Origin of the sequence: Nonlabens sp. (genome assembly GCF_051251825.1) — a bacterium.
Taxonomy (GTDB): domain Bacteria; phylum Bacteroidota; class Bacteroidia; order Flavobacteriales; family Flavobacteriaceae; genus Nonlabens.
Genome location: NZ_JBPOGG010000004.1, coordinates 1 through 115343, shown reverse-complemented (window position 1 = coordinate 115343; position 115343 = coordinate 1). Strand labels below are relative to the sequence as shown.

Sequence of the window (115343 nt, the reverse complement as noted above, 5' to 3'; positions counted from 1 at the left end):
ATCATCATCAGAATCTTCGGTTTTCAAATCAACAGCCATTTTAATTTTTTTACCATCGTTTTTCATGTAGGTAAACATGGCGTCTCTATCAATATCAAATACGGTGTAAAAATCATCTTTGATTCTATCATCTTTTACTTGAGCACATAGATAATTTTCAGATTGTGGTAAGAAGTAGTTGACGTCCATAACTTCCTTCTTTGTTGTGAACTGCATTTCTACTTTGTATTCAAACTCATAACTATCTGCTGGAATAGTGCTGGACATTCCTAGCGTTCCAGATCTTGTTTTCTTTTTACGTTTTTTATTAAATGTAGAGTCAAAGGCCTTCTCGGTTTCCTTAGTCGTTTTTTGCTCCGTTTTGCGTTCCACAGCTTTCTCTGCAGCTTGTGAAACTTTCTTACCTAGTTTTTTAAAAAACTGAGCTTGTGTAGTTCCACAACCACATATTATGAATGCGATTAAAAAGATTGTTTTTTTCATTTCACCTTGAGTTTAAGAACTTATGATTTAAGTGTACCCAAAGCTATGTAAAAGTCTTGCCTGGCCACCAGGTTTTGAAAAGTGATTGATGGACTTGTTGCGTCATTTCACGAATTGACCTCTTGTAATTATTTGTTTATCAATTAATTAATCGTGAAATAAGTTTGTAAGGTGTTTCATTGTATTTTGCTTGAAAAGCCCTTTCAAAACTTTTTTTAGAACCAAAACCAGATGCTTTTGCAATTTCCTCAATCCTATAATTCCTGAACTGGCTATCACTTTGAATGCGATTGTAAGCATATTCTATTCTCAAGTCGTTGATAAAAAGAGAGAATGATTTGTCATATTTTTCATTTATGTAATGACTTAAATACCTTTCAGATTTAATATCATGAGCGGCACAAAATGATTTTCTGGTAATATTTGGTTTTAAAAATAATTGATCAGATTTCAATAAGCTTATTGCTGTTTCAATTTTTTCAATCTCGACATCACTAACTACAAACTTTTTTCCAGGAGTACTATCGGGTTCATTTAGTAACTGTGAGTTTGTTTTATCACGCTTTCGCGAAAGCGTAAACCATACCATCGCAATAATTATAAGCAGTATTATTCCTATAATTATATAGGTCCTGTAATTTTTATCATGAGCCTTACTGAGTTCTCTATCTTTTTCTACATTATAGAGTTCTCTATATTTCTCTACTGAAAAGCTCAAGGAGTCGCTCACAGCCTCATTATAGATCTTGTGATACGCATTTGCTTTTTCTTGATTTCCTAACTTTTCATAAACAGTAATAAGCTTATTTGCAGCAACTTTGATTTGTTCTGGATCTTTAGTTTCAACAGTGAGCTTTAAAAATTCATCATAGTATGTTGTAGAAGTTTGCAAAGAATCTTGCTCCATTAAACAATCACCTATCATGGAATAAGCATAGCTTTTTGCATTTAAAAAGCTAGTGGTGTCATTGATAATCTCTAGGTTTTGCTGCTTGCATAACTCATAATTCTTGTTAAAGAAGTTATACTGCATCGCGACGTGATTCTTTACCTTAGGATCGATAGATGCCTTTTTAGTTATTTCATAAGCATTATTGATAGACTTTGATGCACTTGCAGTATCACCGAGCTCTGTATGCAATTGTGAAAGTAATAGATGAGTTTGAACCAGTAATGAAGCATCTTCACTATGTGTAACTACAAGATCAAAATATTCAATCGATTTTTGATAATCTGTAATGGCCGAATATATGCAGCCTATCATAAAATTAAAATTCACTCTATCAGACTCTTTATCAATACTATCCAGTGATTGAAAAGCTTGTTTTAAAGCAGCATTATATTCCGATTGGATAAACAGGACCTTTACTAGTTCATAGTTAAGAACCTTTATTTCCTCTTTTACGGTGGTAAGTTCTAGTCGATCTTGAATGAAATTACGTGCAGAATCTAGCTGAACGTGAGCGATGTAATTGTCTATTTTTTGTTTGTCATTAGACTGTCCATTTACGATTGTAATTATGGATAAAAAAAATATTAGAACAATTAAACGCATTAAATCAGTTTTTGGAAATTATTCCTTTCTTGCAATATAACCATCATCAATCATCATTTGATAAGCTTTATCAATATCTTGTTGAAATTTAGGTTGATCCAGATAGTATGGTAATTCCATTTTTGAAGATTCTAATCTTAGTAATTCTCCATCTTCAATTAAACCTTCTATAGTTGCGATGATGTCTTTATCAAGCGTTGGTGGTACCTCACCTGGCGGATATAAGCCTGCCATTTCCATGATATATTCTTTAATCGTTATTTGGCCTTTTGCTTTCAAGAAAACATGTTGAGGCCACTCGTCCATGGTAATGAGTCTGGTAGATTTATTATCAAAAACATGAATCATTTTATCATCTAACCAGTCCCATTGCATGGTGCGGATGAAGTACTTGTCTTTATTATTATAATTTTTTAAAAACTCAAAATCAGGATTTTGAATTGTTTTTTTCTTTATTTTGAATAAGTTGAATAATCCCATTTGAAACGGTTTATTGATTTAACTACCTCTTAAAAACAACCTCTGCTTTATGAAGTTGTAGTGTTGGGTTTTGAGAAGCAACTAGAATACCTTTAAAAGTGTAAGTGGCATCTTCATCAATGGTCAATTTAGTATTCTTACCCATAAAACTCCAGTCGGTCTTACCAAAAATGGTTTTTTGAACTTCACCTATGGTCACATATTTATCTGTTGGATCGATGTCCATGGTAGCTATTCTATTTTCATTCTTGAACATAGTCATTTTAAAGGTTAAGGTAACATCACCTTCGTACTGCATATCCATATCTGACCATATACCGATTTCATCACCTTTTTTAAGATCTACGGTGAACTCTTTGAGGATTTTATGATCCTTTCCAGTGCTTACTTCATTAATAGGTAATCTTCCAAGTTCTACTCCTGTGATAGCGTCACAGCTTATTAATGTTATTGAAAGGATGATTATGGTGATTAGTTTTTTCATGTAAAGTTTATTTTAAATATTCAACCCCAATTTCCCATTCTTAAAATCGAGTAGTGGAGAAGGGAACATTTTCTCTAGTATACTGGATGCAATAAAATCCTCTTTAGATTGAAAAGTTAGTTTCAAATCATGAATAGCAATAACTTCATCGGCCAGTGATAGGGCGATGGAAAGCTCGTGGCTAGAGAAGATGATACACTTGTTATGTTGATGGCAGTAATCTCTTAGTTTGAGTAATATTTCTGCTTTGTGGTGAACGTCTAGGTGGCTCGTCGGTTCGTCCATGAGAATGTATGGTGTGTCTTGAACGAGAGCTCGTGCAATTAAAACGCGTTGCAACTGTCCATCGCTGAGTGTGGAAAGTCGTCTTTTACGCATTTCAATAATTCCAAAATCTTCCATAATTCCGTCCACAAAATCAAGGTCGGCTGGAGTTAGTTTTCCTATAAAGTTAGTATAAGGAGCACGACTTAGATAGAGTATTTCTTCTATGGTTAAAAACTGACTAAATTCTCTTGTCGTTAGTACAACTGATAATAGTTTAGATTTTTCTAAGCTATTTATATTATGTGAGTTAACGTTATTTATGTGAACTTTACCTTTAATTATATGTTGATTGCTTGAAATAGCACGTAGTAGTGTGGATTTCCCTGATCCGTTAGCTCCTATTAGGGTGATGAATTTTCCTTTCGCGCAAGCGAGAACTCCATCATATTGTGCAATGACACAGTGACCATAACCTATTTCTATGTTGTGTAATTCTATCATTAAAAATGGAGGTTACGTTTTCTTAAAATAAGCCATATCACTATAGGTGCGCCGAGTAATGAAGTGACCGCATTTATGGGTAGTGATAAGTTTGAAAATGGTAATTGCGATACGATATCACAAAATAATAGGAGTGAAGCGCCCAGTAAAATCGTCGTTGGAATTAATATTTTATGATTGACCGTAGGTAATAATAATCGCGCAAGATGTGGTACGGCAAGACCTATAAAAGCTATAGGTCCGGCAAATGCTGTAATACTACCAGCTAGTAAACTGGTGATAATAATGATGATCCAGCGTGTGGATTTGATATTAATCCCTAAACTACGTGCATAAGTCTCGCCCAGCAATAGTGCATTGAGCGGTTTTAAAATGTAAATAACAAGTAATAACGACATCAAAAAGATAACGAGTAAAATCACAATATCACTCCAGTTGAGATTCCCTAAACTACCGAGTGACCAAAACACATAGCGTTTCAATTCTTCACTCGAACTAAAATAAGATAGAATCCCAACGATCGCACTGCTCAAACTACCTACCATTAGACCTACGATAAGCAATCCCATAGTATCTTTAATGCGTAAAGACATAAGAATAATAAGCATCATCACGAGTATACTTCCTATAACGCTTGCCGTAACAAGACCTATTCCAGACACCGCACTGATTCCCAAAACAGCACTTCCCATCACTACCAGCGCTACGCCTAATCCTGCACCAGAGGAAATTCCCAGCACAAATGGTCCCGCCAGCGGATTCCTAAACAAAGTTTGCATCAGTAAACCAGCAATAGCAAGTCCTGCACCGGTTAAAATGGCCATAATCGCTCGTGGTAATCGCAATTGGGTAATGATATAATTCTCTGAGGCACTGGAGTTTGTACCTATTAAAACGTCCCAAATCTTATGTGGTTTTATAAAAACCGTACCTAAACAGACATCGGCAATGAAGAGTGCGATGACTGTGAGGAGTAATAAGATGAGTGTTTTGTTTTTCAATCTTTTAGTGGTTTAAAAAAGTATAATTCATAATCGGGCAATACTTGTGGATGCAATATTTTAACTAGATCTTTAAGCACTAAATCTGGTCGCTGTGAGGCTTCTTCATAATAAGTAATTCCACCTTCTGCACCAGTATTTAAGGCAAACGTAAATACCTTTTTATTTTTAAAAGCGGTAAACTGGCTGTAGGCATTATTATTTTTATTCATTGTTGCATAGCTAGTATATTGACCTGGCGCAATCCACACATCAGCATGTTGAGCGTCTGTGAGGACACGTTCTATGTTAAAGGAAAGTGATCCAGTTCCTTTAGAATCGGCATAAATGTAATCACCATTAGCATCGGCTATGATTTTTCCTTGCCATGAATTTCCATAAGGTAAGTACCATGTATCTTTCCATGTCGCACCAGCAATGACTGTAGGTGCTTCCAGTGATTGGGCAAGTTTTTTAGTGGCATTATAGGATTGTTCTATTTGATTAAAAATGCTATCAGCTTCCTTTTCTTTTCCATATAAAACGCCAAAAAGCTTGATCCATTCTGCTTTACCCAGCGCATGTTGCTCAGTCCAGTCGCCATTATAAATAACTGGAATTCCTGCTTTCTGGATTTGTTCATAAACTGGATTATCTCCATCGATACCGAATCCCATGACCACGTCGGGTTGTAGGGTGACTATTTTTTCAACGCTTATGGTTTGGTTTTGACCTAATTCTTCAATCGCTCCGTTATCCACAAGTGCTCTTACACTAGAATCACTTATGTAATCTGTTCCAGGGAAAGCAATTATAGATTCCTGTTGTTCTAGTAATACCACTGGCGGAATGTGCGTGGTGGAACTCAAAATGATACTTTCTAGCGGAATATTAATGATTTGTGGAGCATCTGATTCTGGAATAATATTGCGACCTGTGGCTTTTTGAAGTTTAAAAGAGTATTCATGATCTGCATCGGGCCACGGATTATTGATGGTGATGTAGTAACCTGTTTCTGTAGTGTTTATGGAGAATCCTTTGGCATATTTTACAGTAATATCATGATATTCTTGGTTTAAGGAAATGCGCTGTTTTGATGCGTTTTCAGCTTCATTTTGTTTACAAGACGTGATAAAAAGCGGTAAAAAAAGTAGTAAATATATATGCTTCATAGGTTGTCAAAAATACTATTATTAGCATACATTTGCCGTGTAAAATTGGTTTCTGTGTGTTTTGTACGCTTTCGAACCGCAACAAGTGCGGTTTAAACTTATTTTTAAAAACGCTTTCGCGAAAGCATCTTTAAAAATAAAGCGAGAACTCACAACATGTAGAATTAAAAGGGAATCTAGTGCAATTCTAGAGCTGTTCCCGCAACTGTAAAGTTTACATCTGTAAAGATGTCTCGTAGAGATTTTTATCATGCGCCACTGAGTCGAGCACTCGGGAAGGCGATAGAAATGAACAAGTCAGGAGACCTGCCAGCTTACACAACATAAATAGTTAACCTTCGGGATAAAGGTGGCGAGTTTTTTAAAACATTTGAGATGATGATTTCTTCATTGAAGTCAGTTCTTTTTCTATGTGTTTATTATTTCTCTTCTCTTTTCCCGTATTTAAAAAATTACCATGAATAAAAAAGTCATCGCTATAAGCGCAATGATGGTAGCAGCCGTGTCGGGAATTGCACAAGTGGACTCTACCGCAACTAAACTGGATCAAGTACTTATAAGTGCCGATTCTAAGTTTGAATTACAAAGAAAAGATAGCGGAAAGCCCGTTATTAAAATTACTAGAGCCGATATTGAAGCACAAGCCGCAGCAAGTCTAGCCGATTTACTCAACCAGTATGCTGGAATAGAGATGAATGGTGCGCGTAGTAATGCCGGTCAGAATTTGGGCTACTTTATACGTGGTGGAAGCACAAGACAGGTCGCCTTTTTAATAGATGGTGCTCAAGTAAGTGATGCGAGTAACATCAGCAACGAGTTTGACATTAGGTTAGTAGATCTCAATCAAATTGAAGAAATTGAGATTTTAAAAGGAGCAGCAAGTACCTTATACGGTGCAAATGCAAGTACCGCTGTAATTAACATTAAGTTGCGCAAAGCTCCAGTAAGTGGAGTGCGTGTAAGTGTGGCTTCTTTTATAGGAACAGATAAAAGTGTAGAACAAGCTAACAATGGTCCTGATGAATTTAACAACAGCGTACAACTACAAGGAACTGCAAAAAGTGGATTAACCTATGGTGTAGGGTTCAATCATCAAGCAACTAATGGTGGTTTAAGTGCCGCAGAAGAAGCAGATGACGCCACATTTAACGAACCAGATGACTTTAATAGAGTCAATCTATTAGGTCGCATAGGTTATGATAATCGTAAAGATTTTAAATTAACGAGTTATGTTTCCTTTGATGAATATACAGCAGAGTTTGATAGTTTTGCTCTTGTTGATGCTGACAATGAAACCTACAGCCGTCAAGTGCGCTGGGGAACAAATATGAACTGGAAATACTCTGAAAAAGGAGAACTTGTTTATACTGATGTGAGCACGCACACACGACGTGATACGAGAAGCTCCTTTCCATCACTTTATAATGCTGATGGATATTCACTTGATTTATATAATAAGTACACATTTGATCTCAACGGTGAATCTTCATTGAAAACTATTCTAGGATTCAATTTTAGAAGTGATCGTTTTGAGGATTTTAGTATTCCGTTTGGTGGAAGCAGTTTTGAGCAAAATGCCAATAAAGATGATGTAAATGCTCAAATTTATGATCCATACTTTAATGTGGTTTACTTGAGCGATTATGGATTGAATGTAAATGCTGGCGCAAGATATAATGGACATAGTAATTATGATGGAAAACTGGTTTACAATCTAAACCCATCTTATAGATTTAAATTGGGTGAAAACACACTGAAGGCTTATGCTAGTTATAGTACTGCTTATATCACACCATCATTATTTCAATTATATGCTGCCGGTTTTGGAAATGAGGAGTTAGAACCAGAAGATAATGCTACACTTGAAGCTGGTTTATCTTGGACCAAAGATAAGAGCACGTTAACGGTTAGTGTTTTTCAAAGAGAAGAAAACAATTTAGTTCAATTTGTGAATGTAGATCCAGCAAACTTTATTTCTCAATACCAGAATGTAGATGAAAAATTTACTGCCAAAGGAGTAGAAGTTCAAGGGCAAACGACATTGTTTGATAAACTGATGCTTACGGCAAACTACAGTTTTACAGAGCGTAATGATGTGGCGTTATTACGTCGTATTCCTAAACACAAAGTAAACGCAAGCGCAAGATTTCAAGCAATCGATAGAGGTTTTATAACCTTAAGATATCAATATAATGATGATCGAGGAGACTTAGTTTTTAACAACATGACTTTTGTAAATGATGCTGTGGTACTAAGCAGTTTTCAAACTATTGATCTAGATATGACTTATGGTTTAAAAAATAAACCGGTAACCTTCTTTGCAGGTGTAAATAATCTTACTGATGTTGAATTCCAAGAATTATTTGGTTATCAAACTCGAGGAAGAACTTATAAAGTAGGAGTGAGATTGCAGTTCTAGAAATTGCTTATTTAAAAATGTAAAATCCACTATGAAAGCTAAGCTTTTATAGTGGATTTTAGTTTTCATTAATTTAGTAAAAACACCAACGCCGGAGCAACGCGCTGTCTCCAATATTTTTCACTGTGTTCATGACCTTCAAATTTTAGTGAGCGGTAATTCTCTGAGGTGTAGCCTTTTTTAAGAAACATGCTATCAACTCGTTTTTGGTAGGGCTCATAATTTTTGTCAAGTGTTTCAGTACCGTAATCGAAGTAAATGCGATGGAATTTTGAATCTGGAATAGATTCTGGAAGACTTTCTATAAACGCATCACCTAGTAAAGGAACCGGCCAGTGTGTGCTTAAACATCCAGCGTTACCAAAAACTCTAGGATATTCCATCATCCCATATAATGATATGAGTCCGCCCATACTGCTTCCCATGATGACGTTGTCTTTAGGCTCTTGAGAAACATTGAAATTTTTGCGCACAAATGGTAACACTTCGCTTGTAACAAACTTTAGATACTCGTCTGAGTAGAGCTGGTCATAACCGGTTTGTTTTTTTAATTCTGCTTTTGCTATAGCAGATTCTGTAAGCTCAGCAGGTTGTTGAGGCATGTATTCATTAAAACGTTTTTTAGGATGACACCAAGTAGTAACTACTATGGTAGGTTTTATTGCACCAACAGTGGTTAAGGAATCCATTTTTTCATCGATTTCCCAAGCTTCACCATAACTGGCACTGCTTTTATTGAAAACATTTTGTCCATCATGCATATAAAGCACTTGATAATCTACATCTGTCATAGGGTAACCTTGTGGTAACCATATTTCAAGATTGCGAGAGTCTACATAGCTGGATTTGAAATTATTAAAGTAAAGAATCGTATCCTGAGAAATAGGATTTTGAATTACAAAGCTGTTATCATTTACCGCAGCAGCTGGCGTGAAAACGTTTGTAGGTGATTGATCTTTACAAGAAATAAGAGCAAAGAGTAAAATAGGATAGAGGAGAAGCTTCATAATTTACTATTGATTATAATGTCCATAACGTTGCAAAGCATACTTATAGAGTTCATTTTTCCCTTCTAAGTTCAGTTTATGAATCATGTTTTTTCTATGTTTCACAACAGTACTCACAGCACTTTGTCGCTCTGCAGCTATCTCTGCCGATGTTTTTCCTAAGGCGATCAATTTTAAAATCTCTGTTTCACTACGTGATAAACTGTGATTTGATTCTATTTCTTGATCTTTTAAAATCGACTTAATATCTATGGCGGTGTCGTAGTAAATACCACCAGCTGCAACTTCTTCTATGGCTTTTTTAATTTCTGTTAATGAACTTATTTTAAGTACGTAACCATCTGCTCCGGCATCTATCATTTCTTTGATAGCACCTGGATTATCATACATGCTTAATGCGATTACTTTAATGCCTTGATGTTTCTTTTTAATGGCCTTACATAATTCTACTCCATTTAAGTCAGGCATATTAATATCTGTGAGAACAATACGTGGAGCCACGTATTCAAGCATTTCTAACATTTCTATACCGTTTTGAGCACTACCTATCACTTCGATATTTGAATCTTGTTCTAGAAATAGCTTGAGACCATCACTGAGCGAGACGTGATCTTCTGCTATCGTTATAAAAATCATATGAGCGGTATTTCAATGTTAATAGTGGTGCCACGTTCTAAAACAGTGTCTATTTCTATGGTTCCATCTAGATTAGTGACTCTTGCTTTTACGTTTTCTAATCCCATTCCAGAAGAAGTAATCGAACTGGTCTTGAATCCCATACCATCATCTTCTACAATAATATCTATATGATCATCATATCCTGTTAAAATAATACTGGCGTTACTGGCTTGAGCATGTTTGATAGTGTTATTTAATAATTCTTGGATCATTCTGAAGATTCCTAATTCCATACTATTACTCAATCTTCCTTCCAGACCATGATGAACTACTTCAATTTGTGTTGAGTGTGCCGCATTAATACGTTGTGCTAATTGCTCTAGAGTTCCTACTAAACCATAACTACTCAAGACACTACTCTTTTGAGCATGTGAAATGTTACGAACCTTCGTATAGGTTTCATTAAGTAATCCATATGCGTTCTCTAGAACCTTTTTAGACTCATTTTCATCACTTTTACTTATTACGTTTTCAATACATAGTCTAGCTGTGGTTAATGAGCTGCCTATATCATCATGTAAATCTTGTGCAATCTTTTTACGTTCTTTTTCCTGTCCAGTAATCATAGCATCAACCGCAGCGAGTTGTTGATTGCGCAATAAGGTTTCTTCTTTCTCTTTTTGAATCTCAGCTTGAGCTGCCATGAGAACTTGTTTTTGTCTCATTCTATTAAATAAATAAGCTCCTATCCCTGTGAGTGTAGCTAGGATGAATAAAAGAAGGTAGATTTTGTTTTGACTGTCTAAGTTCTCAGCAGTGAGTTCTGCATTTTCTAAATCTTTCTCTGCTGTTTCATATTTTGTTTGAAGTTCCTTAATGTTTTGAGCTATTTGTGTGCTGTTTAAGGAGTCTTTTTCATTTATAAATAGATTGTAGTATTCAATTGCTTTATCCTTATTTCCCGCAGCAACTTGAGCGTCGGCTATATTGCGTAGTAGACTAACACTTAATTCTTTATCGTTTTTATTTTTAACGAGTTGCTCTGCCTTAATAAGGTTGTCCACAGCTTCTTGTTCACGACCTATCTCGATTTGTAGCATAGCAAGATTGTTTAGCCTTGTAGCAATTTGTAACGTATCTTTCTTTACAATAATGTCTGCTAGATTCTTATTATAATAAAATAATGCAGAATCATTGCGCTGTTCATAATAGTGTAAGGTTCCTAGATTGAATTCTGTATCGAGTAATTCTTTTTCAAGTTTAGCGTTTAGACATATTTGCTTCATTTCATAACAAATATTCTTAGCCACTTCAAAATTCCCTAATTGAATTTCTTTAAACATAAAGTAGAACTTACTTTTTATAAGTAATTCAGGATCATTGAGTTCTTGTGCAATTTTTAAATTTTCATCCATTAAGGATTCTGGTGCTATTTGTAATTCGTTTGCAGAATTATTGAGCGCCATCATATAATCGTTTGCTCTGAAAATGAGACGTTTATTTTGATGTCCTTGTGTAGATTTTTGAAAATCAAGGTATGCATTTTCAAAATCATCAAGTGCAAACTTAATTCCACCACTGGCAATAAGATATCTAGCTTTATCATCTTTTTCAAGTGTCTCAAAATCATAATGTTTCATCATTATTTTAAGCTCATCGATGGCATTGCGATTTAATAAAGTTACCACACTGTCTAGCGGTTTCACTTGATCTTGAGCATTCATCACGCTCGTAATTTGTAGGAAGAGAAATAATACCAAAAATGATAAGTGTCGATAGGTAACTGGCTGGTATGTAGTCATTTTTTGGCTGTAAACGTTGTATAAACAAATATAGCAAACTCTTTAAATTATCAATATTCTTACAAGAATATCTATGAAAACTTATCATGGATTGCTTTTATAATTCGTTAAATTTGAAATTATTAGAGAAGAAGTTATATTACGCTTTCGCGAAAGCGCAATCCTCAAAGAACCATTACAAATTTTTAATCCTAATTTATGAAGTATTTAAAAATGGCTGGTCTAGCACTGGCAGCAACGGCATTCATCGCTTGTAATAAAGATGTGCCTAAATCTATGGAAGCTCCAGCAGATGAATTTAGTTATAACGTTACCGAATTTGCCGATATAGGTGTGTTGAGATATCAAATTCCAGGATGGGAAGAGTTGAATTTACAACAGCAAAAACTAGTGTATTACTTAACACAAGCTGGATTAAGTGGACGTGATATTATTTGGGATCAAAATTATAGACACAATCTCGCGTTGCGTAAAGGTCTAGAATCTATTTATACTACGTATGATGGAGATAAAAATGATGCCAACTGGAAAAAGTTTGAAACTTACTTGCACAGAGTATGGTTTGCAAATGGAATCCACCATCATTATAGTATGGATAAAATGAAGCCTAGTTTCAGTGATTCATACTTCAAGAGTTTGATGGAATCTACTGGAGTATCTATTAAAGATGAAGTATGGATGTCCATGTTTAATGATGCAGATGCTAAGAAGGTAGACAAAGCTCAAGGTAAAGATATCGTGCTAGCAAGCGCTGTAAATTTTTATGGTCCTGATGTGACTGAAGATGAAGCAAGAGCTTATTACAAGAGTATTGCGGTAAATAAAGAAGAGCCAATAGAAGTAGGTTTGAACTCACGTTTAGTTAAAGAAAATGGGAAACTAGTTGAGCACACTTATAAAAGTGGCGGACTGTATGGTCCAGCGATGGATGAAATGATTTCCTGGCTTGAAAAAGCTCAAGGTGTCGCTGAGACTGATGAGCAAGCTAAAGCGCTAGGTTTATTAATAGAATATTATAAAACGGGTGATCTTAATAAATGGGATGAATACTCAATAGTATGGGCAAAATCTACTGCAGGTGCAGTGGACTGGATTACAGGTTTTGTAGAAGTATATAATGACCCTATCGCTTATAAAGGAAGTTATGAAACGATTGTACAAATCAAGGATTTTGACATGTCACGTAAAATGGAAGTTTTAAGTGATAATGTACAATGGTTTGAGGATAACTCACCATTAATGCCAGAGCATAAAAAGAAAGAAGTTAAAGGAGTAAGTTATAAAACAGTGAACGTTGCTGGAGAAGCTGGAGATGCCAGTCCTGCAACTCCTATAGGTGTAAACTTACCTAACAATGTATGGATCAGAGAAGTTCATGGAAGTAAGTCCGTTTCTTTAGGAAACATAATCGCCGCTTATGGTAGCGCAGGTAGCTCTGGAAGACTAGAAGAATTTGCATTTGATGAAGAAGAAGTGGCGCTGGAAAAAGAATATGGCGCACTGGCAGACAAGTTACATACAGCATTACACGAGGTAGTAGGTCACGCGAGTGGTCAGATTAATAAAGGAGTAGGAACGCCCAAAGAAACTTTGAAAAGCTATAAATCCACTATAGAAGAAGGAAGAGCAGATCTTTTTGGACTCTATTACTTAATGGATCCTAAGCTTGAAGAACTAGGACTTGTAAAAGACTGGAAGAAAACAGGAACTGCTGCTTATGATGGTTATATAAGAAATGGATTAGTTTCTCAACTGGTACGTCTAGAACTAGGTCAAGATGTGGAAGAAGATCACATGCGTAATAGACAATGGGTGAGTGCATGGGTTTATGAAAAAGGACTTGAGGATAATGTTATTAAAAAAGTAACTAAAGATGGAAAGACTTATTATGATATTCAAGATTACATGAAGTTGAGAGAACTCTTCGGTGAATTATTGAGAGAAACTCAACGCATCACAAGTGAAGGAGATTTTGAAGCTGGACAAGCTCTTGTTGAAAAATATGGAGTTAAAGTAGATCAAGAATTACATAAAGAAGTGATTGAGCGCAACAGCCAGTTCAAGGCACCACCATATCGCGGTTTTGTGAATCCGCAGATTACACCGGTGATGGAAGGCGATGAGATTAAATCTTTTGAAATCGTACAACCTGAGACTTTTGCAGAGCAAATGTTAATGTACTCTGAGAAGTATGGTCATTTAGATTAAGAATTCAGGTTCTTAAAAAGTAAAGGCTCGATAAAAGAATTAATCTTTTATCGAGCCTTTTTTGCTTTGGCTTAAACAAATAATTAAAAAGTTTCTTTAATAGATTTTATACGGTGATGAAATGGAATTTTTAGTCCTACGTAAAAGTCTGCCGCTCGAGAATCATCTGTGAGTAGATTACTTAATATAGATCCAGACCCTACACTCAACGGACCGAAACGCAATCCTGCGCCCCAAGTCATGTCTGCATATTCAACAAAACTTATGTTTGAATACAAGGTGAATAATCTCGACTCATAACGAGGAACGATAGTGGTGTAATTCACATGGTTGTTGCTATATGCAGCATTTGAATCGTTTAAACCTATCGCACCTACCGCAGCGACATAAAGATTACGATCCACACGCACATCTAGAGAATAACGCAATGCTGTAGGAAGTTCAACAGTGATATTTTGAACAGTCGTGGTCTCTGTATAATTATCTTCAAGTGCTTGTTCAAAATCTTCTTCAAAATCGTTTGCATCTACAGTTCCTTGAACGGTATAATTATTTACTTCTACGTCGTTATAAGTGATGCTACCTAGATCAGTTAGACTCAAGCCTAGTTTAATGCGATACTGGTTATGACCTCTTAAAGCGAGAGAATCCATTTTTTTATCATTTTTCAGGGCTGGTCTATACTCATAAACAAATCCCACATCACCACCAAAACCGCTGCTACCACTACCAAAATCAAAATCATCATTTGAATCTGTAGCTGTTGTACTAGCAAATGATAAATCACCGTCTGCGGTAATTGTTTCGGCTACAGAGTCATATGAACCGTTAATGCTGTTTGAATTCATAAAAAATCCTCCGGCACCTATTAAATATTTACCAGTAATTCCACCTTTTATAAAATGACGTTCACCATTTGCAATCACAAATCCATAGGTAAGTCCTAATTCTCCCCAACCATGTGCTGTGGTATTAAGGTTTTCCATGTCTATATTAAAATCCTTATTTAAAACATCACCAGATTGAAAAGTCTCAAAAAGATTCCCGTTAACTTCTCGCAAATTCATATATCCACGAGCACGCGTCGTTATGGCAAGGCTATGCTTGTCTGATAAATTGAACATAAAAGACGGTAACAGCACGTCTACATTTTGGTACACATTATTGCTCTGACTAGGAAATCGTGTTCCAGAATCATTAAAGCTTATATTTCCAATGTCCTCAAATAATTCTGAAAAGTTGAAACCGTAATAATCGTTTGAAGTCGTAGAAGAGACTTGTAATAGGTTGATGTCGGTTTTAAATCTGGAGTCGGCTAGATTTGCGGGATTACTCGCAAGACTGGTGATACCAGCATAGTTATCAGTTTCTTTTCCTGAGTAGGATTGAGCGACGGCGATACTACTTATAGTCGCAATAGTAATGAATAGTAGAATGTTCCTCATGGTTGGTTTATTTGAGGAGCAAGTTACAATTTGTGAAAAAAAGGTTCAATACCCCTTAAAGGGTATATTGTAATTACGCTTTCGCGAAAGCGTACTATCAAGAAATCCTAGCTCTTCAACGTCATTTTAATGATAAATAACAGTAGTATAAAGCCTATAAAACCTAGAAGAATCCATTTCACACCTTTATAGTTTTTTTTGTGCAAGCCTTTATCCTTTATATACATAAATGATATAATCACACAGAAAACAATGAAAAATATAATTCCAAAAGTGATCTGACCATCAGTGAACATAGGGTCTTTTATAAGAAGAGATAAGTAAGACATAGAATTACTATTTTTGGTAAAATTACAACTCAATTTATCAATACTAGCACATGAAGAAACAAATTAAAGCCGTAGAAGAATTTCACACAGCATTTCAACTAGGTATGAATCATAATCCAGTAGGTGACATTACAGAACGTCGCAATAAACTACGATTTGAGTTGATGAAAGAAGAAAACGAAGAATATTTTGAGGCTGCTCAAAACAACGATCTCGTTGAGGTGGCAGATGCGCTAGGAGATATGCTATACATTTTATGTGGAACAATCATCGAGCACGGTATGCAAGACGTGATAGAAGACGTTTTTGATGAGATCCAACGTTCTAATATGTCTAAACTAGGAGCAGACGGAAAACCTATTTACCGCGAAGATGGAAAAGTACTTAAAGGACCTAGTTATTTCAAACCTAACTTTGAGAAGGTTTTAAAAGGAAAATAGAATTCATAAAAAATCCCGTCCTGAAATATTCAGGACGGGATTTTGATTATAAAATCGTGTATTAAATCTTTACGCGCCATCCATGATTATCAGGAGAACGGTTGTATTGAATATCTTTTAACGCTGCTTTAAAACGCTCAGCATAACTATCTTCCATAACTGGAAGTTCATGAGCAAATTCTTTATGCTTATAACCTTTAATAGGAACTATAACAGCAGCTGTACCAGAACCAAATATTTCTTTAAGACTACCATTTTGAGCAGCCTCATTTAATTCTTTAACACTTACTCTGCGTTCTTCAAAGTTGATTCCTGCATCTTTTGCAAGTTGGATCACACTACGACGTGTAACTCCATTAAGGATACGATCATTATTAGGAGCAGTAAGTAGCTTGTCACCTATACGTACAAAAATGTTCATGGTTCCAGCTTCTTCCAGGTATTCATGAGAAGCAGCGTCTGTCCAGATGATTTGTTGATAACCTTCAGCTAGTGCAAGATTGTTAGGGTAGAAGCTTGCTGCATAATTCCCTGCTGCTTTTGCGTATCCTACACCACCATCTGCAGCACGAGAAAAGTCTGATGCTATGATGACTCTAACATCACCTTTATAATATGCAAATGCCGGAGACATTACTACCATAAATTTATACTCAGTAGATGGTGCAGCTGCAACACCATTTTCACTAGCAATCATAAATGGTCTTAAATACAATGATAATCCATCACCATAACGAACCCATTCTTTATCAAGACCTACTAAGGTTTTCAATCCTTCAACAAATATTTCTTTAGGAACCGGTGGCATTGCTAATCGCTTTGCACTTTCATTAAAACGTTCCCAATTGTCCTCAGGACGGAATAAGAACACCTCACCAGTAGCATCTTTAAAAGCTTTCATACCTTCAAAAATGGCCTGACCGTAATGAAACACCTTACAGCTAGGCTCTACCATTATAGGTCCATAAGGTTTTATATGAGCTGTTTCCCACTTTCCATCACGCCATGTACATTCCAGCATATGGTCTGTAAATGTCTTACCGAAGGTCAAATTATCAAAATCAATACTTTTGATTTTGGAAGTTTCAACTTTATCGATAACGATTTCGTGTAGGTCAGTCATGGCTTTGTTTAGTTTTTGCAAAGATACTCGATAACTATGTATTAAAAACCTAAACGAATTCTTAAATTTGCTTCAAACTATTAACAACATGAAAAAGATAATGATGATCATACTTGCTGCAACAGCTTTTGTAGCATGTAAAGAAGAAGTAAATGAAGACGCAACTCCTGCCGTTAATGATGAGCAAGTAGAAGAAGTAGCTTATATGAGCTACGGCGATAAAATCGATGCTACTGACGCTATTGAAGCTGCTAAACTAGGTTCCTTTTATGAAGGAATGAAAGCTGGTGATACTATGGACATTAAAGTGCGTGGTACTATTCAAGAAGTTTGTGTTAATAAAGGATGCTGGATTAAAATGCCAGTGAATGATACAGAGTCTGCATTTGTGAAGTTTAAAGACTACGGTTTCTTTTTACCTAAAAATGGAACAGATAAAGAAGTAATCCTACGTGGTAGAGCTTATAAGAGCGTCACTCCTAAAGATGAATTGATTCACTATGCACAAGATGCAGGAGAAAGTGCTGAGGAAATCGCAAAAATTACAGAAGATAAAGTAACATATGCTTTCATGGCAGATGGTGCACTTGTTGAAAAGTTTGATAATCCAGATGTAGAAGTAAGTGAACCAGCTACAGAGGAATAAATGAAACGAGAAATAATAGATACTGGTGATGGATCTAAATCCATCAATATTCCCGAGTGGAAAGAACAATATCATTCTAAACATGGCGCCTTGCAAGAGGCGCTTCATGTTTTTATAGAAATGGGTTTGAAGGACACGCTTTCGCGAAAGCAAGACCCAAAAGAAACCATATCCATCATTGAATATGGACTAGGAACTGGTCTCAATGCTATGCTCACAGCACAGTTTCTAACGGATACACCTATTCACTATACAGGTGTAGATGCCTATCCTGTCACTTATGAAGAGGCAATGGCAGTTAATTATGGGGAATTATTAAAAGATGAAACACTATATAAAAAGCTACACTCTTGTGAATGGGAACAACCTGTGAAACTCACGAGTAATTTCACGATTGAGAAATTAGAGAAAAAGTTTAAGAACTTAGATGATATTGCAACTTATGATGTCATTTACTATGACTGTTTTGGTCCTAGAGTTCAGCCCGATTTATGGAAACTAGACATGTTTCAAGCGGCATATGCTTCTTTAAAACCCGAAGGAGTTCTAGTTACCTATTGTGCTCAAGGACAAGCACGTAGAAATATGATTGAAGCTGGTTTTACAGTTGAAAAGTTAGTAGGTCCACCAGGAAAACGCGAAATGTTGAGAGCTAGAAAGCTATAAACTATTCGTGATGATACGGTTCATTCTTTAGAATCGTAAACGCTCTATAAACTTGTTCTACCGCAAATAAACGCACCATTTGATGTGAAAAAGTCATATCGCTCAGTGATAATTTTGAGTTTGCTCTAGAATAAACATCTGGTGAGAAGCCGTAGGGTCCACCTATGATAAAAACCAATCGTTTCAAACCTGAAACGCTACGTTTGTTAATCAACTCTGCAAATTGTAAACTGGTTAGTTTCTTGCCTTTTTCATCTAGTAAAGTCACAAAATCACTTTTTTCTAGCTGATTGAGAATCAATTTTCCTTCCTCGTTTTTTTGTTGATCTGCGCTTAGATTTTTAGTCTTTTTTATATCGGGTAGGAGTTGTAACTCAAAATTCACGTAGTGTTGTAAACGATCTACATAGACTTGAGTTAAGTCTGCTATGCGTGAATCATCTGTTTTTCCTACGGCTAGTAATGTAATTTTCATGCTGCAAAGTTAATGTCATTATAGAATATGTAAAAAGTAATGATTAGCTTATTTTTGAGTATTAAATAGAATCCATGGAATACGGTAGTACAGAGTTTCAAGAAGAAATATCAAGAATTATAAAAAATGCGTTGAGAGAAGATGTAGGAGATGGCGATCACAGCAGCCTTTCTTGCATACCTGCCACAGCTACTGGAAAAGCACGTTTACTCGTTAAAGATGATGGAATACTTGCTGGAGTAGAGTTTGCCATAGCCGTTTTTCATGCCGTAGATCCTGATTTAAAGATTGATGTAAGAATAAAAGATGGAACTCCTGTAAAATATGGTGATGAAGCTTTTTATGTAACTGGTTCTTCTCAATCCATTCTAAAAGCAGAACGTCTTGCACTTAATGCTATGCAACGCATGAGTGCAATAGCTACTAAGACTAAGACCTTTGTAGATGCTCTTGAAGGAACTAAAACCAAAATTCTAGATACAAGAAAAACAACTCCAGGAATAAGACTTCTTGAAAAATGGGCTGTAAAAATAGGTGGTGGCGTGAATCATCGTTTTGGACTTTATGATGTGATTATGCTTAAGGATAATCATATAGACTTTGCCGGTGGCGTGAGTAAAGCCATTCAGCAAACACAGCAATATCTAAAAGAAACTAATCGTGATTTAAAAATCATCGTCGAAGCTAGAGATCTCGAAGAGATTAAAGAGATACTAACTAATGATGGCGTTTATAGAATCTTAATAGATAACTTTAATTATGAAGACACTCGCAGAGCTGTGGATCTTATAGGCGATCAGTGTCTTACAGAGAGTAGTGGAGGAATTACTCTAGAAACAGCACCTCAATATGCAGCATGCGGTGTAGATTTTATCTCTAGTGGAGCTTTAACGCACAGTGTTTATAATCTTGATTTAAGTCTCAAGGCAGTACATGAGTAAAAAGAAAACACTTCTTGAGCGCATACCTGTTCTTAACTTGCCCATCATACTGGCAAAGAAAATACGTATTCCTGGTCTAGAAGGAATGACGCTTTATGATGTAGCAGAGACATATATTCTAGGTATTGCTGAAGGTGCATTTTCTGCTCGAGCGAGCGCGATTAGCTATAGCTTTTTCATGGCTATTTTCCCTTTTTTACTATTTGTCCTCAACTTGATTCCATTTATACCTATTAAGAATTTCCAAAACGAATTCTTAGAATTCATCAATGAATTACTACCAGCACAAGCGGTAAGTATGTTTGATACGATTTTTAAAGAAATCGCTTTACAAGGTAATTCGGGACTATTAACCATTGCATTTGTCTCTTCATTAATTTTTATGTCAAATGGTGTAAATGCTGTTTTTAACGGTTTTGAAAGATCCTATCACACAGATTTTAATAGAGGTTTTTTTAGACAATATGCCGTTTCACTTGCCGTATCAATTATGATGACTATTTTCTTATTAATCATGGTCATTGTCGCTGGATATTTTGAATTTCTCATTGAAGAATTACGTAAATCAGATATAATGAGTGAATCTGGACATGGAGGAACACTTATTTTAATGCGATATATTATTGTCATTATTTTGACCTATATTTTTGTTGCGGTATTGTATTATTTTGGCACAAAAGATGGAAGGCAATCTAAATTTTTCTCAATAGGTGCAACGGTAACAACTATTTTAATTATTTTATTATCAGTTCTTTATGGAGTTTATATTGAAAACTTCACTTCTTATAATGAAATCTACGGTTCCATAGGTGCTCTACTAATTCTAATGATCTATATATGGTTGAATTCAAACATTTTATTACTCGGTTTTGAGTTAAATGCATCATTAAGAAAATTAAAGGCACAGAATTTGAATACTTAATATTATCTTTAAAAACCCAAAATAAGAAACACAATGAAAAAAGTAATTTTATTAGCTGTAGCTCTAGTAGCAACATTCACTGCAAGCGCACAGGTAACGATTAATAATGTAAAGGTTGAAAAGACCTTAACATTTGAAGGACAAGATTTAATGCTTAACGGTGCTGGATTAAGAGAAAAACTTTGGTATGACCTATATGTAGGTGCATTATACACCACAGTAAAATCTGGAGATGGTAACACTTTAGTGGACGCAGATTTGCCTATGGCTATTACTCTTGATATCACAGATGAGAAAGTAACTCAAGAAAAAATGAAAGACGCTGTAACTAGCGGATTTGAAGACAGTTGCTCAAGTAAAGAACGCAAAGCGATTGAAAAAGAAATCAATACTTTTATAGGATTCTTTAAGGATGCTATTGTAAAAGGTGATGAATTTCAAATAGCTTATATGCCAGGAAAAGGAACTTCTGTTTCTAAAAACGGTAAATTGATTGGAACTATCGCAGGATTAGAATTTAAAAGAGGTCTTTTCGGTATCTGGTTAGGTGATGACCCAGCAGACGAGGATCTTAAAGAAGGTATGTTAGGTAAATCTTAATATAATTTTCTAAATATTTAAAGCCACGTAAAGTAAATTTACGTGGTTTTTTAATTGATACCTATGAGAAATTTAATAGTAGTTTGTTTCGTTTTTTTCGCTTTCGCGAAAGCGTATTCACAAGACATTACAGGTACCTGGAAAACAGTAGATGATGAATCTGGAATCGTGAAGTCTCATATTCAGATATTTGAAAAGGATGGGAAGTACTATGGTAAAATACTCAAAGTTCTCGATCCTGATGCTCCAGAAGTACCGCTGTGCGTGAATTGCGATGGTGATTTAAAAGACACACCTATTGTGGGATTAGTCATAATGAACGATTTAGTTAAGAAAGGTGCCTACTATAAAAATGGAACTGTACTAGATCCAGAAAACGGTAAAACCTATGATTGTAAAATATGGCTCAATGAAGATAATCCAGACCTATTAATGGTGCGCGGCTATATTTTATTTTTCTATCGTACTCAAACTTGGGTACGTTTAAAATAAGAACTTGATAAATTAGTTCGTTTTTTAACGATACACTTTAAATCATCTACTATTTTTACATAGTAGATTTTTTATGGCTCATTATATAGACGTTATCATACCATTGCCACTCGAGCGCTTATTTGCTTATCGAGTCACTACTGCCGAGGCTGATTTTCTCCAGCCTGGTATGCGTGTTGCGGTGCCATTTGGAAAGTCTAAAATCTACACAGGAATAGTTCATAATATTCATCAAACGGCTCCTTTAAATTATGAGGTTAAGGACATCGAGCTTATAATTGATGAACGACCTACTGTAACAGCAGACCAATTGAAGTTTTGGGAATGGATTGCTTCTTACTATGTATGTAGTATAGGACAAGTCATGCGTGCGGCGTTGCCTAAGTCGCTATTGCTAGAAAGTGAAACGGTCGTTATAAGAAATAATGAAACAGATATAGACGAGTCCTTACTAGATGACAAGCAATTTCTTATCATAGAAGCTCTGGAACATAGACAGGTGTTAAAGGTTCAAGAAGTGATGGAGATTCTGGATCGTAAAACCGTGTTACCTATTCTGCAAAAAATGCTAGAGCAGGAATGGATCATTCTACAAGAAGAAGTCTATTCTACGTATAAGGCCAAAACCGTTAAATACATCTTTCTTAACAATCAGTATAAAGATGAAGAACGTCTAAAAGAATTACTTGATGAAATGACTCGTGCGCCTAAACAGCGCGAAACAGTCATGTCATTATTCATGCTACAAACTGGCAATAAATTAGTAAGCAGTAAACAGTTGCAGGAACGCTCAGGAGTTTCTCGAGCAGTTATAAAAGCACTTATTGATAAAGAAGTTTTTATAGAAGAAGAACAAGCTGTAGATCGTGTACTCGATGAAAAAGCAAAAGGTCACAAATTAACTGTTTTACAACCTGCACAACAAACTGCTCTTGATGAAATAAGAAGCGGTTTTGCTCAAAATAAACCAACGCTGTTACATGGTGTAACTTCTAGTGGTAAGACAGAAATCTATGTGAGACTGATTCTAGAACAGCTAGAATTAGGGAACCAAGTATTATACTTATTACCTGAAATAGCACTGACCACTCAGTTAATTACCAGACTTAAACATTACTTTAAACATCAAGTGCTGGTTTATCATTCTAAGTATAATCTCAATGAACGGTTAGAAGTATGGAATCATGTGATTGAAGCAAAAGAACCTTATGTGATTATAGGAGCTAGAAGTGCTTGTTTACTACCATTTCAAAATTTGAATTTGATAATTGTTGATGAGGAACATGAGACCAGTTTCAAGCAATTTGATCCAGATCCTCGTTATCACGCACGCGATGCAGCAGTAGTTCTAGGTCACATGAAAAAGGCTCAAATATTATTAGGATCTGCTACACCATCACTGGAGAGCTATTACAATACGACCATAGGTAAATATCATCTCGTAGAATTAAAAAAACGTTATGGTGAAGTGCTCATGCCCGAAATTCAAATCGTTGATATCAAGGATAAGCACAAACGCAAGAAGATGAAAGGTCATTTCTCAGATACTTTAATCGAGGAAATGCAACGAGCTTTTAAAGAAGGAAATCAAGTGATTCTTTTTCAAAACAGACGTGGTTATGCACCTATACTGGAATGTAATACTTGTGGTAGTGCACCTCAATGTCCTAATTGTGATGTAAGTTTAACCTATCACCAGTATAAAAAGCAGTTGCGCTGTCATTACTGCGGTTACAGTACATTTATACCACCAGAATGTCCTTCTTGTACGAGTACAGCACTGGATACTAAAGGTTTTGGAACCCAACAAATAGAAGAAGAATTTAAAGAATTGTTCCCTGATCATAAGATTGCCCGCATGGATTTAGACTCCACTCGTGGAAAAAACAGCGTGCAAAAGATTATCGAGGAAATGGACACTGGAGCAATCCATTGTTTAGTAGGAACTCAAATGCTTACTAAAGGATTGGATTTTAGAAATGTAAGTCTAGTAGGAGTTTTAAGTGCAGACAGTATGTTGAACTTTCCAGATTTCAGAGCCCATGAGCGCTGTTTCCATTTATTAACTCAAGTTTCTGGTAGAGCAGGACGTACAGAGCAACGTGGTAAAGTGCTCATTCAAAGTTATAATCCAGAGCATCAAATACTTCAGCAGGTAAGTACTTATAATTATACAGGAATGTTTAAGGAACAATTACAGGAACGTTATCATTTTAAATATCCACCATATCAGCGATTGATACGGTTGACTTTTAAACAACGTGATTATAATACAACCTTACAAGCCGGACAGTGGTTTGTAAACGCATTGAACCAAATTGAGCATGGAGTAGAAGTACTAGGTCCAGAATTCCCTCCCGTGGCTCGTGTGCGCAATTTATACCAAGTTCATGTGATCGTAAAAATGGGAAAACATCATCATCCTAATATGATTAAAGATTATATACGTAAGGTGAAACGTAGTTTTGAATCGATTAAGACTTTTAGATCGGTGCGTTGTAATGTGGATGTGGATTGTTATTAGACTCTTTTTGAGGCTAAAAGCTTTTTATTATACTTACAATTGAAATAATACTAAGAATCAATCCTAAAAATACCGTTAGAATGGCGATATTAAAAAGCTTCTGTGGTTCATTGTTAATTGTGTCTTTGTTATTATCAAAATAGGGGAAAGCTCTAAACCCTATTACAACGATGATAATTCCAATTATTAAAATTAAATAGTTATTCATCTATCAATCACTTTTTTCAATTGAATCGAGAATAATTAAACGGCTTTCTCCTTCAAAAACACTTTTTGAAACAGTTTCACTAAAGCAACAGCAATAATCCCAACCACAAGTCCGACTAGGAATTCAGCAACAATCGATGGTAAGCTGTGCAATAGGTCATGTAAATATTCCATGTTATGAATGAAAATTCCGCCAGCGACTAAGAGTAGAGCTATAGTTCCTATAACCGCTAAACTTTTAATAATCCATGGTAATGCGTTTACGAGAAATGTTCCTATTGTTTTGGCTACGCTTTTTTCGCTTTTACTAGATTTGATAAGTCTGTAACCTAAATCATCCATTCTCACGATAAGCGCAACGATTCCATAAACACCTGCAGTAGCAAGAATAGCCACTACAGTAACTACTAGGATTTGTGTAGTAATAGATTCTTCCAGAACAGTTCCTAGCGCAATAATCACAATCTCTACAGATAGTATAAAATCAGTAAGAATAGCAGATTTTATTTTATCCTTTTCTAAGCTTAAGATTTCTTCTTCGGTTAGTTCCTTAGCAATTATTTTGTTTTCAGGATGAGCGTGTGGGAATGCATATTCATAAATCTTCTCAGCTCCTTCATAAGCCAGATAGATTGCTCCTAAGATTAATATAATGGTAACAACAATAGGCACAAATGCACTTAATAGAAAAGCAAGAGGCAAGATAATAAGCTTATTGATAAAAGAACCTTTAGTAATCGCCCATAACACAGGAATCTCACGAGAAGAAACAAATCCCGAAGCTTTCTCTGCATTAACAGCAAGATCATCTCCTAGAATCCCAGCAGTTTTTTTAGTTGCGACTTTACTCATCACCACTACATCATCCATAAGAACCGCGATATCATCTAGTAATGCAAAAAATCCTGAAGCCATGTTTGTTATTTAGTTTGTTCAATAAAGAATGTAAAAATATAATTACTTTTTGGCTTCTTAATGTATTTATTAATGATCTTGTTTAAAGTTAATTAAATAATCATCCTCTTAACTCATCACCACCAGGCCATATTTCTCGATCAGGATTGGTATGTTTAGCAACGATGCGACGTGATTCTGCTTTGTTCTTGATATTTTTTTGTATGCCGTAGAGTATGTCTTGAGCACGCTTTCGCGAAAGCGTATTCTCCACCAACCGGACAGGATAATCCACACCTAATTTAAAGTCTAAGAACTGTTCATCCATCGCGGTCATTTTCCAAGGTTCATGCACAAAGCGTAGAGGTAAGTCAGCTAGTTCTGGAACCCATTTTTTAATAAAAACACCATCTGGATCGTGGTCTAGACTATTCTTTACTGGATTGTAAACACGCACGATGTTGATTCCAGTTTCTCCAGCTTGCATTTGCAATTGTGGATAGTGTATTCCAGGTTCAAAATCCAAAAATTGAGAAGCGAGATGATTGCTAGCGTCTTGCCATGGTTGCCATAAGTGATGTGTAAAGAATCCCGTCAACATAGCACGCAGTCTAAAGTTGATAAATCCTGTTGCGTTTAAACAGCGCATAGCCGCGTCCACTAGCGGATAACCTGTGTTTCCTTCTCGCCATGCTTTCTGGTATGTTGGGTTAACTTCTTTATTGAGATTGCGGTAAGCTCTGTGAACACTGCGCTGCTGCATTTGATATTCCATTTCAAATTTCTCAATGAAATGGGCTTGCCAGCGCAGCCTAGAAAGAAACGAATTAAGCGTTCTTTTATCCTTTACATAGTGTTTTGCGGCACTAGCTTTTTGTGCCACCATACGTATACTCACATTTCCCCAAGCAATGTAAGGAGATAACCTACTACTGTGCTGCCGACTCGTGAGAGGTTTGGAATAATAACGATTGTATCCTGTGATACGATCTTTGAGAAAGCTATCAAAGTATTTTAGTCCAGTAGTAGTGCCGCCAGGTTGAAAAACTGTAGATTTTGTCGTGTTTAAGTTCACAACTTTAAAGTTGTTTTCAAGTTCCTCAAGTGCTCTGATGCTCAATAAAGTAGCATTATCAAAATCTGGATGTTGCAAGTCTGCATTTATGAAGTGAATCCAGTGTTCTTTCCAGTTGGTTCTATTTTTAAGGCCACGTACTACACCATTTGAAATACTCTCTTGCCAACTAATACCGCAACCTTTAAAATACTTACCAATTTCAATATCTCTTTTATAAGTCTTGAGCAATCCAGTTTCCTGATAAGAAAATACATTTTTAATGTTGCAGAGATCATGGATCTTTTGAAAAGCACTAAGTGTATTTGATTCAATGGTTAATACTCGGGTAGGAATCACAACAAGCTTTTCATTCATGTTCTCTAGCGATTGTTTGATAAAGTTAAAATGTCGCTCACTGTAATGAGGATCGTTTAACAACATGGGCTCAAAAATGTAGAGTAGGAGTACTGGTTCTTTAAACTGGCACGCTTTCCACAACGGTTCATGGTCGAGAATTCTCAAATCTCTTTTAAACCAGACGATGTTAATGGATTGTTTCAAGTTTTGAATTTCTGGTTTTTAATTTAAAATAGCTTTTGAGCTTCTTGAACTGTTCTCGACCTGCCTTTGCCGGCAGGCAGGCTGCGCTCGAACTGACATTTGTTTTCTTTAAAGAAACTTACCCTTTAGGGCTAGGGAAAGGTTTCGGTGTGATATTTGTCTAGTTTTCGTTCCCCAACTCTAAAGGTGCGGAAACAAAGAGGTTCTATTTTTAAAAAAACTATTGACATTTGATTAGCAAATAAATCTGAGCATTGAAGCTCTCGAAATGCGTTTTTCCTATTTACATTTTCAAAGTTTAAAGCTATTACGCTACCGCTTCTTTGTATGTCTTCAAACATCTTTCTCGTGCTTCTTTATGATCTACCATCATATCTACATAATTACTGGTTTCAAACTCTGGAACCCATTGTTTGATGTACTTGTAACCTTTATCAAACTTATCTTTTTGGGTGATAGGGTTAAATATTCTAAAATATGGTGCTGCATCAACACCACTTCCTGCTGCCCATTGCCAATTACCGACGTTGCTAGAAAGTTCAAAATCTAATAATTTTTCGGCAAAGTAGCGCTCGCCCCAGCGCCAGTCTATCAATAGATGCTTGCATAAAAAACTCGCTACCAGCATGCGCACACGATTATGCATGTGTCCTGTCTCATTGAGTTCACGCATTCCAGCATCGACTATAGCATAACCCGTTTGTCCTGTTTTCCATTTTTCAAATTCTTCCTCATTATTACGCCATTCGATGCGGTCGTATTTAGAACGGAATGCATTATCTGTAGTTTCAGGGAAATGATATAAAATTTGCATGAAAAACTCACGCCAAATCAATTCACTCATAAAGGTCTTTTCCTCGGCTAGATCTGCTTTTTTCATCATCTTACGTATGCTCACAACGCCAAATCTTAAATAAACACCTAATCGAGAAGTTCCATCTTCTATGGCAGGATAGTTTCTCGTTTTTTCGTAATCTTCTATGAGAGTAGGTTTTACATTATAGTCTGGAATTTCTATTTGGGACTTTTTGAATCCCATATCAGATAAAGCTAGATTAGGTAAACGACTGTTTTTAATGCAATTATCGAGATAATCTGCCGTGTAGTGAATGGTAAGGTTTTCTGCTTTTCCTACTTCGTTACGGAAGTATTCCAACCATTTATTTTTATAAGGTGTATAAACTACATATGGATCGCCATCTCCTTTTACCACATCATCTTTTTCATAGATAACTTGGTCTTTAAAAGTATGGAAGTCAACATTATGGTCTTTAAAAAACGTCTTAAGTTTCTTATCTCTTTCTAGTGCGTATGGTTCATAATCTCGATTAGTATACACATCGTTTACCTCAAAATCTTTAAGAATTTCTTTCCAGATTTTCTCTGGTTTTCCATAAAACATAGCTAGTGAACTATCATGCTGCTCTTGAAGCGTATCACGCATGCGCTGTAATTCTTCAAAGATGAAAGTTACACGAGCATCATCTTCTGGTAAGTGATCGAGAATATCTTTATCAAAAATAAAAATAGGTAACACAGGTAAATCGCTTTTTAAAGCTTCTAGAAAACCTACATTATCATCTAATCTCAAATCCCTACGGAACCAGAATATGTTTACTTTTTTATTCATTTTAATTATTTTATTATCAGCTAATAATGCTTCTAAGCTGTTCTCGACTGCGCTCGAACTGACATTGGAAATTGAATTGTTAAATTATTCTCTTGCTAATAATCTACCCTAAACTCAAAGAACCTTTTCCTCCATTAACTCCTATCACTTGCCCAGTAATCCAGCCTTCATTTTGATTCAACAAGAATACTGCAAGACCAGCAATATCTTCTGGAGTTCCTACACGTTTTAATGGATGCATTTCTCCCATTTTTTCTTTCTTAGCATCGTTGTTTAACAAACGACCTGCAAGTGGTGTATCAACTAGTGATGGAGCGATGACGTTAACTCTTACAGTCGGCGCATACTCAGCAGCAAGTGCTCGAGCATAACCTTCAATGGCGCCTTTTGCAGCAGCAACGCTAGTGTGGAACGGCATTCCAGTGGCAACAGCTACGGTTGAAAAATAAACGATACTACTCGTTCCGTTTTTAGTTAATAATGGCAGTACCGTTCTGGTCGCTTTAATTAATGAAAAGAAATTGATTTCCATATCTTCTTCAAAGTGCTCTTGCTTGAGCATTTTGAAAGGCTTTAAATTGATGCTTCCTGGACAGTAAACAAATCCGTCAAGCGATTCTGGTAGCTGTGCAGTGTCTAGCTCTTCAGTTAGTGCGTCAAATGGTATGTGAATCACACCGCTAGGTAAGTTCTCGTTTTCTCGTGATGCTACATACACGTTATTTCCTTCATGTACGTGTTGTACAATTGCGTTTCCTATTCCGTGGCTTCCGCCTATGAGTAATATATTTTTAGACATGTTTTAAGTTCTATTGATTTTTAAATTCTCCGAAGTGTTTAGTGAGTGCGCTTTCGCGAAAGCGGAATATTTCCTCTAACTGCTTTTTAACAAATGGTGCTCCTAATTTACCTAAGAGACCTAGTGGCAAGCGGTAATGAATTAAGTCTTCCATTAACGTACCGCCTGGAATTTCTTTAATAAAATGTTTGTGGTGCCATGTAGCATACGGTCCATACATTTGCTCGTCCACAAAAAACTCCTTTTCTTGAACTTGTGTAATGTGCGTTACCCAATTGGTACGGTAGAGCGGTAGTGGTTTTACAGAGTACTCGATGAGTTGTCCTGGATACATACCGCGCTCAGTACCATAAAGGACTTTCATCTCCAACTCTGGTGGAGTAAGTAGCTTAAGATTATTAGCATCGGTTAAGAATTTCCATGCTTCATCTAAAGATATTGGTAACTTTTGCTGGGCAGAATGTTGGTATAATTTCACTTGTTTTGTTTAGACTGTAAAGTTAAACATTAAACAAAGTAAGAATAGTAAGAGTTTGTTAAATTATACAGAAATTGAATATAAAGAGCTTTTATAATAGCTCCATTCTATTCAAAAATTAAATTAGTCCTCACTGTCATCGCGATATTCACCGCTAGAATATTCAGGAGAAAGGGCAATTTTAATTCCAAAGTTAAACATCAAATTTGAAGTATTAATTGTCTTTACTTCTTGTGGTGTCATGGTTGTACTATCAGCACCTTGAAAGTTATAACCTATAGGATTACCTAAGCTCGTACTGTATTGTGGTGAGAAAAACACTTGAACAGACCTGCGGAAATAGTAATTAAACCTCAATCCACCTTCAATGTAAGCACTTGAAGATTTAGAGTTTGCCGCGTCAGATGTATATAAAACTTCTACGATTGAGTCTTGAGGATCACCGTTCACCACTCGATTATCGGGATTGTTATAAAAAGCAACGCCACCTTTAAAAAAGGTATCAAGTTGAAAACGACCTTTAGTATAACTATATGTAGGTCCTATCGCTACACTATTTGTGGTGTAGTTATTACTTGTTATAAAATTGTTCTCATCCACATCGCTATCTAGATAACCGAACTGGTTGTACTGATGTCTTATTCCTGCCGAAAGCCCTAAGAATTTATTCACTTGATAGGTGTAATCTATTCCTATATTTAATCCAGCTCTAGCGATATCTCCATAATCACCAGTAGGTTGTGTGACACCTAACTCTAGCAACATATTGTGACGAGGAATTTCTCTCAGGTGAACAGCTTCTCTAGGTGAAACTTGTGTGAGTTCATCTTGTGAGAATGCAATGGAACTGATTAATAAAAGGAGTAGTGCTATATTTTTCATGAATCAAAGATAGGAGTTACGTTTCTCATTGGGAAAATTTTAGATAATGATTAAGCTTTTATTGGCTACGCTTTCGCGGAAGCGTGATTAAATTTGAGTAAATCTTAAAACATATTATCATGAGCGACAAAGAATTAGAAGGAAAATGGGATCAAACTAAAGGAAAAGCTAAGGAAGAATTTGGTAAACTCACAGACGACAAATCTACTGAGGCTGAAGGTAAAGCTGATCAAGTGAAAGGTAAAATTAAAGAAGGTCTAGGTGAGGCTAAAAGGAAAATTAAAAATACCTTTGACGATAAATAAAATCACAATGGAAAAATTAACTGAAGACCAAGTATACAAGCATTTAGAGAATGTAGAAGGATGGGATTATTATGATGATGCGATCCACACGACATTTGAATTTGACAATTTTATGGATTGTTTCTCTGTTATGACACGTATAGCACTAGAGGCAGAAAAGATGGAGCACCATCCAGACTGGCACAATGTTTATAATACGCTAGAAATAACCTTGAGTACACATGATGTAAACGGTCTTACTGAAAATGACTTTAAACTCGCAGCGGCCATAGAGCATATCGTGGGCGACGAGTAAAACTGGCATTCATTTTGTAATATTGCAGCTGTTCAATTAAATGAACAGCTGTTTTTTTATGCGATATATTTTTCTTTTCCTTTTAGTAAGTATAAATGCCACTGCACAGCGTTATGACACTGCGACTAGTTATCTCAAGTTCATAGACAGTCACCATGCCGACGTGGTAGAGCAAACCTGGAATTACATGTACACATATACGCAAGAAGATGATTATCAGAAACGTAATGGCCAGCGTAAAAAACTAGAAAATGTCCTCAATAAGTCACTACGTTATGTGGTAAAGCAAGAGCCTTATGATGAAGATTTTCAGCGTGCAACAATTAATTACTTAAAGGGAAATATTGCAATCGTAAATAAAGATTTTATGCAACTTTTAAAATCTGATAAGCAAGAACCACCAGCTGTAGACAAAGCCTATATTTTAAGTAAAATCAGAAAGGCGATGTTTCAATTACGTACAGATTATGATAATGCGGTTCTAGCATATGGTAACAAGTATGATTTAAAGATTGAGAGTAATAAAAGTGCCCAAGCACAACAAATGAAACATACTATAAATGTCTATGATTACTATAATAATGTAAACGCACTTGCCAGACTATTAAAGGAAACCGAAGCCTACTTGTGGCAAGATGTTATTCAATTATCTCCAGAACAATTTAATGCAAGACTAGAAGATTTGAAAATGGTGATTGATGATAATAGATTTATAGTTTTAAAATTAAATACACCTAGTGATAGCAAGCAATTGCAAAAGTCTTTTCTAGATTTTCAAAAGGCATTTACTGACGATTTTATAAATCATACTCCAGCGATTATAGCTATACTAAAAGCTTATGAAACTAATGATCGATCTGATATAGTAAGAAAAACTGAGGAATTTAATAAAGCCAAAACTTGGTATAATGTAAATAGGAGAGAAGCTTATGATAATTGGTCCACAGCGGTTCAAACCTATTTAAGGTCTGAGGTAAAACCGATATAATAATTAAGGACATTATTTTCTCTTGCAAGGATAAGTTGAGAATCTTAAATTTGAACTTTAACACAAAACAACCACATTAAATGGGAAGAGCATTTGAATTCCGCAAGGCGCGTAAGATGAAAAGATGGAGCGCTATGTCTAAGGCATTTACCAGAATAGGTAAAGATATAGTGATTGCAGTAAAAGAAGGTGGACCAGATCCTGAATCTAATTCTAAGCTGCGTGCGGTAATCCAGAATGCAAAGGCTGTTAATATGCCCAAGGCAAACGTAGAACGTGCGATTAAAAAAGCAACAGATAAGGATACGGCAAATTATGAGACCGTACTATTTGAAGGATATGCACCACATGGAATTGCTATTCTAGTAGAAACTTCAACAGATAATAATAATAGAACCGTTGCAAACGTGCGCAGTTATTTTACAAAGTGTGATGGTAACTTGAGTACATCAGGCTCTGTAGAATTTATGTTTGACCATAAATGTCATTTTAGAATTCCTGCCGGTGACTTGGACTTAGAGGAATTAGAACTGGAATTAATTGATTTTGGTGCAGAGGAGTTGTTCCTAGATGAAAGAGATGAGGATGATGATAATTCTGTAGACGGAATTATGATTTATGCAGAGTTTCAAAATTATGGAGCTTTACAAAAAGGTCTCGAGGAATTAGGTCACGAAATCCTAAGTTCAGATTTTGAATATATTCCTACTATGCAGAAAGAGGTAACAGCAGAGCAGCGTGAAGATGTTGAGAAACTTCTAGAAAAACTAGATGAAGATGATGATGTGAACAATGTTTACACGACCATGAAAGATGAAGAGTAAGTAAATGTAAGAATTATGCTTTCGCGAAAGCGTATATTAAAGAACATTGTGCACATTTCATCGATTGTAATATATTTTAAGATAAATTATTGAAATATTAACAAATGATTCTTAACTTTAAAACATTAATAATTTAAAAAATAAAAATGGTAAAAGCAAAATATCAAAGCGTCCTAGATTTAGGTATGAAATTGAACATGAAAGATGGTGATGTTCAAGTAAACGGAGATAAATTAGAAATTAAAGGAACAGCAGCGACTCCATACGAGAAGGATTTGTTATGGGATGAAATTAAAAAGGTAGGTGGAGAAAATCCTAGCGACTTAATGGCAGACATTAAAGTAGCAGACGGATCTGTTTATGCACGTCACACTGTACAAAGTGGTGAGTCACTAAGCCTTATTGCAAAGAAATATTTTAAAGATCCTATGAAGTACAAGCAAATTTTTGCTGCAAACACTGGAGTACTTAAAAATCCAGATGTAATTCATCCAGGACAAGAGTTAGTAATTCCTAACTTATAGTATTAAAAACTAATTATTTAGAAGGGCTTTTAGGAAACTAAAAGCCCTTTTTTCTTACATAATATTTTTAACGATGGTTATAATTCTGATAAAATTAAAATTATATCGTTGAACTACATGAACATTTTGGTCTGATTATATCATTTCAACGTCATTAAGTGTCCTTTTATCGAATTCATTTATCAATTCCTACACGTATTCCTACTTAATTGAAAGGTGAAATATCTTTGTACAGTTATTTAAACCAATAATATGAATAGTCAATTACGTAGGGTAGGCTTTATTTTTCTTCTTGTTCTTTTGCAATCAGTAATTGCAAAGGCTCAAACTTATTGTGAGCCATTAGTAACTAATAACATTGATAGAATTTATATAGACGATTTTTCAATCGGTTCTCAATTATCAAATAACTCAACTTCTTTTAGTGCAAACGGTTACAACGACTTTACTTCAATAGCTGCGACTTTAACATCTGGTGACACTTACACTTTTTCTTTTAAAACTGATTCTGATGAATGGAGTGGATTCCCACCACAATCCTGGTTTTCTATTTTTATAGATTTTAACGATGACGGCGACTTTTTTGATCAAAATGAGTTAGTATATAGAACTACTGGTGGTCCAGATGGGCAGAATTTCAATTATAACTACACAATTCCATTAGGAGTTACTCCTGGGTCTTATCGATTGAGAATAAGAACAAATGATTACTGGATGGATCAAAGCCCTTGTTATGTTTACAATAACGGTGCAGAGACTGAAGATTACACCTTGAATATTCTTCAACCTATCAATCCTGTAGCTACAGATGATTCACTTTCTGTTTTGCTTAATTCTAATCCAGGAGCAGATAATAGAATAGACGTAAGTTTTAATGACAATATAGGATCTAGTAATGGAAGTGATGGAGAAGACTATACTCTTATTTCTGCATCTCCTACAGCATCAGGTGGAGTAATTACTGAAATTACTGATGGAGTATTTCAATATATTCCTGGAGCTAATTACGTAGGTACAGACTCATTTAATTATACCATGTGTGATGCAGCTAATCAATGTGTTACAGCAACAGTACATGTAAATATTAATTATGGTGCATGTATCCCAACTAGTGTTTCAAACGGACTTAATTATTTGGACAATGTAACTATTGCAGGAGAGTCGGGAAGTCAAATTAATAATACATCTGGTGATGATGGTGGATATGGAAGTTATATAGGGCTTCCTACCTTAAAGGTATTTGCTGGCAATACCTACAGTATTAATCTAACAGCAATTTCAAATGGTTCAGATTCTGGTTGGGCTGCTTACATAGACTACAACAGAGATGGAGTTTTTAATGTAACTACAGATGAAAAAATAGTAGATACTAATGGTACTGTAGCATTACCTTATCCAGCAGCTAGTTTTACAGTTCCTTCTAATATAGGTTTGGGTAAATATATTCTTAGAGTTGGGACAAGACAGTACTTTTCTGCTAATAATCCTTGTGGTAATACAGCAAATAGTAATGAAGAATTTGAAGATTACGTAGTCGAAGTTATCATTAATCCTAGTTCTGTTCGTACTGCTTCTTTAAGTGGTAATAATGTAGGTATTACTGATGGTGACACAACCACTTCACCATCCAATCATACAAATTTTGGAGTTGTAGATATTAATGGTGGTTCACGCATTAGTACTTTTAAAATAACAAATGCAGGTGGAGCTGATCTCAAATTGGGAGTGAATCCTATTAGTTTTGTAGGGATGGCTGTTCCAGAATTTACTATCGTGTCACAACCGGCTGGTTCAACTATTATTCCTAGTGGTTCATCTGAAATTTTTACTATAAAATTTGAACCTACGTCTGTAGCAAATTTTAGTGCTTTAGTTCGAGTTAAATCTAATTCGACTCCTTCAGGCACTAATAATTACGACTTTATGATTAGCGGCGATGGAGAACAAATATATCCAGATACTGATGGAGATGGAGTTTCTGATAACATCGATATTGATGATGATAATGATGGAATTAGAGATTCTGATGAACAGAATGTATGTTTAATAAATCCATTAAGTTCTTCAGCAGACGTAATTTTCTTGAATGAGACATTTGGAGCTGGATTAAATCGCGTACGTATAGATGATTTAACTCCTGGTGTTACAACCTCTTACTGTTATGAAGACGGGACAACAGCTCAAGGTGCTGATGAATGTGATAACAATCCCGATTTACAAGATGGTAAATACACAGTACATTATTCTATTTCAGATGGTAATTCAACAACTGATATATCGGCAACTGGACCAGATTTAGCATCATGGTCAGATATTTATTGGACTGAAACTCTTGATCACACTCCAGGAGACACAAATGGAAGAATGGCTGTATTTAATGCATCCTACACTCCAGGTGTGTTTTATGAAACTGAAATTGTTGGGATTATCCCTAACGCAATATTTACGTATTCATTTTGGGCGTTAAATGTGGATAGTCCAAGATCGGTTTTTGGTGGCGATAGAATCAAGCCTAACATCACAGTTAACTTTTACTCCTTAGATAAATCAACATTGTATCAAACGTATAATACTGGCGACGTTGAAAGATGTGACGTAGCGCCATTTGATGATTCATGCGCACAATCTTTGTGGCAAGAATACGGAACTTCGTTATCATTACCTGTAAGTGACTTTATAATTCAATTTGTAAATAATTCACCTGGTGGTGGTGGGAATGATATCGCACTAGATGATATTAAAATCACACAGAAGTTATGTGATTTAGATGGAGATGGTGTTGCTGATGTGGTAGATTTGGATAATGACAACGATGGAATTCCTAACGTTTATGAACTAGGACTGCCATCTGGTTATACTGATGTGGATACAGATCGTGATGGAACTATGATAGGTGACACACAATGGGTTGATACAAACGGGAATGGTATGAATGACGCCTATGAAGCGCATACTCCTAGAGATACTGATAATGACGGAATTCCTGATTATCTAGATTTAGACAGTGATAACGACGGTATTTTTGATGTCCTAGAATATGATGGATTAGGAGATCTTGACGTTAATGGTGATGGAATAGGTGACGGAATAGATACAGACTCTGGACTTGCTGATGATGAAAACGATGGAGATGGATTATTACCACTTATTGATAATAATGATGACGATAACGATAAGTTAGATCATGGAACTATAGGTTATGTGCCACCTATCGACACTGATAACGATGGCATTCCAGATTATATAGATTTAGACAGCAACGACGCTGCAAATGATTTATCAAATGGTAGCGATATTGATAATTCCTTATATGCAGATCAAGATGGTGATGGCGATGGAATGGTTGATGGAACTAATGATACTGACCGTGATGGTGTTTATGATGGAAGTAATGATTATGACACCACTATTTATGGTGCACCTATAGATGTTAATAGAGATTTATTCATCGATTTTGATGGCCGTAATGATTATATACAAACTACCAATTCTGTAACTTCAGGATTAACTCACATGACTATGATGGGTTGGATTATGAAAGAAGGTGGAAATAATCCTTTTATTATGGGTGAACTTCAATCATTTATGAGGTTGAGAAATGACAATACATTTTTTGCAAGAATTAGAAATAATAATGGTGGTGATTATACTATTAATTCAGACACCGCAATAGAAAATGATAAATGGTATCACGTTGCAGTAACCTTTGATACTACTAATAAGGAAATATTTCTTTACTTAAATGGAGTAGAGGTAGGTTCAAATACAAGCATAGCAACTGACCCTATAAAATCTGAATTGACTGAAAAGTTTACTGTCGGGAATGTACCACAGTTCGTAGGTACAGCTGGAACTTATTTTAATGGTGGAATCGACGAAGTGAAAATTTTTGATAAAGCGCTTACACCTGTTCAATTGAGAAGAGTTATGCATCAAGAAGTAGAGGCAAATGGAGTTCAATTAACAGGAAAGGTTTTACCTAGGGATATCACTGGTTTGCTTTGGTCAGACTTATTAGTTTACTATTCATTTAATCAGCTTAAAGCAGATCAATTAAATGATGAGTCAACAACGACTACAGATGGAACAATGTATAATATTAAATCTATTCTACCTCAATCTGCACCATTACCATATGTAACAATACAGGATGGAAACTTAGATAATAGTTCTACTTTATTAAGGAATGATGTATGGGATGCAGATGATATCGAGAACTTCCCACATTCTATAATCAAAGTTTCTCATGATGTCACAGCTCAAAAAGATTTAGGCTTTACTGGAATGGTCGTGGATAATGGTGGCGTGATTAATGTCAACGACGGATTCCATATTCAAAATGATTGGTATTTTATTCTTAACGGTAAAATGATTCTTGAAGGTGACGCACAATTGCTTCAATCAGATATGAGTGAGTTGGATAAAACGAGTAGTGGAACAATTGAGCGCAAACAACAAGGAGTATCTGATGTGTATTCTTATAATTACTGGAGTTCACCAGTAGGAATTTCTAATAATACAACTAACAATAATTCCTTTTACTTAAAAGATTTAGAAGATGCTGCAGGACAAGTTTCATTTACTGGTTTTGGAGTAGGAACACCACCAGTTACATCTCCAGTAACATTAAGTGGTAGATGGTTATATACTTTCTTAAATGGTAGTACATATAATGACTGGTCACTAATTGCACCTAACACAACAGCGATTAAGGCTGGACATGGTTGGTCTCAAAAAGGAACAGGTACTACAGCAGCCACTCAAGAATATATTTTTAAAGGGAAACCTAATAATGGAATTATCAATATTCCTGCAATACCTAATGCTGGAGCAAATACTACTTCGCTTTTAGGAAATCCGTATCCATCAGCTATAGACATGAGAGCGTTTATAGATGATAACTTAGGTGTTATAGATGGAACCGTTTATTTATGGGATCAATTTAGAGGTACTAATCATCAACTTGCCTATTATGAAGGTGGATATGCTACTATTACAAAATTAGCTACTGTAAAAGCAGCACAATATGACGGTTTAGGATATTTAAATGGTGGCGCTGGACCAGCAGTTAGACCTAGTTTTTTCATTCCAGTAGCACAAGGATTCTTTGTTACTGTTGAAAATAATGGAACCATTCAATTCAATAACTCGCAACGTGTTTTCAAGAAAGAAGCAGACTATGATGGTTCTTTAACTAATGGAAGTATATTCTTAGGAGCTCCTGGAACTAATCCTGCAGCGCAAGATGCAAGTAGCTATCAAGATATGAATATTAAATTATTACGCCTTGAACTGATTGCAGACAGTGGAGCAAGTCGTGAAATAGCCATAGGTTTTGACGCAGCGCTTACAGATGGTTATGATAAAGGATATGATGCTTATGCATCGGGTACTTTGAATGAAACTGACATGTACGTGCCAGCAAACGGTGATAATTTTATAATCAGAGCTTTAAGTGATATAACGATTGATAAAGTTGTTGATCTAGCTGTTAAAGGTGTTACTACTAAAATGTATAAAATCGTAGCTTCAGACTTTACAAACATTGATGTAAATCAAGATGTATGGTTAAGAGATAATGAATTGAATACATACCATGATTTAAAATCTGGAGATTATAATTTTACCTTCAGCCAGGATGGACTTGATGAAAACAGATTTGATATTGTTTTTAATAATCAGACCTTATCATCTGGACAATTTGACCTTAATGAAACAACTGTTTTTTTAGATAATTCATCTTCAACCTTGTTTATTAATGGTTTAGAAAGTTCATTAGACGGATTAAGTATTTATGATTTATCAGGTAAATTGATAGCTAGCTTCCGCGAAAGCGAACTAGAAACACCGCAATCAGGTATTAATATCCCTAGAGTTTCTACTGGAATTTATCTAGTCACTATGAACTTAAATAATACACAACAGACTGTAAAACTAGCTGTTGAATAACAATTACCCTAAAATTACATTTTCAAAAATTTATTGATGAAAAAAACTATTTTTCTAGTAGTCCTTTTTGTGGCTGCTCTATTACAAGCTCAAAATCCCGAAACTGATTCTAACAATTGGCAAGTCACTAAACTCGCAAATACTGATCAATTAGTTTCATTTCCTAATGAAATTACTTACGGTCCAGATGGATGGTTGTGGATAACTGAAAGAGCAACAAATGATGATAACGATGATGGAACGCTTTACGGTGAACGAGTTGTACGTGTAAATCCAGATACCGGTGCAAAAACTGAAATGATAGATTTGCATAATGAGGTCTATAGTGATGCTGGTCAGGATGGCCTCATGGGAATGGCAATCCATCCAGACCTATTTACAGATGTGACTACTACGACCAATAATCACGTATATCTAGCGCTAACTTATTATGAAGTAGCAACTCCATCACAACCTAGAAGATTAAGAATAGTACGATTTGATTTTGATAATACTACTAAAACTCTAGTTCCTAATTCACGCACAGTAATTATTGAAGATATTGAGGCTAGTAATGATCATAATGCAGGTAGACTTAAAATAGGTCCAGACTTAAAACTTTACTATTCAGTAGGTGATCTAGGATGGAATCAATTTGCAAATAAATGTAAGCGTATTCAAGCACAAGCTTTACCTACTCAAGCGATGGTAAATGCGCAAGACTGGTCCACTTATAAAGGAAAGGTATTACGTATGAATCTAGATGGATCGGTCCCTAATGATAATCCATTATTCTATCCATTTGCACCTACAGATGCTAATCCAGTTCCTGATAATGCTGACACTAATAGACCTGATACAGACAAAGTAAGAAGTCACGTTTATAGTTATGGTCATAGAAATGGCCAAGGAATCATCTTTGATAGTTTAGGAAACTTATACCAGTCTGAGCATGGAGAACGCGTGGATGATGAAATCAACTTTATTATAGCTGGTAAAAACTATGGATGGCCACTTATTGCTGGCTACCGTGATAATCAAGGATATGATTACTGTATTAAAGCCTCTGATCCTAACGGCTGTACCATAGGAGGAAATGATTGTCCTGCTGGAGCAGTAGTTCACCAGGAAGAAGATTTTGCAACTCCTGCAGACTTTAAAGCACCTATTTCAACTTATAATAGTACATCAGGAACTGTGCCTCAAGGAGGTTTTTTAACCTGGCCTACGGTAGCGCCATCAAGTATAGATGTTTATGAACCACAAGGACTTACAAATGAGATACCATGGAAAAAATCGATTTTAATTCCAACGCTTAAAAAAGGAACGATCTATCGATATGAATTGAACGCTGCAGGTGATGGAGTAGTAGGTGATCTTATAGAGTTTCATTCTTCTATAGATAGATACCGTGACATGACTATTTCTCCAGACGGGACTACTATCTATGCAATTACAGACAGTTCAGGTACAACCTCTGGACCATCAGGTTCAGTATCTGCACCTAGCTTAGCAAATCCAGGAGCTGTTATAAAAATTCAATATATTTCTTCTCCAGAACCATCTAATCAACCTACTAACTTCACTGCAACAGCACAAAACGGAAATATCAACCTTTCTTGGACAGATGCAACCGGAACTAATCCGGCGAGCGGTTATGTAATTACCGCAGCAAGTGATGTTGCAAATTTACCTTCACTTGTAGATGGTACAGATTTAGAAATCGACGCAGACTTAACAGATGGACTTGCGGTTGTAAAAGTAGAGCCAGGTAATGAAAGTTATTCATTTATTGGGCTTACTCAAGGAACTACATACCATTTCCAAATCCATTCTTATAGTAATTTTGGAAGTGATATCGATTACTTAACCGCACCAGCAGGACCAATCGCAGATGATACGATTCCAGCATTTCCAACACTATATATCAGTGAAATAACAAATACTTTAAATAACGATAATTCCAACTTTGTTGAGATTTACAATTACGGAACTGAAGCTGTAGATTTAGGAGCTTCGGGAATTTCACTTGCACGTCAAGCAGCTGGTAATCCACCTACTAATTATAACGTTGCATTATCTGGTATTATACAACCTGGTGCTTACTTTGTATTAGGTAGAAGTTCTTTTGCTACTGAATATGCACCACTCACAGCAGACATTATCGTTAATAATAATGTTTTAGGTGGAACAGGAGATGATCCATACCTGCTAGTTTATAATGGCGATTTCACAACTTCCACTTATGATGTTATAGACATATTTGGTGAAGTAGGAGTAGATGGTGACAATGAACCATGGAACTATGTAAATAGTAGAATAACAAGAAAAAGAAATACAACTTCAAATTCTATTGTATGGATAGAAGCAGAATGGGAAATAATCGCAAGTTCTAGTGCAAGCGATAATACACCTGGTGGACCAGACTTGATTGACTTTACATATACAAATGGATGGTTACCTTTTGATCCTAGCGGTATTACTACAAACGGTGATAACGCAACGGTAATCACTGGTAATGCAGCACTTACATCGATCACACAAATAGGCGATTTAACAATTCAGAGTGGACAGACTTTGGATTTAGGAAATCATGAGCTATCTGTTGCTGGTGATCTTGTGAATTCTGGAAGTATTGCAGCGACTTCAGGTACACTTGTTTTTAACGGGAATACTTCACAAACTGTTTCTGGTAATGATATTGAAGTGCAACAACTCCACGTTGATAACGATGTTACTATAAATGTAAACGTTGATATAACCGGAGTTTTAGAATCAAACTCAGGCGCATTAACGGTTAACTCAGCAAATTTCGTAACACTTAAAAGTACTGCTACAGGTACAGCATTTGTGGATGAAGTAAATGGAACTATCAATGGTACTTTCAAGACAGAACGATTCGTTCCTGCAAAAAGAGCATTTAGATTCGTATCATCATCTGTGACAACAACCACCAGTATTTATGATAACTGGCAAGAAGGTGGATCAACAGCTGCTGGATTTGGAACTCATATTACAGGTTCATTAACTGGCGCAAATGGCTTTGATCAATCCATATCTGGAAATGTATCTATTTATGGTTATGATAATGTTGCACAGAGTTGGAATTCACCTATGGATACAGATAACACAAATCTTGTAGCCGGTACTCCTTATAGATTATTTGTAAGAGGTGATCGTACCGTTGACTTATCTACTAACAGTTCTACACCTACTAACACCGTATTGCGTTCTACAGGAACATTAAAAGTAGGGACAACTCCTATGACTAATTTAAGTGGTGTCACTGGACAGTTCAACTTTATAGGAAATCCTTATCAAGCACCAGTGGATCTTAGTCAGGTATTGTCAGCATCTACAAACGTGAATCCTAACTTTGTTTATTTCTGGGATCCTACTATAAATACTCGTGGAGCTTATGTAACGGTTGACGTTCCATTAAACTCAACTAACTTGAGCAGTAACTTCAATAAGTACGCGCAACCTCATTCCTCATTTTTTGTAACCACACTGGCAAATGGAACTGCAAGCATGACTTTTAATGAGTCACATAAGGAAGTTAGTCAGGAAGCATTAAATACATTTAGCGTTCCTAATATTAATCCAAGAGTAGCGATTCAATTATTTGAATCTACAGAATTTGCTCAAGGTCTAAGAGAACGAGATGCAGCGATAGTTAACATTAATTCCAGTGCAAATAATGCAGTTGATGCTCAAGATGCACTCAAATTCACTAACCTAGATGAAAACATAGCGATTTTAAATAACAACAATTTATTAAGTATCGAGAAAAGACAGTCTATTCAAGATGACGAACAGATAGAACTATACACTTCAAATTACCGTGCGTTACAGTATAACTTGAAAATAGATATGACTGGAATAATCACTCCAGCTTATCTTTATGACTCTTATTTGAACACGTACACAGCGATTGCTTCAAGTAGTGCTACAGTTTATAGTTTTAATGTAAATCAAGCAGTTGCAGCGAGTATGGATGAAAATAGATTCCGTATTATGTTTTCAAACACGACTCTTTCTATAGATAACGTGTTAAATGATAATAAGGTTAGTATTTATCCTAATCCTACGAGCAATAACATCATTAACGTTTCTGGAATCGATGAAAATGTTGAGATTAAGTTATTTAATATGCTAGGTCAGGAAATCTCAATTCCATCTCAATCTATAATTTATAATGGAAATAATACGCAAGTATCATTACCACAATCGATGGTAAAAGGTACGTACTTGTTGACTTTGATTAACGATTCTTCTAGAGTTACACATAAGGTTGTGATTGAATAATCGATAATTCTAATTCTATTTCAAAAGCCTTTGTATTAATTTACAAGGGCTTTTTTGATTCACGCTTTCGCGAAAGCGTAACTTCAATAACTACTGATCTAAAAAAAGACGTTGCTGTTTTACATGGAATTGTAGATCTTCAAAAAAATCTCTGAAATGTCGCTCCATTTCATTATAATATTTCTCTAATTCAATAGGAGCAAAGTTCATTTTACTGCGATTGCGCGTGCGATGATTCATTTGATGGAATATGCGAGAGATTCCTTCTACAGTTGCATAGCTATTGAGCCAATTTTGATCGACCATGTACGGTAAAAAATTCTGTACTTTTTCTGGTAGCACGCCGTAGTAATTTTTCAAATCTGCATAGAACTGTTGGACATAAGAATCTAATGGTTCATCATGAAAATCAGACCAGTAAGCCGCTAGAAAATGGTCATAATAAATATCTACAATCACGCTACTCCAGTGACCATACTCACTGCGTATCAAGTCTTTACTTAGTTTTACTGTAGGATGTGAATCTGTAAAAGTATCAATGTGCCTGTGGAGAATGATTCCTTGTGCGATGCGCTCTGGAAACATAGAAAAGTCTTTTCCGCGCACAGAATCTGCTATGAAATTACCTATGCGTAACTCAGTATCATTTCCAGAAAGATAAATATGTGCAAGATAATTCATGGTGGCAGTTGTAGATGGCAGTTAGTACTCTTACTTTTGCTGTAAATGTAAAGTAAATTCTATGACTCTTATAAAATCTATTTCGGGAATACGTGGTACTATAGGTGGTGAACCAGGTGAAAATCTTACACCACTAGATGCCGTAAAATTTGCAAGCGCTTATGCTAAATGGATTAAAGAAGCATCTGGTAAAAGTGCTCCTACGGTCGTTATAGGTAGAGATGCTCGATTGAGCGGTGCGATGATTCAAGCGCTAGTTCAAAATACCTTAGTAGGTATGGGATGTCATATTGTTGATTTAGGATTAAGTACAACTCCTACAGTAGAACTTGCTGTCACAGCTGAGAATGCTGATGGCGGAATTATACTTACAGCAAGTCATAATCCTAAAGAATGGAATGCTCTTAAATTATTAAATAATAAAGGTGAGTTTCTCGATGGCGTAGAAGGACAAAAAATTCTAGACACAGCTGCTGCTGAGGATTTCAACTATGTTCAAGTAGATGATCTAGGAACTGTAAAAGTAATTACAGATTATATAGATAGACACGTAGATTTAATGCTTGAAATGCCTATCACAAAAATAGAAGCTATTAAAGCGATGAATTTTAAAGTAGTGGTAGATGGTGTGAATTCTACAGGTGGAATAGCAGTTCCAGCATTGCTTAAAAAACTAGGAGTAGAGGTTGTGGAATTATATTGTGATCCTACTGGTCATTTCCCACATAATCCAGAGCCGTTAAAAGAACACTTAGGTGATCTAGCAGCAGCGGTTCAAGAACATAAAGCAGATTTTGGTATCACTGTAGATCCAGATGTGGATCGATTAGCTTTTATGACTGAAGAAGGAGAAATGTTTGGTGAAGAATACACATTAGTTGCCTGTGCAGACTATATTCTAGGCCATAAAAAAGGAAACACGGTTTCTAATTTATCATCTTCTCGTGCCTTAAGAGATGTTACTGAAGCTCATGGTGGAACATACTATGCAGCTGCTGTAGGTGAGGTAAATGTAGTTCAAAAAATGAAAGACATGAATGCCGTGATAGGTGGAGAAGGAAATGGCGGAATCATATATCCAGAATCACACTACGGTCGTGATGCATTAGTAGGAATAGCAATGTTCTTATCCTTACTTACTGAAAAGAAAATGAAAGTAAGTGAATTAAGAGCTAGTTATCCAGAATATTACATGAGTAAAAAGAAAGTTCAACTTACTAAAGGAATGCCTGTAGATGATATCATGAAAGATATTGCTACTAAATATGCTAGTGAAGAATTAACAACTATTGATGGTGTGAAAATTGATTTCCCATCGCAATGGGTTCACATGCGTAAATCTAATACAGAACCTATCATAAGAATATATACAGAAGCTCCTTCTCAAAACGATGCTGATGCACTTGCCGATCGCTTTATTGCTGAACTCGAGGCGATAGCACAGGCGTACGCTTAACATTACTAGGAGTAGCTTTCCATCTTTTATGCGACCAGAGGTAAAACTCTGGTTGTTTGCGTATTTGAGTTTCTAGTAAGTCAAAAAAGGAATCAGTAATTTCCCAAACTTTAGTTTCTTTTGCATGCTCTGTAATGGTATGAAAAGTTGCGCTATAATAACCTCTTTTTACTTTTTCTACAGCTAGATATACCACAGCAGTATCGTGAGCTACAGCAAGCTTTTCACTTCCCATAAATACAGCACTCGTTTTACCAAAGAATGTAGTGAAATGTTGTGCTCTATATCGCGCAGGAGATTGATCTGCGACTAAACCATACATGGCCATTTCTCCACTCAATATACTTTTTGAAATGTGATTACTTGCCTCTCGCATGGTTATAAGAGTAGAATTGAATTTTTGCCTTATAGAAACTATGAGATTGTTGAAATACTTATTTGCCAGTGGCTTATACACTGCAATAATTTTATAATCCACTTGACCATCTAAACACATGGTCCATTCATAACTAGCTTGATGACCGAACATAGCTACAATAGGTCTGTTCTTAGCTCTTAAATCATGAATCAATTCTAGATTAGTATAAACAAATCGCTTCCTCATCTCGTCATGGCTTAAACCCATAGACATGATTACTTCTATAAAACTATCGCAAAAATGTTGTGTAGTTTTTCTACATAGCGCTTTTAATTCTGCATCTGTTTTATCGGGAAAGGCTACTTTAAAATTATTAATAATGACCTTTTTACGATATCCTATGAGGTAATAAACTATTAAGAAGGCAAAGTCGCTAATTAGATAAGCAACTCTAGCTGGAAGTCTTGAAATAATCCATAATAATGGATAAAAGAGGTAAAAAGCAATCGCTTGCATAAAAAGAATTTGAACAAATATACTATCTTGTTCGATAGTAAAATAATCACATGAATCAAGGAATAGATATAGTCACCATAGTCATTATAGTAGCTTGTGCGTTAGTAAGTTATAAAGGTTTTCAAGACCGCTACTTTTTTGACCAGTATAAATTTAATATTGCAGGAATTCAACGTGGAGAACAATTGCGATTCTTAACAAGCGGATTTCTCCATGCAGACTTGCAACATCTTATTTTTAATATGTTGACGCTGTACTTTTTTGCGCACTATGTAGTTGATTATTTAGGAAGTGTAGGCTTTCTAGTAGTTTACTTTGCGAGCCTTTTAGGAGGTGGATTATTAAGTTATGTCTTTCATAAAGATGAGTATCATTACAGCGCGATAGGAGCTAGTGGAGCTGTTTCTGGTGTTATTTATGCAGCGATATTGTTAGAACCTAGGATTTATATTTATGGTATTATTCCAGGATTTGTATTCGGTATAGGATATCTGGCTTATTCCATATATGGTATGAAAAATAAAGCCGATAACATAGGTCACGACGCTCACTTCGGTGGAGCAGTGGCTGGCTATGTAGTGACTTTATTATATGATTATAATATCATATTTGAACAAACATTAACTGTAGTATTAATGCTTGTACCTATCATCGCATTATTTGTCCTTAAAAAAATGGGGAAACTAGAGTAGCTCTTCTAATTTATCATGTAACGCTTGACCACGTAGGTTCTTTGCTATAATTACTCCATTTTCATCTAGTAAGAATGTAGCTGGAATACCAGTAACGTTGTAAAGCTTTGCAATAGGATCTTGCCAGTGCATCAATCTTGAAATGTGATTCCAGTCCATTTCATCTTTCTCAATAGCCGCTTTCCACGCAGCTTCGGCATTTTGTTTATCTAGTGAGACACTTATGATATTAAATCCTTTATCGTGATACTTTTTATAAGCTCTCACAACATTAGGATTTTCTCGACGACATGGTCCACACCACGATGCCCAGAAATCTATTAAAGTTACTTTGCCTAATACATCATCAAGTTTTAAGATATTGCCTTCTGGTGTTTTTCCTTCAAAATATGGAGCCTTTACGCCTATTGCTGTTTTCTCAAATTTCATTAAGTAATTCTCTAAGCTCTTTGCGATAGGAGAGTTCTTCACGTCACCTTCTAGCATATCGTAAAGTGTTCTTGCTTTATCAGTATCTATAAGTTTAGAATTTAGCATATCACCTATAATCATAGAACTTACTAATTTTTCAGGATTGCTCTCGATGGTTTTGTAAATTCCATTTTTATAAGATTCCTCAGCATCCATCCATGATTTAGTAACTAAATCACCTTTCTCTGCATCTCCAGCGCGATACGCTTTTCCACGTTCCGTCTTGAAATTCATAGTCTTAGTTTGATAATCTGCTTGTTCTTTTCTAAAATCGTAAAGAATTTTATTCTCTTCACTACCAGTTACATTACTTGCCCAAAGAGTATCCTTATTCAGTTCTATTTGTAAAGCTTCATTACCTTGAATAAATACAAATTTATCATCGCCAGTATCCATCGTTAAAAAACGTACATCTGGAAAAGTGCTAACTTCATTCTGATCAAAATAAAATTTTTCATCCATCACAATGGCTGTATCTACAGGCATAGGTCTATTTCCAGCGTTTAACTTATTCATATAAACGCGCATACCATTGTATACACCAGGTGCATTTCCTTCTATGAAATGAGTATTTTCAGTGGTTGTTGCTGTTTTACACGAAATGAGTAAAATAACTAAGAGAGTGGATAATAGGAATTTCATCTTTATTAACTTTTGAGCAAAAATAGATATTATAACTCTATTTAATAGGTTAAAAATTTCTAAAACAACTTACCACTAATCTGTTGTACAAGGAATAAAACTACCTTTGAATATATGAATTTGAAATCTACAAAATTTGAAATGAAAGTTTCCTTGAGTTTTCACAAGGTAATTGCTCATTATAGAGAAAGAATTATCAAGGAAACAAATCCTATTGCCTTGGAGTTTCTCAAGGCTACTCTAGACTATGTAGATAAATATCCTAAATTAGAAAATGGGTTACAAATCAATGAAATAGAAGCAAATAAAGATGTTATTGCATCCTTATTATCTGATTTATTTCCTAAAGCAATTACGCTTAATGAAATCAAAGCGGCAACCGTTCCTTTTTCAGATATTATTTTTTATAAAACCCAGCGATTTGAGAATATAACAAATCATTCTCAAATTAATAATTTCTCATTTCTAGCAAATAGTGATTTCAATTATTTCACCATGGCGAGTGGAGTTATATTAAAACAACTCTATAAAGCTCAAGTTGATTTAAGTAAACCTATGCATTGTAAAATACCTGATGCAAATGGTGCTATAAAAACGTATCGCATGACCTATAATGCAGATTTTATAGATGTGATACTTAATGATGAAAAATATAGACTGACCAATGAATGTGTAAAACAATTACTGCGCAACCCTACAGACGATAAATTGTGGAAATCTAAGTTTTCTCTAGATAGTTACTCTTTTAAAGGTTTTGGTATTGTAACACTTACTGACGTGACCATGGACGCAGCGATTTCAGACCTAAAAACCGTCCTATTAAGTAGTATAGCAGATAAAAATGGTTACGAAAACGAATACATCGAAAACATTTTCAGGCAATTATTTAATATTGATGATCTCAAAGTAGGTTTTACCGTGTTCAATAACACAAATCAAATTTTTGAAACGATGGTATATAGCGATTCTACAAGCTATTTACTTGGAACCAGTCATGAAAAAAATTGTAATAACGCACTTTGTGAAGATTCATATAATCATTTACTAGTGCAGTTCAGTCCGCTTATTATTACAGATGTAGATGATTATATAAACTCGGTTGATAACACATTCTTACCAGATAATTTAATAGATGCCGGTATTAAGAGCGCGATATTTTATCCTATTTCTCATAACGGTAAGCTTTTAGGTATTTTGGAATTAGTAAGTTATGAGCCATTCTTACTTAATTCTTACAATGCCACTAAACTAGATAGCATATCTAATTATCTTAAAATAGCTTTGCTCAGGTCAGAAGAGCAGCATGAGACTAGAATTAAAGCCATTATTCAAACAGAATGTACTTCTATCCACTCAAGTGTTCAATGGAAATTTGAACAAGAAGCTCACAGACTTATAAGATCTAGAGCAGACTCAAATGACGATCAATTTGCAGACATAGTTTTTGAAGACGTAAATCCACTTTATGGACAAATCGATATTGTAGGCAGTAGTAATGCTCGCAATGAGGCTATTAAGAAGGACTTGATGAATCAATTAGAGTTAGTTGGTGAGATATTCGCTTCCGCGAAAGCGAAAGAACCATTACCTATTTATAATCAAATTATTCATAGAATTCATAAACATCAGTCTCAATTGAAGGATGGACTTGTTAATGCAAATACTGAAAGTGAAATTGCAAACCTTTTCATAACAGAAATCAACCCTATAATTAATCATATTAAAGAGTTAAGTCCTCAACTTGATAAATTAGTTACCGGTTATGAATCAAATGTAAATAAGGATTCTGGTGTAATTTACACTAATCGTGATAATTATGATGTTACTGTTCAAGTGGTTAATGAACGACTTGCACGGTTTTTAGACAGTAAACAAATTGAAGCTCAAGAAATGTATCCTCACTTTTTTGAAAGATTTAAAACTGATGGTATTGAGCATAACATATATGTAGGAGCTAGTCTAGTAAGAAGTCCAGAATTCAATTCGGTTTATTTATTGAATATGAGATTATGGCAACTCAAAACTATGATTGAGATGGAAAATAAATTCTATCAATATCAAGAGAAATTACCGGAACAAATTGAAGCGGCTTCTATGATTCTCGCCTTTGGCAATACGTTGAGTATAAGATATCGTGTAGATGAGAAACGATTTGATGTTGATGGTGCTTATAACGCAAGGTATGAGGTTATTAAAAAGCGCATCGATAAGGCCAATATCAAAGGAACTGATGAGCGTGTTACTCAAAAAGGTAAAATATCTATTATTTATACAAACCATGAGAGTAAAAAAGAATACCTAAGGTATATATCATTTTTACAATACAAAAACTTCCTAACTGATGACGTAGAATCATTAGAACTAGAAGATGTTCAAGGAGTTATAGGACTCAAAGCATTAAGAGTTGGTGTGTTATACAAATCAACTCCTGATGAGAATGAAAGAATTCCTTTTAAGGAGTTGTTGCAGGAATTACATCAGCAATAGAGTCAAAATCTAGTAAGGAAAAAGACACTATAAATGCTATAACAGATCCTACTATACCTATAGTAAATATGGTATAAGTCAATCTTAATATCTTATATTTTCTAGCTAATACAACACCTAAATAATATAAATCTTTTACAAGAGATTCATACACATCTTCCTTATCTTCAAGTAAATCCATAACTGAATTCTTATATTTATCTAAAGGCATTTTATGAAAATTACCGAAGAATAATAAGTTCACTTTTCTTTCTCTTACTTGATCATCTGTAAACTGACCAGACGTAACATTAGGCCTAGTGGACATAATTGAAAGAACTATGGTAACAACTGAAAATAAGACAAGAATTAAAGTAGGCCATAATAAGTGCCTATTACTTACTTGTTCTAACTTAGGAATAAGGTTTGCAAGTGCGAGAGAGATAATTATGGCATTTACAGATAATAGAATGTTTGCCTTAGTATCTGCAATGTCACTTAATTTTATATGATTACGCAATGCTGTTCTAAAAAGAGTTTGAATCGCACGCTCAGGACTTTTATTTTTTAAATCCACTTTAATACGCTCTTTATCATATTTCTTGTTGCTTTTCTTTTTCTTTTTTAGCAACTTCATCAAGTTTTCATTTTTATCTTTATTCCAGTTTTTCACTGCATAATCAGAGTAGTAGCGGTGTTTCTCTGTAAAAACTTTGATATTTTCCTTGCGCCACTCTTTGTTAGAGAAGTTATTTGTTCCACGTAATTCTAGTTCCTTTTTTAAAAGCTCACTAGTTTCACTGTAGTAGTCTTTGGCAAAATGAGAAGAATCAGCATCTCTTAAAATTTCCTCTAGTGGACATTTAGGAGTGCCATTAAATTTGGTAGCAAGAATCAATCGTTTTACTAAAGTGATCGTTTCTTTATCTTCTTCATTCTTAGCTAGAAATTCCTCTGCAATTTTTGCACTGCGCTCTTCATGACCTTCAGCACCATCTATATAGCCTGTGTCGTGTAACCATGCAGCAAGGATTAAAGCTCTTTCTTCTTTAACATCGATTTGAGTATTTTCGAGAATCTCTTTAGTACTTTTGACTACACGCGCAGTGTGCATGTAATTATGATACACATATGTTTCATCGAGTTGATTTTTAAATAAATCAAGGACAAAATTGTCGGCTTTTTGGAAAATATTATCTGTCATAGATTCAATATTAATTCAATTTAAAATAATACCATCTTAATATATGTTTAAAAATACTACTCTTTTTTTCATCGCCATTTTTATACTTGCTGGTTGCGCTTCATATAAAAAGCAATATCGTGAAGAATCTCAAGAAGTATTTCCAGAAAATCAGGAAGTACAAAAGACTTTTTATCTTATAGGAGATGCAGGTATATCACCACTCAATGGTAAAAGTAATGGTTTACTTGCGCTAGAGCAACATATTAAAAATCAAAATACTGAGGATTCTCATCTTATATTCTTAGGTGATAACATTTATCCAACTGGAATGCCTAGTAAGGATGACGACTTTAGAGCAACTGCAGAGAATCATTTGAATGCTCAAATAGATGTTGCACAACAATTTAAAGGAAAAACCATATTTATTCCTGGTAACCACGACTGGTATAATGAAGGCCTAAAAAACGTAGAACGTGAGAAGGATTACATTGAAAAGGCGCTGGATAATAAGAACGTATGGGAACCTAAAGTAGGCTGTCCACTAGAGAGCATCGAGTTATCTAATGATGTGCAGTTACTTATATTAGATAGTCAGTGGTATCTTGCTAAATGGGATGATCATCCTACTATAAATGATGATTGTGACGAAATTAAAACAAGAGAGCAACTCTTTCTAGAAATAGAAGGTGAGTTTAAAAAGAATCAAGATAAAGTAATAGTCGTTGCGATGCACCATCCATTATTTACAAATGGAGTTCATGGTGGGCAGTATGCAATTACTAAACACTTGTTTCCTACACAACGTAATATCCCTATACCTATCCTTGCATCCTTAGTAAGCCAGATCCGTACTAGTGGTGGAATAAGTGCACAGGATAAGCAAAATCAGCGTTATCAAGAAATGGTGAGCCGCATTACTACTCTTGCTCGTTCTTCTCAAGCACAGCGCATCATTTTTGCAAGTGGTCATGAGCATACATTACAGTATATCGAGAATGATGGAATTAGGCAAATAGTATCGGGTAGTGGTTCTAAACAAAGTTATGCGACATTGAGTAATGATGGACTATTTGCCTACGGTGGTAAAGGTTTTGCACGTCTCGATATCATGAAAGATGGAAGTGGTTGGGTACGTTATTACACACTTACAAATGGGAAAGTTGAATTGATCTATACCGTAAAAGCCATTGATAAACCTAAAGAGTTTGATATAGAGCAATTACCTAATTCTTATCCTGCTTTCGCGAAAGCGTCTATATACGAGAAAGAGCGCACAGACGTCTCTGGAGTTTATGAATCAGTATGGGGAAATAAGTATCGTGATTTATATGGAATTGAGGTGAATGCTAAAGTTGCCATCTTAGATACATTATATGGTGGTCTAGAAGTAGTGCGTGCCGGCGGTGGACACCAGACCAGAGCACTGAGATTAAAAGATAAGAATGGTAAGGAATACAATATAAGAGCCTTAAAAAAGAGTGCTGTACAATTTCTTCAAACTGTTGTGTTTAAAGAGAATCAAGTCATTGAAGGATTTGAAGACACTACTACAGAGGATTTACTCTTTGATTTTTACACGGCAGCACATCCTTATGCATCTTTAACAATTCCAGATCTTGCAGATGCCGTAGGTGTTTATCATACTAATCCTGAGGTTTTCTATTTACCTAAGCAAGAGGCTCTAGGTAAATATAATAACGACTATGGTGATGAACTTTATTTACTCGTGGAGCGACCAGAAGAAAATCATAAAGACTTATTGAGTTTCGGTAAACCAGATGATATCGAAAGCACGAGTGGTGTATTTGAAAGATTGCGTAGAGATGAGAAATATAAAATTGATGAGCCACATTATGTAAAAGCTCGTTTGTTTGATATGTTGATAGGTGACTGGGATAGACACCAGGATCAATGGCGATGGTCTGAATTTGAATTAGAAGATGGAACGCACTTATTCCGCGCTATTCCTAGAGATAGAGATCAAGTGTATTCAAACTTTGATGGTGCTTTATTTGCTACGTTACGTACTATGATAGGTATAACTAACCAGTTTGCAACTTATGATGATAAAATTACTGATGTAAAATGGTTTAATACAGCTGCTGGTTACCTAGATAGATCATTAGCTCAAAACAGTGATCGCTTAGTTTGGGAAACACAAGCAAAATACATCAAAGAGAACCTGAGCGATCAGCAAATTGAAGACGCATTTAAAAAATTACCTGCCGAAATTTATCCTCACGAATCTACTCAAATCATCATTGAGAATATGAAAAAACGCCGTGATGCACTTGTTGAAACGGCAAATGAATACTATGATTATTTATCTAAACTAGCTATTATGACTGGTACAGATAAAGATGATATTATCGAAATCAATCGTATAGAAGATGGTAAAACTCAAATAACTATTTACAGAAATAAAGGTGGTGAAAAAGCTGATATAGTTTCTCAAAGAATGTTTGACATTAACGATACTAAAGAGATTTGGGTTTATGCACTTGATGACGATGATATCATTAGAGCATTTGGAAAAGGAAAAAAGAAAATTAAAGTACGTGTGATAGGTGGACAGAATAATGATATCTATGATATTGAAGAAGGAAAAGCAGTTTCCATTTATGATCACAAGTCTAAGGATAACACCTTTAAATCAAAAGGTGGTTCACGCATTAGGTTATCAGATAATTATGATACCAATCTCTACAATCCTAAAAAGAACATTTTAACCAGTAATGCTTTAACACCTGCTATAGGGTTTAACCCAGATGATGGTTTTAAAATAGGCGTGCAAAATGTGTATACTGTCAATGGTTTTAATCGTAATCCTAATACTAGAGTTCATAAAATAAAAGCAGGATACTATTTTGCCACACAAGGATATGACATTAATTATACAGGAGAATTTGCAGGAGTATTTAATGGGTTCAACCTTATTGTTAACGGAAGATTTGCGGGACCTACATTTACAGAGAATTTCTTTGGTGCTGGAAATGAAACCACAAATCTAGCAGATGATTTTGATTTCAATCGAGTACGTATAAGTGAAGCGACTGTAGGGTTAGGTGTTAAATATAGTGGTGAATATGGCTCAAATTTTACCATATTATCAAATCTTCAAGGAATAGAAGTTGAAGAAGGAAATGATCGTTTTATCACAGACTTAGTTGATCCTACTACTAATCCAGACTTTTATGAGCGTAAGTGGTTTGTAGATACTAAAGCGACTTATAATTATGAAAGTTATGATAACAAGCTTAACCCTACACGAGGAATGATCTTTGAAACATCGCTAGGTGGTATTTTATCTACAGATGAGCTGGATGAAAGCTTGTTGTATTTCAAACCAAAATTAGGCTTCTATAATGCTATTTCAAGAGATCGAAAATGGGTAGTAAAAACTATGATCCAAGGTCAAGTGAACGTAGGTAATAATTATCAATTCTATCAACTTGCAGAACTAGGGCAAAATAACGGATTACGTGGTTATCGCACACAGCGATTCTCTGGTCAGCGATCATTTGCAGGTAGTGCAGATTTGAGATACAGTTTTAATGAGTTCAAAACAGGCTTAATTCCTCTCCAAATGGGAATATTTGGTGGAGCAGACCTAGGTCGAGTTTGGGTAGATGGAGAATATAGTGATAAGTGGCACAACGACTTCGGTGGTGGATTGTGGATCAACTCAGCTGAGGCTATAGGTGCAACCTTCAATGTATTCACTGGTGCTGATGGGTTACGATTTAGCTTCCAGGTTGGGTTCAGCTTCTAGAAAGCTATGAAATAATAAATACAAAAGGCTCGTAGGTATTACGAGCCTTTTGTATTTTTATAATATGAATAATAAAAAAGGTGGAATTACACTCATAGCGCTAGGAAGTGCTATCGTATTTATAGGAATAGTAATGTATCTAATGGAAATAATAGGAGCTACTGGAATGATTCTTATAGGAATAGCAGTAGAACTCGCAGGAGCTTATACTTTCTGGAAACATAGAAAGTCTTAATCTTCTAATTTAAATTCATAAAGATTACCACCTGTATTCTTTCTCTGCTCATCACTAATCCATAAAAGATCATCTTCCTTGAAAATCACAGATTCCTTCTGTGAAGAGTGATTTAAATCGTAACGCTTTATATCAAATTCATTAAAGTCAACATCATAATTGTTAATGATAAATACTTTATCGCTAGTAAGTAGTGCTATATCTCCTTTGCTGTTGATGTCAGCACTTGTAATTAAGCAATCATCATTATCATTACATATCTCAATATCAGTGAGAAATTCTGCAGTTTGCGATGTGCCATCTACTTTGAGTCTGTAGACTTGTGTTTTTCCATTAAAATCTTTGCTGCGATTTTTACTAAACAAATAGAAATATTCCCCATTTCTGATTAGGGCTTCACAATCATAAATTCGATTTTTCTTTTTGGGTGGGAACTTTTTTTGATTTTCATATTCAAATGGAATACTTCGAACCTCAAAACGGGTATAATCTTGTTTATTTATATTAGTAATATCGAGTTCATAAATGGCTAAATCCTTACGCTTATTTCTGTTATTCCCAGTATCACTTACATAGAGTAGCGTTCTACCACTGATACTGTCATTGTAAAGAGCTAGATCTTCCCAGTCTTGATTTTCTAACTGCTCAGATTCTATTGTATACAAACCACTTTCTCTATCATACAGATATACTTTAGGTGCATTTCCACTATCATTTATCGCAAACAATAGATTATTATCAGGAACTATTTCCATACCGCTAATTTCTTCAAGCGTCTCTGGTAAATGCTCTAGAAGAGTAAGTTTACCATAATCCTGACAGCTTACAAATTGAAAACAGATTAAGAATATTATTAAAGATATTTTTTTCATAGAATTTTAAATAAAAAACCGCCTTTAAGTATCAAGCTCAAAGACGGTTTTCAAAATGTAATAAGTTGAATTATACCGTTTGATGATTATCGCTCGTATTCATTCTCCAAGCGTCCAGCATCCAACTTGTTTTCTCAAGTTCTCTTATGTAAGCACCTATTAAATCGATGGTTCCTTCATCTTCAGCATTTCCAGCGTGTTCCACAACTTTTCTCATTTGTGAGATTAATATACCGTGATCATCTAAAAGGGTTTCTACCATTTCCACATCAGTGTGTTCAGACTTAGACTCTTTAATATTCGATGATTTTAAATATTCTGACAGATTAGATGTAGGCTGATAACGTAAGGTAAGGATACGTTCTGCAATTTCATCTACTTTCAATTTTGCATCATCATACATTTCCTCAAACTTAACATGTAAATCAAAAAAGTTTTTCCCCTTAATGTTCCAGTGAAAGTTTCTAAGTTTTTGGTAATATAAATGATAATCTGCAAGAAGGATGTTTAATTCACTAACTGTAGATTCTGTTTTATTTATATCTAAATTTAAGTAATTCATAGTCTTATTTGTTTTATCTAAAGATACATATGATATACCGCTATCACTGGCAATAAAAGGTTAAAACATGTTTATGTTATCTTAAATAGGAGACCATTATTTAAAGATAAATCAAATTGATTATGACTTAAGCAATGACAAAAAACCGTTCAAAACTGCCATCATCTAATCTCATCCATATCAATGGCGCAAATCCTCTTTCTAGACTCTTAATTGCTATGAGAACTGCGTCTTCATGTGTGTAAAAAGTGTTCAAGGAATGTGCTTCCATTTTCCATGCATATTTTTCTGGGAAGTAGTAGAGGTTGTTGGTATCCGCTTTCGCGAAAGCGTCTCCATTCAAGTAATATCCAGCAATGGAACGCTTATTAATGTACTTAAAGTCATGTTGCCACAGTTCCCGTGGTATAAAAATGTGCGCCAGAAAACAGACGCGCTGCTCGATTTTATCTATATCTAACTTTAATGATTCCAGCGTTTCGCGCGCAGCAGCAGTGTAGAGTAGTGGTAACTGATGATTTAAAAGCCTATCAAATTTAAAAACAAAATTATCACGCTTGTTAGGTCCTACATATCTAGAAAGTTCTTGATTTTGAACTTCATTTAAATATGCAGACTTTTCAGTAACACTCGGATCGTAACAATAGAATTTATAGACCAATTCCACGTGCAAAACCTTTCCAGTTTTTACTTCTTTGATAAGGTAGTCCAGTTCACCTTTGGTAATTTTATTTACATTAATCTGAATATTTGAGGCAATTAAGTTGTAATTACTGCTTTGCTGTATGCAAAACTCATAGAAATATTCGGCTCTTTTTCCTAGAACCGTGTTTACTGGAATGAGTGGTAATTCTAGAGAATCCTTTTGCTCTTTAAGATGTGAAAAATCAAACTCACTTAAGGGAAATTGCTGTAAACCTGCCAATTTACCGTTCCACAATGTGGCCGTTTTAAAAAATACTCTGAATCTACTATAGTTATCTTGAGCCAATGGATTAACGTTTAAGTAATCCTAGTTGTTCCTTTAAATATACACCAGCACTAGGTCCTAAGTTGAATAACAAGTCTAAGCTGCTTAAATCGTTCATAAAACCATGTTTTTCTTGAAACACTTGTATATAAGGCGAAACAGATAGGATAGGAGCTTGTTTTGCAGTGATTAATTGTTGTGCTTTGGAATCATTTAAATATTCTGTTGAAAGATTTATAGTTTTAGAGATAGAAAATAACCCAAGCAACCAGTTGAATGTTTTAATATTCCATTCCATTAAAGTTTCTGGAATATTAGAGAAAAGGCACTGTAAATCGGCTTCATAATATTCATAAAACGGACTGCTATTATAAGCACTTTTAATGCTTTTTAAATGCTGTGTAGCCCAATCTTCGGCTTGACTGATTTCTATGCTTTTATAAGGAACTGATCCACCAGACTTTTGATGAATAATTGGAATATTTAAAGCGAGTTTACCATTTGCCGCAGCGATGTAGCATCTATTACGATAGGTCTGTTTTAAATAATTATCATGCGTCTCTAGAACTATTGAGTCACTGTGATATACATGAACTAGACTCACTACATCTATAAAATAACTAGGATGTAGTATGAGTTCCATGATTTATTTCTTAGTTTTCTTCTTACCAAATTTCTTATATCCAATGTATCCTAAAATACCAACGATAAGAACCCATAAATAAGAAGTAGGCTGTCCGTCTCCATTCACCGTTGTAAACATGCGATCAAAACGGAAACTAGGTAGACCGCTGCTCCAGTCCATACTCATCCATACAAACACTGGTTTTCCTACCACATGGTTTTCTGGTACAAATCCCCATGATCTACTGTCTGCACTGTTGTGACGGTTATCACCCATGAGCCAGTAATAATTCTGTTTAAATGTATAAGTTGTTAATGGTTTTCCATTTAAATAAACACTTTTACCATTTACGGCAACAGTGTTTAGCTCATGCATCTCGCTGCCTTCATAAACTTCTATAATACGTTTATAGTAATCTACATTTTTATAATCGATAGCTGTAGTCATACCTTTCTTAGGAATAAGGAAAGGAGCAACGTTATCATTATTATTTGCAATTTGAGAATTATACGGGAAGATATTAGGTCTCCAGCTTCCTGCAGAATCAATTTGGCGCTGCATTTTTAAGATGTTATCAGTACTTTCTAGAGCTGTCGCAGCTTCTTGAGTAGCAGCAGAGAAAAAGGCTGCTGGCACATCGCTTCCTTGCTTGTAACCTTGCTGGATGCCATCAGTAACATCATATTCTTCTTTTAAAACTTTAGAATCGATAGTTCGTCCTTTAGTTTCTGAATAATAACTGTATTGAAGTTTTGCTCTTTCTGGTAATTCTAACGGTAGTCCATCGATATGAACTTTACCATTAATTATAGATAAAGTATCTCCTGCAATTCCTACGCAACGTTTCACATAGTTAGATTTCTTGTCAATGGGTTTGTAATGATATAAACCATCTAAAGAAGGATAACCATAAATAGTGTCTGCTGGCCAGTTAAAAACTACGATGTCGTTGCGCTTGATTTTAGAAAATCCTGGAATACGTGTATAAGGTATTTGAGGACTTTCCATATAACTCTTAACATGCGCTACTGGAATAGTATCATGTACCATTGGTAAAGCCACTGGTGTCATGGGAATACGCGGCCCATAATGCATCTTACTTACAAATAAGAAATCTCCCGTAAGCAATGTCTTTTCTAATGATGGCGACGGAATGATAAATGGTTGCATTACATAAGTATGCACAATGGTAGCCGCAACCACAGCAAATAATATAGAACTAGTCCATTCTCCAGCATTAGTACGTGGAACTAAACTTCGATCTTCTATATAATTTAATGGTTGTGTGTAATTGATATAGTAGAGGTAGAGCCCACCAGTTACTATAACTAGAATAGTATCTTTTGCATTATTGTATCCAAAAGAACGTAATGCTTCAACCCAAACCACAATAAACATTATCAAGTTCACTACAGGTAAAAACAATAAGAACACATACCACCATGGTCTATTCAATATCTTCATGAATATAACCGCATTATAAACAGGAACAAAAGTTTCCCATGCTTTTCTACCAGCAGCGACATACATTTTCCAAGTACCTAACGCGTGTACCACTTGAAGTACTAAGAAAAAAATCAACCAACCTGTCCAACTCATCTGTGTATTCTTTAAATATTATATGGTTTATTGCTTATGAAAGATTTAAAACATCTTTCATAGTAAATATCCCTTTACGTTTTGTAATCCACTCTGCAGCAATCACGGCACCTATGGCAAATCCGTCCCGACTGTGAGCAGTATGTTTAATTTCAATATCATCAATTGCGCTACTATAGTAAACGCTATGAGTTCCTTTTACGTCATCAATTCGCTGAGCATCTATAGGTAAACTATCACTTTCATCATCAGTTCCTAAATGCCATTCTTTCAATGAAGTAGACTCTATAATTCCTTGTGCAAGAGTTACTGCAGTTCCACTAGGTGCATCTTTCTTTTGAGTATGGTGAATTTCTTCCATACTAATTCTGTAATCATCATGTGGAGCCATCATAGCCGCCAGTTTGCGATTTAATTCAAAGAATATATTAACTCCTAGACTGAAGTTAGAAGCATGAACTAGAGTTCCCTTTTTAGCGTTTACATAATCAGTAACCTCTTGTAATTCTTCACTCCATCCAGTGGTTCCACATACGATAGGCAATCCCATGTCTGCACAGAGTTTGATATTACTTACCGCACTATCTGGCGATGTAAATTCAATGACAACATCTGCTTTTTGAATATCGTTGATAGAATCGTTTCTACCTATACGCGTCACAACATCATGACCACGCTCTAAAGCAAGGCGCTCTATGGTGTGTCCCATTTTTCCATAACCTAGTAATGCTATTTTCATATCAAAAGCTATAAGTGAGTGATAGTCCAAAGTTACTACCCGACGGCACATGTTCAATATTCATAATGGTAGGTGTAACGCTCAAATTACGATCTACGTTAAAATCATCAAGATGGCCGTCCACGTTTGCATCTATAATTTGTAGAATATAAATTCCTGCAGTTATTAATATCGTTAATTCTTTATTACGTTGGGCTGTTTTTTGAGCACGTTCTAGTCCTAAATCAGATATGATAGGATTACCTGCAGCGTCAGAATAAATATCATTAGTTCCTCCAGCAAGTCGTATTCTAAATGCTTTTCTTAAATCTTGATACTGTCCATCATTGTAAAAGTAAACGGCAACAGCTCCACCTAATGCTCCATAAACAATAGGAACTTTCCAGTACTGTTTATTGTATGCTTGACCTAATCCAGGTAAAATAGCGCTGTAAAAAGCAGCTCGTGCTGGCTTATTTGCATCAAGTGTGGTATTTACAGAGTCGGCAGTAATCAACCTGAGTTCAGAGTTAGGTGGCGCTTGTCCAGCAGCTGTAAAACTTACCAAAATTAATAATATGTAGAATACCGATTTACGCATTCAATTGTTTCATAATACGTTCTAGTTCTTTCTGTGATTTAAAGGCAATCGTTAACTTTCCTTTCCCTTTAGAATCAACCGTGGCGTTAACTTTAGTACCTAGAGTATCAGACAGGTTTTTAGTTGCGGCAACAATTTCTGATGGCAATTTGGTAGTTTTATCCTGCTTTCGCGGAAGCGTATCACCACTTTTCTCAGCCTTTACAATAGCCTCAGTATCTCTTACAGACAGACCTTTTGATAGTATTTGCTGATAAATATCCAATTGTTTATCTAGACTTTCCACAGCAATCAAAGCACGTCCATGTCCCATAGAAATAAAACCGTCGCGCATACCTGTTTGAATGATAGGATCTAGTTTTAGTAAACGTAAATAGTTAGTAATCGCACTACGGCTTTTCCCTACGCGATCACTCATTTGTTCTTGAGTTAAATCGATTTCTTCAATCAATCGCTGGTAGGATAGGGCAATTTCAATAGGATCTAAATCCTGACGCTGGATATTTTCAACAAGCGCCATTTCCAGAGATTCCTGGTCGTTTGCGATACGCACATAAGCTGGAATGGTGTCCATGCCTAATAACTTTGAAGCACGACAACGACGCTCTCCACTTACTAATTCATACTTGCCAAAACCTTTTTTACGAACCGTAATAGGTTGAATAACACCTAGTTCTTTAATGGATGATGCCAGTTCACGCAGATTTTCTTCATTGAAACTAGTACGTGGTTGAAATGGATTCATCTCGATATCATCGAGATTCAAGTCAATAACGTTGCCTACGATCTGGTCGGCATTTTTATCGTTTGCACTATTAATGTCGTTTGATGGATCTTTCAATAAAGCAGAAAGTCCACGACCTAGGGCTTGTTTTTTAGTTGCTTTGGCCATAATTAATTAGAGGCGTTTTTTTGAATCAACTCGTTAGCTAGACTTAGGTAATTTTCAGAACCTTTACTAGCTGCGTCATAGTTGATGATACTTTCACCATAAGATGGTGCTTCACTTAAACGCACATTGCGCTGTATAATTGTTTTAAAAGTAAGTGCTTTAAAATGCTGATTCACTTCTTCAACCACTTGGTTAGAAAGTCGTAAACGACTGTCATACATCGTTAATAATAGACCTTCTATATCTAGTTGGTCATTATGTATTTTCTGCACACTTTTTACAGTATTCAATAATTTACCTAATCCTTCAAGTGCAAAATACTCACACTGGATAGGTATTAAAACAGAATCACTTGCTGTAAGCGCGTTAAGCGTTAATAAACCTAATGATGGAGCACAATCGATGATGATGTAATCATATAGATCTTTTATCTCAGCTACCGCTTTGCGCATCATGTACTCACGTTCATCTTTATCAACTAGTTCAATTTCAATGGCAACCAGATCAATATGCGCCGGTATGATATCCAGGTTAGGCGAGGAAGTTTTTACAATTAAATCTTTTGCAGCAACCGTATGTTCTAAAAGTTGGTAAGTACCATTCTCTACAGATTCCACATCTATTCCTAGACCCGACGTGGCGTTTGCCTGTGGATCTGCATCTATGAGAAGCACCTTTTTTTCAAGTACACCTAGTGATGCCGAAAGATTTACAGCCGTAGTAGTTTTACCTACACCACCTTTTTGGTTAGCAATTGCTATAATTTTACCCATTTAAAATCGAATCAATTTAAGCTGCTAAGGTAAAAATTTACTAGTTAAATTAAGTGCTTTATGATATACTTTATTAACGATAATTGTGTCACCGGTATCATCAATTTGAGCCTGAGAAAAGTAAGTAGGTAAGAGTTGAGAAATTAGAATTTGGTACATCTCCATAAATTGTTCTCGACTGCGCTCGAACTGACATTTGGATATTATATAAGTGTTATCGATTATCATACCTTTGGACTGTGAAAAAGAAACTCTTAATCATTGGTCACACTTGGCCAGAACCGCAAAGCACAGCAGCAGGAACGCGCATGTTGCAATTGATTCAGTTGTTTCAGGATGCAAATTATGTCGTGACCTTTGCAAGTGCTGCTTCCAGAAGTGATTACAGCGTTGCACTTCATGATTACCAAGTCACTGAAAAGTCTATTCTTCTAAACGATAGCAGTTTTGATGTTTGGGTAAAAGAAGAAGCTTTTGATGCTGTGATGTATGACCGTTTTATGGTAGAAGAGCAGTATGGATGGCGCTTCCGCGAAAGCTGCCCTAGCAGCATCAATATCCTCGATACTGAAGATCTTCATTTCTTAAGAGCTGCACGTGAAGTGGCATTAAAGAATAATGACGAAGTAACTGCAAAGCATTTACATAGCAAACAAGCGATGCGGGAAATAGCAAGTATTTATAGATGTGATGTTACCTTAATCATTTCAGAATATGAAATGGAATTGCTTCAAAACCAGTTCCGTGTCCCAGCAGATTTGTTATGTTACTTACCATTTTTAACAGAAACTGAAACACTTCAAAACTTAAAAGCTGCCAACTACAAAAGTTTTCATGATCGGGAACATTTTTCTACCATAGGAAACTTTATCCATAAGCCTAATTATGATGCTGTTCTGTATTTGAAAACTGAAATCTGGCCACTGATTAGAAAACAAATTCCTAAAGCTCAAATGCACGTCTATGGTGCTTATGAAAGCCCAAAAGTATCTCAACTACATAATGAGCAACAAGGTTTTTATATTAAAGGACGAGCAAAGAATGCAAACGAAGTCATCGAGAATAGTAGAGTAGTGCTGGCACCTATTAGATTTGGCGCTGGTTTAAAGGGCAAACTTTTTACAGCCATGGAAACTGGAACTCCATTTATTGGGACTACTGTAGCGACCGAAGGAATACTTCCAAAAATAAAATCAAATGGAAAAATAAATTCTTATGACGCTCCAGCTGATATTGTTGAGCAAGCAGTTAAATTATACCTTAATGAAATAGAGTGGAAGAAATATCAAGAAAGTGGTTTTCAAACACTTCAAAACCGATTTGATATGGCGCTATTTAAGGAAGTATTTATCTCTAGAATAAATGAAATTTCCTGTCAACTAGAAAATCACCGCTTACAGAATTTTATGGGTCAATTGCTTCAACAACAATCTTTTAATAGTACCAAGTATTTTAGTCAGTGGATTGAGAAGAAGAATAAGGAATAGTTACTTATGTGAAGTTCTTCCCTTAAATTTATCATTTTCAAAGACCAAGTAATTACTCATATTAAGAATATCATGATTACCTTTTATACTAGTAATTAGGAACAACTTTTCATTACCATTCACTTGCGGATTATTCCAATCAATTTCTAAATAATTAGGTTGTATTTCTTTAACTTCTTCTATCATTGAGCCTGTTTCTATTTCGTCTGCCCAATGGATAGCATCGTTATAGTAGTCTTTACAACTTATAAAAAAAAATATCGTGAAAACGAGAGAAATTATAGCCTTTGATTTACTCATTGTTTATATTTTTTTCAATAACCAAGTACCATAAAGTATATCTTCTTCAATATGACCATCTACTTCAAATTCCTCTCTCAACGACCATCCGCCGTACATTGAATTAAATTTTTCATCTACAAAACCTAAGTGTTCAATCTCGAGTATTCCGTTTTCAAAAACTAATTCTGAACTTCCTTGTTCCTTTATCCGTGGATATTTAGGATAGGTTTTTACAATAGATAAAACACCATTTTCAGAAAAACCTTTAATTGTAGATTTTAAAGGAACTGCAAACTCTGATTCTTTTTCTTCCATTATTCCAGTAAAACTGTGATTACTTCCTGACAAGCTCACTTCAATTACTACACGTTCACCAAAATGCGGCAACGCATAACCTTCGCCAAATTCATAATAACCTTTCCAATTTCCAATTAAATTCATTACATGTTTTTAATTTCATTTTACATCATCAAACAATCCACATAATCAGTAACCATGTGAAATAACAATCCAATTCCCAAAATGCGAATAGGCTTTTTAAAGCATAACATCGCTACATAAACAATCATCGCATAATAAGTGTGTAAAGGATGAAAGTTGATACTACACCGATTTGCTTGAAAAATAGGTGAGGCGAGAAGATGGTCTAAATCAACTAGCATAGTGGCAAGAAATAGAAGATAGGCCATTTTCCAATCCTTTTTAAAGAACACCAAAGCAATCAATAAAGGAAATCCAAAATGTAAAAAGTAATGGATAAAGGTTCGCATCATTTATCCGTAGGTTTCCATCATTCCTTCAATCGTTTCCCACTCAGGATCTGATTGTAAACTACAGCCGAAGTCCACTAATTTATCTTCACTTTCATACAGTTCGTTAAACTTAGCAAGCGCTTTTTCACGATCTTCAAAGTAAAAGAGCATTTCAATTCCAAAATCTGTTGGAATTCTTGAAATCATATGAGAAACACAAACTTTATTCATCTCTTCAATAAAATATAGCTGTATGTCTTGTTCTGATACGCCATTCATGTCCTCAAACTCGACAGTTAAAACACTCATGGTTTCGCAATACTCTTTATGAGGATAATTTTTATAACCGGTGTTGATCCAGCCAGTACGTGGTTCACCATCAATGGTAACAGCTACAAGAGCTACTTTTTCTTGTGGAAATGCTTTTCCAGCAGCCTTAATTTCTTGCCAAGTCATATCATTTGTGTTTGTTTCAAATCTACTTAATTGAGTAATAAATTAACTTAAGTAGGATGGAAGGCTAGTACTTATTTAAAATAATCTGCTATTCCAGATAGGATGCTTTGAACTGCATAAGCAGCTAGAATTAATCCCATAATTTTACTGATAACGGTGATTCCATAAGTTCCTATTGCTTTTTGAATATTATTGGCTAGTAATAGCGTAACACATGTAAGTCCTATAACCAGTAAAACTAATAAGGTTGTCAGTGCTTGTTGTTCAATAGAATAAATATGATTATCAGTAAGTAATACTACTGCAAGTATAGCACCTGGAGAAGCGATCGATGGAATGGCTACTGGAAAAATAGTCACATGTTTATAATCTGATATTTGACTTTTCTCACTTTCTGGTTTTCCACTACCAAATATCATCGTGAGTGCAAATAAGAATAAAATAACACCACCTGAAATTTGAAACGCATCTAGAGTAATTTCCATTCCTTCAAGAATGATTTGACCTATTACTATAAAAAATAATAAAATAAGAAAGGCAACCACAGATGCTCTTACTGCTACTTTGCGTTTATGAAGCTTATCAAACTCTTTTGTTGCTTCCAGGTAAACGGGAACAGTACCTATAGGATCAATCACTGCAAATAAGAAAAATATAGCGGTTAAAATCTCAGCCATGTTATTGTATTCTTTTAGATTGTGTGGTGAATGAAAGCCCTTGTTGACCTAGCACAGAGGTCATTACTCCTTCAAAAATAGGTTCTGGACAATTTTGCGGCGTTTTCCATTCAAAAATGAAGTTAGATCCAGTTCCTCCAGAAATATCTTTTTCGTCGATTATAATCTCAACAGTTTCTAATGGTGCTAAGTAAATAGACTTATCAAAATACTTTCGTACAGATTTACCGTACGTGTCATAATACTCTGCTTTTAAAACATAAATTGAATCTATGTCACTGGTGTTTCTTAAGCTCACCATACTCGTTAAATTCTGAGTTTTATGCTCTGAAATGCTATACACTTGAGAATAAATAGATAAATATGATTTACCAAACTCTAAAGAATCTTTAGAGCTGATATCTATACTACGTTTGTTCCAGTTTTCAGGATTGATAGAACTGATTTCTTTATTTTCTTGACAACTCAAAAACAAGAAAACCAGTATCAAAGAAAGATATTTATTATTCATCGTGAACCAAATTTAATAGAGATTAAATTTAAGCAATATTATGATAAGCCTCTTGATTTTAAATAATTCAAAAGCCACTTCAAATAGAGAAGTGGCTTTTATAATTAGATATAGTAAAACAATCTATCTATGTCCCACCATATCCTCAGGTTTCACCCATGCATCAAACTCCTCAGAGGTTACATAACCTAGAGCTAATGCAGCTTCTTTAAGTGTTGATCCTTCTTCGTGCGCTTTATTTGCAATCTCAGCTGCTTTATAGTAACCGATCTTCGTATTAAGAGCTGTTACAAGCATTAATGAATTATCAAGCAATGATTTGATTTTAGAATAATTAGGCTCAATACCTACCGCACAATTCTCGTCAAAACTTCTACAAGAATCTCCTATAAGTTGTGCACTTTCTAGTACTGCAGCAGCCATTACTGGCTTAAATACATTGAGTTCAAAGTGACCTTGCATTCCACCTACAGTAACTGTAGTGTCATTACCCATTACACGAGCACAAACCATAGTAATTGCCTCAGCTTGCGTAGGGTTTACTTTTCCTGGCATGATAGAACTTCCTGGCTCGTTTGCTGGAATTATTAATTCGCCTATTCCGCTACGTGGTCCACTTGCTAGCATTCTTATATCATGAGCTATTTTATTTAAAGAAACAGCAATTTGTTTTAAAGCTCCATGAGTTTCTACAAGCGCATCATGTGCAGCAAGTGCTTCAAATTTATTGCCTGCAGTTACAAATGGTAATCCAGTAAATTGAGCAATATATTCAGCCACCTTAACATCATAACCAGCTGGAGTATTTAATCCAGTTCCTACAGCAGTTCCACCTAGAGCAAGCTCGCTCAAGTGATCCATGGTATTGCGTAAAGCTTTCAATCCATGATCTAATTGTGATACATATCCAGAAAACTCTTGACCTATAGTAAGTGGAGTCGCGTCCATTAAGTGTGTACGACCTATTTTAACTACGTCTTTAAAAGCCTCAGCCTTAGCTTGAAGTGTATTTCTTAATTGCTCTACACCAGGAATAGTGTTTTCTACAATCTTTTGATAACAAGCTATGTGCATTCCCGTAGGGAACGTGTCGTTTGAAGATTGAGATTTATTCACATCATCATTAGGCTGAATAGTTTTTTCTCCTTCACCTATAGTCTTTCCTGCTAGTTGATGTGCGCGATTTGCAATCACCTCATTCACGTTCATGTTAGACTGTGTTCCAGAACCAGTTTGCCATATTACTAACGGAAATTGATCATCGTGCTTTCCAGCAAGAATCTCATCACACACCTGTGCAATTAAATCTCTTTTTTCCTCAGCAAGAACACCCAGTTCACAGTTTGTATATGCTGCTGCTTTCTTTAAATAAGCAAAACCATAAACGATTTCTAGAGGCATGCTTCCTGCAGCACCTATTTTAAAATTATTACGAGAACGTTGCGTTTGCGCGCCCCATAATTTATCTGCTGGGACTTCAACTTGCCCCATAGTATCTTTTTCTATACGATATGCCATGATTCCATATTTTCGACAAATATAAGTTTTGAGGCTGTTTTAATTACTCACTTTTAGAAGGCTTTAAGGTTCTTTATTTACACGCTTTCGCGAAAGCGTGATACTACCAACACTTTACTAACAATTACCTGTTAATAAATCCTAGATATCACTTCTTTTTTTTACAGAAAGCGTATATCTTTGCACCAAATACAATTACAATGTTTGAATTTGATCAATACTTAGGATTTTTAGCATTTTTAGGAATATTAACCATAGGATTCTGGTTAATGCTTTTCTTGACTCTTTTTGCAATTCCATACTGGATCACTGGATCTTTAATGGAAAAGATGAAAATGAAGAAAGAAGCTAAGAAAAAAGCACTCGAGGCAGATAACGCTTAATTATCTGATTATCATATATAAAAAGCCGTGTAGATAACCTCTACACGGCTTTTTCATGTTTGAAAACGTCAAACAAATTTTAATTGAATTACATAAAAAAAGTGCCACCGGTTAAGGCAGCACTTTAATTAAAATTATCTATTTCCTATTGATCTTCAGGTAGAAGTACAGCTAGTAAATAATTCTCAGTGATATACTTTTTTGCAGCTGCTTGAACATCAGCCTTGCTTAACTTTGCAACGGCGTTTTCATATTCTAGCATTTTATTTGCATCTCTTTGCTCATAGTCTGCTCTGTACAGTGAATTTAACCAGTATCTGTTACTCTTTAAATTCTCTTTATGTTCCAATAAATAGGCCTCTTTCACTTTATTCATATCCTTATCTGTAGGTCCGTTTTTCTTAATAATTTCAAGTTCATTAAGCGCTGCTGCTACTAATTTATCTACATTATCTGGTCCACATGGGAATGAGATACTAAAGTTATAACTAGGGTAGGAGAGCTTACTCATGTCTCCTCTAGCACCACCACCATAAATTCCACCTTCTTGCTCACGCAAAGTTTCTAGAATTTTAATAGATGCAATTTCTCCTAGTGCTCCTAGAGCCATATCTTCTTTGGCACTGTAAGCTGGTACTTCACCAGTCCATATGATCTGAACGGTACTTTTCTCTTCTAATCCTTTTTTAACTACTTTTTTACGTGGCTTATTGGAGTCTTCTCTCCATTCAGTGGCTTTATACATTTCTTTTTTGCCTGTTGAAGGTAAACTAGCGATGTACTTTTTAGCATAATCTTGGATTTGTGCTTCATCAATATTTCCAACGAAATAGAAGTTAAAGTCTCCTGCGTCTGAGAAGCGTTCTTTAAATAAATTATAAGCTTTATCATAGTCAGCAGCGTCCATCATCTCTGGTGTAGGAAATCCTGAATATCTAGGGTTAGATCCATAACGCATTTCATTTACTTCATTACCAAAATAAGCCTCTGGTCTAGAAAGGTAACTACCTAGAAAAGATTTTTGCTTATCGATGTAAGATTGATATGCTTCTGTGTCTTTATTAATGTCTGTAAAGTATAAATGAACGAGTTGAAACATCGTCTCCAGATCATCTGGAGTTGAACTTCCATTAAAGTTTTCACTAATAGTTCCTACTCTAGGACTCACACGAACCAATTTCCCAGACATAAATTTACTCATGTCGGCTTGATTTAATCCAGCAATTCCACCTTCAGTAACACCACCCATTGCTTGATTTACTGCATTATAATCTGCGTCAGAGAATAAACTAGTTCCTCCATAAGAGTAAGCACTCATTAAAACTTCGTCATTTTTAAAGTCAGTTTTCTTCGTTGTGATTGTTGCTCCATTACTTAATGTATAAGTAGTGGTACCTAATTTATCGTTCTTCTCAGTTTTTGCAATAGCTCCTGCTGCTGGAAGGTTCTCGATTAAGTTTTCACGAACTTCAGTATCTACATAAGCAGCAACTTTACTGTTTGCTACGTCGTCAATCACTTTTAAGATTTGTTCCTTAGTAGGTACAATCTCAGTTTCTGGACCAGTGAAAACAATAGCACGGTTATCATCATGAATGTAATCATCCATTTTTGCATTGATCTCTGCAAGAGTAATAGTAGGCATCAATTTCATAGCCATTTCATAAGAATACTCTGGACTAGGAACTGCATCGCCTTGAAGGAATGAGTTTACATAAGAACCTACAATACGACCACTTTCTCTTTTATCACGATCTTTATAAAAAGACTCAAAATAAGATCTATAAGTAGTTTTTGCTCTTTCTAATTCTGCATCTTGAAAACCGTATAGTTTTACTCTTTGATTTTCTTCAAGTAATGTCTTCAATGCTGTTAACTGACCATCTGGTGCTGTTCCGGCAAATGAAGAATAAGCATTTTTACCTCTTACTCCAAGACCTCCATAATTTGAAGACCCAAAAATAAATGGTGGATTAGGCTTTAATGTAAGCTCTTGTAATCGCTTGTTCATCATTTGAGAAAACAGACCATTAACTAAATCTTCTTTTAACTCAGCAACGGTTGTTGTTGCTGTAGCTGGTTTAGAATCTTTATATTGAATACGAACAGATGCAAAACTAGCCTCAGGATCTTGAGCAATTGCTACTAGAGTTTCTTCGTGATTAGGAATATTATATTCTTCACGTTTTCTAGGATTTTTAGCTGCTGGTATTGCTCCAAAATGCTCTTTAATCTTAGCCTCAAGTGTTGCAACATCAAGATCTCCTACAGCTACAACAGCCATAAGGTCTGGACGGTACCAGTCTTTCTGGAAACGACGTATCGCATTAGGATCAAAATTTTTAATAATGTCATCCTTTCCTATAGGTAATCTTTTTGCATAACGAGAGTTTGCAAATACTACAGGTAAAGTCACCTTATTCATACGGTCACTAGCACCTTTACCAGTACGAGATTCTTCAAGTATGATTCCACGCTCATCATTAATAGACTCATCATCTAGAATTGCGCCACCAGCCCAATCTGATAAGATCATAAAACCCTTTTCAAGCTTTTCTGGATCATCACTAGGGATAGGAAGAATATAAACCGTTTCATCAAAACTGGTGTAAGCATTTAAATCTGCACCGAATTTTACACCTATTCCTTGTAGGTAATCGATAAGATCGTTTTTCTGGAAGTTAGTCGTTCCATTAAAATTCATGTGCTCCATCATGTGAGCAAGACCTTGCTGGTCGTCATCTTCAAGAATGGAACCTGCATTAATAGCAAGTCTTAGTTCTACTTTATCTTCAGGTTTACCATTATTTTGAATATAATAGGTAAGTCCGTTAGATAGTTTTCCTGTTTTAACTGCAGGATCCATAGGGATTTGAGCTGATAAATCAATTCCATCCTTAACTGTAGTTGTAGTCGTGGTGGTCGTTGTGGTAGTAGTTGTTGTTTGATTTGTGGTAGTCGCTTTAGGACCTCCACAAGCAACTACAAGTAAAGAGGCTAGTGCTAGCCAACTTAAAAAGTGTTTTTTCATGATGTTAGTTTTAATTAGTTTGTTTTAAAGTTCTTCTTTTATTAACGTATTCAATCGTTTTGGACAATAAAAGTAAACAATGAAGCTTTGTAGGAAGAGTAATTAATAAATTCTTCACATAAAAAAGCTCATTCTTATTATAAGAATGAGCTTTATAAATAATTATAAATGAATTGGATCAGCCGCCTACACGCTTCACTTTAAATCCTTTTTCTTTTAAAAATTCCATAATACGATCGCGATAATCACCTTGAATAATGATTTCATCGTTTTTAAAACTACCGCCTACACCGAGCATGGTTTTAATCTCTTTGGCGAGTGTTTTAAAATCTGCTGTGGCACCAGTGTAGCCTGCTATTACGGTGTTTACTTTTCCCTTTCGTTTTTCAAACTTGCATTGCAATGGGTCATCTTGTAACCATACGTTGCTTTTCTCGGGTTGTTCTTCTTCTTTAAAATCGTGTTCAGGGAACAAGTTTTTTAATTGATCGCTTAAGTCCAAAATCTTATCTTTTATCTAATTCTTTTTTATTCTATTTTTTCTAAAGTAGTGCCCAATCATTAACCCGATAGCAATACCAACTGCCAGAGAAACTACTCGTCCAACTGAGAACAACTCTTTTAATGCTAACGGCTCTTCTTCAACAACATAATTATTAAATAAATCAGCACTTAATAAACAAACGACAAGAAATAATAAATCTCCCCAAACTGATTTAGTCATAGTTCTATTGTTCTTTTTCTATTTGAGATTTATAATAACTACTTCTTCTAAATAAATGTAGGATTCCTGTCGTTATCGCCACAGCAACACATATGATAATAATTAATCTCAACGTAAATAACTCACTAAGCGGAACTGGATTATCGTCTGTATAGTTAGTCACTATTTGGGTTGCTGTTAATACAAATCCGTAAAAAGCAAAATCTCCTAAAATTGATTTGGTCATGATTTTATTTTATAATTTAATCATGTAGTGAAGTTATGATTATAAACTAAACACCTTACTTTTTAATCAATCCTATCTCTACAAGACGTTGATGCAAGAAATCTCCAGCGGTAATGTCGTCGTATTGTTTTGGGTTGTTTTCATCTACACATTCATCCAGACAGTCCAATTTCATATCGCTACGTGGATGTAAAAAGAATGGAATAGAGTAGCGGCTCGTGTGCCATAATTCTCTAGGTGGATTTACAACTCTGTGAATCGTAGATTTTAATTTATTGTTAGTGTGACGCTGTAACATATCACCTACGTTAATAACCAGTTCGTCTTCTTGAGCAATAGCGTCCAGCCATTCTCCATCACGACGTTGTACTTGTAAACCTGGTGCACTTGCGCCCATTAATAGAGTAATCAAGTTGATATCACCATGAGCACCTGCACGTACAGCATTATCTGGCTCACTTGTAATAGGTGGATAATGAATAGGTCTCAAAATAGAATTCCCGTTACTAGCCCAGTGGTCAAAATAATATTCATCAAGACCTATGTGTAACGCAAGAGCTCTCAAAACATGAATTCCTGTTTTCTCTAGCATGCGATAAGCTTCCATACCTGTTTTATTAAAATCAGGTAATTCTTCAACTACTACATTATCTGGATAGTCTTCGTTAATATTAGCATCTGGAGCAACTTCCTGACCGAAATGCCAGAACTCCTTCAAATCTCCTTCTTTTTTACCTTTTGCATGTTCTTTACCGAAGGAAACATAACCTCGTTGCCCACCTATTTCCACTCGTTCATAACCTTTCTTAGTCTCCACAGGAAGTTTGAAAAACTTCTCAACTTCTCCATAAAGATTCTCGACAAGTTCTTCAGATAGGAAATGGTTCTTTAAAGCTACAAAACCTATTTCTTCATAGGCTTTTCCTATTTCATCTATAAATTTTTGCTTTCTGCTAGGATTATCACTTAGAAAATCTGCTAGGTCAACGCTTGGGATATTAGTCATGATAAAAAATTGTGTTGATAACAAAGTTAGTAAATGCCTCACACTTTTTTGTGCCTTTTGTAGCTATAATAATCGATTATGCTACATTTGATTATCTATTTTACATCATGACTGAAACCAGCCCACAAAATCTGACTGATTTATACAAAAACAATCTTGACAAAGAAACACTAGTTCAATTATACAAGCACATGCTGTTGCCACGTACTATTGAAGATAAAATGCTTATTTTGTTGCGTCAAGGTCGCATCTCAAAATGGTTCTCTGGAATAGGTCAGGAAGCAATCTCAATAGGTGTTACAGCAGCGATGCAAAAAGAAGAGTACATTCTTCCCATGCACCGCAATCTAGGAGTATTTACTACTCGAGAAATACCGCTGTGGAAATTATTTGCTCAATGGCAAGGTAAAGAAGAAGGATTTACAAAAGGTAGAGATCGTAGTTTCCATTTCGGTACTCAAGATTATAATATCGTGGGAATGATTTCTCATCTAGGACCACAATTAGGTGTGGCAGATGGGATCGCACTTGCTCAAAAATTAAAAAACACAGGTCGCGCCACTGCAGTATTTACTGGAGAAGGCGGAACGAGCGAAGGTGATTTCCATGAGGCGCTGAATGTAGCCAGTGTGTGGAATTTACCAGTCCTATTTTGTATTGAAAATAATGGATATGGATTGAGTACACCTACCAGTGAGCAGTATAATTGTGAAAATCTCGCAGATCGCGCACTAGGTTATGGTATGGAATCACACATTATTGATGGTAATAATATTGTTGAAGTTTACACAAAAGTATCGGCGATATTGAATGAAATGCGTGAGAATCCTAAACCCGTTTTAATTGAGTTTAAAACTTTTAGAAGACGTGGACATGAAGAGGCGAGTGGTACTAAGTACGTCCCAGAGGATTTAATGGAATACTGGGAACAGCGCGATCCATTGACTCGTTTTGAACAATATCTTTTGGATGAAAAGCACATTACTAGCGAGCAAATTGAAATGTGGACCACTGAGTTTAAAGAAGCTATAAATGATGGTCTTGAAACCGCTTCCGCGAAAGCGTTACCTCAATCATCACCCGAGCAAGAACTAGCAGACGTGTTTGCTCCACACGAGTTTGTGGAAGTTCCCGCAAGCAAAGAAACGACTAACATAAGACTAATAGATTCCATAAAAGATGGGCTCGATGAAGCGATGGAACGTTATGATGATCTAGTCATTATGGGGCAAGACGTTGCAGAATATGGTGGAGTTTTTAAAATTACCGATGGATTTGTAGAAAAATATGGAAACGATAGAGTGCGTAATACGCCTATTTGTGAAAGTGCTATCGTGGAAACAGGAATGGGATTAAGCATTGCTGGAATGAAAGCCGTGGTGGAAATGCAGTTTGCAGATTTTGTAAGTAGTGGTTTCAACCCGATTGTTAATTACCTAGCAAAATCATATTATCGCTGGAGTCAAACCGCCGATGTAGTCGTGAGAATGCCATGTGGTGCTGGAGTAGGAGCTGGACCGTTCCATTCACAGACTAATGAATCTTGGTTTTATACCATTCCTGGACTTAAAATAGTCTATCCTGCTTTCCCTGCAGATGCTAAGGGATTACTCACGGCATCCATAGAAGATCCTAATCCTGTATTATTCTTTGAACACAAAGCACTTTATCGCAGTATATATGGAGATGTTCCCGTAGGATATTATAACATTCCATTAGGGAAAGCGGCTACAATTAGAACTGGAAATGATCTGTCAATTATTACTTATGGAGCTGGAGTGCACTGGGCAATGCAATTAATCGACGAAATGCACTATGATATTGACCTTATTGACCTACGTAGTTTAGTACCACTTGATAAGGATAGTATAGTTGCTTCTGTACGCAAAACTAATAAGGTGATTGTTTTAACCGAAGATAACTTAACAGGAAGCGTAGCAGCGGATATTGCTGGCTTTATAGGTGAAACTTGCTTTGAATTTCTAGACGCTCCTGTAAGAAGAATAGGTAGTATAGATACACCTATCCCATTTGAAAAAGGACTCGAAAACAGCTATCTTCCAGTGGATAAACTGAAAGATTGTGTAAAAGAATTATTAAATTATTAAGAATTAATTTGTAAGAATTAATAAATTTGAGTTCCCCTATATCACTATTTAAACTTTAAAATGAAATTATTAGGAGTTCTTAATGAATTACACAACTTCCGTTATGCGTTGTGGATTTTAACTATTCTATTTACTTTCCTTGTGGCTTTTGGTCCTAGTGAAGGCTCTTTAGGGATGACGGGAAGAATATTATTAGGTCTTTTTGCCTTTTTATTAGGTTTGTATTTATTACTTAAATACAATTACAAGCGTAACAAAAGGAGAGAAGCTGATAAGTTGAATTCAAACAATTAATTAACTATTACATTCTAGTGTGAAAGTTCTTACCTTTAACAGGTGGAAAAGAATTATGACATTATTATTGCTGGTGGTGGACTTGCTGGTCTAGTCGCTGCTATACAACTATCACAAACTTTTCAAGTTCTAGTCATCGATCCAGATGACTATCCACGACACAAGATGTGTGGAGAGTATTTAAGTCTAGAAGTCAATCCTTTTCTAACGTCGCTAGGAATTAACTTAGAAGAACTATCCCAAGTTAATATTAATAGATTTTCTTTTTCACGAGGTTCAAAAAGTATAGAAACTACTCAACTACCTCTAGGCGGCAAAGGAATTTCAAGACATTTATTAGATTATGAGTTATTTAAAATAGCCAGTTTAAAAGCTACTTTTTTCAAAGAACGTGTTAGTGATGTAAATTACATCAATGATATTTTTCAAGTGGTTGCAGGAGATACTGTTTACCAAGCTAAACAAGTTCTCATTGCAACGGGAAAACGCTCTATACTCGATAAAAAACTAGACCGTTCATTTATCAAGAAAAAGTCGCCATGGCTAGCCGTGAAAATGCATTACGATTATGATATGTCCAGTGACCTCGTAGAACTCCATGCCTTTAATGGTGGTTATGCCGGTTTATCGCAAGTAGAAAATGGCAAAGTGAATTTGTGCTATCTAGCAAACTATGATTCTTTCAAGAAGCATAAAGACATCGACGTATTTAATGATGAAGTACTCTGTAAGAACGATGCACTCAAACAATTTTTTGCGACCGCAATTCCCGCATGGGAAAAACCTATTACTATTTCTCAAATATCATTTGAACAAAAAGAACCTGTTGAAGGCAAGTTGATTATGATAGGCGACACAGCTGGATTAATCCATCCTTTATGCGGTAATGGTATGGCAATGGCTATTCACAGCGCACATATCGCTTCTCAACATGTGACTCAATACCTCAATAAAAAGATCACAAGAGATCAAATGCTTATTAATTATAGTACAGAATGGAAATCTACATTCAAGTCAAGATTGCGCTATGGTAGATGGCTACAACGTATTTTATTGAAAGAAAACTATACAAATATCGCCTATACACTTCTAGAACGACTTCCATATCTTCTACCCATAATTATTAAAAAAACCCATGGTCAATCCATCAAACCATGATATATAAGGACCAACATAGAAATTCAGATCCGGAATGGATGGATGACCCTAATCTTGATGCGGTCGTTTTGCAACATGCGGTGGATGATATTAATAAGATCAATAAATGGCTGGGCGGTTTTAAGTTCACGTTAAACGCTGTTGAAAAGCAATTACTTGATATAAAAAAAGAATCAATAACTATTGTAGATGCTGGTTGTGGTGACGGCGCTATGCTTCGGTATCTAGAAAACCACATTACAGATTCAAGAGTACAGTTTCTAGGACTAGACTTCAGTGCAAAATCTATTGCAGCAGCTCGATTGAAAAGTGCAGGCTTGGATAGAATACGCTTTCGCGAAAGCGATATTCTTAAAATCGATCCAGCCGATATTTCCTGTGATATATTAACGAGCACACTGACCATGCATCACTTTAATGATAATGAGATTGTTAGCTTTCTAAAGAAATTTAAAGAAATTACGACTCACTCTATAATTATCAATGATTTACATAGAAGTAAGATGGCTTACCACCTTTTTCAACTGGTATGTCTTATTTTTATAAAGAATGAAATTTCAAAACACGATGGTTTAATCTCTATCGCAAGTGGTTTTAAACGTGCAGACTTTAAGAAGTATGCTCAATTAGTCCCTTTTAAAAATGACCAGGTTCAATGGAAGTGGTCGTTCCGTTTTATATGGTTAATTCCTGTTTATGAGTGTAAAAATTAAAGCAGTTGCCACGCAATTGCCTAAGTATTATAAAGAAACGAAAGAGATCTTGCCGTTTGTAGAAACATGGCTCGCTGATCAAGATGAGCGTTTACGTCGCAAAACCATCAAGATTTTTGAAGGTGCCGCTGTAGATAAGCGTTATTCCATCATGGATCCGATTGAAGTATTTACTAAAACCTCTTTTCAAGATCGCAATGCAATTTATAAACGAGAAGTCGTTCCGCTGGCAGAGAAAGCGGTAGGCAAAGCACTTGAAAAAGCAAACTGGCAAGCTACAGATCTAGATTATATCATCACTGTAAGTTGTACCGGAATTATGATTCCGTCTATAGATGCTTATTTAATCAATAGTATGGGAATGCGACAGGATATTTATAGACTGCCTGTGACTGAAATGGGTTGTGTCGCAGGAGTATCTGGTTTAATCTATGCGCAACAATTCCTAACCGCAAATCCTGGTAAAAAAGCTGCAGTTATAGCGATAGAAGCTCCAACAGCTACTTTTCAGCTCGAAGATTATTCCATGGCAAATATGGTGAGTGCAGCTATTTTTGGGGATGGATGTGCTTGTGTATTACTTTCTTCTCATGAAGATGATGATGGACCAGAAATGAAAGCACACGAGATGTACCATTTTCCAGATGCTACTCATATGATGGGATTTGACCTCGTAAATAGCGGACTTCAAATGGTACTCGATAAAGCTGTTCCAGAAACTATTGCAACCCATTTTCCTGCGATTATCCATCCGTTTTTAGAGAAACAAGGACTTTCTATTGAAGACATAGATCACTTGATATTTCATCCTGGAGGAAAAAAAATTGTGCAAACTGTTGAAAATCTGTTTGCAGGACTAGGCAAAAATATAGATGATACTAAAGAAGTTTTACGACTTTATGGAAATATGAGTAGTGCTACGGTGTTATTTGTATTGGAACGTTTTATGAATCAAAATGTGCGACCAGGAGAACGCGGATTAATGCTGAGCTTCGGACCTGGATTTACAGCACAACGTATATTATTAGAATGGTAAGAGAATTTGAAGGGCATTATGGTATTATTTTAGGCGGTAGCAGTGGTCTAGGCTATGCTAGTGCTTTAAAATTAGCTGAGCATGGTATGAACTTAATAATTCTCTATCGAGCGTCCAGAATGCAAATGAATGAGATTCAAACACGATTTGATGCTATCAGAAAACATAATGTAGAATTACTCACCATTAATGCCGACGCTACACGAGAAGACCAATTTGAAAAAGTAATGCCTCAAATTAAGAGTTTTATTAATGAAAATTCTATTTATCTCTTGTTGCATAGTATTTCTAAGGGTAATTTAAAGCCCATGACTGGCGATGAAATTTTATCAACTAGTGATTTTCAACAAACGATTCACTCTATGGGAATAAGCCTATACAGTTGGGTTTCTCAGTTGTTTCAAGAAGACATGTTTGCGCAACCGGCAAGAATTATTAGTTTCACTAGTGAAGGTAACACCAGACCTATGAAAGGCTATGCCGCAGTAAGTGCCGCCAAAGCAACACTTGAAGCAATCAACAGAAATATAGCTATAGAATTTGCTAGTGCGCAAATCACGGCAAACTGTATTCAAGCTGGTGTAACTGATACGAGCAGTTTACAACGCATTCCCATGTATGAAGAACTGAAAAAAGAAACTCTTAAACGTAACCCAAACAAGCGATTAACCATACCAGAAGATATTGCAAATTCTGTTTATTTACTGGCGCGCAAGGAATCACAATGGATTACAGGAAATGTTATTAAAGTTGACGGTGGAGAATCGTTGCAATAAATTGTCTTTAAAGTATTTAAAGGCGTTAATATAAAGTATAACTTAAGTGTATGTTGTTAGATGAATTTGATAAAATAGTAGCAAATCTACCTTATGGAGATGGCTTCAAATTTGTAGATCAAATTTTAGAAATGGATGAGGAGCACGTTATTGGTGTATATCGCTTTCGCGAAAGCGAGTACTTCTATAAACATCATTTTTTAAACAATCCTATCACGCCTGGAGTGATACTTATAGAATGTATGGCACAAATAGGCTTGGCTTGTTTAGGATCTTATTTGATGAGAGCAGATAAAAGTGCTTTAAACTTTGTGTTTACAGAGAACCACATTGTCTTCAATAATACTGTGAGGCCCAAAACAGCGGTGATCGTTAGTGCTAGGAAGGAATATTTCCGTTTTGGGAAATTAAAATGTCTAGTTCAAATGGTTGATGAAAACGAGCAAAAAATTGCAGAAGGTTGGGTGAGCGGAATGATTGTAAGCGACAACAAAATTACATAGCTATGAACAAATCTTCCTTAAAAAGAGTAGTCGTGACAGGAATGGGCGTTGTGGCACCTAATGCAACTAACCTTGCCGACTTTTATAATGCTTTAAAAACTGGAAAAAGCGGTTTGAGATACGACCAGCAGCTTGCTGACTTACAATTCGGTTGTCATGTATCTGGAACACCACAACTTACTGAGGAACAAGTAGCTGACTACTTTACACCTTTACAATTGCGAGGTTTGAAAGCCACAGGTTTAGTGTATGGAGTGATAGCAGGAAAAGATGCTTTCCGTGATGCAGGATTAGAAATAGCAGGTAAAGAAAATGCGCTTGCCGATTTTGGAATCATTATGGGAACTGGTCAGAGTGGTGGCGAGAAATTTAGAGAAGCAATCCATTTAATAGATGATGGACGCGTGCGCAGATTAGGAAGCACCAGCGTAATTCAAACCATGACTAGTGGTATAAGTGCGTGGCTTAGCGGAGAATTAGGAGCCGGGAATTTAGTAACCAGTAACTCAAGTGCTTGCTGTACAGGAACTGAGGCTTTTATTATGGGTTATGAGCGTATCGCTTATGGAAAAGCAAAGCAAATGCTTGTAGGATCCACCAGTGATTCTGGACCTTACATTTGGGGCGGATTTGACGCAATGCGTATTCTACCAACTAGCTATAACGATCAACCAGAAAATGCCAGCCGTCCGTTTTCTAACGACGCGGCAGGATTTATTCCAGGAAGTGGAGCAGGAGCTATAGTTCTAGAAGAGCTAGAAAGTGCACTAGAACGCGGTGCAACTATTTATGGAGAAGTTATAGGTGGCGCATTAAATTCTGGAGGACATCGTGCCGATGGAAGCATGACAGCACCTAATGGTACAGCGGTTCAACGTTGTATCAAACAAGCTTTAAGTGACGCAAAAATTGAAGAAAATGATGTCCAAGCTATAAATGGTCACGTTACTGCTACAGGAAAAGATGCTTATGAAGTTGCAAATTGGGTAAAGGCACTGGAATTAAAAGAATCTAAACCTTATTTAAACAGTTTTAAATCTTCTATTGGACATTGCCTCGCTGCAGCTGGAAGCATAGAATTAGTGGGCAGTTTGCTACAGTTAAAATACCAAGAAGTGTTTGCAAATCAAAACATTACAGATCTACATCCAGAAATTAAAGAGCTGTATGATCTAGATAAAATACCAACAGCAACTGTTTCTACAAACATAGATGTTCTTATAAAAGCTAGTTTTGGTTTTGGCGATGTGAATGCTGCGGTGGTTTTAAAACGCTATGACTAATGGATTACTACTTAGATATTTATGAATGGCTCAATGTTGCGAGGCGCGTCATTGAATTTGATATAATTGTGGGTTTTTTAGTTTGGAGTTGGATGTATTTCAGTTTCTTACCTCTTTTCAAGAAAAAGGAAGTCCCTAGAAGTATTGATTTAAAGGCCTGCAATACAATTGTTTATATAGGGTTTTTATATTTTATCGTTCATGTAATTCAACTGATATTATCTATTAAAATTAATAATAATTGGTTCACTAATGAACTTTCAGGAGCTTATAAGATCCTGTTTTTTGCATCTCCTATATTCTGTTTTGCAGTGACTCAAATGTATCGATGGAAGCATTTTAGAACATATTTCATCTACAGATTAGTTCCCGTTTTAGTTTTTACTCTGGGAATAGAAAAATTTGTTTTGTTCACGGTCATGTTCCATAGGGATTTTATGCCACCTGAAGTTTTGATGGATTTTCCGTGGATTGATGTGGTTTTAGGTTTAGGCGGTAAGCTTTTACTATTTATGGGACTTACTTTGTTTATCACTATGTTGCAGTATTGCTTTAATTATTTGAAAAACGTCTATGAAAAAAGAAGAAATACAACAGAAATTACATGATATCGTTAAGGTGTACTTACCTCAAGATGTGGATGCCGCACGTATAAAACCTGATAGTCATCTCATGCAAGATTTAGGCATCAACAGCGCACATTTAGTGGATATAGCGCTAGATGTAGAGGACGCTTTTGACATTACACTCGATGAAAAAGATATGGAAGCGATGCAAACGGTCTCACAATCGGTAGAAATCGTGGTTAGTAAACTAGAATCTTAATACTTTGTTATTAATGTATTCATAACCTTAAAAGCTTATTAAAATTGTAATAATACTATCTGAATTACTCGATTCAAACTACTTTTCTTATCTAAATTGAAAATAAAAAAATGAGTAATTCAACTAATCAACTTTTAAAAGAAACTCCAAACGATCATCCTATAATAGATGTCATTAAAAATAGGTGGAGTCCCAGAGCTTTTACAGACATGCCAGTATCACAAACGGACTTACAGTCTTTATTTGAAGCGGGAAGATGGGCAGCGAGTAGTAATAATTTTCAACCTTGGAATTTTGTTTGGGGAATTAAAGGAAGTGAAACTTATGATCGTATCATGAAGCATCTTGCAGAATTTAATCAATCATGGGCAAAAAACGCTCCGGTTTTGATGTTAGGAGTTATTGATACTAAAACGCCAGACGGTAAGGATAATTATCATGCATTACATGATCTAGGTCAGTTTAGTGCAAATATGGCTTTACAGGCTCATTCTATGGGAATAGCAGTGCACCAAATGGCTGGAGTAGATTTTGAAGCTTCAAAAAAGGAATTTGAATTTCCTGAACAATTTCATGTCGCAACAGCAATTGCAGTAGGCTATTACAGTAATGACTTGGAGCAATTACCAGATGATTTACAAAGCGAAGAAACTAAAAAGCGTGAACGTAAAAAACAAAACGAATTTCTATTTAATGGAAGCTATATTCATAGAGAAGAACTTTAATTGATAAATAGTTTTATAATAAAAAAAGGCTTTAGTTGAACTAAAGCCTTTTTTTTATGCTGATTGAGCAGCGCTATTCTGAATTAAAAATCTCTTAACTTCTTCTATAACTGATATAGCAGAGTGCTTAAATCTTCCTTTTTGTGCTCTGAATAAAACCTTGCGTTGATCCATTAGGATGGTAGCTACTATTTCTTCTTTGGTTCTTAATTTTTCATCTATCGTTAACTTAAACTCAACTAATATTAATGTTATAGAATCATTTAAAAACGCCGATAACTCATTATTAAAAATCGATTCTAAACGTTGCTTCTGTTGCGTGTGTTTGTAATTGAATGTGATCATCTTAAGAGTATTTAAGATAGATACGTAAAACTTTAAGTACTTAGTTTTCAATAAAATGTTAAAGTTTCTTTTCGGTATTTAGAGCCTCAGTAGTGTTTGATTCCTTGCTTGGAAAATATTTAGATAGAAGAGCTCCTACCATTAAAGCAATAAAAATGAATCCAAGTGAAACCCATTCAGGAAAGACATAATGATGAACTAATAGCATTTTTATACCTACAAAAGTGAGAATAGCAATTAAACTGAAATGGATATATTGAAATTTATCTAATAGGTTGGACAGAAAGAAGTACATACTACGTAAGCCTATTATCGCCATGATATTACTTGAGAAAACTAAAAAAGGATCTGAAGTAATGGCGAGAATGGCTGGTATAGAATCTAGAGCAAAAAGAACATCTGTTAATTCAATGACCACTAAAGCAAGAAACAATGGAGTAGCGATACGTTTCCCCATTTTTTTTATAAATAATTGCTGGCCTTCTATGCGATCTGTGACAGGAAACCATTTTCTAGCCAATTTATAAATAGAGGAGTTTTTAGGGTCAAATTCTTCATCATTACTGGTGAGCATTTTAAACGCTGTGTAAAGTAAAAAAGCTCCAAAAACATAGGTCATCCAGGATACCTGATGAATCAAAGCAACTCCAAAGAATATCATTATGGCTCTAAAAACTAGTGCACCTACAATTCCCCAAAACAGCACACGATGCTGATATTTTTGCTGTATTGCAAACGATTTAAAAATAATCGCAATCACAAAGATATTATCGATACTTAAAGATAATTCAATGAGATAACCCGTAAGATACTTTAGAGATGCCTTACCAGAAGATAGGTTCTCAGGATTTGCAACTAGCTCACCTGAATAGATAAAGTAAATAGCGCCCGTAAAAGCAAGTGCTATAGAAACCCATAATGCTGTAAACTTAGTAGCCTCTTTAGTTGATATCACATGAGCATTTCTATTAAAAACTAGTAAATCTAGAGCTAGAAACACCATAACAAGAGCAACAAAGGAAATCCATATAATCATAACCGATTCAAATAAAGTATTACAAACAAAAGGCTTTGATTCATAAAAATCAAAGCCTTTAATTAATTTAAAAAAAAAGTTTAATATTCGTTTTTCTTACCTAGCGGAGTTTTTTCAATTCCAGCTGTGTCAGATTCATGAAAACGCAATACCTCATTGTACGTTTTAATCACTTTTACATTATTTCCTTTTACAAGAATAGGAAATAGCAACATTTCAGGATCTTTTTGTAAGATCTTAATTGTATCATCTGCGTCCAGGCTAGTACCTTTTCCATATCTATTTTCAAACGTGGAATGTGATGTGTCTATAAGATTAGGAACTGTAATGTTCATTAAATCTGCCAGATCAGCCCATACGGTTCCAGTTACCTTGGTTTTAGAAATGTCAATCGTGTGACAGTCCTTTTCGGCACTAACTGTATAAGCTAGAATCTCTTTATGATTCTTAATCTCAGAATTATAAAAGAGAATGAGGACATGTTTATCGTTATTAAGTGCGGTCATTTGGTTAGGCATGGTCTATCATTTCAGATTTACGTTTCTCACATTGTGATTTAAGTTGGCTAACAACCTTAGCGACAGATTCATGGAAAGTTCCAAGTGATTCCTCGGCAAACAATCTAGGTCCTGGAGCACTCAATCGTATACCTACAATCATTCCCGTTTCTGGAGTAGAGGTGTTTTCTGTTTTATAAAAAACATCTGCTCTTGAAACCCATGAGTAACGATCAAAGATGGTTTGTAATTTTTCCTTAGTAAAGTTTTCTAGCTCTGTACTTCCAGAGACTTGCTGATAATTAAAGTCTATTTGCATGATTAATTTTTGATTTAAATTACAACTTATTTAAAGTTCTTAGTTCCTATTTAGAAAAGCTTTAACGCCGCATTAGCTTAAGATTAAGAATTCCATCGCATTCTCGTTAATATCCTATTAGAACTCATTGATTTGCCATAAATAGAGCAGTAGATTTATAATGTGTTTTAAAATAATGAGACCTTGATTTTATTGAATTTACGCTTTCGCGAAAGCGTGTACACTAATTTTACAGCATAAAAAAAACCCAAACACTCATGAATAGCATTTGGGATTATGTTTAAATAATGGGTGATTTACTTCACAATCTTAAATTCACATCTTCTATTAATGCGGTATTCATCCTCGCTACACATTCCTTCACTCACACAATTGTTAAGTGGTTGCATCTCACCATAACCTATACTTCTCAAACGACGGCGCTCAACACCTCTACTTACTAAGTATTCCATAGTAGATGCAGCTCGCTTATTTGATAGTTCTAGGTTGTATTCACTAGTTCCACGCGCGTCTGTATGTGAAGAAACCTCGATGTACATCGCCGGATATTTTTTCATTATTGTTACAAGTTTATCTAGAGTCTTTGCTGCCTCAGGCTTTATAACTGCTTTATCAAAGTCAAAGAATATTTGATCCAGTTCTACTTGAACATCTCCTTTACGATCTGGTTTTATAGTTTCCTCTGCATCTTGATAAGAAAGCATGGTAAGCATGATGTCATGAGAGATACTTCCATTTTTATCTGTTGAGAATTGGACATTTTGTGGGATGTACAACTTACGAGTTCCTCTTATCGTGTATTTTTTATTAGGATCGAGTTTAAAGAAATAACTCGCATCTTTTCCTACGATCATATCATCTATTAAGATTTCACGTTCATCTAGTAGTGATACTAACGAACCAGGAAGCAATTTACCAGAAATACTGTCTTGAACGACACCACTCACAGCATATTTAGTAAGGATATTATCTTCTCTTACAGATTGATATAATTTATCGATTCCAGAACGGTTAGACGAGAAAAATACTTTATCAGTTTTTTCATTAACGATATATGCAAAGTCATCTCGGGAACTGTTTATAGTTGTTCCTAGATTAATAGGAGTTGTGAATTCTCCATTCACTAAATCACTTCTATGAATGTCAAGTCCACCTACACCTTGTTTACCGTTTGTTGCATAGTACAAAGTATTAATATCACTCATGTATGGAAACTGATCTAAGTGTGGTGTGTTGATCTCTTTACCTAAATTTTGAGGTGTTCCATAAGTGCCATCTTCATTAATAGCAACTTTATACAAATCAAATCCACCAAAACCGCCTGGCATATCACTAGAGAAGTAAAGCGTTTTACCATCTTTACTGATGGCAGGATGCTGCACACTGTACATATCGTTATTGAACGATAGAGCTTCAACGTTTGTCCATTTACTTTCTATAAGTTCAGCTTTATATATCTTCATATTTGAAACACGAGAATCATCTATTTTAACACGGTTCTCATTGTTTCTATTAAAGTACATTACTGTACCGTTATTAGTGAACACAGCATTACTCTCATGTAAATTTGTATTTACCTCACTGAATGGCTCGATGTTTCCCAGCGTTCCATACTCATCGATAGTTGCTTTATATAAATCCAAGTATGGTAGTCCATTCCAAGCATAAACAGGTCGGTCTAAATTACGGGAAGAGGCAAAGACCACTTGGTTTGCATTTAAAAACGTCATCCCAAAATCACTATTAGTTCCTTGATTATTAACCGTGGCAACATTAAAATTATGAGGAGTGATTTTCTTTAATTCTTTTATGTATTCCTTAGTATTCCAGTCTTTACCATGATAATAAAGCAAGTAACGGTCAGCCTTATCGTAATCTTCTAATGCAAGTAAAGATTGAGCATATCTATAGATTCTATCGTAGTCCTCAATTGCACCGTAGTTATCTTCAATTTTGGAATAGGTAAACGCAGCTTTGGCCATATCACCGGTGAAGTAGTAACTATCTCCTAGATTTTTAAGGACTTGCTCCGTTTGTTTTAAGTTTTCGTAATTTTCAATGGCTTCTTTATAAGCTTGATCTTTAAAAAGTCTATTGGTCTTTTTTAAGCTTAAATTTTGAGCGTTTACTGATGTTGCAACAAACAACATAGTAAGTATAGAAGTTATGATTAATCTCATAATAGTCAGTATAGTATATTTTAAAAGAATCTAGGAGAACGATCGTAACCACTCTTCCAAAATTTTGATTTTACATTAAACAATAGCATGATCTCGTGAGAACCTGTATTGAAGTTCCCTAAATTATTAACGGTATAGTCATAAGCATATCCTACTCGCAGGTTAGGTGCTACTCTAAAGTTTACTAATCCACTAACAGCATCACCAAATCGGTAAGCAAGTCCAGCTTCAAGTTTTTCATTGAACAATACATTTGCTGTAAGGTCAAGTGAAAGTGGTGCGCCTTGAACTCCTTTAACCATAAATGCTGGTTTGAACTTGACATTTTTGTTAATATCAAATACATATCCACTGGTTAAAAAGAAATGAATTTCCTGAACTCCTGTAGACTGAATTCCGTTTTCATTTTCAAGATGTGTGGTAGTTAGAAGGTTAGGAGCAGATAGTCCTACATAATACTTATCTGTAAAGTAAAAAGCTCCTAAACCTACATTTGGAAAGCTTTGGGTTACATTTTCATTAAATGCAACATCAGTTCCTACGCCTCCAGATTGTAAATTAAAACCATCAAAGTTGGCATCAAATAAAGTAAGACCAGCTTTAATTCCTAAGGATAATTTTGCTTTTTCAGAAACTGGTAAGATGTATGCAAAATCTGCATAGATGTTATTTTCAGTAACTACGTTTCCTATATCATCGTTAGTAAATGAGAGTCCTAGCTCAACACGTTCACTCACTGGATAGTGGACAAATAGAGAAGCTGTTTTAGGAGCGCCTTCAAGTCCTACCCATTGCGTACGGTATAATCCACCTAGATTAATCTCGGCCGTATTACCAGTGGCATAAGCAGGATTAATAATATTCTGGTTATACATGTATTGCGTGAACTGCGGATCTTGCTGCGCAGTACTGTTCCAACCAGCAAAAAGTGCTACGGCTAGAAATATATATGTGGTATAAATGTTCTTCATGTTTATCATCTTTCTTGCGACTATCTACTTAAATAAAGTCTTCCTTGTTGTGGTTTATTAATTCCATCATTGAAATTTAAAATGTAGAAATAAACTCCTACTGGTAATTCAACATCATTCAACAACGCCTTTTGATTTGAGATACCGTTGAATCGAGGAGTACTATTTGTTCCTTCATAAACCAAGTTCCCATAACGGTTATATATTTCCATTTTAAAATCTGGATATAAAAACCCAAGATTATCTGCATCAAACGTATCATTTGTACCATCATTGTTAGGAGAGAATCCGTCTGGTATTTCTATGATGTCACATCCTGTTAAGTCTGCGATTATAGCAAGTCTTATGTTGCTTTCACAACCTGTAACTGGATCAATAAGTACTGCATAGTAGGTTGCTCCATCTACTAAAACTGTAGAAGAACTTAGTGGAGTAGTTCCATCTAATGCATCATACCAAACAACATTTGCACTCAATTCATCATATTCATTGATGTTTTGTGTGAGTTCTAATAAGGTAGGATTATCATTAATACAGAATATGTTTCCGTCCATGGTGATCGTAGGAGTAGGAGCATCGCCTACTGCTACAGTCACTTGAACTCTTACACTAGATTCACAACCTGTTGCATTTGTTTGAGAAGCAAAATAAGTGGTTCCATCTACTAGTAAATCAGAATCTGCAAGTGGTGTTGTTCCATCGATAGTGTCATACCAATTGATCATGGTTCCTGTTACGGCAGCATCTAAGTCCATTACCATAGCATCATCAGTGGCACAAAAATCAAGATTTGCATTTAGTACAGTTGGTGGTAAGCTATCATCTACTTGAATGTTGATAGTCGCAACAGCATCAGTCATACAAGGTGAAATAGCTGTTACTGTATAAGTGTAAATTCCAGTCCCATCAAGTTCAGGATTGAAAACGTTGCCACCACTGCTTAATAATGGCGACCAAGTTCCGTTTACATCTGGAGTTCCTCCTAATTGTGTTAATAAATCAACAGGTGTATCAATTACACAGATTGTTAAACTACTGTCTGTTCCTGCGTTAGGAGCAAGAGCAATCGTTACATCAACTGTTGCTGTTGATGTATTACAATCATTCATTACTGTATAAGAATAACTGCCAGCCATATCAACTAATGGATCAAAAACACCGGTAGTACTATTCAAAGTAGGTGACCATGTTCCGCCAGCATCTGCTGTTCCTAATAAAGTAAATAAGTCAATAGTTCCATTATCACTACATAGATTAATAGCAGCATCTGTTCCAGCAGATACTGGAGATTGCACAATCACTGTTACAATAGTTGAGGCATCTACACACGGTGCACTAGCTGTGATGGTATATTCAAAATTATAAGTTCCGTCTGCAACAGCTGTCGCGTCAAACGTGCTTCCTGTTAACGCTCCAGTTCCATCAGTATCTAACCAAGTTCCTCCAGCGTCTTGAGTACCATCTAAAGCGGTAAATAAGTCCACCATAGTTAAATCGCTACAAACAGTAAGTGGTACTGCAACACCAGTATTAGGAGTTAAGAAAATAGTGACACTAACCGCAGCAGATAATGAGGATTCACAATTTGTGATAGCATCTGTTTGTGTGGCAAAATAATCTTCTCCATCTACTAAAGCATCTCCAGGTGCTAATAATATAGTAAGTCCCATATCATCGTACCACTGAATGTTATTTCCTGTTCCTACTAAATCTGCAACTGTAGCATTATCACAAAATTCTTGTGTTGCTGGAGCGGTAGGAGCACTGATGTCATTAATGGTCACTGCAACTGTTTCCATATCACTTCCACAATTTGCTGTTGCTGCAACCGTATAAGTAAAGTTATATGTTCCAACAACAAGTGTATTCAAATCTACATTTGAACCGGTTAAAGCTCCTGTAGCGTCATCGTCATTCCAAGTACCGCCAGTATCGTTTCCAGTTAATTGTGTAAATAAATCTAATAATTGTCCAGCTGTTATATCAGAAATACAAATAGCAACGTCAGTTCCTGTTCCAGCTTCTGGAGCTGTTTCAATCGTAACTGGTACAACAGATGCAGAAACACAACTACCATTAGTTACTGTATAACTGAAGTTATAGGTTCCTGGAGTTAATAGAGTTAAATCTACATCACTTCCAGTAAGTGCTCCAGTTGCATCATTATCAGTCCATGTTCCACCAGCATCTTCTCCAGTCAACTGACCGAATAAGTCCAAAGGTGAGTTTGCAGCCAAATCAGTTTCACATACTATATAAGGAGTAACAGTTCCTGGATTGCCTATTTCAGAAATGATTACCTGAACCGTAACATCAACATCTGTACAAGTTCCTATCGCTGGAACTGAATATGTAAAGTCAAATGTCCCAGTTCCAAGTGTTGTTAAATCGATCGGGTTAGTAACGGCAGTTCCTGTAGTATCAGTTCCTGCAAACCAAGTTCCGTTGGTGTCTTGAGTTCCATCAAGCAAGTTGAATAAATCATAAGTCGAGTTTGCCGCTGCTTGATCTTCACATACTTCAAATGGCGTTCCTATATAATTACCAGATTCTGGTGCTGGCTCGATGGTAATCACAACCGTTGAGCTGTTCATACATCCATTTGCGTCAGTGATAGAATAAGAGAAGTTATAAGAACCAACTGCAAATCCTGTGATATCCACATTACTTCCAGTTAATGCGCCAGTCATATCATCATCGCTCCATGTTCCGCCAGCGTCTTGTCCTGTTAACTGATTGAATAAATCAACTGGTGAGTTTGCAACGAGATCATTTACACATATTAATAATGGAGTAGGAGTTCCTGTATTAGGCAACGGATTGATAATAACCTGAACCGTAACATCTACGTCTGTACAAGTTCCTATCGCTGGAACAGAATATGTAAAGTCAAATGTTCCGTTTCCAAGTGTTGTTAAATCGATCGGGTTAGTAACGGCAGTTCCTGTAGTATCAGTTCCTGCAAACCAAGTTCCGTTAGTGTCTTGAGTTCCATCAAGTAAGTTGAATAAATCATAAGGCGAGTTTGCCGCTGCTTGATCTTCACATACTTCAAATGGTGTTCCTACATAATTACCAGATTCTGGTGCTGGCTCAATGGTAATCACAACCGTTGAGCTGTTCATACATCCATTTGCGTCAGTGATAGAATAAGAGAAGTTATAAGAACCAACTGCAAATCCTGTGATATCCACATTACTTCCAGTTAATGCGCCAGTCATATCATCATCGCTCCATGTTCCGCCAGCGTCTTGTCCTGTTAACTGATTGAATAAATCAACTGGTGAGTTTGCAACGAGATCATTTACACATATTAATAATGGAGTAGGAGTTCCTGTATTAGGCAACGGATTGATAATAACCTGAACCGTAACATCTACGTCTGTACAAGTTCCTATCGCTGGAACAGAATATGTAAAGTCAAATGTTCCGTTTCCAAGTGTTGTTAAATCGATTGGGTTAGTAACGGCTGTTCCTGTAGTATCAGTTCCGGCAAACCAAGTTCCGTTAGTGTCTTGAGTACCATCGAGTAAGTTGAATAAATCATAAGGCGAGTTTGCCGCTGCTTGATCTTCACACACTTCAAATGGTGTTCCTATATAATTACCAGATTCTGGTGCTGGTAAAACCGTGATAACAATGGTTTCCATATCCATACAAGAACCGTTATCTATCGTGTACGTAAAACTATAAGGACTTCCTGCAACAGTAAAACCAGTGATATCGATAGGATTGACAACTGGTGCGTTTGCAGCATCTGTCCAGGTTCCTAGATTGTTATCTTGAGAACCATCCAGCGAATTAAACAAGTCGTAAGGCGAGTTTGCCGCTAAATCATTTACACAAAACTCTGTCACTACCGCGGTTCCAGCATTAGGATCTGCAAGAATCACTACTTGAACGGTTGTAGATTCTTCTGGACACGGATTAGGGTTAACGTTTTGGCTATAAGTAAAGTCATAAGTTCCTGGTGTAAAACCAGTGAAATCAAATGGTGAAGTCACCACAGGATCAGCACTTGATGTTCCTTGAGTCCATATCCCACCAGCATCTTCATTATCTAGCAAAGAAAATAAGTCTGCTGCAGTAGGAGCTTGCGATTCACAAAAAGTCAATGGATTCAAGGCCGATGGAGTTCCTGAAGTCAATACCTCATTAATAACGATTACCACAGTTGCCGTTTCATCTGGACAAGGATCAGTTCCCATCACTGTATAGATGTAATTATAAGTTCCTGCGGTAAGTGCGCTTATGTTAGTCGTTCCTGTGTTTCCACCTGTAATAGTAGTAGGACCAGTCCAGGTTCCAGTAGCATCTGGCATTCCCGTAAGTAATGGGAATAAATCAAAATTTGCTGCTGGTAAGTTATCAATACAATATTCAATAGTTGTCCCTACACCAGGATTTACTGGATCACTAATTTCAACGAGCACGGCAACCACATCGCTTTCACAAAAGAAGTTATCTGCCTGGATATAATAAGTCTCGCCATCTACTAATGGAACAGTTAATTGTAACGCCGGCGGAATAGGATTATTTGCACCATCCACACTATCGTACCAGTTAAAATTATCTGTCGTTCCTGTAGTTAAATCTGCAATGGTTGGATTAGTGTCTGAACAAAATTGTTGAACAGCTGGTGGAGTAGGAGTTGTAGGTGAAGCAAATACTGCCGTACTTCCTGACTCAATTTGTCCACGGCAACCTGCCGAGTCTTCAAAAACGATAAAATAGTTTGCGTTACCAGTTAGTGGACTTGTAGGATTCAGCATCATGGTAAGTGCAAAATCAGAATAGATTTCTACATTTCCACCAGCCGGAATATTTACGGTAAGCGCCTCATCTATGTAGCTCTGAACCGTAGGATTCTCGTTAGAACAAAAAATCGCGTCGAGACTCTGACCACTAGGACCTACATTAAAAACGACTTGTAGTGCTGGACGAGTTCCACAGTTTCCTGACGTATCGCCAGCGTAGTAAGTTCCTTCCAGTACTAGTTGTCCTGGTGGGATAGGAGTTCCACCTGTAGGATTTAAAAACCATCGCACAGGATTTGCTCCAGGAGTGGTGAAGGCATTTAAATCATTAAAAGTAAGCTGGGAAGCGTCACAAATGGTTTGTGGTGAAACTGGAACGCTAGGACATTGTGCTTGTAGTTGTAAAAAAGGCAACACTATTAATGCAATAAATAGCATCTTCCTTTTTGCAAAGCTGTTGTGTAAAAGTTGTTTCATAAAAATAATTAATCCTTATTATTCAATTTGTAAAAATACTTGTCCTTAAACCCTTTAAGGATAAGAGAAGCATTGAGTTATAAAACGTTCATCAACAATCTATAAAACGTAAGTATTATCGCTAAAATACATAATTTATAGTTTTTTAATCGATGGAGTTGCTTCTAAATTGTCAGGATAGGTGCTTATAGTGTTTATTCAAACCTATTAATGATGTATTTTTAGTGGAAAATGTTTTGGAAACGCTTTCGCGAAAGCGTGATAATGACCATTTTCTCTAAGGAAAAATAAAGATCTGACTCCAAACTTAAGATTCATAAAATTGAAGTATGCAGCGTAAACATGTAAAAATTGTAGATAAAAATTATGTTCCCGTTAGCTGGCAGTTGGAGCTTTTTATCGCTGGTGGAATTATCTTTTCATTATACACGAGTACCGACTATTTCAAGCATTTATTCCTTCTCAAGTATCCTATTTCAAATTTTGATTATGTGCAAGTGGCTTTGTTTTTTGGCACATATATATTAACGCGTGTCATGCTCATAGGATTTGCTATTAACTTAATCCTGAGAACGGTATGGCTTGCTTACTCAGGAATTAATCACTGGTATCCAGATGATGTGAATTATGACAATTTAAAACTTAACTTTTATCAAAAAAAGAAACATCAGGAAGAAGTAAAGGCCAGTGAGCGACTGTTAACACTGGATCGATGGGCAAATCTCAGTTTTGGCCTTACCATAATTTTTACGTTTATAGTGGTAAGTTCGCTGCTGTTGTTAGTCTTTGTTCAGTTTATTCTAGGAGACGTTTTTGGGTTCTATGATTTGATTAATAGTACTATTTTCAATTATACGGCAGCTATTCTAGCGCTGCTATTACAACTAGGCGTGTTTGATTTTATATTGCGCAAGAAACATAAACGTGGAGCGTTTTACAGGATAGGCGAGTGGCTGTACACCATTTATTACTATGCTACAGGATTATTTCTCTACCGTAGGGAATTGCTGGTGATGCGTACTAATGGTAAAACGTGGGTTTTGTTGACCTTCGGTAGTGCATATTTATTGCTGGCGCTTTTTATCTCTATTAATCAGATCGGTGAATTTTATCCTGCGGGAACATTTTCATTAAATATTTTTGATGATCGGGTAACTTTTGATCGTCGCAATGATTTTGTCATAGATTATCATGTGTATGAAGATCAGCTCAATGAGAATGAGGTATTTTTCAATGGCGGCATTCAAAGTCAGTACGTGACAGATAATTACCTCAAATTATTTATAGTGCATGATCGTAAATATGACTGGTATTTATCGCATGTGCATGATAGCTTAAAATATGATCGCGATTACAATCCGCCGGCGGTAGATAGCTTGCGCGAAAGGTACTTTGAAAAAAGAACTGAACTCGATCAACAATCCCTCAATTTATTACTAGAAGTAGAGCTGGATCACCAATCGTTAACAGATTTGCGCTGGGAACGTTATAAACATTATAAAACACAAGAAGAAGGATATCTCACTTATATTCAAGTGGATACACTTCAAAAAGGTAGGCATATCATTAATGCGTTTACGAGAAATCGATTTACGGGAACGGTGAAGAAGTCACTGAACTTTGGTGCGCCATTTTATGTCAATGAATGATAAGATGGTATTGTTTTTGAACCTTAATTAATAAACATATAGAACATGAGATTTTTAAAACCAGTTATTGCAATTCTATTTATCACGTTACTATGGAGCTGTAAATCGCAGCTGAGTAGCGCAGAGCGATTAGAACGCGACCAGACCTTGAATAATCTCGAAACACAAATAGAACAAGGAGATTATCAAATTATCATGAATGCTGCTTATCCATTAAGTACTAATTCTTTAAATGGCGTTCTCAACGAAGTATTAATTCCAAATGGCGATAGTGCGAGCCGTATAGATTTAACAGACCGTGATGACTTTATCACTATAAACAAATCAAATGTAAACGCAGATCTTTCATACTACGGAGAGCGCAGAATCTCCAGCGGCTACGGTAATCAAGATACCGGAATCCAATTCAACGACGCACCAAAAAATTACCGTTTACAAACAGATTATGAAAAAGGAACGATTCTAATCGACTATGTGGTAAACGATCAATCAGAATCCTATGATGTGAGTATAGAAATATTCAGCAAAGGAAATGCAAATGTTTCCATAAGCAGCTCACACAGATCCAACATAAGATATACCGGTGATCTAGAAATCATAGAGCGTAAGGAAGGATAGTTACAACTGGTTAGATTGGTCAAGATAGAAGGATCGTGTTCTTGATTTACAAATATTCTATTTGACATAATATAAATTATGGTTCAAAATAGGTTAATGTTAATTATAGGTAATAGTCTGGTTCAATGACCATTGTCACCTAAATAAACGTTTCTATAAATTCAATATTTGATACATTATACAGAAATAATAATTCTGCGCGATTCTAAGCGATTAGAATTTATAGGTCTTTTCTATATCAATCTTTGAATTCAAAACCTTAATCAATTCCGTTGAGCCATATGTATAAATGTCTTTAATATCCAGGACTTTAATTTTATGGAAGTAATTCTTTCCAAACACAGATTGAGTAAACTTTAAATGTTTATGATCCATAACAGAAATCTCATGTGCTTGTTTGAAATCTTGGCTATATATTAATCCTCTACCGTTTTAGAACGGTCTTTATTTACTGAACAGATGAAAAGGATTTGTTTATTTGACATAATATATTTATTAACAACCAAGATTTTATAAATAATAATTCTATAAATAACTCAGAATGTAAATGAATCCAAACAATTTAAATAACTTCACATTCTAAAATTCTAAACTATTCAATGGGTATTGCGTTATTCCTCTTTTTATTTGGTGTGCTCTCCTTTCTTTTGTTCATACCTATTTCTACCATAGTACATGAATTAGGACATGGAATAGTCGCTCTTATAAATACTAAAAAGAAAGTTACTTTATATATAGGTTCTTTAGGTGAACCGGAACATGCATTTAGAATACCATTGGGTAGATTAATACTGGTGTTTAATTTAAACCTTATCAAACCACGTGGCGGACTGTGTAGACTTGAAGAACCTCAAATGTCTTTTAATCAGCAATTCATTTATGTGCTTATGGGTCCTGTGGCCACTCTATTCCTAGGGCTTTCTTGTTCTTATGTCTCATTTTTCACAAACGTGCATGATAATGTAAAAATGCTATTCTTTCTCTTTAGCATTTACTCATTTATTGACTTTATGAGAAACATAATGCCAAGCGATCGTGCCATGGTAATTGATAACGGTTCCATGGTATTTAATGATGGTATGCAGCTAAAACAACTCTTAAAATTCAAGAAATTTGCTCCAGATTATGAAAAAGGTGTTAATCATTTTAATAATCATGACTTTGATGAAGCAGTTGTAGTTTTTGAAAAGTTATGGGCTGACGGTTATCAGGAAATTATAATGTATAAACTATTGATTTCAAGCTATTTACAAGTAAAAAAAAGATCTAAAGCAATAGCTTTAAATAAAATTTTTAATGAAGAGCATATCAAGTCTTTTGATTTCCTTGATTATGGAAATTCGGCTTTATTAAAGTCTTATGAAGGTGATTATGAAGAGGCTATTACTCAATATAACGTAGCCTTAGAAACTGATCAATACATGGATATTCTTCTCAACAACCGTGGTTACACATATAATTTAATGGGTGAATATGAGCTAGCCTTACAAGATTTTGAAAAAGCCATTACCTTGAATGATAGTTTTGCTTATGCTTTAAATAATCGTGGCTTTGCTAAAGTTAAACTAGGCTTAAAGGAAGAAGGATTACAAGATCTTGAAGCTTCTATGAAGCTTGACGATCTCAACTCCTATTGTTATCTGAATTTTGGTATTTATCATTTTGAAAATGAAGAGTATCAGCAAGCTAATAATTACTTTTTAAAAGCTCAAGAATTAGATGCTACCACTGTAATGCTTGATGAATACTTAGAAAAAAACAAAGTATATCTTGTTTATAGCAATAAACCAATTTTGCATAATAACCACATTTCTATTACTTTTTGCGAAAGCGAAATAATAAAACCAAAAAATACACAGAGTAAATAACCACTCCAGATTATATCTTACCCCACAAAAAAAGGCACCATGTCAATATAAACAACATGCCTTTTTAATAATATACTTAAGAGTTATCCCTATGATTCTACTTCTGTCTTAAAGCTCCATTTATAGATTAATATTCCTACTCTTCCTATTGCAAATGAAAGCAAGCCAAACGTAATGGTTAATAAAGCTACTTTTAAACTTCCTGCAAAAAGATCCGGTCTGGTTTCTCCCAGTGCTTGTACCATGTCAAACAAACTTATAATAGCCATAAGTGAACCAAAACAGCCAATGACTAATGATAATAAGCTGGTATCTACTGCAAGGCCTATCATCTTTTTGGAATAGGTTTCGTCTTTGACTTTGCTTAAAAAAGCTTTTACAATAAAAAATAATGTCAGTAATAACAGCGCTAGAATAATGTACATTACTGGTCCGCCTTCATTTAATAATCTCATAGTTAATAGTTTTAAAGTTTAATAATTATTCAAACCTAAGAGGAAACATTACTTCAAAAATAAGTAATGCGACTAACAACCATTTTAAGATGTGATTCTACAGTATGGTTAAATCTATTGCTAATCCAGTTATTCATCTACAAAAAAACATAGCGAACTAAAAATGCGCTATAATTGTAGTATTACCTATTTATACGTGAAGCTACAACCACAAATAACGAGACCTTTTAAACGTACACTACGTCATATTCTGTTTTGGTGTTTTATTTTATTATTCTTCAGTTCTATTTTTGGAGTTGGCAATACTATAGATATGAATGTGGTGTATTTCTCATTCTTTTTAATGCCAGTGACTATAAGCGCTACCTACGTTTCTATTTACAAGCTCCTACCCGACTATTTAATTACAAAGCGTTACTTTCTATTTGGACTTTATAGTGTTTACACGGTCATCCTTTTAGTTTTTGGAGCTGTTTTTTCAATCTTTTTTGGATTGGCTTTTCTCACCGATTTTAAATTTGAAAAAATGACTCTGTTGAGTAAAAGCAGTGTTTTTACAATTACGAGTATTTGTCTAGTGGTTATTGTGGTCAGTGCTTTTAAGTTATTGCAATTAAATCTAAAACACTCTAAAAATAATGCTCAGTTAGAAGCAAAATTCCTAGAAGCACAACTCAAGTTAAAAGAACAAGAACTGAAGTATCTCAAAATGCAAATTCATCCGCATTTTTTGTTCAATACGCTCAATACCATGTATGGTCTAGCTTTAAAAAAAGCAGAGCAAACTCCAGATATGATTTTAAAGCTTTCTAATCTGCTGGATTATCTATTGTACCAAACCGAGAAACCACTGGTTCCTATTACTGAAGAGATAGCGCATATTAAAGATTACATCGCACTGGAAAAAATGCGCTATAATAATACTTTAAATGTAATCATGGATGTAGCAATAGAATCTCAACATACCACCATTGCTCCTATGCTTCTATTGCCATTTATAGAAAACAGTTTTAAGCATGGTAGTATTAATGATGGTGTTTTACAAATCCATATTGATATTAAATCAACTCTAGAAACAGTGGATTTTCAAATAAAGAACTCAAATGCTGATCATCGTTCTCCTAAAGGTGGTATAGGTTTAGTAAACATAAAGAAACGACTGGAATTATTATATCCTCATAAACATGAGTTGCTCATAAAAGATACAGGTGACACTTTTAATGTGGTCCTACAACTTAAAATAACTAGCAATGCATAATACATCTATCATTTCTTGTTTGATTGTTGATGATGAGGCTATTGCAAGAGAAATCATTGCAACACACTTATCTAAAATTAGTAACATTAACGTCGTTGCGAGTTGTAGCAATGCTCTAGAGGCATTTAATTATATTAGTAATCAGCAAATTGATCTCGTTTTCTTAGATATCAATATGCCCGAAATATCAGGTATTTCATTTGCAAAGTCTATTAACAATGACATCAAAGTGATTTTTACAACTGCATATAGAGATTATGCTGTAGAAGGTTTTGAACTCAAAGCGGTAGATTATTTATTGAAACCTATTTCCTTTGATAGATTAAAACAAGCACTAGATACCTATTTTGATGTTTATGGAAATGTTACAGCTACTAACACAGTTGTACAAGAGATTACAGATTTTATGTTCGTGAGATCTGATCGTAAAATGATTAAGGTTGATTACAGCTCCATTCTTTACATAGAAAGTTACAGTGATTACCTTAAAATACATACCCAAAGTGGAACAATAGTCACCAGAGAAACGATAACCGCCATCGAGGCAAAACTACCTAAACAACAATTTTTAAGAATTCATCGCTCTTATATTATTTCGTTGCATTTCATTCAATCCTTTACTAACGAATACATTACCATTAACAAACAAGAACTACCCATTAGTAGGTCTTATAAAAAAGCTGTTTTAAAGCATTTAGAAAAATTTTAAGTGTGTACTTATAAATACACTGCTCTTACCTCACCCTAAACCCACCAGGATTACAACCCATATATTTCTTAAACAATCTATTAAAATGACTGGAATCAGTAAAGCCGGTTTTTTGAGCGATTTGTGTAATGGTTAAGTTGGTTTGTTGTAATAATCGAGACGCCATTTTAATCTTAGTCTGGATCACGTATTGCTGGATAGAAACACCAGCGTGTTTTTTAATGAATATACTCGCATAGTTGGGTGACATATAAAACGTTTCTGCAATCACGCTTACTTTGATCTTTTCTTTATTGAGCACGTTCTGTCTTATATAGCTCAGCATATCTCCTACGCGTTCTTTTTCGGTTACGGTTTTATCGTTTCTGGTACTTTTAATATTGCGTGATACAATAATGAGCAACGCGCCAAACAACTCTAACAATAACGAGCGACTGTATGCAATAGGATTTACGTACTCATTAAACATCATGTCAAACAATCTAAAGATTTGATCTTGATCTGCAGAGTTTTTTATAATTGCTTCGGGAATAGCGTTGGAATGCAGCACTACGGCATCTAAATTTTTTCTCCATTTAGAATCAGACAGCAATTCCACTTTTTCTAAAAACAGTTGCTCCGTGAATTTAATAAAGCCAAAAGTCGTAGGCTCAGCAATCACAAACTCATGCTCGTCTCTTGGTGTGAGCAAGAAGATATCGCCCGTTTGATAATCAAACAGGCTGTCATTTAATTTATGGCTTCCACTACCCTTTTTTATAAAAACCAACTCAAAGAAATTGTGTGAGTGTTTAGGGAACAACCATTCCTCGAGCGTTAACTCAAAGATATTAAGCGATCTGGTACTAAAAAATCGTTTAGACATGATTGCATAGATTTATACAAATATACAATGATATTGTACAATGATTAAGCTTCAGTTGCTCCATAACTTTGCATTGTAAATAAGAACACAACTATGAAATTCTTACAACATCTTCCTTTTATCTGCTTGCTACTTTCCCTAAATACAGCTTGTAAAACAGATAACGGTGTAGAAACAGCCTATTCAAAACAACATGCTGCGCAATCTCATTGGCCCAATGATGCGCAGCTCGTCATTTCTGTTTCTATGCAATTTGAAACTGGTGGACAGCCTGATGGTGCCGAAAGTCCGTTCTCTGGAAATCCGCTCCCTAACGGAATTCCAGATATGCCAGCTCAATCGTGGTTCCGTTATGGAGCAAAGGAAGGTGTTTATAGAATGCTAGATTTATGGAAAAAACATGACATTCACGTCACCTCACATGTGGTAGGTGAAGCTGCTATTAAATATCCAGAAGTCGCACAAGCCATCGCAAACGGTGGACACGAGATCGCTGCTCATGGAATCGCATGGAGTGATCAATGGGATATGAGTTATGAGGACGAATTGGATTTTATTAAAAAAGGAATTGATACCGTGGAATCCATCACAGGACAGCGCGGTCGTGGTTATAATGCCAACTGGTTACGTCGTGGAGTAAATACACTTAAAGTATTGCAAGACCTTGATTTTCTGTATCATATAGACGATTTAAGTCGTGATGAGCCATTTATAACATCGGTGCGCGGTAAAGATTTTGTGGTCATGCCTTATACCCTACGCAACAACGATATCGTGAATATAGAAGGTAAAAACTGGAGTCCAGACCAGCATCTCGCACAGTTAAAAATGGAATTTGACCAGCTGTATCAAGAAGGAGCTACCCAAAGACGCATGATGTCGATCAGTATGCACGATCGCATAGGTGGAGCACCAGCTGTGGTAAATGCGGTAGATCAGTTTATACAATACGCTCAAGAACATGAAGGTGTGGTCTTTATGAGAAAAGATGACATCGCAAAAATGGTCCTCAACGATCCAGACACACCACGCGATAATTCTGAGGCCGAGTTTAATAATTAGGAGCCAGGAACCTGTCATCGCTACTCAATCTTTTTACAGAAAAAGTAAAAAGGATTTCAAACATACCGCTCTATCAGGGCTATAAAACAACATCATGGAAAATACATTATATACATCTTATGACATGAACGGCATAGCGCTAGAGAATCGTTTCCTTATGGCACCTATGACTCGTTCTAGAGCAACACAACCAGGAGATGTTCCTAATCAGCTCATGGCAACTTATTATGGTCAGCGAGCAAGCGCAGGAATCATCATTACTGAGGCAACCCAAGTTTCTATGCAAGGAATGGGATATGCAAAAACCCCTGGAATTTTTACCCAAGAACAAATTGATGGTTGGAAATTAACTACTGACCAAGTTCATAAAAAAGGATCCAAAATATTCCTCCAATTATGGCACGTAGGACGTGTAAGTTCTTCCCAAGTAAATGGATTACAACCTATAGGTCCATCGGCTGTAACGGCTAAGGAAACTAATGTTTACATATTTGATGGAGCGCCTAACGGTGATGCAACATTTATTCCTGTGGAAGAACCTCGTGAAATGAACCAAGATGATATCAATCAAGTCATCGAAGAATTCAGAATAGGTGCCAAAAATGCAATAGAAGCAGGATTTGATGGTGTAGAAATTCACGGAGCAAACGGCTATTTAATTGATCAGTTTTTAAGAAGCAATAGCAATCTAAGAACTGACGATTATGGCGGGACAAAAGAAAAAAGAACCCGTTTACTAACTGAGATTACAGAAGCAGTCGTAAATGAAATCGGAGCAGATAGAACAGGTGTGCGCCTCTCGCCTTTCATAAGCTTTAAAGATATGAGCGATCCAGAAATGTTGGAAACGATTATGATCGCTTCTCGCCAACTTGAAAAAATAGGAGTTACATACATTCATTTATGTGAAGCAGACTGGGCAGACGCACCAGATATTCCAGTTGAGTTTAGAAAAGAGTTACGCAGTACATTCAATAATACTATTATCGCGACAGGAAATAAAACACCCGAGCAAGCCGAAGAATTATTACAGCACAATTGGGTAGATTTAATTGGATTTGGTCGCAAATTCTTAACAAATCCAGATTATCCGCAACGTGTGAAGTTGAATGCATCTATGAATGAGATCAGTGATAATCATACACTATTTGGTGGTGGAGATGCACGTGGTTATACAGATTATCCTTTTTTAGAAGAATAATTATGAAAGGTATAGAAATCAATCCTGCAGGACACTTTGAGAATTGGACAAGAACTAAACTACTTCAATTAAAAGAAGAAATAGTAACTACCCAAGTTGGAGAACAACTACTTTTTGAAGATCACATGATTAAGGTATGGTCTATAGAATTAGCACCTGGTAAGCGTCTTCCATTTCATAAACATACGACTAATTATAACTGGACTTGTTTAACAGCTGGCTCAGCCACATCACATTATGAAACTGGCAGAATAGTAGCAATTAACTACGTAAAAGGCGACGAATCTTATTATGATTTTGATAGTAAAGGAGCATTCATTCACGATTTAGAAAACACGGGAACTCAGACGTTGCAATTTATAACCGTAGAGTTTTTATAATTGCATCATCAGGTTTCTGTTGAGTTACTTTCATAACCCATTACTTTATGATATCATTTCACAAACTCAACTTCATCAATTCTTATCTTAGCTGTCTATAATAATAGAAACAAAGACTTGAATCAAATTAAAGCATATCTAGAGCAAATTGCTCACATCTCTGATGCAGATTGGGAATTCTTTACGTCTAAGTTACAGCGTCAGGTTTTTGCAAAAAAAGAAGTGTTTTTAAAACTCAACCAGATTGAAAACCACATTTCATTCATAGAATCTGGCGTGGTGCGATTGTTCATACCTAAAGAAGATTCTGAAAAAGAAATCACCTTTGGTTTTAGTTTTAAGGATCAGTTTGTCAGTGCTTATGATTCTTTTTTGACCCAATCACCATCTGCTTATGAGCTACAAGCTCTTACTGAAACAACCGTTTTAAGTATTACGTACGAAGATTTACAAGCCGTTTACAAAAAGACCCAAATCGGTAATCTCATAGGTCGCTTAACTGCAGAACGACTTTTTTTATTAAAGTCCAGTCGAGAACAAAATCTCCTCAATCTTACCGCTGAAGAACGTTACGTAAAACTTTTTAAAGAACGTCCCGAATTGCTTCAAGTAATTCCGTTAAAATATATCAGTTCTTATATAGGTGTTACTGCTCAAGCACTTAGCCGTATAAGACGCCGCATTACTTAATCCAGGTTCATTGTTTTAGAGAAAAGTCAAAATTATCTTTGTAAAAAAAGATATGGCAATTATAATTTTTGTTTTGGTTCTCTGGTACGGTGGACTGTTTTTTCAATCCTTCTTTTTACATCGTTATGCGGCACATCAAGTTTTTACGATGTCCAAAACTACAGAACGTATCATGTTTGTACTCACTTGGATCTTTCAAGGTTCTAGTTATTTAAGTGCATATGGCTACGGTATCATGCACCGCATGCACCATGCATATACAGATACGGAGCAAGATCCACATTCTCCATCGCATGATCCTAACCTGTTTGCTATGATGTGGAAGACCAAAACCATTTATCAAGATATCAATAAAGAACGTATCGCAGTAGATCAGAGATTTACTAAAGATGTTCCTCAGTGGAAAAGCTTTGACAATTTTGCTAGCTCGCGTTTTTCAAGATTGCTCTGGATTACCGCTTATGTGATGTTCTTTGTATTATTTGTAACCGCATGGTGGCAATGGTTACTATTACCGGTTACTTTTTTAATGGCACCTATTCATGGAGTGATTATCAATTGGTTTGGTCACATTTACGGTTATGTCAATTTTAAGATGAAGAACACAAGTAAAAACTTGTTCCGTTTTGATTTTTTAATGATGGGTGAAGGTTATCATAACAACCATCATAAACATGCCAGTAGAGCTAACTTCGGGTTTAAGTGGTATGAGATTGACATCACCTACTTGATTATAAAAGTTATGAATGCGCTAGGTATTATACAGCTTAAGAATATCAAGTAGTCCTACCCTATTTTCCCTTACGAAATCGCTAATGTTATATTAATAACTTGTGCTGCTAAACTGTTAAGAGTAACTTACCTCTTCTTAAAAAAACAGTTACATGACCTCATTTACTGCCATTTCATTATTCTCAGGAGCCTGCTTTTTATTTTACGGTTTCAGCTGTTTACTGTCTGAGAAGATGGCGGCAGAGTTTGAGCGATTTGGGATACCACAATTTTTAAAACTTACTGGAATTTTACAGGTTCTAGGTGGAGCCAGTTTATTAATAGGAATCTACATGTTTCCAGTGCTCGCCTTTATAGGAGCACTAGGATTGTCCATATTGATGTTTATGGGCTTTGGACTGCGATTAAAAATTAAGGATAGTTTTTTACTATCTGCTCCTGCGTTAATGTTTGGATTCTTAAACGCTTTTATCGCTTACAAGTATTATTTTATAATGATAGCTTAGAATAGGTAGATCATTAGACACATTACAAGAAATAATGCTGCTGGAAAAGATTTGAATAATGGATCTTTTATTCTCAAGTGCATGGATATAGAACCGGCGAGCATTAATGCTAATCCTACTGCTGCATAATCTTCTAAAACTAAAAAGTACAGTGATGCCAGCAATAACAAGGATAAACTCACTTTAATGAATCCTACCACATAGCACATTTGCTTAGATAATCCGTAGGCATGAAATTCCTCAATCATATTTTGAGCATTTCCACCACGCCATTTACTTGGCTTATTAAATTGTACGAGCCATACATTTAAAAGACTTAATCCTACTATTAATTTTAATGCTATGATGACATATTCCATGTTGTGTTGTTAGATTACGCTTTCGCGAAAGCAGCATAAAACCACTTGATTAGATAGTCGAAAGTTAAAAGATTAAAAGTAGGGAATTGTTAAAATGTAATTAAGTTTCTAATTTTCATTGGGAAATTTAATTTAGTAATTCTTATCCTATTAATGGTATTCCTTGACTCGCTTGATAATATACAAATGCAATCCATGAAGCATAGCCTAGTCCAAAAACCGTTACTGAGAGAATTTGGTTTCTTGAGCTAGTCTTCCATTTTTTGTGAAGTAGAAACGCAAATAGCGGAATTACTTGGATTCCATGCAGTCCAAAGAAGTGAGCAATTCTCAAATCTCCGCCCAGAGTACTCCAGTTCACGAGTGGCAATCCAGCGCCACCATCTACAATTCCTACATTGTGAGACATTTGGCTAATCATTTGTCCACCTACCCAACTACCTACCACAATGATGATCCAACCCAATAGAATGGCAAATTGAATCGCTTTACTCGTGTTTAATTTTAATCTCATGGTTTCAATGATAAATAATATCATAACTAACACGTTGATTCCTATAAGGATTCCCATGGCAGCAAACAGTAAGCCGTCAAATAGTGAAGATTCATTGTAATGAGATGCGACACCACGAGAAGCTTGATACATTATAAGAGCTCCTTCTAGAAATAATGTCCATGATACCAAATTATTAAGGATGTTTTTCTTTCTCGTAGAAAACGGATACAAGGTCATAAAAAAACCTACCGTCATAATGTATATCGCTCCTGAAATTGCAAATTTCAAAGGTTTGAGCCACACATTCACGCCCATTAACATTCTGTCGTCTATGAGAAGTCCTACGGCACAAACTATTGCTGCTATGAAGTGTATCATTACAATCGTATAAAGTATAGGGCTTTGATTCCTTACAGTACGGAATACTTGACTTAGATAATTCATGATTTCTGGTTTTTTAAAAGTTTGATGATCATAAATAATAGAAATCCTATAGGGCCAAACATAAACGTAGCAAGCAGTACAGGAACCATAACTAATTGATGGAGACCTAATTGCTTGTTTTCTTGAATCAGCCACATTCCTGCTACAAGATCAAAGGCTAGATAATGAACCCAACCAGCAAGAACTGCTTGCTCTGTGGTAAATAATTGCATTACAGATTCCAGACTACCAAAATCCATCATTCCTCCAGTTATTAATCCTTGAATTACATAAATGGCATAAATAAGTGAAAGCGCTAGTGGTATTACTTTATAGTCCATAAGGAATTGTGTGACTTTCCACTTAGGTAGAATGATCATTAAAAGCCACATGGGCAATACCATCATATTTGCAATTGAAAAAACTTGGGTTGGTGTCATGGTAGTTGATTTTAAATGATATTCAAATATGCAATTATTATAACAAGCTCAAAATCAATAATATCTCAATCGTCATTATCTCGTACTGAATTGTTGAGTTATGTTCCTAAGCAGAATTTAATCAGCTACTTCCCTACTATATAGATAAATAAATGAGTCAAATTGATTTGATAAACTATCCTATTTCTTAAATTACCAAAAAAGTTGTCATGATCCCTAAACTGCATTATATTTCTCAAGCTCCTACTGCTGCAAAGCATATCGAGCAAGTTCAAAAAGCCTGTAGTGCTGGAGCAGAATTAGTGCAACTGGAACTAGAACATATCTTAGAAAATGAGCGATTAACTTTGGCTCAAGAAGTGATTGCTATTACATCTCACTTTCAAACGCGATTGATTATTAAGTCGCATTATAAACTAGCTCATCAAATTAAGGCAGATGGTGTTTTTCTAGAAAATAAAGACTCAAGTATAGCTCACGTGCGTCAAAAATTATACACCTGGCAAACTATCGGAGCTGCTGCACATACTCTTGAAGATTGTGAATCACTCATAGCAAGTGAAGTAGATTATATCATCCTAAAACCTTTTAAATCAACAGATCATAGCGAACTTAAAGCTCTAGAATTAGAAGGCTACAAGGCTATTGCCGATGTATTGAACACTAAAACACCACTGATAGGTTATGGAGCGATTACCACGAGTGATGTTACTGCTATTATGGAATCAGGAATTGAAGGAATTGCTGTGAGCGATGCTATTAATGAGAACTTTGATAGCATTAAGACCTTTCACCAATTGCTTAACGCGTCTGCAACACAGGAGCAACGTCATACTTTTAAATAAATGAGTGAAATTATAAATTCCATAGCGGTTAAAGATCTGGACGGTAACTCGGTAGATTTAATGGAGCTTTATAAAGGTAAAGTTCAGTTACTTATCATTTATAACAACGATTGTCTAGGCTGCACTGGTCGTGCCATACCTATGGCTTATGAATTCCAATTAAAATATCCAGATATTCTAGTCGCAGGAATCCATGCCGATTTTGACAATCGTGAAGGAACTAAGGAAAATATAAAAGCCATTTTTACCAGTGGAGAAATTCCGTTTCCTTTTTACATTGATAAACACCACAAGGTTTATGACCAGTTCCAAGCCGAAGGAACACCACAATGGTTATTAATTAATGAAAAAGGCGAATTGTTCCGTTCTATTTTTGGGTCGCAGGATAATGCTAAGAATAGATTGTTTTATGCGTTGGAGAGTTTAGTAAGTGAGATTAACTAGATCTACTTTCTCCTTCAATATTTCAATCAATTCCTTAGAACCATATTTATAGATATCAGGAATGTCTAAAACGGTAGTCTTATTATAAAACCCATTGCCGAATTCTTTTCTAATAGCTTCTAAATGCTTTGGTTCCATGACAAAGATTTGGGTTGCATTTTCTAATAACTCTTGAGTCATATAATGGGTTCCCAGCTTCTCACAAGTCACTCGATTAGTACCAGCCGATTCAAATTGAAGTTTTGGATATTGAGCACTGTAATAATCCTCGGCTGTTTTAGAACGATCTTTATTTGCAGAGCAGATGAAGAGAATACTCATGGATTATTATTTATTGAGATAGGAGCGCAATTTACACATTCTATTATCGCAGCAATCTTTCCACTTCTATTTACCCAATTTAATTTTATAACTAACTCACAATTATAACACTACAAAACGCACTACTCCATTGTGAATATCTATTCCCTTTTTTAAAAATTTGAGCTTATAAAAGCTATTATTTTCGCCATCCTAAAAAACAGAAAAGATGAGCGCAACCTGGTACGAGTGTAAAGTAAAATATAGAAAATTTGATGAGGCTACAGCAACTCAAAAGGTGAAAACTGAGCCTTTTCTGGTAGATGCGATATCATATACTGAGGCAGAAAGTCGCATCACTAAGGAAATGGCAGCCTATCTTCCAGAAAGTGAAGAAATCAAAATCACAAATATTAAAGTAGCCAATTTTGCTGAGATTCATCCTTTTGAGAATACAGATCGATGGTTCAAATCCCGTGTTTCCTTAATCGCATTTGATGAAGAAAGTGGTAAAGAACGTAAGACCAACTTATATCTTCTCGTTCAAGCTAATGATGTAAAAGAAGCGTATGAGAACACGGTTCTCGTGATGAGTGACACTATGGGAGAATATACCATTCCAGCAGTATCAGAATCTCCTATTGCAGACGTGTTTCCTTATTTCACTGGAGAAGAAGATGATATGGAGCGTTTAAAATCTTTTGTTGCTCTCAAAGATTCTGTTCCAGCTACTAATGCCATGGATGAGAAATTAGAAATGCAAGATGTTCTAGCAGCAGCTGAGGAAGAATAGAACTTGATTCTTTAAGACTATTCGCTCCTACTATTGCTATGTTATAAAATGAATAGTATCTTAAAGCTTTAAAAAAAATGAAACTTCACCTTTAATAATTAGAATATGTCTGACATGATTCCGTGCCCAAAATGCCAAACTCCTATTGCAGTGGATAATGAGTTATATCTCAAAGGAGAAACTTTTTCATGTTCCAATTGTGACCACAAGCTAGGAATGGAAGAACCTACAGACTTAAGTATCGAGAAATTAAACGAATTAAAGAGGTTTTCAAAAATGAGAAAACCTGGAGCCTCTTCACAAATTCCATGTCCAGATTGCGGTACTCCTATACCATTTACTGATAAAGATTTAAAGGCTGGCAGTTCAGTAGCATGTACAGAATGTAAAGCTAGTGTAGGATTGCAAAATTAAATTGTACTAGAAATTATTGAAAGCAAAAAAGCCCATCCTTATGGATGGGCTTTTTCTTAAAACTGTACTTTTATGTCTTAGAGAACTTTAACGTTCACGGCATTTGGTCCTTTGTTTCCTTCTTTTAAGTCAAATTCAACCTCGTCACCTTCACGGATCTCATCGATTAATCCTGAAATGTGTACGAAGTGATCTTTGTCTACTCCTTCTTCAGTGATAAATCCAAATCCTTTGGTATCGTTGAAAAATTTTACTGTTCCTTTACTCATTGTAATATAATTAAATTGTTAATACTCATACCTTTTCAATTGTTATGCCAGGTTTATGATTAATGGTTAATTGTAATAGGTAATTGAGCACTATGGTTTTTAAAGTAGCTCGATTTCTTCTTATTGTTATGACTGTATATGTCTCGCTTTCGCGAAAGCGGACTCTTAACAACAACTATTGAACAGAATCTTTAACGTACCTACCGGACTGATACTTAAGGTATTCCTTCTCTTGGGATTTCACTAAGTAATCGATTTCACCGTCTAGAGTTCTTTTTTCAGTAATATTATCTGTGACTTCTAGATTATAATAAGGACTTGTGTCATCTTCTATGGGTTGTATCGTTTTAGTGTTCTCCAGAATACTGCTATTTCCTTGATCGTCAAAGTCTTCATGATGACCATCTACTTCAAAATTTCTTAAAATCTCCTGTAATGTGTTTCCATTGCGGACCAGTACATTATACTCGTTTGACATATATAGTTTAAAAGGAATGTCTAAGTGATAATATACCTTAAGCCCTATGGTTTCAGAATCTGGTGAGACTCTAAATGGGTTGTATTCAATTTCAATGGCTATGATATCTAAGGCATCTATAATCCAGCGATTTTCTTCCATAAACTGAGCTTCTATATGTCCCGTTAATGGGTTCACTATTAAGACGTAAGCATCCAGATCTGTTTGATCTACTGTTTGCTTGTTGATTTTTGCCAAGAACACTATCGTTTTGGAATTAGAAACCTCTTCAAAACTGTAGAAGTCTTCATAGACTTGGTCTGGCTTTATATCTAGTTGAGTTAAAATCACTTCATTTAGATAAATAGTCTTGATGATACCATTATCATCAATTTTATAAAATTCAGGTTCTTCTTTGTGTTTTTTATAATGAATGCTGGTTTTTGTGATGATGTAATTTTCATCTATAGACGATTGATATGTGTTTGAACCATCGGCAATTTCATCATAGCTTATTACTTTGTGATCGATGTACTTACCTTTTAAATCATAATTTATAAGAACAGTTTCTAACTCGTAGTCGCCTTGTTGAGTAGTAACAACTAAAGTTTCAAATTCTTGTGAGATATCTAATCTATAAGATATTCTACTTTTATAGCTATATCCAGCGGTATAGAGATTAGGATATATTTTACCTAACTGTAATGTGTTTAATTCCTTTTTAGTCAGGAAATTACCAGTAACTCTGTTATCAAAACTTGTCTGATCATTTATAGGTAATCGTTGACTAGGTGTGCTTTTTAAGAGACTATTGAATTGCATGAGCAATTGATCGTCAGTAAGTTGTTTCCCTTGATCTGTCCATTCAATTTTTAGACATACTCTTTGTAACTCTTGATTCTCTTTTAAATCACCATCAGTCAGAATTAGAAAAACCAAGTATAATGGTTTATCGATGAATTGAATTTCAGTATTTTGGTTTTCATCCAGGTCAAAAATATTTTCTATAATCCGAGTTCCTTCATACTTGCCATCTTTAAATTCTAAACTATTAAACATATGATTCTCCTTACTTTCTTGAAGCCAGGCACTGGAACCTTCACTTGATGCATAAATACTCTTTTCGGGATTGTGATAGTTCTCGGCAATGATATGTCCTAAAGTAAATTGAGGTTGTGTCGTGAGTAAATCTCCATTGATTGCTTTAAGTGATAAATCATCACTGTATGAGGCATTAACAAGGATGTAATTTGGAGTGGTAGAATTAAAAACGATTTCAAAAGGTTCTCGATCTAATTTTATGGAGCCGTCAACAGGATTTAAAGCTTTACCATTTTGCTCAATTGAAATATTTACGAGATGAGATCCTAATGCGATTTCCCCATTTTCAGAATCTTTGCAACTCATTAATATTAAACTGGCAATACATAAAATTTTAAATAACTTCATAGAACTTGAGATTAAGGACAAGTGGTTACTGGACTACCACAAAGCCATTCTTTTTCAATCCAACCATGTATTCCATTAAACTCAATTTGAACCCAATCTGCACAAATATCAATGATTTTTAATGGTCCATTTTCTCCTTCAATAATAGCGATAGTTTTCCCATCACGTGGATGAACTAATAGGTTTGCTTTCCTCCTAGTCCATACTGCTACTACAGAGTTATGAATCCAACCGTCTAGATTTGATATTTCATATCCATATTCTACACTCTGAATATTTTCAACTCTTAACCATTCCCTATCCATTTCATTTACATAAACTTCAAAATAGTCTGTTTTAAGAAGTTCTAGAATGATCTCACCATTTGGCTCATTTCTAATGGCTGTATCTGTACCGCTTTCATCATATAATGCTACTCTAAAGGAAGTAAAGCTACAATCTTGTTGAGAATAGCAATAAATACAACTTATCAAACTGAAGTATAAAAAGATGCTTTTCATTTATTCAAGTTCTTTGTAGGTTAACAAAAACCCAGTCTCGCATGGCGTCATTGCATGAGGATATGAAGGCGTGAGTACAATTCCTTCATCAGTCATAATCCAAGAGTAAAATTCCCAAGTAGATTCATTATCAGTGAAATAATCACATTCTAATTCCACGTCTGTATCATCGCCATACTTTTCTTTTAAAACGTTATAATGGTTTAAATTAGGGTATAAATCGGTGATTTGATGGAGTTCTTGTTCATTTATTAAATCAAAGTTGTAACCTTCAGTGTTGTGACTAGGATGTGCTCCACCGCAATAAATGGAAGAATAAACACTGAAGCTCAAGTACTGATCGGATACTAATTCTATTTCTACATTAAAGTCTGCCCAGCTACATTCAAGTCCGATGATGGCGTAGTTAGTGTGAATAGAATCAAGTTTGTGATTTACAAATTTGCGCTGTGAAGATTTAAAACCATTACCTAGTCTAAATAACGATTTTTCGGAATATTTCTCAGTGATCCAGACAATCTCTTTATTATGAAACGAAGAAACACTATCCCTAACAAACTCTAGTTTTTGCAATATATATTCATGTGTATTCTTTTCTGTTTTGTACAGTTTCACCTGAAGCAATTGCCCGTCATTTTGATAAGTTCCACTTATGGTATCGTTTTTTATTATCAAATTAAAGTATTCTTTGAGTTCTTCCTTATCACTAAAACGTTCCTGCAGTTGTAAATTCTCATTTTCATAAACACCTTCTAATGC

Annotated in this window: 111 protein-coding genes, 1 pseudogene and 1 riboswitch (1 of these 113 running past the window's edge); of the genes and pseudogenes, 50 read left to right on the top strand and 62 right to left on the bottom strand. The window is 35.5% G+C overall.

The genetic code is table 11. The features are described from left to right. The 7 genes from ACSHWW_RS06860 to ACSHWW_RS06830 form a co-directional block, all read right to left on the bottom strand. A protein-coding gene (locus ACSHWW_RS06860; RefSeq protein ID WP_435681691.1) for a DUF4412 domain-containing protein crosses the window boundary here: on the bottom strand, window positions 1–483 show its 5' portion. The gene continues 327 nt to the left of window position 1, outside the view; the window shows 483 of its 810 coding nt (coding positions 1–483); its start codon is at window positions 481–483; the stop codon falls past the left edge of the window. A gap of 139 nt (window positions 484–622) precedes the next feature. Continuing rightward, window positions 623–2038 (bottom strand): helix-turn-helix domain-containing protein, encoded by a 1416-nt coding sequence (locus ACSHWW_RS06855; protein WP_435681690.1) that lies wholly within the window; start codon window positions 2036–2038, stop codon window positions 623–625. Between the two features lie 18 nt (window positions 2039–2056). Continuing rightward, the gene (locus ACSHWW_RS06850; protein WP_435681689.1) at window positions 2057–2518 is read right to left on the bottom strand and encodes a hypothetical protein; all 462 of its coding nucleotides are present in this window, start codon (window positions 2516–2518) and stop codon (window positions 2057–2059) included. 22 nt (window positions 2519–2540) lie between these two features. After that, window positions 2541–3002 carry a hypothetical protein gene (locus tag ACSHWW_RS06845; protein WP_435681688.1) on the bottom strand — a complete coding sequence of 154 codons (462 nt, stop codon included), beginning with the start codon at window positions 3000–3002 and terminating at the stop codon, window positions 2541–2543. A 12-nt stretch (window positions 3003–3014) separates the two neighbouring features. After that, entirely contained in the window at window positions 3015–3770 is a 756-nt protein-coding gene (locus tag ACSHWW_RS06840) for an ABC transporter ATP-binding protein (RefSeq protein ID WP_435681687.1), read from the bottom strand. Continuing rightward, a complete protein-coding gene (locus ACSHWW_RS06835; RefSeq protein ID WP_435681686.1) occupies window positions 3770–4771 on the bottom strand; it encodes an iron chelate uptake ABC transporter family permease subunit in 1002 nt (333 codons plus the stop codon). The genes ACSHWW_RS06840 and ACSHWW_RS06835 overlap by 1 nt, the downstream gene beginning before the upstream one ends. After that, window positions 4768–5922 carry an ABC transporter substrate-binding protein gene (locus tag ACSHWW_RS06830; protein ID WP_435681685.1) on the bottom strand — a complete coding sequence of 385 codons (1155 nt, stop codon included), beginning with the start codon at window positions 5920–5922 and terminating at the stop codon, window positions 4768–4770. The genes ACSHWW_RS06835 and ACSHWW_RS06830 overlap by 4 nt, the downstream gene beginning before the upstream one ends. Window positions 5923–6048: 126 nt before the next feature. Then, window positions 6049–6250, top strand: a riboswitch (cobalamin riboswitch). 129 nt (window positions 6251–6379) lie between these two features. Between ACSHWW_RS06830 and ACSHWW_RS06825 the strand changes: the two genes are divergently transcribed. After that, complete coding sequence (locus tag ACSHWW_RS06825) at window positions 6380–8341, top strand: TonB-dependent receptor plug domain-containing protein (protein WP_435681684.1); 1962 nt, start codon at window positions 6380–6382, stop codon at window positions 8339–8341. A 68-nt stretch (window positions 8342–8409) separates the two neighbouring features. On the opposite strand, the gene ACSHWW_RS06820 is transcribed toward ACSHWW_RS06825, so the two are convergent. From ACSHWW_RS06820 to ACSHWW_RS06810, 3 genes are read right to left on the bottom strand one after another with little or no spacing between them, the layout of a single operon-like run. Next, window positions 8410–9348 (bottom strand): alpha/beta hydrolase, encoded by a 939-nt coding sequence (locus ACSHWW_RS06820; protein ID WP_435681683.1) that lies wholly within the window; start codon window positions 9346–9348, stop codon window positions 8410–8412. A gap of 6 nt (window positions 9349–9354) precedes the next feature. Next, window positions 9355–9984 (bottom strand): response regulator, encoded by a 630-nt coding sequence (locus ACSHWW_RS06815; RefSeq protein WP_435681682.1) that lies wholly within the window; start codon window positions 9982–9984, stop codon window positions 9355–9357. Then, a complete protein-coding gene (locus ACSHWW_RS06810; protein ID WP_435681681.1) occupies window positions 9981–11768 on the bottom strand; it encodes an ATP-binding protein in 1788 nt (595 codons plus the stop codon). Before ACSHWW_RS06810 ends, ACSHWW_RS06815 begins: the two co-directional genes overlap by 4 nt. A gap of 198 nt (window positions 11769–11966) precedes the next feature. Between ACSHWW_RS06810 and ACSHWW_RS06805 the strand changes: the two genes are divergently transcribed. Beyond that, entirely contained in the window at window positions 11967–13976 is a 2010-nt protein-coding gene (locus tag ACSHWW_RS06805) for a dipeptidyl-peptidase 3 family protein (protein WP_435681680.1), read from the top strand. An 83-nt stretch (window positions 13977–14059) separates the two neighbouring features. Here ACSHWW_RS06805 and ACSHWW_RS06800 read toward each other — a convergent pair whose 3' ends face one another. Together ACSHWW_RS06800 and ACSHWW_RS06795 are read right to left on the bottom strand one after the other, a co-directional pair. Beyond that, on the bottom strand, window positions 14060–15421 hold the full coding sequence (locus ACSHWW_RS06800; protein WP_435681679.1) for a DUF5723 family protein: 1362 nt from the start codon (window positions 15419–15421) through the stop codon (window positions 14060–14062). A gap of 107 nt (window positions 15422–15528) precedes the next feature. Further along, on the bottom strand, window positions 15529–15750 hold the full coding sequence (locus ACSHWW_RS06795) for a hypothetical protein (RefSeq protein WP_435681678.1): 222 nt from the start codon (window positions 15748–15750) through the stop codon (window positions 15529–15531). 50 nt (window positions 15751–15800) lie between these two features. Here ACSHWW_RS06795 and ACSHWW_RS06790 point away from each other — a divergent pair, with 50 nt between their 5' ends. Continuing rightward, window positions 15801–16190 carry a hypothetical protein gene (locus tag ACSHWW_RS06790; RefSeq protein WP_435681677.1) on the top strand — a complete coding sequence of 130 codons (390 nt, stop codon included), beginning with the start codon at window positions 15801–15803 and terminating at the stop codon, window positions 16188–16190. Between the two features lie 61 nt (window positions 16191–16251). Here ACSHWW_RS06790 and ACSHWW_RS06785 read toward each other — a convergent pair whose 3' ends face one another. Further along, window positions 16252–17313, bottom strand: coding sequence for a branched-chain amino acid aminotransferase (locus tag ACSHWW_RS06785; protein WP_435681676.1), 1062 nt, complete (start codon window positions 17311–17313; stop codon window positions 16252–16254). 88 nt (window positions 17314–17401) lie between these two features. Here ACSHWW_RS06785 and ACSHWW_RS06780 point away from each other — a divergent pair, with 88 nt between their 5' ends. Then, window positions 17402–17959 (top strand): DUF4920 domain-containing protein, encoded by a 558-nt coding sequence (locus ACSHWW_RS06780; protein WP_435681675.1) that lies wholly within the window; start codon window positions 17402–17404, stop codon window positions 17957–17959. Continuing rightward, on the top strand, window positions 17960–18625 hold the full coding sequence (gene mnmD, locus ACSHWW_RS06775; RefSeq protein WP_435681674.1) for a tRNA (5-methylaminomethyl-2-thiouridine)(34)-methyltransferase MnmD: 666 nt from the start codon (window positions 17960–17962) through the stop codon (window positions 18623–18625). It abuts the gene before it with no gap. Window position 18626: 1 nt separating this feature from the next. On the opposite strand, the gene rlmH is transcribed toward mnmD, so the two are convergent. Beyond that, window positions 18627–19100 (bottom strand): 23S rRNA (pseudouridine(1915)-N(3))-methyltransferase RlmH, encoded by a 474-nt coding sequence (rlmH, locus tag ACSHWW_RS06770; RefSeq protein ID WP_435681673.1) that lies wholly within the window; start codon window positions 19098–19100, stop codon window positions 18627–18629. A gap of 74 nt (window positions 19101–19174) precedes the next feature. Here rlmH and nadC point away from each other — a divergent pair, with 74 nt between their 5' ends. From nadC to priA, 5 genes are all read left to right on the top strand, one after another. Then, window positions 19175–20041: a carboxylating nicotinate-nucleotide diphosphorylase gene (gene nadC, locus ACSHWW_RS06765; protein WP_435681672.1), complete on the top strand. Its 867-nt coding sequence runs from the start codon at window positions 19175–19177 to the stop codon at window positions 20039–20041. Further along, window positions 20034–20963: a YihY/virulence factor BrkB family protein gene (locus ACSHWW_RS06760; protein ID WP_435681671.1), complete on the top strand. Its 930-nt coding sequence runs from the start codon at window positions 20034–20036 to the stop codon at window positions 20961–20963. Before nadC ends, ACSHWW_RS06760 begins: the two co-directional genes overlap by 8 nt. Before the next feature lie 33 nt (window positions 20964–20996). Then, a complete protein-coding gene (locus tag ACSHWW_RS06755; RefSeq protein WP_435681670.1) occupies window positions 20997–21563 on the top strand; it encodes a chalcone isomerase family protein in 567 nt (188 codons plus the stop codon). Between the two features lie 63 nt (window positions 21564–21626). Beyond that, window positions 21627–22055 (top strand): DUF2147 domain-containing protein, encoded by a 429-nt coding sequence (locus tag ACSHWW_RS06750; protein ID WP_435681669.1) that lies wholly within the window; start codon window positions 21627–21629, stop codon window positions 22053–22055. A 73-nt stretch (window positions 22056–22128) separates the two neighbouring features. Then, window positions 22129–24579, top strand: a complete 2451-nt coding sequence (gene priA, locus ACSHWW_RS06745) for a replication restart helicase PriA (RefSeq protein WP_435681668.1) — start codon at window positions 22129–22131, stop codon at window positions 24577–24579. 243 nt (window positions 24580–24822) lie between these two features. On the opposite strand, the gene ACSHWW_RS06740 is transcribed toward priA, so the two are convergent. The 6 genes from ACSHWW_RS06740 to ACSHWW_RS06715 all read right to left on the bottom strand — a co-directional run bounded on the left by ACSHWW_RS06740 (window position 24823) and on the right by ACSHWW_RS06715 (window position 31087). Then, complete coding sequence (locus ACSHWW_RS06740; RefSeq protein ID WP_435681667.1) at window positions 24823–25701, bottom strand: DUF808 domain-containing protein; 879 nt, start codon at window positions 25699–25701, stop codon at window positions 24823–24825. A 100-nt stretch (window positions 25702–25801) separates the two neighbouring features. Beyond that, complete coding sequence (locus tag ACSHWW_RS06735) at window positions 25802–27298, bottom strand: deoxyribodipyrimidine photo-lyase/cryptochrome family protein (protein ID WP_435681666.1); 1497 nt, start codon at window positions 27296–27298, stop codon at window positions 25802–25804. Window positions 27299–27605: 307 nt separating this feature from the next. After that, window positions 27606–28928, bottom strand: coding sequence for a cryptochrome/photolyase family protein (locus tag ACSHWW_RS06730; RefSeq protein WP_435681665.1), 1323 nt, complete (start codon window positions 28926–28928; stop codon window positions 27606–27608). 103 nt (window positions 28929–29031) lie between these two features. Then, on the bottom strand, window positions 29032–29727 hold the full coding sequence (locus tag ACSHWW_RS06725; RefSeq protein ID WP_435681664.1) for an SDR family NAD(P)-dependent oxidoreductase: 696 nt from the start codon (window positions 29725–29727) through the stop codon (window positions 29032–29034). Between the two features lie 10 nt (window positions 29728–29737). Further along, window positions 29738–30205, bottom strand: a complete 468-nt coding sequence (locus tag ACSHWW_RS06720; RefSeq protein ID WP_435681663.1) for an SRPBCC family protein — start codon at window positions 30203–30205, stop codon at window positions 29738–29740. A gap of 123 nt (window positions 30206–30328) precedes the next feature. Continuing rightward, window positions 30329–31087 carry an autotransporter outer membrane beta-barrel domain-containing protein gene (locus tag ACSHWW_RS06715; RefSeq protein ID WP_435681662.1) on the bottom strand — a complete coding sequence of 253 codons (759 nt, stop codon included), beginning with the start codon at window positions 31085–31087 and terminating at the stop codon, window positions 30329–30331. A gap of 119 nt (window positions 31088–31206) precedes the next feature. Between ACSHWW_RS06715 and ACSHWW_RS06710 the strand changes: the two genes are divergently transcribed. The 7 genes from ACSHWW_RS06710 (at window position 31207) to ACSHWW_RS06680 (ending at window position 44259) form a co-directional block, all read left to right on the top strand. Further along, complete coding sequence (locus tag ACSHWW_RS06710) at window positions 31207–31392, top strand: CsbD family protein (RefSeq protein WP_435681661.1); 186 nt, start codon at window positions 31207–31209, stop codon at window positions 31390–31392. A gap of 7 nt (window positions 31393–31399) precedes the next feature. Next, window positions 31400–31687: a 4a-hydroxytetrahydrobiopterin dehydratase gene (locus ACSHWW_RS06705; RefSeq protein WP_435681660.1), complete on the top strand. Its 288-nt coding sequence runs from the start codon at window positions 31400–31402 to the stop codon at window positions 31685–31687. A 58-nt stretch (window positions 31688–31745) separates the two neighbouring features. Next, window positions 31746–32675 (top strand): hypothetical protein, encoded by a 930-nt coding sequence (locus ACSHWW_RS06700; protein WP_435681659.1) that lies wholly within the window; start codon window positions 31746–31748, stop codon window positions 32673–32675. Window positions 32676–32755: 80 nt separating this feature from the next. Further along, window positions 32756–33499: a YebC/PmpR family DNA-binding transcriptional regulator gene (locus ACSHWW_RS06695; RefSeq protein WP_435681658.1), complete on the top strand. Its 744-nt coding sequence runs from the start codon at window positions 32756–32758 to the stop codon at window positions 33497–33499. Window positions 33500–33645: 146 nt separating this feature from the next. After that, window positions 33646–34023, top strand: a complete 378-nt coding sequence (locus ACSHWW_RS06690) for a LysM peptidoglycan-binding domain-containing protein (RefSeq protein ID WP_435681657.1) — start codon at window positions 33646–33648, stop codon at window positions 34021–34023. A 252-nt stretch (window positions 34024–34275) separates the two neighbouring features. After that, window positions 34276–39972, top strand: coding sequence for a GEVED domain-containing protein (locus ACSHWW_RS06685; RefSeq protein ID WP_435681656.1), 5697 nt, complete (start codon window positions 34276–34278; stop codon window positions 39970–39972). A 36-nt stretch (window positions 39973–40008) separates the two neighbouring features. Continuing rightward, the gene (locus ACSHWW_RS06680; protein ID WP_435681655.1) at window positions 40009–44259 is read left to right on the top strand and encodes a PQQ-dependent sugar dehydrogenase; all 4251 of its coding nucleotides are present in this window, start codon (window positions 40009–40011) and stop codon (window positions 44257–44259) included. Window positions 44260–44349: 90 nt separating this feature from the next. Here the strand turns inward: ACSHWW_RS06680 and ACSHWW_RS06675 are convergent, their stop codons facing one another. After that, on the bottom strand, window positions 44350–44940 hold the full coding sequence (locus ACSHWW_RS06675; RefSeq protein ID WP_435681654.1) for an ACP phosphodiesterase: 591 nt from the start codon (window positions 44938–44940) through the stop codon (window positions 44350–44352). A gap of 61 nt (window positions 44941–45001) precedes the next feature. Between ACSHWW_RS06675 and glmM the strand changes: the two genes are divergently transcribed. Next, window positions 45002–46396 (top strand): phosphoglucosamine mutase, encoded by a 1395-nt coding sequence (glmM, locus tag ACSHWW_RS06670; RefSeq protein ID WP_435681653.1) that lies wholly within the window; start codon window positions 45002–45004, stop codon window positions 46394–46396. On the opposite strand, the gene ACSHWW_RS06665 is transcribed toward glmM, so the two are convergent. Next, the gene (locus ACSHWW_RS06665) at window positions 46356–47270 is read right to left on the bottom strand and encodes a lysophospholipid acyltransferase family protein (protein ID WP_435681652.1); all 915 of its coding nucleotides are present in this window, start codon (window positions 47268–47270) and stop codon (window positions 46356–46358) included. The two genes, glmM and ACSHWW_RS06665, sit on opposite strands and share 41 nt — an antisense overlap. Before the next feature lie 50 nt (window positions 47271–47320). Between ACSHWW_RS06665 and ACSHWW_RS06660 the strand changes: the two genes are divergently transcribed. Further along, window positions 47321–47962: a rhomboid family intramembrane serine protease gene (locus tag ACSHWW_RS06660; RefSeq protein ID WP_435681651.1), complete on the top strand. Its 642-nt coding sequence runs from the start codon at window positions 47321–47323 to the stop codon at window positions 47960–47962. Here ACSHWW_RS06660 and ACSHWW_RS06655 read toward each other — a convergent pair. Then, window positions 47954–49075, bottom strand: a complete 1122-nt coding sequence (locus tag ACSHWW_RS06655; protein WP_435681650.1) for a TlpA family protein disulfide reductase — start codon at window positions 49073–49075, stop codon at window positions 47954–47956. The genes ACSHWW_RS06660 and ACSHWW_RS06655 overlap by 9 nt on opposite strands. 141 nt (window positions 49076–49216) lie before the next feature. Between ACSHWW_RS06655 and ACSHWW_RS06650 the strand changes: the two genes are divergently transcribed. After that, window positions 49217–51562: a GAF domain-containing protein gene (locus ACSHWW_RS06650; RefSeq protein WP_435681649.1), complete on the top strand. Its 2346-nt coding sequence runs from the start codon at window positions 49217–49219 to the stop codon at window positions 51560–51562. On the opposite strand, the gene ACSHWW_RS06645 is transcribed toward ACSHWW_RS06650, so the two are convergent. Continuing rightward, complete coding sequence (locus ACSHWW_RS06645) at window positions 51528–52745, bottom strand: Pycsar system effector family protein (RefSeq protein ID WP_435681648.1); 1218 nt, start codon at window positions 52743–52745, stop codon at window positions 51528–51530. The two genes, ACSHWW_RS06650 and ACSHWW_RS06645, sit on opposite strands and share 35 nt — an antisense overlap. Before the next feature lie 43 nt (window positions 52746–52788). On the opposite strand from ACSHWW_RS06645, the gene ACSHWW_RS06640 reads away from it, so the two are divergent. Both ACSHWW_RS06640 and ACSHWW_RS06635 read left to right on the top strand, forming a co-directional pair. Further along, entirely contained in the window at window positions 52789–56499 is a 3711-nt protein-coding gene (locus ACSHWW_RS06640; protein WP_435681647.1) for a metallophosphoesterase, read from the top strand. 64 nt (window positions 56500–56563) lie between these two features. Next, on the top strand, window positions 56564–56734 hold the full coding sequence (locus ACSHWW_RS06635; protein WP_435681646.1) for a hypothetical protein: 171 nt from the start codon (window positions 56564–56566) through the stop codon (window positions 56732–56734). Here the strand turns inward: ACSHWW_RS06635 and ACSHWW_RS06630 are convergent. The 9 genes from ACSHWW_RS06630 to ACSHWW_RS06590 form a co-directional block, all read right to left on the bottom strand. Beyond that, window positions 56731–57606: a hypothetical protein gene (locus ACSHWW_RS06630; RefSeq protein WP_435681645.1), complete on the bottom strand. Its 876-nt coding sequence runs from the start codon at window positions 57604–57606 to the stop codon at window positions 56731–56733. The two genes, ACSHWW_RS06635 and ACSHWW_RS06630, sit on opposite strands and share 4 nt — an antisense overlap. A 70-nt stretch (window positions 57607–57676) precedes the next feature. Then, complete coding sequence (locus ACSHWW_RS06625) at window positions 57677–58168, bottom strand: Dps family protein (protein ID WP_435681644.1); 492 nt, start codon at window positions 58166–58168, stop codon at window positions 57677–57679. A gap of 127 nt (window positions 58169–58295) precedes the next feature. After that, window positions 58296–59159, bottom strand: a complete 864-nt coding sequence (locus tag ACSHWW_RS06620) for a DUF1853 family protein (RefSeq protein ID WP_435681643.1) — start codon at window positions 59157–59159, stop codon at window positions 58296–58298. A gap of 4 nt (window positions 59160–59163) precedes the next feature. Further along, a complete protein-coding gene (locus ACSHWW_RS06615; protein ID WP_435681642.1) occupies window positions 59164–59781 on the bottom strand; it encodes a WbqC family protein in 618 nt (205 codons plus the stop codon). A 3-nt stretch (window positions 59782–59784) separates the two neighbouring features. Continuing rightward, window positions 59785–61362 carry a signal peptidase I gene (gene lepB, locus ACSHWW_RS06610; protein WP_435681641.1) on the bottom strand — a complete coding sequence of 526 codons (1578 nt, stop codon included), beginning with the start codon at window positions 61360–61362 and terminating at the stop codon, window positions 59785–59787. Between the two features lie 34 nt (window positions 61363–61396). Then, on the bottom strand, window positions 61397–62101 hold the full coding sequence (dapB, locus tag ACSHWW_RS06605; protein ID WP_435681640.1) for a 4-hydroxy-tetrahydrodipicolinate reductase: 705 nt from the start codon (window positions 62099–62101) through the stop codon (window positions 61397–61399). A 1-nt stretch (window position 62102) separates the two neighbouring features. Continuing rightward, window positions 62103–62681 carry a DUF5683 domain-containing protein gene (locus tag ACSHWW_RS06600; protein ID WP_435681639.1) on the bottom strand — a complete coding sequence of 193 codons (579 nt, stop codon included), beginning with the start codon at window positions 62679–62681 and terminating at the stop codon, window positions 62103–62105. Next, window positions 62674–63573, bottom strand: coding sequence for a ParB/RepB/Spo0J family partition protein (locus tag ACSHWW_RS06595; protein ID WP_435681638.1), 900 nt, complete (start codon window positions 63571–63573; stop codon window positions 62674–62676). The genes ACSHWW_RS06600 and ACSHWW_RS06595 overlap by 8 nt, the downstream gene beginning before the upstream one ends. Before the next feature lie 2 nt (window positions 63574–63575). Beyond that, complete coding sequence (locus ACSHWW_RS06590) at window positions 63576–64346, bottom strand: ParA family protein (RefSeq protein ID WP_435681637.1); 771 nt, start codon at window positions 64344–64346, stop codon at window positions 63576–63578. Between the two features lie 239 nt (window positions 64347–64585). Here ACSHWW_RS06590 and ACSHWW_RS06585 point away from each other — a divergent pair, with 239 nt between their 5' ends. Further along, complete coding sequence (locus tag ACSHWW_RS06585) at window positions 64586–65833, top strand: glycosyltransferase (protein ID WP_435681636.1); 1248 nt, start codon at window positions 64586–64588, stop codon at window positions 65831–65833. Here the strand turns inward: ACSHWW_RS06585 and ACSHWW_RS06580 are convergent, their stop codons facing one another. From ACSHWW_RS06580 to fumC, 7 genes are all read right to left on the bottom strand, one after another. Beyond that, window positions 65834–66133: a hypothetical protein gene (locus ACSHWW_RS06580; RefSeq protein ID WP_435681635.1), complete on the bottom strand. Its 300-nt coding sequence runs from the start codon at window positions 66131–66133 to the stop codon at window positions 65834–65836. Window positions 66134–66136: 3 nt separating this feature from the next. After that, the gene (locus ACSHWW_RS06575; RefSeq protein ID WP_435681634.1) at window positions 66137–66556 is read right to left on the bottom strand and encodes a hypothetical protein; all 420 of its coding nucleotides are present in this window, start codon (window positions 66554–66556) and stop codon (window positions 66137–66139) included. Window positions 66557–66576: 20 nt separating this feature from the next. Next, entirely contained in the window at window positions 66577–66888 is a 312-nt protein-coding gene (locus tag ACSHWW_RS06570; protein WP_435681633.1) for a DUF6122 family protein, read from the bottom strand. Beyond that, a complete protein-coding gene (locus ACSHWW_RS06565; RefSeq protein WP_435681632.1) occupies window positions 66889–67323 on the bottom strand; it encodes a hypothetical protein in 435 nt (144 codons plus the stop codon). A 71-nt stretch (window positions 67324–67394) separates the two neighbouring features. Next, on the bottom strand, window positions 67395–68000 hold the full coding sequence (locus tag ACSHWW_RS06560; protein ID WP_435681631.1) for a MarC family protein: 606 nt from the start codon (window positions 67998–68000) through the stop codon (window positions 67395–67397). Between the two features lies 1 nt (window position 68001). Next, window positions 68002–68511 carry a DUF3124 domain-containing protein gene (locus ACSHWW_RS06555; protein ID WP_435681630.1) on the bottom strand — a complete coding sequence of 170 codons (510 nt, stop codon included), beginning with the start codon at window positions 68509–68511 and terminating at the stop codon, window positions 68002–68004. A 123-nt stretch (window positions 68512–68634) separates the two neighbouring features. Beyond that, on the bottom strand, window positions 68635–70029 hold the full coding sequence (gene fumC / locus ACSHWW_RS06550) for a class II fumarate hydratase (protein WP_435681629.1): 1395 nt from the start codon (window positions 70027–70029) through the stop codon (window positions 68635–68637). 200 nt (window positions 70030–70229) lie between these two features. Here fumC and ACSHWW_RS06545 point away from each other — a divergent pair, with 200 nt between their 5' ends. Next, entirely contained in the window at window positions 70230–70412 is a 183-nt protein-coding gene (locus ACSHWW_RS06545; RefSeq protein WP_435681628.1) for a hypothetical protein, read from the top strand. 145 nt (window positions 70413–70557) lie between these two features. Here ACSHWW_RS06545 and ACSHWW_RS06540 read toward each other — a convergent pair whose 3' ends face one another. The 5 genes from ACSHWW_RS06540 to ACSHWW_RS06520 all read right to left on the bottom strand — a co-directional run bounded on the left by ACSHWW_RS06540 (window position 70558) and on the right by ACSHWW_RS06520 (window position 75399). After that, a complete protein-coding gene (locus tag ACSHWW_RS06540; RefSeq protein WP_435681627.1) occupies window positions 70558–73443 on the bottom strand; it encodes a M16 family metallopeptidase in 2886 nt (961 codons plus the stop codon). 178 nt (window positions 73444–73621) lie between these two features. Then, a complete protein-coding gene (locus ACSHWW_RS06535; protein WP_435681626.1) occupies window positions 73622–73945 on the bottom strand; it encodes a translation initiation factor in 324 nt (107 codons plus the stop codon). Window positions 73946–73960: 15 nt separating this feature from the next. Continuing rightward, on the bottom strand, window positions 73961–74167 hold the full coding sequence (locus ACSHWW_RS06530) for a hypothetical protein (RefSeq protein WP_435681625.1): 207 nt from the start codon (window positions 74165–74167) through the stop codon (window positions 73961–73963). Window positions 74168–74171: 4 nt separating this feature from the next. After that, entirely contained in the window at window positions 74172–74393 is a 222-nt protein-coding gene (locus ACSHWW_RS06525) for a hypothetical protein (protein WP_435681624.1), read from the bottom strand. Window positions 74394–74448: 55 nt separating this feature from the next. Next, a complete protein-coding gene (locus ACSHWW_RS06520; RefSeq protein WP_435681623.1) occupies window positions 74449–75399 on the bottom strand; it encodes an isopenicillin N synthase family dioxygenase in 951 nt (316 codons plus the stop codon). Window positions 75400–75506: 107 nt separating this feature from the next. Between ACSHWW_RS06520 and ACSHWW_RS06515 the strand changes: the two genes are divergently transcribed. The 11 genes from ACSHWW_RS06515 (at window position 75507) to ACSHWW_RS06465 (ending at window position 84820) form a co-directional block, all read left to right on the top strand. Next, window positions 75507–77507, top strand: coding sequence for an alpha-ketoacid dehydrogenase subunit alpha/beta (locus ACSHWW_RS06515; RefSeq protein ID WP_435681835.1), 2001 nt, complete (start codon window positions 75507–75509; stop codon window positions 77505–77507). A 60-nt stretch (window positions 77508–77567) separates the two neighbouring features. Next, entirely contained in the window at window positions 77568–77801 is a 234-nt protein-coding gene (locus tag ACSHWW_RS06510; RefSeq protein ID WP_435681622.1) for a hypothetical protein, read from the top strand. A 42-nt stretch (window positions 77802–77843) separates the two neighbouring features. Beyond that, a complete protein-coding gene (locus ACSHWW_RS06505; RefSeq protein ID WP_435681621.1) occupies window positions 77844–78959 on the top strand; it encodes an NAD(P)/FAD-dependent oxidoreductase in 1116 nt (371 codons plus the stop codon). Beyond that, entirely contained in the window at window positions 78956–79672 is a 717-nt protein-coding gene (locus tag ACSHWW_RS06500; protein ID WP_435681620.1) for a methyltransferase domain-containing protein, read from the top strand. Before ACSHWW_RS06505 ends, ACSHWW_RS06500 begins: the two co-directional genes overlap by 4 nt. Beyond that, the gene (locus tag ACSHWW_RS06495) at window positions 79656–80708 is read left to right on the top strand and encodes a type III polyketide synthase (RefSeq protein ID WP_435681619.1); all 1053 of its coding nucleotides are present in this window, start codon (window positions 79656–79658) and stop codon (window positions 80706–80708) included. The genes ACSHWW_RS06500 and ACSHWW_RS06495 overlap by 17 nt, the downstream gene beginning before the upstream one ends. Further along, a complete protein-coding gene (locus ACSHWW_RS06490; RefSeq protein ID WP_435681618.1) occupies window positions 80702–81484 on the top strand; it encodes an SDR family oxidoreductase in 783 nt (260 codons plus the stop codon). Before ACSHWW_RS06495 ends, ACSHWW_RS06490 begins: the two co-directional genes overlap by 7 nt. Window positions 81485–81534: 50 nt before the next feature. Then, window positions 81535–81987 (top strand): 3-hydroxyacyl-ACP dehydratase FabZ family protein, encoded by a 453-nt coding sequence (locus ACSHWW_RS06485; protein WP_435681617.1) that lies wholly within the window; start codon window positions 81535–81537, stop codon window positions 81985–81987. 2 nt (window positions 81988–81989) lie between these two features. Then, entirely contained in the window at window positions 81990–83270 is a 1281-nt protein-coding gene (locus ACSHWW_RS06480; protein ID WP_435681616.1) for a beta-ketoacyl-[acyl-carrier-protein] synthase family protein, read from the top strand. Continuing rightward, window positions 83270–83878: a hypothetical protein gene (locus tag ACSHWW_RS06475; protein ID WP_435681615.1), complete on the top strand. Its 609-nt coding sequence runs from the start codon at window positions 83270–83272 to the stop codon at window positions 83876–83878. Before ACSHWW_RS06480 ends, ACSHWW_RS06475 begins: the two co-directional genes overlap by 1 nt. Beyond that, entirely contained in the window at window positions 83844–84095 is a 252-nt protein-coding gene (locus ACSHWW_RS06470; RefSeq protein ID WP_435681614.1) for an acyl carrier protein, read from the top strand. Before ACSHWW_RS06475 ends, ACSHWW_RS06470 begins: the two co-directional genes overlap by 35 nt. Before the next feature lie 110 nt (window positions 84096–84205). Next, a complete protein-coding gene (locus ACSHWW_RS06465; RefSeq protein ID WP_435681613.1) occupies window positions 84206–84820 on the top strand; it encodes a nitroreductase family protein in 615 nt (204 codons plus the stop codon). A gap of 54 nt (window positions 84821–84874) precedes the next feature. On the opposite strand, the gene ACSHWW_RS06460 is transcribed toward ACSHWW_RS06465, so the two are convergent. The 7 genes from ACSHWW_RS06460 to ACSHWW_RS06430 form a co-directional block, all read right to left on the bottom strand. Continuing rightward, window positions 84875–85165, bottom strand: coding sequence for a hypothetical protein (locus ACSHWW_RS06460; RefSeq protein WP_435681612.1), 291 nt, complete (start codon window positions 85163–85165; stop codon window positions 84875–84877). A gap of 58 nt (window positions 85166–85223) precedes the next feature. Continuing rightward, window positions 85224–86201: a TerC family protein gene (locus ACSHWW_RS06455; protein WP_435681611.1), complete on the bottom strand. Its 978-nt coding sequence runs from the start codon at window positions 86199–86201 to the stop codon at window positions 85224–85226. 80 nt (window positions 86202–86281) lie between these two features. Next, entirely contained in the window at window positions 86282–86719 is a 438-nt protein-coding gene (locus ACSHWW_RS06450) for a hypothetical protein (protein WP_435681610.1), read from the bottom strand. Further along, entirely contained in the window at window positions 86712–87017 is a 306-nt protein-coding gene (locus tag ACSHWW_RS06445; protein ID WP_435681609.1) for an HPF/RaiA family ribosome-associated protein, read from the bottom strand. Before ACSHWW_RS06445 ends, ACSHWW_RS06450 begins: the two co-directional genes overlap by 8 nt. A 296-nt stretch (window positions 87018–87313) precedes the next feature. Next, window positions 87314–89197 (bottom strand): OmpA family protein, encoded by a 1884-nt coding sequence (locus ACSHWW_RS06440; protein ID WP_435681608.1) that lies wholly within the window; start codon window positions 89195–89197, stop codon window positions 87314–87316. Window positions 89198–89217: 20 nt separating this feature from the next. Beyond that, window positions 89218–90168 carry a PorP/SprF family type IX secretion system membrane protein gene (locus tag ACSHWW_RS06435; RefSeq protein WP_435681607.1) on the bottom strand — a complete coding sequence of 317 codons (951 nt, stop codon included), beginning with the start codon at window positions 90166–90168 and terminating at the stop codon, window positions 89218–89220. A 20-nt stretch (window positions 90169–90188) separates the two neighbouring features. After that, complete coding sequence (locus tag ACSHWW_RS06430) at window positions 90189–95402, bottom strand: gliding motility-associated C-terminal domain-containing protein (protein ID WP_435681606.1); 5214 nt, start codon at window positions 95400–95402, stop codon at window positions 90189–90191. Window positions 95403–95731: 329 nt separating this feature from the next. Here ACSHWW_RS06430 and ACSHWW_RS06425 point away from each other — a divergent pair, with 329 nt between their 5' ends. The 3 genes from ACSHWW_RS06425 (at window position 95732) to ACSHWW_RS06415 (ending at window position 99537) form a co-directional block, all read left to right on the top strand. Continuing rightward, a complete protein-coding gene (locus ACSHWW_RS06425) occupies window positions 95732–97051 on the top strand; it encodes a hypothetical protein (RefSeq protein ID WP_435681605.1) in 1320 nt (439 codons plus the stop codon). Window positions 97052–97096: 45 nt separating this feature from the next. Continuing rightward, window positions 97097–97669 (top strand): DUF4251 domain-containing protein, encoded by a 573-nt coding sequence (locus ACSHWW_RS06420; RefSeq protein ID WP_435681604.1) that lies wholly within the window; start codon window positions 97097–97099, stop codon window positions 97667–97669. A gap of 599 nt (window positions 97670–98268) precedes the next feature. Beyond that, window positions 98269–99537, top strand: a complete 1269-nt coding sequence (locus tag ACSHWW_RS06415; RefSeq protein WP_435681603.1) for a tetratricopeptide repeat protein — start codon at window positions 98269–98271, stop codon at window positions 99535–99537. A gap of 89 nt (window positions 99538–99626) precedes the next feature. On the opposite strand, the gene ACSHWW_RS06410 is transcribed toward ACSHWW_RS06415, so the two are convergent. Then, entirely contained in the window at window positions 99627–99992 is a 366-nt protein-coding gene (locus ACSHWW_RS06410; RefSeq protein WP_435681602.1) for a MotA/TolQ/ExbB proton channel family protein, read from the bottom strand. Between the two features lie 196 nt (window positions 99993–100188). Here ACSHWW_RS06410 and ACSHWW_RS06405 point away from each other — a divergent pair, with 196 nt between their 5' ends. Together ACSHWW_RS06405 and ACSHWW_RS06400 are read left to right on the top strand one after the other, a co-directional pair. Next, window positions 100189–101250, top strand: a complete 1062-nt coding sequence (locus ACSHWW_RS06405) for a sensor histidine kinase (protein WP_435681601.1) — start codon at window positions 100189–100191, stop codon at window positions 101248–101250. Further along, the gene (locus ACSHWW_RS06400; RefSeq protein ID WP_435681600.1) at window positions 101243–101959 is read left to right on the top strand and encodes a LytR/AlgR family response regulator transcription factor; all 717 of its coding nucleotides are present in this window, start codon (window positions 101243–101245) and stop codon (window positions 101957–101959) included. Before ACSHWW_RS06405 ends, ACSHWW_RS06400 begins: the two co-directional genes overlap by 8 nt. 25 nt (window positions 101960–101984) lie before the next feature. Here ACSHWW_RS06400 and ACSHWW_RS06395 read toward each other — a convergent pair whose 3' ends face one another. Further along, window positions 101985–102824 (bottom strand): AraC family transcriptional regulator, encoded by an 840-nt coding sequence (locus ACSHWW_RS06395; RefSeq protein ID WP_435681599.1) that lies wholly within the window; start codon window positions 102822–102824, stop codon window positions 101985–101987. Between the two features lie 93 nt (window positions 102825–102917). Here ACSHWW_RS06395 and ACSHWW_RS06390 point away from each other — a divergent pair, with 93 nt between their 5' ends. From ACSHWW_RS06390 to ACSHWW_RS06365, 6 genes are all read left to right on the top strand, one after another. Then, the gene (locus ACSHWW_RS06390; RefSeq protein WP_435681598.1) at window positions 102918–103886 is read left to right on the top strand and encodes a polysaccharide deacetylase family protein; all 969 of its coding nucleotides are present in this window, start codon (window positions 102918–102920) and stop codon (window positions 103884–103886) included. Window positions 103887–103980: 94 nt separating this feature from the next. Beyond that, on the top strand, window positions 103981–105087 hold the full coding sequence (locus tag ACSHWW_RS06385) for an alkene reductase (RefSeq protein WP_435681597.1): 1107 nt from the start codon (window positions 103981–103983) through the stop codon (window positions 105085–105087). 2 nt (window positions 105088–105089) lie between these two features. Beyond that, the gene (locus tag ACSHWW_RS06380; RefSeq protein WP_435681596.1) at window positions 105090–105467 is read left to right on the top strand and encodes a hypothetical protein; all 378 of its coding nucleotides are present in this window, start codon (window positions 105090–105092) and stop codon (window positions 105465–105467) included. A 117-nt stretch (window positions 105468–105584) separates the two neighbouring features. Next, complete coding sequence (locus ACSHWW_RS06375; protein WP_435681595.1) at window positions 105585–106157, top strand: Crp/Fnr family transcriptional regulator; 573 nt, start codon at window positions 105585–105587, stop codon at window positions 106155–106157. Between the two features lie 52 nt (window positions 106158–106209). Continuing rightward, window positions 106210–106941 (top strand): acyl-CoA desaturase, encoded by a 732-nt coding sequence (locus ACSHWW_RS06370; protein ID WP_435681594.1) that lies wholly within the window; start codon window positions 106210–106212, stop codon window positions 106939–106941. A gap of 100 nt (window positions 106942–107041) precedes the next feature. Further along, the gene (locus ACSHWW_RS06365; protein WP_435681593.1) at window positions 107042–107395 is read left to right on the top strand and encodes a DoxX family protein; all 354 of its coding nucleotides are present in this window, start codon (window positions 107042–107044) and stop codon (window positions 107393–107395) included. Here ACSHWW_RS06365 and ACSHWW_RS06360 read toward each other — a convergent pair. The 3 genes from ACSHWW_RS06360 to ACSHWW_RS06350 all read right to left on the bottom strand — a co-directional run bounded on the left by ACSHWW_RS06360 (window position 107392) and on the right by ACSHWW_RS06350 (window position 109113). Beyond that, window positions 107392–107754: a DoxX family protein gene (locus tag ACSHWW_RS06360; RefSeq protein WP_435681592.1), complete on the bottom strand. Its 363-nt coding sequence runs from the start codon at window positions 107752–107754 to the stop codon at window positions 107392–107394. The genes ACSHWW_RS06365 and ACSHWW_RS06360 overlap by 4 nt on opposite strands. Before the next feature lie 142 nt (window positions 107755–107896). Further along, entirely contained in the window at window positions 107897–108694 is a 798-nt protein-coding gene (locus ACSHWW_RS06355; RefSeq protein WP_435681591.1) for a hypothetical protein, read from the bottom strand. Next, window positions 108691–109113: an ABA4-like family protein gene (locus ACSHWW_RS06350; RefSeq protein ID WP_435681590.1), complete on the bottom strand. Its 423-nt coding sequence runs from the start codon at window positions 109111–109113 to the stop codon at window positions 108691–108693. The genes ACSHWW_RS06355 and ACSHWW_RS06350 overlap by 4 nt, the downstream gene beginning before the upstream one ends. A gap of 209 nt (window positions 109114–109322) precedes the next feature. On the opposite strand from ACSHWW_RS06350, the gene ACSHWW_RS06345 reads away from it, so the two are divergent. Together ACSHWW_RS06345 and ACSHWW_RS06340 are read left to right on the top strand one after the other, a co-directional pair. Next, window positions 109323–109958 carry a thiamine phosphate synthase gene (locus ACSHWW_RS06345; protein ID WP_435681589.1) on the top strand — a complete coding sequence of 212 codons (636 nt, stop codon included), beginning with the start codon at window positions 109323–109325 and terminating at the stop codon, window positions 109956–109958. Beyond that, window positions 109959–110402, top strand: coding sequence for a TlpA family protein disulfide reductase (locus ACSHWW_RS06340; RefSeq protein WP_435681588.1), 444 nt, complete (start codon window positions 109959–109961; stop codon window positions 110400–110402). On the opposite strand, the gene ACSHWW_RS06335 is transcribed toward ACSHWW_RS06340, so the two are convergent. Continuing rightward, a complete protein-coding gene (locus tag ACSHWW_RS06335; RefSeq protein WP_435681587.1) occupies window positions 110382–110723 on the bottom strand; it encodes a phosphotyrosine protein phosphatase in 342 nt (113 codons plus the stop codon). The genes ACSHWW_RS06340 and ACSHWW_RS06335 overlap by 21 nt on opposite strands. A gap of 208 nt (window positions 110724–110931) precedes the next feature. Between ACSHWW_RS06335 and ACSHWW_RS06330 the strand changes: the two genes are divergently transcribed. Then, window positions 110932–111495, top strand: coding sequence for a DUF4494 domain-containing protein (locus ACSHWW_RS06330; protein ID WP_435681586.1), 564 nt, complete (start codon window positions 110932–110934; stop codon window positions 111493–111495). Between the two features lie 105 nt (window positions 111496–111600). After that, window positions 111601–111909, top strand: a complete 309-nt coding sequence (locus ACSHWW_RS06325; RefSeq protein WP_435681585.1) for a hypothetical protein — start codon at window positions 111601–111603, stop codon at window positions 111907–111909. A 77-nt stretch (window positions 111910–111986) separates the two neighbouring features. Here the strand turns inward: ACSHWW_RS06325 and ACSHWW_RS06320 are convergent, their stop codons facing one another. From ACSHWW_RS06320 to ACSHWW_RS06305, 4 genes and pseudogenes are all read right to left on the bottom strand, one after another. Next, a complete protein-coding gene (locus ACSHWW_RS06320; protein WP_435681584.1) occupies window positions 111987–112178 on the bottom strand; it encodes a cold-shock protein in 192 nt (63 codons plus the stop codon). Window positions 112179–112353: 175 nt separating this feature from the next. Then, window positions 112354–114084, bottom strand: coding sequence for a hypothetical protein (locus ACSHWW_RS06315; protein WP_435681583.1), 1731 nt, complete (start codon window positions 114082–114084; stop codon window positions 112354–112356). Between the two features lie 11 nt (window positions 114085–114095). After that, window positions 114096–114584, bottom strand: a complete 489-nt coding sequence (locus ACSHWW_RS06310) for an SH3 domain-containing protein (protein WP_435681582.1) — start codon at window positions 114582–114584, stop codon at window positions 114096–114098. Then, window positions 114585–115343: pseudogene (locus tag ACSHWW_RS06305) on the bottom strand (hypothetical protein); the annotation flags it as partial.

What these genes read in the sequence shown, in the direction of transcription:
- ACSHWW_RS06855 (WP_435681690.1), bottom strand. Translation starts at nt 2,038, where the DNA reads ATGCGTTTAATTGTTCTAATATTTTTTTTATCCATAATTACAATCGTA.
- ACSHWW_RS06850 (WP_435681689.1), bottom strand. Translation starts at nt 2,518, where the DNA reads ATGGGATTATTCAACTTATTCAAAATAAAGAAAAAAACAATTCAAAAT.
- ACSHWW_RS06845 (WP_435681688.1), bottom strand. Translation starts at nt 3,002, where the DNA reads ATGAAAAAACTAATCACCATAATCATCCTTTCAATAACATTAATAAGC.
- ACSHWW_RS06840 (WP_435681687.1), bottom strand. Translation starts at nt 3,770, where the DNA reads ATGATAGAATTACACAACATAGAAATAGGTTATGGTCACTGTGTCATT.
- ACSHWW_RS06830 (WP_435681685.1), bottom strand. Translation starts at nt 5,922, where the DNA reads ATGAAGCATATATATTTACTACTTTTTTTACCGCTTTTTATCACGTCT.
- ACSHWW_RS06825 (WP_435681684.1), top strand. Translation starts at nt 6,380, where the DNA reads ATGAATAAAAAAGTCATCGCTATAAGCGCAATGATGGTAGCAGCCGTG.
- ACSHWW_RS06820 (WP_435681683.1), bottom strand. Translation starts at nt 9,348, where the DNA reads ATGAAGCTTCTCCTCTATCCTATTTTACTCTTTGCTCTTATTTCTTGT.
- ACSHWW_RS06815 (WP_435681682.1), bottom strand. Translation starts at nt 9,984, where the DNA reads ATGATTTTTATAACGATAGCAGAAGATCACGTCTCGCTCAGTGATGGT.
- ACSHWW_RS06810 (WP_435681681.1), bottom strand. Translation starts at nt 11,768, where the DNA reads ATGACTACATACCAGCCAGTTACCTATCGACACTTATCATTTTTGGTA.
- ACSHWW_RS06805 (WP_435681680.1), top strand. Translation starts at nt 11,967, where the DNA reads ATGAAGTATTTAAAAATGGCTGGTCTAGCACTGGCAGCAACGGCATTC.
- ACSHWW_RS06800 (WP_435681679.1), bottom strand. Translation starts at nt 15,421, where the DNA reads ATGAGGAACATTCTACTATTCATTACTATTGCGACTATAAGTAGTATC.
- ACSHWW_RS06795 (WP_435681678.1), bottom strand. Translation starts at nt 15,750, where the DNA reads ATGTCTTACTTATCTCTTCTTATAAAAGACCCTATGTTCACTGATGGT.
- ACSHWW_RS06790 (WP_435681677.1), top strand. Translation starts at nt 15,801, where the DNA reads ATGAAGAAACAAATTAAAGCCGTAGAAGAATTTCACACAGCATTTCAA.
- ACSHWW_RS06785 (WP_435681676.1), bottom strand. Translation starts at nt 17,313, where the DNA reads ATGACTGACCTACACGAAATCGTTATCGATAAAGTTGAAACTTCCAAA.
- ACSHWW_RS06780 (WP_435681675.1), top strand. Translation starts at nt 17,402, where the DNA reads ATGAAAAAGATAATGATGATCATACTTGCTGCAACAGCTTTTGTAGCA.
- mnmD (WP_435681674.1), top strand. Translation starts at nt 17,960, where the DNA reads ATGAAACGAGAAATAATAGATACTGGTGATGGATCTAAATCCATCAAT.
- rlmH (WP_435681673.1), bottom strand. Translation starts at nt 19,100, where the DNA reads ATGAAAATTACATTACTAGCCGTAGGAAAAACAGATGATTCACGCATA.
- nadC (WP_435681672.1), top strand. Translation starts at nt 19,175, where the DNA reads ATGGAATACGGTAGTACAGAGTTTCAAGAAGAAATATCAAGAATTATA.
- ACSHWW_RS06760 (WP_435681671.1), top strand. Translation starts at nt 20,034, where the DNA reads ATGAGTAAAAAGAAAACACTTCTTGAGCGCATACCTGTTCTTAACTTG.
- ACSHWW_RS06755 (WP_435681670.1), top strand. Translation starts at nt 20,997, where the DNA reads ATGAAAAAAGTAATTTTATTAGCTGTAGCTCTAGTAGCAACATTCACT.
- ACSHWW_RS06750 (WP_435681669.1), top strand. Translation starts at nt 21,627, where the DNA reads ATGAGAAATTTAATAGTAGTTTGTTTCGTTTTTTTCGCTTTCGCGAAA.
- priA (WP_435681668.1), top strand. Translation starts at nt 22,129, where the DNA reads ATGGCTCATTATATAGACGTTATCATACCATTGCCACTCGAGCGCTTA.
- ACSHWW_RS06740 (WP_435681667.1), bottom strand. Translation starts at nt 25,701, where the DNA reads ATGGCTTCAGGATTTTTTGCATTACTAGATGATATCGCGGTTCTTATG.
- ACSHWW_RS06730 (WP_435681665.1), bottom strand. Translation starts at nt 28,928, where the DNA reads ATGAATAAAAAAGTAAACATATTCTGGTTCCGTAGGGATTTGAGATTA.
- ACSHWW_RS06725 (WP_435681664.1), bottom strand. Translation starts at nt 29,727, where the DNA reads ATGTCTAAAAATATATTACTCATAGGCGGAAGCCACGGAATAGGAAAC.
- ACSHWW_RS06715 (WP_435681662.1), bottom strand. Translation starts at nt 31,087, where the DNA reads ATGAAAAATATAGCACTACTCCTTTTATTAATCAGTTCCATTGCATTC.
- ACSHWW_RS06710 (WP_435681661.1), top strand. Translation starts at nt 31,207, where the DNA reads ATGAGCGACAAAGAATTAGAAGGAAAATGGGATCAAACTAAAGGAAAA.
- ACSHWW_RS06705 (WP_435681660.1), top strand. Translation starts at nt 31,400, where the DNA reads ATGGAAAAATTAACTGAAGACCAAGTATACAAGCATTTAGAGAATGTA.
- ACSHWW_RS06700 (WP_435681659.1), top strand. Translation starts at nt 31,746, where the DNA reads ATGCGATATATTTTTCTTTTCCTTTTAGTAAGTATAAATGCCACTGCA.
- ACSHWW_RS06695 (WP_435681658.1), top strand. Translation starts at nt 32,756, where the DNA reads ATGGGAAGAGCATTTGAATTCCGCAAGGCGCGTAAGATGAAAAGATGG.
- ACSHWW_RS06690 (WP_435681657.1), top strand. Translation starts at nt 33,646, where the DNA reads ATGGTAAAAGCAAAATATCAAAGCGTCCTAGATTTAGGTATGAAATTG.
- ACSHWW_RS06685 (WP_435681656.1), top strand. Translation starts at nt 34,276, where the DNA reads ATGAATAGTCAATTACGTAGGGTAGGCTTTATTTTTCTTCTTGTTCTT.
- ACSHWW_RS06680 (WP_435681655.1), top strand. Translation starts at nt 40,009, where the DNA reads ATGAAAAAAACTATTTTTCTAGTAGTCCTTTTTGTGGCTGCTCTATTA.
- ACSHWW_RS06675 (WP_435681654.1), bottom strand. Translation starts at nt 44,940, where the DNA reads ATGAATTATCTTGCACATATTTATCTTTCTGGAAATGATACTGAGTTA.
- glmM (WP_435681653.1), top strand. Translation starts at nt 45,002, where the DNA reads ATGACTCTTATAAAATCTATTTCGGGAATACGTGGTACTATAGGTGGT.
- ACSHWW_RS06665 (WP_435681652.1), bottom strand. Translation starts at nt 47,270, where the DNA reads ATGCAAGCGATTGCTTTTTACCTCTTTTATCCATTATTATGGATTATT.
- ACSHWW_RS06660 (WP_435681651.1), top strand. Translation starts at nt 47,321, where the DNA reads ATGAATCAAGGAATAGATATAGTCACCATAGTCATTATAGTAGCTTGT.
- ACSHWW_RS06655 (WP_435681650.1), bottom strand. Translation starts at nt 49,075, where the DNA reads ATGAAATTCCTATTATCCACTCTCTTAGTTATTTTACTCATTTCGTGT.
- ACSHWW_RS06650 (WP_435681649.1), top strand. Translation starts at nt 49,217, where the DNA reads ATGAAAGTTTCCTTGAGTTTTCACAAGGTAATTGCTCATTATAGAGAA.
- ACSHWW_RS06645 (WP_435681648.1), bottom strand. Translation starts at nt 52,745, where the DNA reads ATGACAGATAATATTTTCCAAAAAGCCGACAATTTTGTCCTTGATTTA.
- ACSHWW_RS06640 (WP_435681647.1), top strand. Translation starts at nt 52,789, where the DNA reads ATGTTTAAAAATACTACTCTTTTTTTCATCGCCATTTTTATACTTGCT.
- ACSHWW_RS06635 (WP_435681646.1), top strand. Translation starts at nt 56,564, where the DNA reads ATGAATAATAAAAAAGGTGGAATTACACTCATAGCGCTAGGAAGTGCT.
- ACSHWW_RS06630 (WP_435681645.1), bottom strand. Translation starts at nt 57,606, where the DNA reads ATGAAAAAAATATCTTTAATAATATTCTTAATCTGTTTTCAATTTGTA.
- ACSHWW_RS06625 (WP_435681644.1), bottom strand. Translation starts at nt 58,168, where the DNA reads ATGAATTACTTAAATTTAGATATAAATAAAACAGAATCTACAGTTAGT.
- ACSHWW_RS06615 (WP_435681642.1), bottom strand. Translation starts at nt 59,781, where the DNA reads ATGGAACTCATACTACATCCTAGTTATTTTATAGATGTAGTGAGTCTA.
- lepB (WP_435681641.1), bottom strand. Translation starts at nt 61,362, where the DNA reads ATGAGTTGGACAGGTTGGTTGATTTTTTTCTTAGTACTTCAAGTGGTA.
- dapB (WP_435681640.1), bottom strand. Translation starts at nt 62,101, where the DNA reads ATGAAAATAGCATTACTAGGTTATGGAAAAATGGGACACACCATAGAG.
- ACSHWW_RS06600 (WP_435681639.1), bottom strand. Translation starts at nt 62,681, where the DNA reads ATGCGTAAATCGGTATTCTACATATTATTAATTTTGGTAAGTTTTACA.
- ACSHWW_RS06595 (WP_435681638.1), bottom strand. Translation starts at nt 63,573, where the DNA reads ATGGCCAAAGCAACTAAAAAACAAGCCCTAGGTCGTGGACTTTCTGCT.
- ACSHWW_RS06590 (WP_435681637.1), bottom strand. Translation starts at nt 64,346, where the DNA reads ATGGGTAAAATTATAGCAATTGCTAACCAAAAAGGTGGTGTAGGTAAA.
- ACSHWW_RS06580 (WP_435681635.1), bottom strand. Translation starts at nt 66,133, where the DNA reads ATGAGTAAATCAAAGGCTATAATTTCTCTCGTTTTCACGATATTTTTT.
- ACSHWW_RS06575 (WP_435681634.1), bottom strand. Translation starts at nt 66,556, where the DNA reads ATGAATTTAATTGGAAATTGGAAAGGTTATTATGAATTTGGCGAAGGT.
- ACSHWW_RS06570 (WP_435681633.1), bottom strand. Translation starts at nt 66,888, where the DNA reads ATGATGCGAACCTTTATCCATTACTTTTTACATTTTGGATTTCCTTTA.
- ACSHWW_RS06565 (WP_435681632.1), bottom strand. Translation starts at nt 67,323, where the DNA reads ATGACTTGGCAAGAAATTAAGGCTGCTGGAAAAGCATTTCCACAAGAA.
- ACSHWW_RS06560 (WP_435681631.1), bottom strand. Translation starts at nt 68,000, where the DNA reads ATGGCTGAGATTTTAACCGCTATATTTTTCTTATTTGCAGTGATTGAT.
- ACSHWW_RS06555 (WP_435681630.1), bottom strand. Translation starts at nt 68,511, where the DNA reads ATGAATAATAAATATCTTTCTTTGATACTGGTTTTCTTGTTTTTGAGT.
- fumC (WP_435681629.1), bottom strand. Translation starts at nt 70,029, where the DNA reads ATGGCATATCGTATAGAAAAAGATACTATGGGGCAAGTTGAAGTCCCA.
- ACSHWW_RS06545 (WP_435681628.1), top strand. Translation starts at nt 70,230, where the DNA reads ATGTTTGAATTTGATCAATACTTAGGATTTTTAGCATTTTTAGGAATA.
- ACSHWW_RS06540 (WP_435681627.1), bottom strand. Translation starts at nt 73,443, where the DNA reads ATGAAAAAACACTTTTTAAGTTGGCTAGCACTAGCCTCTTTACTTGTA.
- ACSHWW_RS06530 (WP_435681625.1), bottom strand. Translation starts at nt 74,167, where the DNA reads ATGACTAAATCAGTTTGGGGAGATTTATTATTTCTTGTCGTTTGTTTA.
- ACSHWW_RS06525 (WP_435681624.1), bottom strand. Translation starts at nt 74,393, where the DNA reads ATGACCAAATCAATTTTAGGAGATTTTGCTTTTTACGGATTTGTATTA.
- ACSHWW_RS06520 (WP_435681623.1), bottom strand. Translation starts at nt 75,399, where the DNA reads ATGACTAATATCCCAAGCGTTGACCTAGCAGATTTTCTAAGTGATAAT.
- ACSHWW_RS06515 (WP_435681835.1), top strand. Translation starts at nt 75,507, where the DNA reads ATGACTGAAACCAGCCCACAAAATCTGACTGATTTATACAAAAACAAT.
- ACSHWW_RS06510 (WP_435681622.1), top strand. Translation starts at nt 77,568, where the DNA reads ATGAAATTATTAGGAGTTCTTAATGAATTACACAACTTCCGTTATGCG.
- ACSHWW_RS06500 (WP_435681620.1), top strand. Translation starts at nt 78,956, where the DNA reads ATGATATATAAGGACCAACATAGAAATTCAGATCCGGAATGGATGGAT.
- ACSHWW_RS06495 (WP_435681619.1), top strand. Translation starts at nt 79,656, where the DNA reads ATGAGTGTAAAAATTAAAGCAGTTGCCACGCAATTGCCTAAGTATTAT.
- ACSHWW_RS06490 (WP_435681618.1), top strand. Translation starts at nt 80,702, where the DNA reads ATGGTAAGAGAATTTGAAGGGCATTATGGTATTATTTTAGGCGGTAGC.
- ACSHWW_RS06485 (WP_435681617.1), top strand. Translation starts at nt 81,535, where the DNA reads ATGTTGTTAGATGAATTTGATAAAATAGTAGCAAATCTACCTTATGGA.
- ACSHWW_RS06480 (WP_435681616.1), top strand. Translation starts at nt 81,990, where the DNA reads ATGAACAAATCTTCCTTAAAAAGAGTAGTCGTGACAGGAATGGGCGTT.
- ACSHWW_RS06475 (WP_435681615.1), top strand. Translation starts at nt 83,270, where the DNA reads ATGGATTACTACTTAGATATTTATGAATGGCTCAATGTTGCGAGGCGC.
- ACSHWW_RS06470 (WP_435681614.1), top strand. Translation starts at nt 83,844, where the DNA reads ATGAAAAAAGAAGAAATACAACAGAAATTACATGATATCGTTAAGGTG.
- ACSHWW_RS06465 (WP_435681613.1), top strand. Translation starts at nt 84,206, where the DNA reads ATGAGTAATTCAACTAATCAACTTTTAAAAGAAACTCCAAACGATCAT.
- ACSHWW_RS06460 (WP_435681612.1), bottom strand. Translation starts at nt 85,165, where the DNA reads ATGATCACATTCAATTACAAACACACGCAACAGAAGCAACGTTTAGAA.
- ACSHWW_RS06455 (WP_435681611.1), bottom strand. Translation starts at nt 86,201, where the DNA reads ATGATTATATGGATTTCCTTTGTTGCTCTTGTTATGGTGTTTCTAGCT.
- ACSHWW_RS06450 (WP_435681610.1), bottom strand. Translation starts at nt 86,719, where the DNA reads ATGCCTAACCAAATGACCGCACTTAATAACGATAAACATGTCCTCATT.
- ACSHWW_RS06445 (WP_435681609.1), bottom strand. Translation starts at nt 87,017, where the DNA reads ATGCAAATAGACTTTAATTATCAGCAAGTCTCTGGAAGTACAGAGCTA.
- ACSHWW_RS06440 (WP_435681608.1), bottom strand. Translation starts at nt 89,197, where the DNA reads ATGAGATTAATCATAACTTCTATACTTACTATGTTGTTTGTTGCAACA.
- ACSHWW_RS06435 (WP_435681607.1), bottom strand. Translation starts at nt 90,168, where the DNA reads ATGAAGAACATTTATACCACATATATATTTCTAGCCGTAGCACTTTTT.
- ACSHWW_RS06430 (WP_435681606.1), bottom strand. Translation starts at nt 95,402, where the DNA reads ATGAAACAACTTTTACACAACAGCTTTGCAAAAAGGAAGATGCTATTT.
- ACSHWW_RS06425 (WP_435681605.1), top strand. Translation starts at nt 95,732, where the DNA reads ATGCAGCGTAAACATGTAAAAATTGTAGATAAAAATTATGTTCCCGTT.
- ACSHWW_RS06420 (WP_435681604.1), top strand. Translation starts at nt 97,097, where the DNA reads ATGAGATTTTTAAAACCAGTTATTGCAATTCTATTTATCACGTTACTA.
- ACSHWW_RS06415 (WP_435681603.1), top strand. Translation starts at nt 98,269, where the DNA reads ATGGGTATTGCGTTATTCCTCTTTTTATTTGGTGTGCTCTCCTTTCTT.
- ACSHWW_RS06410 (WP_435681602.1), bottom strand. Translation starts at nt 99,992, where the DNA reads ATGAGATTATTAAATGAAGGCGGACCAGTAATGTACATTATTCTAGCG.
- ACSHWW_RS06400 (WP_435681600.1), top strand. Translation starts at nt 101,243, where the DNA reads ATGCATAATACATCTATCATTTCTTGTTTGATTGTTGATGATGAGGCT.
- ACSHWW_RS06395 (WP_435681599.1), bottom strand. Translation starts at nt 102,824, where the DNA reads ATGTCTAAACGATTTTTTAGTACCAGATCGCTTAATATCTTTGAGTTA.
- ACSHWW_RS06390 (WP_435681598.1), top strand. Translation starts at nt 102,918, where the DNA reads ATGAAATTCTTACAACATCTTCCTTTTATCTGCTTGCTACTTTCCCTA.
- ACSHWW_RS06385 (WP_435681597.1), top strand. Translation starts at nt 103,981, where the DNA reads ATGGAAAATACATTATATACATCTTATGACATGAACGGCATAGCGCTA.
- ACSHWW_RS06380 (WP_435681596.1), top strand. Translation starts at nt 105,090, where the DNA reads ATGAAAGGTATAGAAATCAATCCTGCAGGACACTTTGAGAATTGGACA.
- ACSHWW_RS06370 (WP_435681594.1), top strand. Translation starts at nt 106,210, where the DNA reads ATGGCAATTATAATTTTTGTTTTGGTTCTCTGGTACGGTGGACTGTTT.
- ACSHWW_RS06365 (WP_435681593.1), top strand. Translation starts at nt 107,042, where the DNA reads ATGACCTCATTTACTGCCATTTCATTATTCTCAGGAGCCTGCTTTTTA.
- ACSHWW_RS06360 (WP_435681592.1), bottom strand. Translation starts at nt 107,754, where the DNA reads ATGGAATATGTCATCATAGCATTAAAATTAATAGTAGGATTAAGTCTT.
- ACSHWW_RS06355 (WP_435681591.1), bottom strand. Translation starts at nt 108,694, where the DNA reads ATGAATTATCTAAGTCAAGTATTCCGTACTGTAAGGAATCAAAGCCCT.
- ACSHWW_RS06350 (WP_435681590.1), bottom strand. Translation starts at nt 109,113, where the DNA reads ATGACACCAACCCAAGTTTTTTCAATTGCAAATATGATGGTATTGCCC.
- ACSHWW_RS06345 (WP_435681589.1), top strand. Translation starts at nt 109,323, where the DNA reads ATGATCCCTAAACTGCATTATATTTCTCAAGCTCCTACTGCTGCAAAG.
- ACSHWW_RS06340 (WP_435681588.1), top strand. Translation starts at nt 109,959, where the DNA reads ATGAGTGAAATTATAAATTCCATAGCGGTTAAAGATCTGGACGGTAAC.
- ACSHWW_RS06335 (WP_435681587.1), bottom strand. Translation starts at nt 110,723, where the DNA reads ATGAGTATTCTCTTCATCTGCTCTGCAAATAAAGATCGTTCTAAAACA.
- ACSHWW_RS06330 (WP_435681586.1), top strand. Translation starts at nt 110,932, where the DNA reads ATGAGCGCAACCTGGTACGAGTGTAAAGTAAAATATAGAAAATTTGAT.
- ACSHWW_RS06325 (WP_435681585.1), top strand. Translation starts at nt 111,601, where the DNA reads ATGTCTGACATGATTCCGTGCCCAAAATGCCAAACTCCTATTGCAGTG.
- ACSHWW_RS06320 (WP_435681584.1), bottom strand. Translation starts at nt 112,178, where the DNA reads ATGAGTAAAGGAACAGTAAAATTTTTCAACGATACCAAAGGATTTGGA.
- ACSHWW_RS06315 (WP_435681583.1), bottom strand. Translation starts at nt 114,084, where the DNA reads ATGAAGTTATTTAAAATTTTATGTATTGCCAGTTTAATATTAATGAGT.
- ACSHWW_RS06310 (WP_435681582.1), bottom strand. Translation starts at nt 114,584, where the DNA reads ATGAAAAGCATCTTTTTATACTTCAGTTTGATAAGTTGTATTTATTGC.